Origin of the sequence: Dorea sp. OM07-5 (genome assembly GCF_003481355.1) — a bacterium.
Classification (GTDB): Bacteria; Bacillota; Clostridia; order Lachnospirales; family Lachnospiraceae; genus Dorea_D; species Dorea_D hominis.
In genome coordinates this window covers 173,015-288,357 of record NZ_QUKZ01000002.1, presented here as the reverse complement: position 1 = coordinate 288,357, position 115,343 = coordinate 173,015, and the positions used below count along the sequence as shown (strand labels likewise).

108 protein-coding genes, 2 tRNA genes, 2 pseudogenes and 1 other annotated feature (2 of these 113 running past the window's edge) are annotated in these 115,343 nt (G+C 41.6%); of the genes and pseudogenes, 103 read left to right on the top strand and 9 right to left on the bottom strand.

From position 1 onward, the window contains the following. The 10 genes from DXC04_RS03215 to rseP all read left to right on the top strand — a co-directional run. Window positions 1–1,029 carry the 3' portion of a sensor histidine kinase gene (locus DXC04_RS03215; RefSeq protein ID WP_118659865.1) on the top strand. It extends 285 nt beyond the left edge of the window, so 1,029 of the gene's 1,314 nt are visible here — the last part of the coding sequence; its start codon lies beyond the left edge, outside the window; the stop codon is at window positions 1,027–1,029. After that, on the top strand, window positions 977–1,600 hold the full coding sequence (locus tag DXC04_RS03210; RefSeq protein WP_021861084.1) for a response regulator transcription factor: 624 nt from the start codon (window positions 977–979) through the stop codon (window positions 1,598–1,600). The genes DXC04_RS03215 and DXC04_RS03210 overlap by 53 nt, the downstream gene beginning before the upstream one ends. Window positions 1,601–1,890: 290 nt before the next feature. Next, a complete protein-coding gene (locus DXC04_RS03205) occupies window positions 1,891–2,685 on the top strand; it encodes an Ig-like domain-containing protein (protein WP_243112087.1) in 795 nt (264 codons plus the stop codon). Window positions 2,686–2,926: 241 nt separating this feature from the next. After that, on the top strand, window positions 2,927–3,751 hold the full coding sequence (locus tag DXC04_RS03200) for a hypothetical protein (protein ID WP_118659861.1): 825 nt from the start codon (window positions 2,927–2,929) through the stop codon (window positions 3,749–3,751). Window positions 3,752–3,837: 86 nt separating this feature from the next. Beyond that, on the top strand, window positions 3,838–4,533 hold the full coding sequence (gene pyrH, locus DXC04_RS03195; RefSeq protein WP_021861081.1) for a UMP kinase: 696 nt from the start codon (window positions 3,838–3,840) through the stop codon (window positions 4,531–4,533). Between the two features lie 18 nt (window positions 4,534–4,551). Next, window positions 4,552–5,103, top strand: a complete 552-nt coding sequence (gene frr, locus DXC04_RS03190; protein ID WP_021861080.1) for a ribosome recycling factor — start codon at window positions 4,552–4,554, stop codon at window positions 5,101–5,103. A 66-nt stretch (window positions 5,104–5,169) separates the two neighbouring features. Then, the gene (locus DXC04_RS03185; protein WP_117537134.1) at window positions 5,170–5,892 is read left to right on the top strand and encodes an isoprenyl transferase; all 723 of its coding nucleotides are present in this window, start codon (window positions 5,170–5,172) and stop codon (window positions 5,890–5,892) included. Further along, window positions 5,885–6,691 (top strand): phosphatidate cytidylyltransferase, encoded by an 807-nt coding sequence (locus DXC04_RS03180; protein WP_021861079.1) that lies wholly within the window; start codon window positions 5,885–5,887, stop codon window positions 6,689–6,691. Before DXC04_RS03185 ends, DXC04_RS03180 begins: the two co-directional genes overlap by 8 nt. Window positions 6,692–6,729: 38 nt before the next feature. Continuing rightward, a complete protein-coding gene (dxr, locus tag DXC04_RS03175; RefSeq protein WP_118659859.1) occupies window positions 6,730–7,872 on the top strand; it encodes a 1-deoxy-D-xylulose-5-phosphate reductoisomerase in 1,143 nt (380 codons plus the stop codon). 17 nt (window positions 7,873–7,889) lie between these two features. Further along, window positions 7,890–8,924 (top strand): RIP metalloprotease RseP, encoded by a 1,035-nt coding sequence (gene rseP, locus DXC04_RS03170; protein WP_117537398.1) that lies wholly within the window; start codon window positions 7,890–7,892, stop codon window positions 8,922–8,924. A 133-nt stretch (window positions 8,925–9,057) separates the two neighbouring features. Here the strand turns inward: rseP and DXC04_RS03165 are convergent, their stop codons facing one another. Then, the gene (locus tag DXC04_RS03165) at window positions 9,058–10,329 is read right to left on the bottom strand and encodes a peptidoglycan-binding protein (RefSeq protein ID WP_021861076.1); all 1,272 of its coding nucleotides are present in this window, start codon (window positions 10,327–10,329) and stop codon (window positions 9,058–9,060) included. 296 nt (window positions 10,330–10,625) lie between these two features. On the opposite strand from DXC04_RS03165, the gene DXC04_RS03160 reads away from it, so the two are divergent. The 8 genes from DXC04_RS03160 (at window position 10,626) to DXC04_RS03125 (ending at window position 21,000) form a co-directional block, all read left to right on the top strand. After that, on the top strand, window positions 10,626–11,696 hold the full coding sequence (locus DXC04_RS03160; RefSeq protein WP_021861075.1) for a carbamoyl phosphate synthase small subunit: 1,071 nt from the start codon (window positions 10,626–10,628) through the stop codon (window positions 11,694–11,696). After that, on the top strand, window positions 11,696–14,893 hold the full coding sequence (gene carB / locus DXC04_RS03155) for a carbamoyl-phosphate synthase large subunit (RefSeq protein WP_118659857.1): 3,198 nt from the start codon (window positions 11,696–11,698) through the stop codon (window positions 14,891–14,893). Before DXC04_RS03160 ends, carB begins: the two co-directional genes overlap by 1 nt. Before the next feature lie 234 nt (window positions 14,894–15,127). After that, complete coding sequence (locus DXC04_RS03150) at window positions 15,128–15,763, top strand: cell wall hydrolase (RefSeq protein WP_118659855.1); 636 nt, start codon at window positions 15,128–15,130, stop codon at window positions 15,761–15,763. Between the two features lie 195 nt (window positions 15,764–15,958). Continuing rightward, window positions 15,959–16,633, top strand: coding sequence for a response regulator transcription factor (locus tag DXC04_RS03145; protein WP_021861072.1), 675 nt, complete (start codon window positions 15,959–15,961; stop codon window positions 16,631–16,633). Beyond that, window positions 16,630–17,625 (top strand): sensor histidine kinase, encoded by a 996-nt coding sequence (locus tag DXC04_RS03140; RefSeq protein ID WP_118659853.1) that lies wholly within the window; start codon window positions 16,630–16,632, stop codon window positions 17,623–17,625. The genes DXC04_RS03145 and DXC04_RS03140 overlap by 4 nt, the downstream gene beginning before the upstream one ends. Window positions 17,626–17,773: 148 nt before the next feature. Then, window positions 17,774–18,541, top strand: coding sequence for an ABC transporter ATP-binding protein (locus DXC04_RS03135; protein WP_021861070.1), 768 nt, complete (start codon window positions 17,774–17,776; stop codon window positions 18,539–18,541). Next, window positions 18,534–20,516: an FtsX-like permease family protein gene (locus tag DXC04_RS03130; RefSeq protein ID WP_118659851.1), complete on the top strand. Its 1,983-nt coding sequence runs from the start codon at window positions 18,534–18,536 to the stop codon at window positions 20,514–20,516. Before DXC04_RS03135 ends, DXC04_RS03130 begins: the two co-directional genes overlap by 8 nt. Before the next feature lie 139 nt (window positions 20,517–20,655). Then, window positions 20,656–21,000, top strand: a complete 345-nt coding sequence (locus DXC04_RS03125) for a cupin domain-containing protein (RefSeq protein ID WP_021861068.1) — start codon at window positions 20,656–20,658, stop codon at window positions 20,998–21,000. A gap of 257 nt (window positions 21,001–21,257) precedes the next feature. On the opposite strand, the gene DXC04_RS03120 is transcribed toward DXC04_RS03125, so the two are convergent. Continuing rightward, window positions 21,258–21,917 carry a TetR/AcrR family transcriptional regulator gene (locus tag DXC04_RS03120; RefSeq protein WP_118659849.1) on the bottom strand — a complete coding sequence of 220 codons (660 nt, stop codon included), beginning with the start codon at window positions 21,915–21,917 and terminating at the stop codon, window positions 21,258–21,260. A 434-nt stretch (window positions 21,918–22,351) separates the two neighbouring features. On the opposite strand from DXC04_RS03120, the gene DXC04_RS03115 reads away from it, so the two are divergent. From DXC04_RS03115 to pdxR, 10 genes are all read left to right on the top strand, one after another. Then, window positions 22,352–23,059, top strand: a complete 708-nt coding sequence (locus tag DXC04_RS03115; RefSeq protein ID WP_021861066.1) for a response regulator transcription factor — start codon at window positions 22,352–22,354, stop codon at window positions 23,057–23,059. Then, a complete protein-coding gene (locus tag DXC04_RS03110; protein ID WP_118659847.1) occupies window positions 23,031–25,151 on the top strand; it encodes a sensor histidine kinase in 2,121 nt (706 codons plus the stop codon). Before DXC04_RS03115 ends, DXC04_RS03110 begins: the two co-directional genes overlap by 29 nt. A 355-nt stretch (window positions 25,152–25,506) precedes the next feature. Beyond that, window positions 25,507–26,232, top strand: a complete 726-nt coding sequence (gene epsC, locus DXC04_RS03105; protein WP_021861064.1) for a serine O-acetyltransferase EpsC — start codon at window positions 25,507–25,509, stop codon at window positions 26,230–26,232. A 22-nt stretch (window positions 26,233–26,254) separates the two neighbouring features. Beyond that, window positions 26,255–27,661 (top strand): cysteine--tRNA ligase, encoded by a 1,407-nt coding sequence (cysS, locus tag DXC04_RS03100; RefSeq protein ID WP_118659845.1) that lies wholly within the window; start codon window positions 26,255–26,257, stop codon window positions 27,659–27,661. Continuing rightward, window positions 27,646–28,092, top strand: a complete 447-nt coding sequence (locus DXC04_RS03095) for a Mini-ribonuclease 3 (RefSeq protein WP_021861063.1) — start codon at window positions 27,646–27,648, stop codon at window positions 28,090–28,092. Before cysS ends, DXC04_RS03095 begins: the two co-directional genes overlap by 16 nt. A 10-nt stretch (window positions 28,093–28,102) precedes the next feature. After that, entirely contained in the window at window positions 28,103–28,861 is a 759-nt protein-coding gene (gene rlmB / locus DXC04_RS03090) for a 23S rRNA (guanosine(2251)-2'-O)-methyltransferase RlmB (protein ID WP_117537140.1), read from the top strand. A 22-nt stretch (window positions 28,862–28,883) separates the two neighbouring features. Continuing rightward, complete coding sequence (gene sigH, locus DXC04_RS03085; RefSeq protein WP_021861061.1) at window positions 28,884–29,498, top strand: RNA polymerase sporulation sigma factor SigH; 615 nt, start codon at window positions 28,884–28,886, stop codon at window positions 29,496–29,498. 52 nt (window positions 29,499–29,550) lie between these two features. Next, window positions 29,551–29,623 (top strand) — tRNA-Thr (locus DXC04_RS03080). 122 nt (window positions 29,624–29,745) lie between these two features. Then, window positions 29,746–31,413, top strand: coding sequence for a glutamine--tRNA ligase/YqeY domain fusion protein (locus DXC04_RS03075; RefSeq protein ID WP_118659843.1), 1,668 nt, complete (start codon window positions 29,746–29,748; stop codon window positions 31,411–31,413). Window positions 31,414–31,418: 5 nt separating this feature from the next. Then, window positions 31,419–32,819 carry a MocR-like pyridoxine biosynthesis transcription factor PdxR gene (gene pdxR / locus DXC04_RS03070; RefSeq protein WP_118659841.1) on the top strand — a complete coding sequence of 467 codons (1,401 nt, stop codon included), beginning with the start codon at window positions 31,419–31,421 and terminating at the stop codon, window positions 32,817–32,819. A 176-nt stretch (window positions 32,820–32,995) separates the two neighbouring features. Here pdxR and DXC04_RS03065 read toward each other — a convergent pair whose 3' ends face one another. Further along, a complete protein-coding gene (locus tag DXC04_RS03065; protein WP_199692517.1) occupies window positions 32,996–33,340 on the bottom strand; it encodes a hypothetical protein in 345 nt (114 codons plus the stop codon). Window positions 33,341–33,513: 173 nt separating this feature from the next. On the opposite strand from DXC04_RS03065, the gene cls reads away from it, so the two are divergent. From cls to DXC04_RS15475, 12 genes are all read left to right on the top strand, one after another. Continuing rightward, window positions 33,514–35,076, top strand: a complete 1,563-nt coding sequence (gene cls, locus DXC04_RS03060; RefSeq protein ID WP_118659839.1) for a cardiolipin synthase — start codon at window positions 33,514–33,516, stop codon at window positions 35,074–35,076. Window positions 35,077–35,216: 140 nt separating this feature from the next. Further along, window positions 35,217–36,497 (top strand): adenylosuccinate synthase, encoded by a 1,281-nt coding sequence (locus DXC04_RS03055; RefSeq protein ID WP_118659837.1) that lies wholly within the window; start codon window positions 35,217–35,219, stop codon window positions 36,495–36,497. A gap of 175 nt (window positions 36,498–36,672) precedes the next feature. Then, a complete protein-coding gene (locus tag DXC04_RS15480; protein ID WP_158549884.1) occupies window positions 36,673–36,834 on the top strand; it encodes a hypothetical protein in 162 nt (53 codons plus the stop codon). 39 nt (window positions 36,835–36,873) lie between these two features. Then, window positions 36,874–37,380, top strand: coding sequence for an SEC-C metal-binding domain-containing protein (locus DXC04_RS03050; RefSeq protein WP_021861054.1), 507 nt, complete (start codon window positions 36,874–36,876; stop codon window positions 37,378–37,380). Continuing rightward, on the top strand, window positions 37,365–38,108 hold the full coding sequence (locus tag DXC04_RS03045; RefSeq protein ID WP_243112085.1) for a YdcF family protein: 744 nt from the start codon (window positions 37,365–37,367) through the stop codon (window positions 38,106–38,108). The genes DXC04_RS03050 and DXC04_RS03045 overlap by 16 nt, the downstream gene beginning before the upstream one ends. Window positions 38,109–38,510: 402 nt before the next feature. Then, window positions 38,511–40,436: a threonine--tRNA ligase gene (thrS, locus tag DXC04_RS03040; protein WP_118659835.1), complete on the top strand. Its 1,926-nt coding sequence runs from the start codon at window positions 38,511–38,513 to the stop codon at window positions 40,434–40,436. An 87-nt stretch (window positions 40,437–40,523) separates the two neighbouring features. Further along, window positions 40,524–40,844, top strand: a complete 321-nt coding sequence (locus tag DXC04_RS03035) for a DUF1540 domain-containing protein (RefSeq protein ID WP_118659833.1) — start codon at window positions 40,524–40,526, stop codon at window positions 40,842–40,844. Window positions 40,845–41,014: 170 nt separating this feature from the next. Further along, on the top strand, window positions 41,015–42,463 hold the full coding sequence (locus DXC04_RS03030; RefSeq protein ID WP_226976316.1) for an AI-2E family transporter: 1,449 nt from the start codon (window positions 41,015–41,017) through the stop codon (window positions 42,461–42,463). A 14-nt stretch (window positions 42,464–42,477) separates the two neighbouring features. Continuing rightward, window positions 42,478–43,404: a homoserine O-acetyltransferase MetA gene (gene metA / locus DXC04_RS03025; RefSeq protein ID WP_118287838.1), complete on the top strand. Its 927-nt coding sequence runs from the start codon at window positions 42,478–42,480 to the stop codon at window positions 43,402–43,404. Between the two features lie 386 nt (window positions 43,405–43,790). Further along, on the top strand, window positions 43,791–43,982 hold the full coding sequence (locus tag DXC04_RS16155) for a type II toxin-antitoxin system RelE/ParE family toxin (RefSeq protein WP_243059749.1): 192 nt from the start codon (window positions 43,791–43,793) through the stop codon (window positions 43,980–43,982). A 27-nt stretch (window positions 43,983–44,009) separates the two neighbouring features. Next, a complete protein-coding gene (locus tag DXC04_RS03015; protein WP_021861047.1) occupies window positions 44,010–44,300 on the top strand; it encodes a helix-turn-helix domain-containing protein in 291 nt (96 codons plus the stop codon). Between the two features lie 70 nt (window positions 44,301–44,370). Then, window positions 44,371–44,547, top strand: coding sequence for a hypothetical protein (locus DXC04_RS15475; RefSeq protein ID WP_021861046.1), 177 nt, complete (start codon window positions 44,371–44,373; stop codon window positions 44,545–44,547). Between the two features lie 161 nt (window positions 44,548–44,708). On the opposite strand, the gene DXC04_RS03010 is transcribed toward DXC04_RS15475, so the two are convergent. Then, on the bottom strand, window positions 44,709–45,242 hold the full coding sequence (locus DXC04_RS03010; protein WP_118287839.1) for an ECF transporter S component: 534 nt from the start codon (window positions 45,240–45,242) through the stop codon (window positions 44,709–44,711). A gap of 638 nt (window positions 45,243–45,880) precedes the next feature. Between DXC04_RS03010 and DXC04_RS03005 the strand changes: the two genes are divergently transcribed. The 7 genes from DXC04_RS03005 to DXC04_RS02975 all read left to right on the top strand — a co-directional run bounded on the left by DXC04_RS03005 (window position 45,881) and on the right by DXC04_RS02975 (window position 53,419). After that, window positions 45,881–47,266: an alanine/glycine:cation symporter family protein gene (locus tag DXC04_RS03005; protein ID WP_118287840.1), complete on the top strand. Its 1,386-nt coding sequence runs from the start codon at window positions 45,881–45,883 to the stop codon at window positions 47,264–47,266. Between the two features lie 81 nt (window positions 47,267–47,347). After that, window positions 47,348–47,596 (top strand) — a binding site (T-box leader). A gap of 122 nt (window positions 47,597–47,718) precedes the next feature. Continuing rightward, the gene (locus DXC04_RS03000; protein ID WP_118287841.1) at window positions 47,719–48,750 is read left to right on the top strand and encodes an ABC transporter substrate-binding protein; all 1,032 of its coding nucleotides are present in this window, start codon (window positions 47,719–47,721) and stop codon (window positions 48,748–48,750) included. 37 nt (window positions 48,751–48,787) lie between these two features. After that, window positions 48,788–49,660 (top strand): ABC transporter permease, encoded by an 873-nt coding sequence (locus DXC04_RS02995; protein WP_118287842.1) that lies wholly within the window; start codon window positions 48,788–48,790, stop codon window positions 49,658–49,660. Beyond that, entirely contained in the window at window positions 49,661–50,434 is a 774-nt protein-coding gene (locus DXC04_RS02990) for an ABC transporter ATP-binding protein (RefSeq protein ID WP_118287843.1), read from the top strand. 48 nt (window positions 50,435–50,482) lie between these two features. Next, window positions 50,483–51,004: a dUTP diphosphatase gene (locus tag DXC04_RS02985; RefSeq protein WP_021861040.1), complete on the top strand. Its 522-nt coding sequence runs from the start codon at window positions 50,483–50,485 to the stop codon at window positions 51,002–51,004. Between the two features lie 55 nt (window positions 51,005–51,059). Continuing rightward, entirely contained in the window at window positions 51,060–52,421 is a 1,362-nt protein-coding gene (locus DXC04_RS02980) for a spore germination protein (protein WP_021861039.1), read from the top strand. Between the two features lie 134 nt (window positions 52,422–52,555). Continuing rightward, window positions 52,556–53,419 (top strand): DegV family protein, encoded by an 864-nt coding sequence (locus DXC04_RS02975; RefSeq protein WP_118287844.1) that lies wholly within the window; start codon window positions 52,556–52,558, stop codon window positions 53,417–53,419. 226 nt (window positions 53,420–53,645) lie between these two features. Here DXC04_RS02975 and DXC04_RS02970 read toward each other — a convergent pair whose 3' ends face one another. Next, window positions 53,646–55,001 carry a sodium-dependent transporter gene (locus DXC04_RS02970; RefSeq protein WP_118287845.1) on the bottom strand — a complete coding sequence of 452 codons (1,356 nt, stop codon included), beginning with the start codon at window positions 54,999–55,001 and terminating at the stop codon, window positions 53,646–53,648. Between the two features lie 139 nt (window positions 55,002–55,140). On the opposite strand from DXC04_RS02970, the gene DXC04_RS02965 reads away from it, so the two are divergent. From DXC04_RS02965 to DXC04_RS02860, 20 genes and pseudogenes are all read left to right on the top strand, one after another. Then, window positions 55,141–55,350, top strand: coding sequence for a helix-turn-helix domain-containing protein (locus tag DXC04_RS02965; RefSeq protein ID WP_243112084.1), 210 nt, complete (start codon window positions 55,141–55,143; stop codon window positions 55,348–55,350). Between the two features lie 394 nt (window positions 55,351–55,744). Next, window positions 55,745–56,240, top strand: a pseudogene (gene dfrF / locus DXC04_RS02960) (trimethoprim-resistant dihydrofolate reductase DfrF). Between the two features lie 104 nt (window positions 56,241–56,344). Continuing rightward, window positions 56,345–57,001 carry a hypothetical protein gene (locus DXC04_RS02955; RefSeq protein ID WP_002303420.1) on the top strand — a complete coding sequence of 219 codons (657 nt, stop codon included), beginning with the start codon at window positions 56,345–56,347 and terminating at the stop codon, window positions 56,999–57,001. A 181-nt stretch (window positions 57,002–57,182) separates the two neighbouring features. After that, window positions 57,183–57,713 (top strand): dihydrofolate reductase family protein, encoded by a 531-nt coding sequence (locus DXC04_RS02950; protein ID WP_002303421.1) that lies wholly within the window; start codon window positions 57,183–57,185, stop codon window positions 57,711–57,713. Between the two features lie 362 nt (window positions 57,714–58,075). Continuing rightward, entirely contained in the window at window positions 58,076–59,242 is a 1,167-nt protein-coding gene (locus tag DXC04_RS02945; protein WP_118659831.1) for an XRE family transcriptional regulator, read from the top strand. Between the two features lie 660 nt (window positions 59,243–59,902). After that, entirely contained in the window at window positions 59,903–60,112 is a 210-nt protein-coding gene (locus DXC04_RS02930; RefSeq protein ID WP_118659829.1) for a tRNA wybutosine-synthesizing protein 3-like protein, read from the top strand. Window positions 60,113–60,223: 111 nt separating this feature from the next. Then, on the top strand, window positions 60,224–61,837 hold the full coding sequence (locus tag DXC04_RS02925) for a recombinase family protein (RefSeq protein WP_118659827.1): 1,614 nt from the start codon (window positions 60,224–60,226) through the stop codon (window positions 61,835–61,837). A gap of 47 nt (window positions 61,838–61,884) precedes the next feature. Continuing rightward, entirely contained in the window at window positions 61,885–62,487 is a 603-nt protein-coding gene (locus DXC04_RS02920; protein ID WP_118659825.1) for a hypothetical protein, read from the top strand. A gap of 68 nt (window positions 62,488–62,555) precedes the next feature. Beyond that, entirely contained in the window at window positions 62,556–63,797 is a 1,242-nt protein-coding gene (locus DXC04_RS02915) for a D-alanyl-D-alanine carboxypeptidase family protein (RefSeq protein ID WP_330411786.1), read from the top strand. A 44-nt stretch (window positions 63,798–63,841) separates the two neighbouring features. Next, complete coding sequence (locus DXC04_RS02910; RefSeq protein WP_117537160.1) at window positions 63,842–64,645, top strand: HAD-IIA family hydrolase; 804 nt, start codon at window positions 63,842–63,844, stop codon at window positions 64,643–64,645. A gap of 3 nt (window positions 64,646–64,648) precedes the next feature. Further along, window positions 64,649–65,515 (top strand): metallophosphoesterase, encoded by an 867-nt coding sequence (locus tag DXC04_RS02905; RefSeq protein WP_021860531.1) that lies wholly within the window; start codon window positions 64,649–64,651, stop codon window positions 65,513–65,515. Between the two features lie 59 nt (window positions 65,516–65,574). Then, the gene (locus DXC04_RS02900; protein ID WP_118659823.1) at window positions 65,575–66,351 is read left to right on the top strand and encodes a segregation and condensation protein A; all 777 of its coding nucleotides are present in this window, start codon (window positions 65,575–65,577) and stop codon (window positions 66,349–66,351) included. After that, window positions 66,329–66,907 (top strand): SMC-Scp complex subunit ScpB, encoded by a 579-nt coding sequence (gene scpB / locus DXC04_RS02895; protein ID WP_021860529.1) that lies wholly within the window; start codon window positions 66,329–66,331, stop codon window positions 66,905–66,907. Before DXC04_RS02900 ends, scpB begins: the two co-directional genes overlap by 23 nt. A gap of 51 nt (window positions 66,908–66,958) precedes the next feature. Continuing rightward, window positions 66,959–68,170, top strand: coding sequence for a D-alanyl-D-alanine carboxypeptidase family protein (locus tag DXC04_RS02890; protein WP_118659821.1), 1,212 nt, complete (start codon window positions 66,959–66,961; stop codon window positions 68,168–68,170). 128 nt (window positions 68,171–68,298) lie between these two features. Continuing rightward, window positions 68,299–68,760 carry a YbaK/EbsC family protein gene (locus DXC04_RS02885; protein ID WP_021860527.1) on the top strand — a complete coding sequence of 154 codons (462 nt, stop codon included), beginning with the start codon at window positions 68,299–68,301 and terminating at the stop codon, window positions 68,758–68,760. Between the two features lie 228 nt (window positions 68,761–68,988). Further along, window positions 68,989–70,053 carry a recombinase RecA gene (gene recA, locus DXC04_RS02880; RefSeq protein WP_021860526.1) on the top strand — a complete coding sequence of 355 codons (1,065 nt, stop codon included), beginning with the start codon at window positions 68,989–68,991 and terminating at the stop codon, window positions 70,051–70,053. Then, on the top strand, window positions 70,053–70,667 hold the full coding sequence (locus DXC04_RS02875; protein ID WP_118659819.1) for a regulatory protein RecX: 615 nt from the start codon (window positions 70,053–70,055) through the stop codon (window positions 70,665–70,667). Before recA ends, DXC04_RS02875 begins: the two co-directional genes overlap by 1 nt. A gap of 100 nt (window positions 70,668–70,767) precedes the next feature. Then, complete coding sequence (gene rny / locus DXC04_RS02870) at window positions 70,768–72,306, top strand: ribonuclease Y (RefSeq protein ID WP_207722368.1); 1,539 nt, start codon at window positions 70,768–70,770, stop codon at window positions 72,304–72,306. 159 nt (window positions 72,307–72,465) lie between these two features. Then, window positions 72,466–73,005: an NUDIX hydrolase gene (locus DXC04_RS02865; RefSeq protein ID WP_118287849.1), complete on the top strand. Its 540-nt coding sequence runs from the start codon at window positions 72,466–72,468 to the stop codon at window positions 73,003–73,005. A gap of 96 nt (window positions 73,006–73,101) precedes the next feature. Continuing rightward, entirely contained in the window at window positions 73,102–73,635 is a 534-nt protein-coding gene (locus DXC04_RS02860; protein WP_118659817.1) for a stage II sporulation protein M, read from the top strand. Here the strand turns inward: DXC04_RS02860 and DXC04_RS02855 are convergent. Next, the gene (locus DXC04_RS02855; RefSeq protein ID WP_118659815.1) at window positions 73,593–74,969 is read right to left on the bottom strand and encodes a polysaccharide biosynthesis protein; all 1,377 of its coding nucleotides are present in this window, start codon (window positions 74,967–74,969) and stop codon (window positions 73,593–73,595) included. The genes DXC04_RS02860 and DXC04_RS02855 overlap by 43 nt on opposite strands. A gap of 158 nt (window positions 74,970–75,127) precedes the next feature. Between DXC04_RS02855 and DXC04_RS02850 the strand changes: the two genes are divergently transcribed. The 11 genes from DXC04_RS02850 (at window position 75,128) to DXC04_RS02800 (ending at window position 85,420) form a co-directional block, all read left to right on the top strand. Then, window positions 75,128–75,592: an RrF2 family transcriptional regulator gene (locus tag DXC04_RS02850; RefSeq protein ID WP_118659900.1), complete on the top strand. Its 465-nt coding sequence runs from the start codon at window positions 75,128–75,130 to the stop codon at window positions 75,590–75,592. A gap of 18 nt (window positions 75,593–75,610) precedes the next feature. Further along, a complete protein-coding gene (gene nifS, locus DXC04_RS02845) occupies window positions 75,611–76,792 on the top strand; it encodes a cysteine desulfurase NifS (protein ID WP_118659813.1) in 1,182 nt (393 codons plus the stop codon). 44 nt (window positions 76,793–76,836) lie between these two features. Beyond that, on the top strand, window positions 76,837–77,280 hold the full coding sequence (nifU, locus tag DXC04_RS02840) for a Fe-S cluster assembly scaffold protein NifU (protein ID WP_021860518.1): 444 nt from the start codon (window positions 76,837–76,839) through the stop codon (window positions 77,278–77,280). A gap of 27 nt (window positions 77,281–77,307) precedes the next feature. Continuing rightward, window positions 77,308–78,393, top strand: coding sequence for a tRNA 2-thiouridine(34) synthase MnmA (gene mnmA, locus DXC04_RS02835; RefSeq protein ID WP_118659898.1), 1,086 nt, complete (start codon window positions 77,308–77,310; stop codon window positions 78,391–78,393). 48 nt (window positions 78,394–78,441) lie between these two features. After that, a complete protein-coding gene (locus DXC04_RS02830) occupies window positions 78,442–79,245 on the top strand; it encodes a histidinol-phosphatase HisJ family protein (protein ID WP_118659896.1) in 804 nt (267 codons plus the stop codon). A gap of 124 nt (window positions 79,246–79,369) precedes the next feature. Then, window positions 79,370–80,383 (top strand): type I glyceraldehyde-3-phosphate dehydrogenase, encoded by a 1,014-nt coding sequence (gene gap, locus DXC04_RS02825; protein ID WP_021860514.1) that lies wholly within the window; start codon window positions 79,370–79,372, stop codon window positions 80,381–80,383. 70 nt (window positions 80,384–80,453) lie between these two features. Continuing rightward, window positions 80,454–81,647, top strand: coding sequence for a phosphoglycerate kinase (locus DXC04_RS02820; protein WP_021860513.1), 1,194 nt, complete (start codon window positions 80,454–80,456; stop codon window positions 81,645–81,647). A 34-nt stretch (window positions 81,648–81,681) separates the two neighbouring features. Then, on the top strand, window positions 81,682–82,431 hold the full coding sequence (gene tpiA / locus DXC04_RS02815) for a triose-phosphate isomerase (protein ID WP_021860512.1): 750 nt from the start codon (window positions 81,682–81,684) through the stop codon (window positions 82,429–82,431). 86 nt (window positions 82,432–82,517) lie between these two features. Next, window positions 82,518–84,056: a 2,3-bisphosphoglycerate-independent phosphoglycerate mutase gene (gene gpmI / locus DXC04_RS02810; RefSeq protein ID WP_118287853.1), complete on the top strand. Its 1,539-nt coding sequence runs from the start codon at window positions 82,518–82,520 to the stop codon at window positions 84,054–84,056. After that, a complete protein-coding gene (locus DXC04_RS02805) occupies window positions 84,056–84,757 on the top strand; it encodes a TraX family protein (RefSeq protein ID WP_118659811.1) in 702 nt (233 codons plus the stop codon). Before gpmI ends, DXC04_RS02805 begins: the two co-directional genes overlap by 1 nt. 18 nt (window positions 84,758–84,775) lie before the next feature. Next, complete coding sequence (locus DXC04_RS02800; RefSeq protein WP_118659809.1) at window positions 84,776–85,420, top strand: HAD family hydrolase; 645 nt, start codon at window positions 84,776–84,778, stop codon at window positions 85,418–85,420. A 94-nt stretch (window positions 85,421–85,514) separates the two neighbouring features. On the opposite strand, the gene DXC04_RS02795 is transcribed toward DXC04_RS02800, so the two are convergent. After that, window positions 85,515–89,759 carry a 2-hydroxyacyl-CoA dehydratase gene (locus tag DXC04_RS02795; RefSeq protein WP_118659807.1) on the bottom strand — a complete coding sequence of 1,415 codons (4,245 nt, stop codon included), beginning with the start codon at window positions 89,757–89,759 and terminating at the stop codon, window positions 85,515–85,517. A 223-nt stretch (window positions 89,760–89,982) separates the two neighbouring features. Between DXC04_RS02795 and DXC04_RS02790 the strand changes: the two genes are divergently transcribed. From DXC04_RS02790 to DXC04_RS02765, 6 genes are all read left to right on the top strand, one after another. Beyond that, the gene (locus DXC04_RS02790; protein WP_021860507.1) at window positions 89,983–90,858 is read left to right on the top strand and encodes a hypothetical protein; all 876 of its coding nucleotides are present in this window, start codon (window positions 89,983–89,985) and stop codon (window positions 90,856–90,858) included. A 57-nt stretch (window positions 90,859–90,915) separates the two neighbouring features. Then, the gene (gene pyk / locus DXC04_RS02785) at window positions 90,916–92,352 is read left to right on the top strand and encodes a pyruvate kinase (protein WP_021860506.1); all 1,437 of its coding nucleotides are present in this window, start codon (window positions 90,916–90,918) and stop codon (window positions 92,350–92,352) included. A gap of 255 nt (window positions 92,353–92,607) precedes the next feature. Beyond that, the gene (locus tag DXC04_RS02780) at window positions 92,608–93,324 is read left to right on the top strand and encodes a TrmB family transcriptional regulator (protein WP_021860505.1); all 717 of its coding nucleotides are present in this window, start codon (window positions 92,608–92,610) and stop codon (window positions 93,322–93,324) included. Further along, window positions 93,321–94,592, top strand: a complete 1,272-nt coding sequence (locus DXC04_RS02775; protein WP_118659805.1) for a diaminopimelate decarboxylase — start codon at window positions 93,321–93,323, stop codon at window positions 94,590–94,592. The genes DXC04_RS02780 and DXC04_RS02775 overlap by 4 nt, the downstream gene beginning before the upstream one ends. Window positions 94,593–94,680: 88 nt before the next feature. Next, entirely contained in the window at window positions 94,681–95,325 is a 645-nt protein-coding gene (locus tag DXC04_RS02770) for a hypothetical protein (protein WP_118287858.1), read from the top strand. A 55-nt stretch (window positions 95,326–95,380) separates the two neighbouring features. After that, window positions 95,381–95,665 carry a Uma2 family endonuclease gene (locus tag DXC04_RS02765; RefSeq protein WP_330426410.1) on the top strand — a complete coding sequence of 95 codons (285 nt, stop codon included), beginning with the start codon at window positions 95,381–95,383 and terminating at the stop codon, window positions 95,663–95,665. 89 nt (window positions 95,666–95,754) lie between these two features. Here the strand turns inward: DXC04_RS02765 and DXC04_RS02760 are convergent. Continuing rightward, window positions 95,755–95,837: transfer RNA gene (locus DXC04_RS02760), tRNA-Leu, on the bottom strand. Window positions 95,838–95,973: 136 nt separating this feature from the next. Here DXC04_RS02760 and DXC04_RS02755 point away from each other — a divergent pair. The 9 genes and pseudogenes from DXC04_RS02755 to DXC04_RS02710 all read left to right on the top strand — a co-directional run bounded on the left by DXC04_RS02755 (window position 95,974) and on the right by DXC04_RS02710 (window position 104,973). Then, the gene (locus DXC04_RS02755) at window positions 95,974–97,431 is read left to right on the top strand and encodes a B12-binding domain-containing radical SAM protein (protein ID WP_118287859.1); all 1,458 of its coding nucleotides are present in this window, start codon (window positions 95,974–95,976) and stop codon (window positions 97,429–97,431) included. Next, window positions 97,424–98,266 (top strand): fumarate hydratase, encoded by an 843-nt coding sequence (locus DXC04_RS02750; RefSeq protein ID WP_117537177.1) that lies wholly within the window; start codon window positions 97,424–97,426, stop codon window positions 98,264–98,266. Before DXC04_RS02755 ends, DXC04_RS02750 begins: the two co-directional genes overlap by 8 nt. 1 nt (window position 98,267) lies before the next feature. After that, window positions 98,268–98,828 (top strand): Fe-S-containing hydro-lyase, encoded by a 561-nt coding sequence (locus DXC04_RS02745; protein ID WP_117537178.1) that lies wholly within the window; start codon window positions 98,268–98,270, stop codon window positions 98,826–98,828. Between the two features lie 19 nt (window positions 98,829–98,847). Then, window positions 98,848–99,549 carry a YoaK family protein gene (locus DXC04_RS02740; RefSeq protein WP_117537179.1) on the top strand — a complete coding sequence of 234 codons (702 nt, stop codon included), beginning with the start codon at window positions 98,848–98,850 and terminating at the stop codon, window positions 99,547–99,549. A 60-nt stretch (window positions 99,550–99,609) separates the two neighbouring features. Next, the gene (gene polA / locus DXC04_RS02735) at window positions 99,610–102,225 is read left to right on the top strand and encodes a DNA polymerase I (RefSeq protein ID WP_118659803.1); all 2,616 of its coding nucleotides are present in this window, start codon (window positions 99,610–99,612) and stop codon (window positions 102,223–102,225) included. Window positions 102,226–102,238: 13 nt separating this feature from the next. Further along, window positions 102,239–102,829, top strand: coding sequence for a dephospho-CoA kinase (gene coaE, locus DXC04_RS02730; RefSeq protein WP_021860493.1), 591 nt, complete (start codon window positions 102,239–102,241; stop codon window positions 102,827–102,829). 69 nt (window positions 102,830–102,898) lie between these two features. After that, the gene (locus DXC04_RS02725) at window positions 102,899–103,696 is read left to right on the top strand and encodes an MBL fold metallo-hydrolase (RefSeq protein WP_118659801.1); all 798 of its coding nucleotides are present in this window, start codon (window positions 102,899–102,901) and stop codon (window positions 103,694–103,696) included. A 121-nt stretch (window positions 103,697–103,817) separates the two neighbouring features. After that, window positions 103,818–104,102, top strand: a pseudogene (locus tag DXC04_RS02715) (DUF711 family protein); the annotation flags it as partial. A gap of 13 nt (window positions 104,103–104,115) precedes the next feature. Further along, on the top strand, window positions 104,116–104,973 hold the full coding sequence (locus tag DXC04_RS02710; RefSeq protein ID WP_118659799.1) for a DegV family protein: 858 nt from the start codon (window positions 104,116–104,118) through the stop codon (window positions 104,971–104,973). 172 nt (window positions 104,974–105,145) lie between these two features. On the opposite strand, the gene DXC04_RS02705 is transcribed toward DXC04_RS02710, so the two are convergent. Beyond that, on the bottom strand, window positions 105,146–106,132 hold the full coding sequence (locus DXC04_RS02705; RefSeq protein ID WP_021860488.1) for an FAD:protein FMN transferase: 987 nt from the start codon (window positions 106,130–106,132) through the stop codon (window positions 105,146–105,148). 129 nt (window positions 106,133–106,261) lie between these two features. Between DXC04_RS02705 and DXC04_RS02700 the strand changes: the two genes are divergently transcribed. The 10 genes from DXC04_RS02700 to DXC04_RS02655 all read left to right on the top strand — a co-directional run. Beyond that, window positions 106,262–106,639, top strand: a complete 378-nt coding sequence (locus DXC04_RS02700) for a NusG domain II-containing protein (RefSeq protein ID WP_021860487.1) — start codon at window positions 106,262–106,264, stop codon at window positions 106,637–106,639. Between the two features lie 32 nt (window positions 106,640–106,671). Next, window positions 106,672–107,163 (top strand): Gx transporter family protein, encoded by a 492-nt coding sequence (locus DXC04_RS02695; RefSeq protein ID WP_021860486.1) that lies wholly within the window; start codon window positions 106,672–106,674, stop codon window positions 107,161–107,163. A gap of 16 nt (window positions 107,164–107,179) precedes the next feature. After that, window positions 107,180–107,788 carry a Holliday junction branch migration protein RuvA gene (ruvA, locus tag DXC04_RS02690; protein ID WP_021860485.1) on the top strand — a complete coding sequence of 203 codons (609 nt, stop codon included), beginning with the start codon at window positions 107,180–107,182 and terminating at the stop codon, window positions 107,786–107,788. A gap of 13 nt (window positions 107,789–107,801) precedes the next feature. Next, window positions 107,802–108,806, top strand: a complete 1,005-nt coding sequence (gene ruvB, locus DXC04_RS02685; RefSeq protein WP_021860484.1) for a Holliday junction branch migration DNA helicase RuvB — start codon at window positions 107,802–107,804, stop codon at window positions 108,804–108,806. A 99-nt stretch (window positions 108,807–108,905) separates the two neighbouring features. Next, a complete protein-coding gene (gene zapA / locus DXC04_RS02680; RefSeq protein ID WP_021860483.1) occupies window positions 108,906–109,310 on the top strand; it encodes a cell division protein ZapA in 405 nt (134 codons plus the stop codon). Window positions 109,311–109,599: 289 nt separating this feature from the next. Next, a complete protein-coding gene (locus DXC04_RS02675) occupies window positions 109,600–111,771 on the top strand; it encodes a peptidase U32 family protein (RefSeq protein WP_118659797.1) in 2,172 nt (723 codons plus the stop codon). A gap of 8 nt (window positions 111,772–111,779) precedes the next feature. Continuing rightward, window positions 111,780–113,252 (top strand): FtsW/RodA/SpoVE family cell cycle protein, encoded by a 1,473-nt coding sequence (locus DXC04_RS02670; protein ID WP_118659795.1) that lies wholly within the window; start codon window positions 111,780–111,782, stop codon window positions 113,250–113,252. A gap of 37 nt (window positions 113,253–113,289) precedes the next feature. Beyond that, window positions 113,290–114,621 carry a peptidoglycan D,D-transpeptidase FtsI family protein gene (locus DXC04_RS02665; RefSeq protein ID WP_199537823.1) on the top strand — a complete coding sequence of 444 codons (1,332 nt, stop codon included), beginning with the start codon at window positions 113,290–113,292 and terminating at the stop codon, window positions 114,619–114,621. A 16-nt stretch (window positions 114,622–114,637) separates the two neighbouring features. Then, window positions 114,638–114,961: a hypothetical protein gene (locus tag DXC04_RS02660; RefSeq protein ID WP_021860479.1), complete on the top strand. Its 324-nt coding sequence runs from the start codon at window positions 114,638–114,640 to the stop codon at window positions 114,959–114,961. Window position 114,962: 1 nt separating this feature from the next. Next, window positions 114,963–115,343: the start of a DUF2953 domain-containing protein gene (locus DXC04_RS02655; protein WP_118659793.1), read on the top strand. Its footprint extends 648 nt past the window's final position; 381 of the gene's 1,029 nt are visible here — the first part of the coding sequence; it begins with the start codon at window positions 114,963–114,965; its stop codon lies beyond the right edge, outside the window.

Below are 115,343 nucleotides of genomic sequence, written 5' to 3'. Positions count from 1 at the left end.
AGAAGCAAAACGGAAATAACGAATAATACAATACGTGAAGCTGCAGATACGTTACCAATGGGACTATGCTTTTATGATACAAATGGTCAGATTCAGCTTATAAATAAGAGAATGAATCAATTGGGACATAAATTGCGTGGAAAAGCAATTGTAAACGGTGAAGATTTCTGGGAGTTTTTAGAAGAAGGAAGTTTGGTGCCAGGATGTAAGCGCCTGTCCAGGAAGAGTCCAATGATTTTTCAAATGGCGGATCAAACAGTCTGGCAATTTGACCGGGAAGAAATCTATGTGAGAAAAAAGAAAATGATACAGGTGACAGCTTCAGAAAGAACGATGCTATATCAATTACTGAAGAGGCAGGAAGAAGAAAATGAAGAACTGAAAAGTATCAACAAAAGACTGGAAGTGTATGCACAGAGGGTAGAAGAGCTTACGCGTGCGCGTCAAAGACTTGATACAAAAGTCCGGATTCATGATACGTTCGGACAAATACTTATGGAAACCAGATATTTTCTTTCAAGCAAAACTGTAAAAGATAAAACGGATGAATTATTAAAAAAATGGCATCATATCATTTCGCTTTTACAGCAAGAGACAAAGGAAGAGCAAGAGGATGCCTTGTATTATTTGAAAAAGGCAGCAGCATCCGCAGGAATAAAACTTAAAGTAACAGGAAAAATCCCAGATGACAGAAGTATTCAGGAATTGTTTCTGGCAGCGGGGGCGGAAGCTTTGACAAATGCTGTTCGCCATGGAAAGGCGGGCAATTTGTGGATTGAGACAGGAACCGAAAAGGGAGAAATATATTTTATTTGTTCAAATGATGGAGTGATTCCACAGAAAAAAATTACAGAGGGCGGAGGGTTGTCAACGCTTCGTCAGAAAACAGAACTGGCAGGCGGGTCTATGAAAATTACAGCTGAAAATGTATTTTCCTTGAAAATACGGCTGCCAAAAGCAGGGGAAGGAAGAGAGAATGATACATGTATTGATTGTGGAAGACGATCCAATGGCAAGAAAATTGTTTGAGATTATTTTGCAGGAAAGTGACAGATATATAGTTACAGCGGCAATTGAGAGTGCATCTCTTGCAGAATTTTACTGTATGACGAGCACGGTGGATCTGATTTTAATGGATGTCTGTACAGCGCTACGCTCGAGTGGATTGGAAGCGGCAGCAAAAATTAAAAAGATTTATCCAAAGAAGAAAATTATTATTGTGACAAGTCAGCCGGAGTGTGATTTCGTGGAGCGTGCAAGAAAAAGTGGAGTAGAAAGTTTCTGGTATAAAGATCCTTCGGCAGAACATTTGCTGGATGTCATGGATCGGACGATGAGAGGAGAATCTGTTTATCCGGATAAACTGCCTGTATTGCAGATCGGACTTGCAACAAGCGAAGAATTTACGGCAAGAGAGCTGGAAGTACTGCGGGAACTGACCAGCGGAGATACGGATGATGAAATTGCAAAAAGATTACATATCTCAATACATACAGTAAAAAAATATGTAAAAACACTGCTACAGAAAACTGGTTTTACAACGCGGACACAGCTTGCGGTAATGGCAAGAGAAAGCGGAATTGTGATACGGGGATTTTAGAAAGGGATAAATATAAAAACATACTCTTTTGAGGGATGTTATACTTTTTTTCTTCTGTTAAACTGAAACTAGAATTAGAGATCCTATGTACAAATTCAAGGAAAAGGAGGAGATAAATATGAAAGAAAACGAAGATATTTTGTGATCGTGCTTGTAATGCTTCTGACATTGCTTCCGGAAGCAAAGGAAGTTTTAAAAAATGTGTTCTTTAAGTTAGGGATAACTGGAAAGGAAAGCGTATGGATAAAAAAATATGGAGATGTATAAGAAAACACTTTTTGGCGGTTGCAATGGTAGCAATTTTTGTGTTTTCCGGAGTACAGGGATGTAGAGTAGAGGCGGCAGCGAAACCAAAGCTCAATAAAAAAAGTGTTATGTTGTACGTGGCGCAGAGCAAAAAGTTGAAAGTGAATCATACAAAGGCAAAAGTAAAATGGTCGAGCAGTAATAAAAAAATTGCAAAAGTCAGTAAAAAAGGTACAGTAAAAGCAGTTAAGCCGGGAAAATGTACAATTTATGCAAAAGTAAAGGGCAAAAAGTTAAAGTGTAAGGTGGAAGTTGTTTCCAAACAGCAATATTATGGAAGAAATTTATATATGCTTGTGAGACAAAAAGGAGCAAAAGGTTCATCGGATGTCAGACGCATATCAATGAAAATAAAAGAGTATGACGTAGAAAATTATCGTACAGTTATAATAAGTGCGTATCCGAAAAAATGGCAGATGCAATTTGCGTTTAAGGAGGATCTGGAAGAACCGTATGAATTAACGAGAGTGGATATAAAACTGGATGTTTCAAAAGATAAGGCCGGACAATTAAAATATGTATATGAAGACCGTTACAGTGACATTATTACCCGCATACAGGGCAAGGTTGAGAAAAAATGTGATGAAAACAAAAAAGGTCTGGACTTAACGTATTATGAAATTATTAGAGAAGAAGAAGATCCTGACAAAGGAGTGCCGGGAGAGTGGGCATGGCCAAAGACATCCGAAAATGTAAAAAATGCATTTAGCTATTATGACGATTTGTTAAAAAAATATGGATATTCCATGAAAAAAATTGGGTTTATGAATCGACTTTAAGTGGCTTCGAAGAGTTTTTTGTGCTTGTGTGGAAAAGAACAGGGAGCAGTATCGTTTATCAGGACGAACTGCTCCCTGTGTGTTGTTTTATTTTATGGAATAATTTCATCCATGTTTCACTTCCATTGGAAATAAAGAATATAAAAAAGCAAATTTCACAAAATATTCAGAAAAAAATAAGTGCATTTTCCGGTATATCTTCTATAATGGTAAGAAGAAAGACAAGAATGGAGGACTTAAGATGGACATAGAATTAGAAAACGAGATTCAGAAAAGATTACACAAATATCATAAGAAGATGTGGGCTTCGTATGGAGCCATTGCAATAGATATTTTGTTTCTGATTTACATGGTGATTTTCAAACTGGATCTGGATATATGTTCCTGGTCATTTGGAATATTTGGAACTTTCCTGATATATGTGGCTGTTTTTGCAGCATATGCCGCAATTGCTGTTCTGGCATGTCTGTTGGAAGTATTTGGGAAACTGGAAATAGAGAAGATTTTATTTGAGGAATGTGATCCGTTTTTATATGAGGCATGTGCAATGCGTATAAAGCAGCCATTTTTCAAAGATCGTGTGAATTGTAATCTTGCAGTCGCAAGGTACTATCAGGGAAATATAGATGCAGCATATGATACGCTGATGGCGATTAATCCAGAAAAATTAAAAAGAGAATTCGCACTGAATTATTATCTGTTATTATCCATGATCTATTTTCAGAGAGACATGGGACAGCAAGTTCCGGAGCTGGAACAGGCATGTCGCAGAAAACTTTCTAAAAATAAAAAAGGACAGGCTCTTTTTGCACATTTGTGTGCATGCAATAATTTCCGGAGGGCAATGGCAAATAAGGACTATGATGCAGCGTTCGGATTTATGCAGGATGCAGCGACTGCACCAAATCGTCTTTTTTATAAGTTGCATCAGGTTGCATACAGCTACGATGCAGCGTTGTTGTACAGAGCAGCAGGTGAAAAGGCAAGCACCGGATGGAATCTGGATTATATAGCAAAAGAAGGAAATAAGCTTTTTGTTGTACAAAAAGCAGAAGAAATGCGATAGTTATTCCTTTTTTGAAATTCCTATGTTATAATTACAACAAGTATGTGAAAACATAAAAAGAGAAAAGATAAGGAGTTTGAAAACCGATGAAAAGAGTATTATTAAAACTCAGCGGGGAAGCACTCGCAGGAGATAAAAAAACCGGATTTGATGAAGCTACATGTGTAGGCGTTGCAAAGCAGGTTAAGAAACTGGTAGACGATGGCATCCAGGTTGCAATCGTAACCGGAGGCGGTAATTTCTGGAGAGGAAGAACCAGTGAGACGATTGACCGTGTGAAAGCTGACCAGATCGGTATGCTTGCAACGGTTATGAACTGTATTTATGTATCTGATATTTTCCGTTATGTCGGAATGGAGACAGAGATTTTCACACCATTTGTATGTGGTGCATTTACATCACTATTTTCCAAAGATGCAGCAGTAGAAGCACTCAATGAAGGAAAGGTTGTATTCTTTGCAGGCGGTACAGGACATCCGTATTTCTCAACAGATACAGGAGCTGTTCTCCGTGCGATCGAGATCGAGGCAGATGCAATGCTTCTGGCAAAAGCAATTGATGGAATTTATGACAGCGATCCGAAGGTGAATCCGGATGCGAAGAAGTATGATGAGATTTCGATTCAGGAGATCATCGATAAGAAGCTGATGGCGGTTGACCTGACAGCATCTATCATGTGCCTGGAAAATAAGATGCCGATGCTAGTATTCGGACTGAATGAGGAGAACAGTATCGTTGAGACGATGACAGGAACATTTACAGGTACAAAAGTAACTGTATAATAATAGGAGGAAATATTTATGAACGAGAAATTAAAAGCATATGAAGAGAAGATGACCAAGACAATGGGTAATCTGGATGGAGAGCTCGGAGCAATCCGTGCAGGACGTGCCAATCCAAATGTTTTGAATAAAATCATGGTAGATTATTATGGAACACCGACACCAATCCAGCAGGTTGCAAACGTATCTGTACCGGAGCCGCGTATGATCCAGATCCAGCCATGGGAGAAGTCGATGGTAAAAGTAATCGAAAAAGCGATCATGACTTCTGATCTTGGAATCAATCCGACAAACGATGGAACATGTATCCGTCTGGTATTCCCGGAACTGACCGAGGAACGAAGAAAAGAACTGGTAAAGGATGTTAAGAAAAAAGGAGAGGCAGCAAAGGTTGCAATCCGTAATATTCGTCGTGACGGAAATGATGCATTCAAGAAACTGAAAGGTTCTGATGTATCTGAAGATGAGATTAAGGATATGGAAGATGATCTTCAGAAACTGACAGACAAATATGTCAAAGAAGTTGACAAAGCAGTTGAAGCAAAATCAAAAGAAGTAATGACGGTTTAATAAATGAGGGGACAGAAGCCAAAGAGATTTTGGTAACTGTCCCCCATTCGTGGGAGGAGAAACCAGATGAATGTACCGCAGCATATTGCGATTATTTTGGATGGAAACGGACGTTGGGCGAAAGCAAAAGGAATGCCACGTAATTATGGGCATGTACAGGGAAGCAAGAATGTTGAGAAAATCTGTGAAGAAGCATGGAAAATGGGGATCAAATATCTGACTGTATATGCGTTTTCGACAGAGAACTGGAACCGTCCGGCAGATGAAGTGAACGCGTTGATGAAGCTGTTGCGCAGTTATATGAAGACCTGCCTGAAAACAGCAGCGAAAAATGATATGAAAGTCCGTGTAATCGGTGATAAGACCAGACTGGATGATGACATCCGAAATCGTATAGAGGAACTGGAAGAAGCTACAAAGGATAACGGTGGACTGAATTTCCAGATTGCATTGAATTACGGAAGCAGAGATGAGATTATGCGTGCAGTCCGCAGAATTTCCGCAGACTGTGCAGAAGGTAAATTAAAGCCGGGAGAGATTTCAGAAGAAGTTATTTCAGGCTATCTGGATACACATGGAATCCCGGATCCGGATCTTCTGATCCGTACAAGTGGGGAACTCAGATTATCCAATTATCTGCTCTGGCAGCTTGCATATACGGAATTTTATTTTACAGATGTTCCGTGGCCGGATTTTTCAAAAGCAGAACTGGAAAAGGCGATTGAGCAATATAATAGAAGAGACCGCCGCTACGGAGGCGTGAAGGAGGAACAGAAAAAAGATGTTTAAAACAAGACTTTTAAGTGGAATTGTTCTGGTGATCATCCTGATCGCTACAGTTGGATGCGGAGGAGAAGTACTCTTTGGCGTACTTGGCGTAATCAGTCTGATCGGTATGACAGAATTGTATAAGGTAGTGGGTGTGCAGAAGAAACCAATTGCATTTGCCGGTTATCTGGTAGCAGTAGCTTATTATGCACTTCTGTATACGAATCAGTTAAATCGTTTGCCGCTACTGATCATGGGATTTATGATCGTATTGATGGCAGTTTATGTATTTTCGTATCCTGCATTTGTAGCAGATCAGGTTGCAACAGTATTTTTTGGAGTATTTTATGTGGCAATGATGATGTCTTATGTATATCAGACAAGAATGTTAGAGGATGGTGGCATTGTAGTATGGCTCATTTTCCTGAGTTCCTGGGGATGTGATACCTGTGCGTATTGCGTCGGCATGCTGATCGGTAAACATAAGATGGCGCCGAAGTTAAGCCCGAAGAAGTCGGTAGAAGGTGGAATCGGAGGAATTGTAGGTGCAGCGTTGCTTGGCGCGATATTTGCAGCTGCAATGAATCATTTTGCCGGAGCACAGGCAAATGTGTTGCATTATGCAATCATCTGCGGAGCCGGAGGAGCGATTTCCCAGATTGGAGATCTGGCAGCTTCTGCCATTAAGAGAAATCATGATATTAAAGATTATGGTACGCTGATTCCGGGACACGGCGGTATTCTGGATCGTTTTGACAGTGTTCTTTTTACAGCACCGGTCATTTATTTCCTGACAACATTTCTCGCCGGCAATCTGTAAAATAAAACAGTGGTTATAGGATTAAAGAGAGGGATTTTATGAAGAAAATAGCAATTCTTGGTTCCACCGGATCGATTGGAACACAGACACTCGAAGTAGTCAGAGAAAATAAAGATATTGAAGTGCTTGGGCTTGCAGCCGGTAAGAATATCGAACTGCTGGAACAACAGATCCGGGAGTTTCATCCGGTGTGTGTTGCTGTATGGAGCGAAGGCAAAGCAGAAGAGTTAAAAGTAAAAATTGCAGATACAGATACAAGAGTTGTAACAGGAATGGAGGGGCTTATTGAGATCGCAACGCTTGAAAAGGCAGAGATTCTTGTGACGGCAATTGTAGGAATGATCGGACTGCGTCCGACGATCGCAGCGATACAGGCAGGAAAAGACATTGCGCTTGCCAACAAAGAGACGATGGTAACAGCCGGACATCTGATCATGCCGATGGCAAAGGAATATAATGTCCGTATTTTACCGGTAGACAGTGAACACAGTGCTATTTTCCAGTCTCTTCAGGGAAATAAAGGCAATCCGATCCACAAGATACTTCTGACGGCATCCGGCGGTCCATTCCGCGGAAAAAAAGAAGAAGATCTTCTGAATATCCGTGTGGAAGATGCATTGAAACATCCAAATTGGTCGATGGGACAGAAAATTACCATCGATTCTTCTACAATGGTAAATAAAGGACTGGAAGTGATTGAGGCAAAATGGCTGTTTGATGTAAATGTGGATCAGATCCAGGTTGTTGTACAGCCACAGAGTGTCATTCATTCCATGGTTGAATATGAAGACGGAGCCGTAATGGCGCAGCTTGGAACACCAGATATGAAACTGCCGATTCAGTATGCGCTTTATTATCCAGAGCGTAGATATCTGCCGGGTGACAGACTGGATTTCTGGGAAATGGGAAAACTGGATTTTGAAAAGCCGGATATGGATACGTTTTATGGTCTGAAACTCGCATATAAGGCAGGAAGAGAAGGCGGAAGTCTTCCGACCGTGCTCAATGCGGCAAATGAGTTGGCGGTAAGCAAGTTCCTGAAACGTGAAGTCAAATATCTGGAAATTATGGAAATCATCGAAGACTGTATGAATGCACATAAGAATATAGCGAATCCGTCACTGGAACAGATTCTCCAGACCGAAGCAGAGACGTATGAACGAATCGAAAGCAGGAGGTAATAATTAGATTGAGTAATATAGTAGGTATTATATTTGCAATACTGGTCTTCAGTTTTATTGTAATTTTTCATGAACTGGGACATTTCACACTGGCAAAAAAAAATGGAATTGATGTGGAAGAGTTTGCAATCGGAATGGGACCGAATCTTGTTTCAAAAGAGTATAAGGGAACAAGATATTGTCTGAAACTTTTTCCAATTGGCGGCTTGTGCATGATGGGAGAAGATGACGAAGCGTCAGATGCACCGGGAAACTTTAATAATAAATCTGTGTGGGCGAGAATTTCTGTTATTGCAGCAGGACCGGTTTTTAATTTTATTCTTGCATTTATCGCATCAATAGTATTGATTATGATGGTAGGATATGACGCTCCGGTAGCGGCTTCTGTGGAACAGGGGTATCCAGCTGCTGCGGCAGGCATTCGGGCAGGAGATAAGATTGTAAAAATCGGAGATAAAAAGATTCACATTTTTCGTGAAGTTACTTCTTACAATCAGTTTCATCAGGGAGAGGCTGCCAAAGTTACCTATGAGCGAAATGGGAAAACCTATACTGTAAAGCTGACTCCGAAGATGGATAAGAAGCTGGGATATTATCGTTATGGAATCACAGGGGCCGGTAATACAAAAGCTTCTTTTGCAGAGAGTCTCCAGTATGGTGTTTATGAAGTGAAATATTGGATCTGTTCGACGGTAGACAGCCTGAAAATGTTAGTTATGAGAAAGATAGGAATGGATCAGTTATCCGGACCGGTCGGAATTGTAAATGTTGTAGCAGATGCATACCAACAGACGAAGAGCTATGGAGCGATTGTTGTAATTGAACAGTTTCTCTATATCGGAATTTTATTATCGGCAAACCTGGGAGTTATGAATTTGCTGCCACTTCCGGCACTGGACGGAGGAAGACTGGTGTTTCTCTTTGTAGAAGCAATCCGGAGAAAGAGGATTCCACCGGAGAAAGAAGGCTATGTGCATGGACTGGGATTCGTGCTTTTGATGCTTTTGATGGTGTTTGTATTGTTTAATGATGTAAAGAGAATATTTTTCTAGGATTATACGGTATTAGCAGAACGTCACAGACGGAAGGTAGTGCTTATTATCCCGGATGATAAAAGAAAGCTGTCCGGAACAATATCATGAAGTGAAAATGATATTGCTCCTGGACAGCTTTTTAAAAATATAATTATGTTAATTCAGCAATTCTGGAGACTCCGACATAGATTTCAGAAATTTTATACCATGTTTTATAATCTACAACTCCGGTTTGGGGTAAATTAAAAATGGACTGGAATTTCCGAACTGAGTTTTCCGTAGCTGTGCCGTAAATTCCATCGGCATCTACTTTCGGAAGCGCAGGATAGGCACCGGCAATCACATTGAGTTGTTCCTGCATCTGACGTACTTTGTCACCGGAAGAACCAACACTAAGATCGTATCCCGGCCATGATGCCGGAACACCGGAAATTGCTTCAGCAGTATTGATATACATGTCATCTCCATAATAATAACGGAGAATTTCGATTGGTGTGTAACCCTGATCTCCAAGTGATTTAGATCCCCACTGTGTCATCCAATTCGGGCACTGTACCTGACGCCCATCACAGTATTGCGTGAGGATCGGCTGTTTGACATTTGGCCTGGAGAGGTAGTCGGCAAACAGCTCATCGACTACGACAGAGATGGAATCGAAAATATTCCGGTTCGGAATCCATTTGTGATCGAAAGCCGTAGAGGAAGTAATCGTAAAGTCATAGCCCTGATTGCGGTACCACTCTGTGTAGACACGGTTCAGGGTAAAAGACATGATGGCAAGCACATTTGCACGGATCGTGGCGGCAGGCCAGGTCGCATAGATTTCACTGGAAGCAACATTTTTGATGTAATCTTTATATTTTACATAGTAGTTTTTAGCGGTGGAATCTCTCGGACTTCCATCATGGACAACAATATATTCAGGAACAACAACCCGGCTTAAAACAATTTCCCCGGATTCCTGAACAGGCTTTATTTCTTCTTCCGGAATTTTTGCCGGATACTCTCCATATAGAGTATGAGCAGGAATAACATAGACGGAATCATTGTTTTCAGCGCCAAGGGGTGCAAGCGCAAGATTTTGCAGAGAGAGCGTCGATGCAAGAACTTCTGCACCGGCAACACTGATTGGCGCATATCCTTCGGCTTCTATGCGGAGTGTGTATTCAGAGTAAGGCTGTTCGTCAAAGGCGGGATCAAGACTGTATTCCAGAGGCGGTGCATCTAATGTAAGAGATTCTGTTTGACCGGAAGAATCAGTCATCAGTTCTTCCAGAGTACTGTCTGGTATACCGGTGTAAGAGATGGATACTTTAGCATTTGCAACCGGGGCGGCAGTGAGAGAGGAAGTAAGGCTGACTTTCAGACTGCCTTTTGCAGAATTGTCCGGCAAAGACGTATTTATACGGTCGTTTTCTGGCATGGGATCATACCTCAAAATACTTTGTCATGTATAATGTATGCGGATAAGAAAAAGAATATGAATATTTTTACGGGAATGAGGTTGAAATTAAAAAAAATATGTAGTATAATTTTTACAATTTGTGGAGACGAAGGCGTCTGAACAAGTGTCATAACAGAGCAGTTGTGCATACGCAGACTGCTTTTTTTATGGAGGCGACAAGCCGGGGAATGCGTTTGCTTAAAACTCTGGCGGAAAAAGATACCTTGGAAACCCACGGATACAATAGGATAATCAGGAAGGGAATAGGTGGATATATGAAAGCATTTCTTATATTAGAAGACGGAACCGTCTTTACCGGAACCAGCATAGGCTCTAAAAAAGATATGATCAGCGAGATTGTGTTTAATACTTCAATGACAGGATATTTGGAAGTATTAACTGACCCTTCTTATGCGGGACAGGCAGTCGTTATGACATACCCATTGATCGGCAACTATGGAATTACACCGGATATGGAATCGAAGAAAGCCTGGCCAAAAGGTTATATCGTCAGAGAACTTTCCAGAGTACCGAGCAATTTCAGATGTGAAGGAACAATTCAGGATTTTCTTGAAAAGCAGGACATTCCGGGAATTGCAGGAATTGACACGCGTGCGCTGACGAAGATTCTTCGTGAGAAAGGTACGATGAACGGTATGATCACAACGAATGAGAATTACGATCTGGATGAGATCCTTCCGAAGTTAAAAGAATATGTAGTCGGAGACGTTGTATCAGAAGTAACCTGTGATAAATCTTATATCTTGGAAGGTGATGGACCAAAAGTTGCATTGATGGATTTTGGTGCCAAGAATAACATCGCCCGTTCTTTAAATAAGCGTGGATGTGAAGTGACCATTTATCCGGCACATACATCTGCACAAGAAATCATTGATTCTAAACCGGATGGTATCATGCTCTCAAATGGACCTGGAGATCCGGAGACCTGTGTTTCTATTATTAAAGAAGTGAAGAAGTTATATGACAGTGATATTCCGATCTTTGCAATCTGTCTGGGACATCAGCTTATGGCACTCGCAAATGGTGGAAAGACATATAAGTTAAAATATGGACACAGAGGTGGAAATCACCCGGTAAAAGATTTAAGTAATAACCGTGTGTACATTTCTTCTCAGAACCATGGATATGCAGTAGATGCTTCTACATTGGATTCATCAATCGCAACAGAAGCATTTGTAAATGTCAATGACGGAACCAATGAAGGTCTGTCTTATGTCGGAAAGAATATCTTTACCGTACAGTTTCATCCGGAAGCTTGCCCGGGACCACAGGACTCAGGATATTTATTTGACAGATTCATGGATATGATGAAGGAGGTACAGTAATGCCAAGAATTAAAGATATCAAAAAAGTATTAGTAATCGGTTCCGGTCCGATTGTAATCGGACAGGCGGCAGAGTTCGATTATGCCGGTACACAGGCATGTCGTTCACTGAAAGAAGAAGGGCTTGAAGTTGTTCTTCTGAACTCTAACCCGGCAACGATTATGACAGATAAAGATATTGCTGACCGTGTATATATTGAACCACTTACCGTTGAAGTTGTAGAACAGCTCATTTTAAAGGAAAAACCGGACAGTGTACTTCCTACGCTTGGTGGACAGGCAGCACTGAACCTTGCCATGGAGATGGAAGAGAATGGGTTCTTAAGAGAGCATAACGTACGCCTGATCGGTACTACTTCCCAGACAATCAAGAAAGCAGAGGACCGTCTGGAATTTAAAGAGACGATGGAGAAGATCGGTGAGCCATGTGCAGCTTCCCTCGTTGTTGAGAATGTGGAAGATGGTATTGCATTTGCGGAGAAGATCGGATACCCGGTTGTACTTCGTCCGGCTTACACACTTGGTGGAAGCGGCGGTGGTATCGCCCACGACCGAACACAGTTAGTTGAGATTCTGGAAAATGGTCTCAGACTTTCCCGTGTCGGACAGGTACTGGTAGAGCGTTGTATCGCCGGATGGAAAGAGATTGAGTATGAGGTAATGCGTGACAGCAATGGAAACTGCATTACTGTATGTAATATGGAAAATATTGATCCGGTTGGTGTGCATACTGGTGACAGTATTGTAGTTGCACCTTCCCAGACACTGGGTGATAAGGAGTACCAGATGCTGCGAACTTCCGCGCTGAACATTATCAGCGAGCTGAATATTACCGGAGGATGTAACGTACAGTATGCGTTAAATCCTGACACATTTGAGTACTGTGTTATCGAGGTAAATCCGCGTGTAAGCCGTTCTTCTGCACTGGCTTCCAAAGCAACCGGATATCCAATTGCGAAAGTTGCTGCAAAGATCGCACTTGGATATACACTGGATGAGATTAAGAATGCAGTTACGAAGAAGACCTATGCAAGTTTCGAGCCAATGCTTGACTATTGCGTTGTAAAGATCCCGAGACTTCCATTTGATAAATTTATCAGTGCAAAACGTACACTGACAACACAGATGAAAGCAACCGGAGAAGTTATGAGTATCTGTGATAACTTTGAAGGTGCACTTATGAAAGCAATCCGTTCTCTGGAGCAGCATGTAGACAGCCTGATGTCTTACGATTTTTCACATCTGAAAGGTGAGGAGCTGTTAGAAGAGTTAAAAGTTGTAGATGACAGAAGAATCTGGAAGATTGCAGAAGCGATCCGCCAGGGAATCAGCTATGATGAGATTCATGCAATCACAAAGATTGACAAATGGTTCATTGACAAGATTGCAATTCTTGTTGAGATGGAACAGAAGCTGCAGAATGAAACACTGAATGCAGAGACATTAAAAGAAGCAAAACGTATGGAATTTCCAGATTCTGTTATTGCAAAATTAACAGGCAATACAGAGCGCCAGATTCACGATATGCGCCATGAATATGGAATTACGGCAGCATATAAGATGGTTGATACGTGTGCGGCTGAGTTTGCAGCAGAGACACCGTACTATTATTCTGTATTTGGCAGCGAGAACGAAGTTGAAGAGACGAATGACAAGAAGAAAGTACTTGTTCTTGGATCAGGTCCGATCCGTATCGGACAGGGAATTGAGTTTGATTTCTGTTCTGTGCATTGTACATGGGCATTTGCAAAAGAAGACTATGAGACAATCATTGTAAATAATAACCCGGAGACAGTAAGTACAGACTTTGACATTGCAGATAAATTGTATTTTGAACCGCTGACACCGGAAGATGTAGAGAGTATTGTTGATCTTGAAAAACCGGACGGAGCAGTCGTACAGTTTGGTGGACAGACAGCGATCAAGCTGACAGAGTCTCTTATGAAAATGGGCGTTCCAATCCTTGGAACTTCTGCCGAGAATGTAGATGCAGCGGAAGACCGTGAGCTGTTTGATGAGATTCTGGAAGAGTGTAAGATTCCAAGACCAACAGGTGGTACTGTATTTACAGCAGAAGAAGCAAAAGAAGTTGCAAACAGACTGGGGTATCCGGTACTTGTGAGACCTTCTTATGTACTTGGCGGACAGGGAATGCAGATTGCGATCAACGACCATGATATTGATGAATTTATCGGCATCATCAACCGGATTGCACAGGATCATCCGATTCTTGTAGATAAATATCTGCAGGGTAAAGAGATTGAGGTCGATGCAGTATGCGATGGCGAAGATATCCTGATTCCAGGTATCATGGAACATATCGAGCGTGCAGGAATCCATTCCGGAGACAGTATTTCCGTATATCCGGCACAGAGCATTTCCGAGAAGACGAAGCAGACGATCGCAGAATATACAAGAAGACTTGCAAAATCACTGCACGTTATCGGACTGATCAATATCCAGTTTATTGTATGTGGTGAAGAAGTGTACGTCATCGAGGTAAACCCTCGTTCCAGCCGTACGGTTCCATATATCAGTAAAGTAACCGGTATCCCAATCGTTCCGCTTGCAACAAAAGTCATCATCGGAGCAAAGATCAAAGATCTCGGATACACACCAGGATTACAGCCGGAAGCAGATTATTTTGCTGTTAAGATGCCGGTATTCTCCTTCGAGAAAATACGTGGTGCAGATATCAGCTTAGGACCTGAGATGAAATCTACCGGAGAGTGTCTGGGAATTGCGAAGACATTTGACGAAGCATTGTATAAGGCATTTATCGGAGCCGGAATCCGTCTGCCGAAGCATAAGAATATGATCATGACTGTTCGTGATGAAGATAAGGAAGAAGCAATCGATATCGGACGCAGATTCGAGAAACTTGGATATAAAATCTTTGCAACGAGAGGAACTGCGGAAATCCTGAAAAAAGCAGGAGTGAAAGCAAATGCAGTAAATAAGATCGAGCAGGAATCTCCGAACCTGATGGATCTTATCTTAGGACATAAGATCGACCTTGTTATCGATACACCGCATCAGGGAGCAGAACATTCCAGAGATGGTTTTGTGATCCGTAGAAATGCGATTGAGACAGGTGTGAATGTACTGACAGCGATTGATACAGCAAAAGCGCTTGTATCCAGTCTGGAGAATACAGATATTAAGAAACTGACATTGATCGATATTGCTACAATTTAAAGATGTCAAGATAAAACCTGCTACAGGATTCTGTAGCAGGTTTTTTACATATTAGGAATTTTGTCCTATTTGATTTTTCTGTTCTTCGAGTAATATTTGACAGAACAGCCAGATTATGATATGATACCAGACGTTGTGCGTAACATTTTTGTAATATTTGTAATAAAATTGAAATGAATGAGTATGATTTATGTAAAGAAAATGGTTTGGCACATATAGGAGGGTATTATATTTATGAATTGTCATAGCATCCGGAGGAAGTTGCCAGTGGCAGGTTCTGTAGGTAAGGGAAGTAAAAAGATTGTATTATTCTTAGCGGCTTTGATATGTACCGTGTGTATGACTGGATTTACAGCGAAAGCGGCATCGGTGGAGGGAAACGTCAGACATTCCAGATCGATTGCAGTTCAGACGAGGGAGACAATACGAGTACAAAAGATCAGATTAAAGCAGGCAGTATTGGAAAAAGAGCAGGAAATCAGACGACAGAAAATCCGTGCAAAAAGAGAAGCAAGAAAAAAACAGGAACAAAAGAAACTGAAAAAACAGCAGGAGCTGCTAGCAGCGCTTATATTCTGTGAAGCGGGAAATCAGCCGTATAAAGGACAGGTTGCTGTGGGAGCGGTTGTTTTAAACCGGATAAAAAGCAAAACTTATCCGGATTCTATGAAGGAAGTTATCTATCAGTGCGGACAGTTCGGACCGGCAGGCAGCGGATGGCTGAATCGTGTTTTGCAGAATAAAAGTTATACCAAAACCGCCTGGAAAGCAGCAGCGGATGCATTAAAAGGAAAAGATCCGATAAATGGATGTCTGTATTTTAATCAGGGAGGCTCCGGAAAGAAGATCGGTGATCATTATTTCCACTAAGAGATAGAGCAAAAAAGTCTTATTTCTGGAATTGACAACTTCCGGACAAGGTATTAGGATGTAAGAGCAGAGGCGGGACGTTTCTGCTCATTTTGTTATGGCGACGAGGAAAATGCACCATGCTTGCATGGCTGCATTTGACGACCGCTAATCAGAGCGGGATGGCTACCATAGTCTCGGCAGGTGGGGAAAAAGATGTATAAGATTTTAATTGTAGAAGACGACCAGACGATTGCACAGACAGTGGCAATGCATTTGGAAAAATGGAATTACAAAACGAAAACGACAGAAGATTTGAAAAATGTATTGCAGGAATTTCTGGCTTTTGAACCGGAACTTGTGATCCTGGATATTATGCTTCCGTTTTTTAATGGCTTTTACTGGTGCCAGAAGATTCGTGAAGTGTCGAAAGTACCGATTGTTTTTCTTTCTTCAGCAAATGACAATATGAACATTGTCATGGCGATGAATATGGGTGCGGACGAGTTTATTGAAAAGCCATTTGATCTGACAGTTCTGACTGCAAAAGTACAGGCACTGCTTAGAAGAACCTATTCTTTTGGCGGAACGACAAATGCGATAGAATATAAAGGTGCTCTTTTGAATCTGAATGATGCAGTGCTGACTTATCAGGAGCAGAGAGTCGAGCTGACAAAAAATGAATTTAGAATTTTACAGATATTACTTGAAAATGCGGGAAAGATTGTTTCAAGAGATACGATCATGGAACGACTCTGGGAAAATGATTCGTTTGTGGACGATAATACACTTACAGTTAATGTGACAAGACTTCGTAAAAAACTGGAAAGTATCGGAATGACAGATGTGATCCGTACGAAAAAAGGAATTGGATATTTGGTGGAACTATGAAAATCTTAAAAGCATATATAAAAGAACATCGGACGCAGATCTGTATGTATCTGGGTGCGTATGGAATCTTTTTCGTTATATTTGATCTGTATCATATCGATCTGGCATGTGTGGAATATGCATTTCTACTGTCAGGTGTGTGGAGCCTGCTTTATGCGGTTCTTGGATTTGTAAGATACAGAAGAACGCACAGAGAACTGCAGAATGTTATAAAAGATGAGAAAGAGCAGATTCTGGAATTTGCAGAAGGAACCACACTTCTGGAACAGGATTATCAGAAACTGGTACAGAAATTATATACGCAGATCAATGAGACTGAGTCGGAACAGGCAATAGAGCGGCAGGACATGCTGGATTATTACAGTATGTGGGCGCATCAGATCAAGACTCCGATCGCAGCGATGAATCTCCTGCTTCAGACAGAAAAAGAGGAGCATCCGGTTCTGGTAAGTGAACTGGAGATGGAATTATTTAAAATCCAGCAGTATGTAGAAATGGTCTTAACTTATCTGCGTATGGAAGATATGTCAGCGGATCTGTCCTTTGCAGTCTGTGATCTTGATACGGTTATCCGCCAAGTAGTGCGCAAGTATTCCAAGATGTTTATTTTAAAGAAAATCACACTGGTATATGAGCCGATTCAGGAAACAGTATTAACCGATGAAAAATGGCTGTCGTTTGTTCTGGAGCAGCTGCTTTCCAATGCTTTGAAATATACAGAAAACGGAAGTGTGCATATTTATAAAAAAGGTCAGATACTTGTTGTGGAAGATACTGGGATCGGTATTCGTGAAGAAGATCTGCCACGGATTTTTGAACGCGGATTTACCGGCTATAATGGCAGAAATGATAAGAAATCGACAGGCATCGGACTTTATTTATGCAAATCGGTAATGGATAAGCTTCAGCATGGATTGTGGCTAGAATCGGAAGCGGGGAAAGGAACAAGAGCCTGCATGGATTTGTCCAGAGAAAAATTACCGGTTGAATAGATACAAAAGAGAATCTGGAAGTAAAATGAGATATCTTACAAAAATGTAAGAAACAGGAAGGAAAATGTAACCTGAATCGATGGCTGTACATTTTCCTTTTTTCTATAATCATAGATGTAAAACAGATGATATGGAAAGGGTGAAACAAATGGCATTATTAGAAGTAAGAAATGTAAAAAAAGTATATACGACCAGATTTGGAGGCAACCAGGTAGAGGCGCTGCGAAACGTTAATTTTTCAGTTGAACCGGGAGAATATGTAGCAGTTATGGGAGAGTCCGGGTCCGGAAAATCAACACTTTTAAATATTCTGGCAGCACTTGACAGACCGACAAAAGGAAAGGTGTATTTGAAAGGACGCGACCTTTCCGGGATAAAAGAGAAAGAAATGGCAGCTTTCCGAAGACAAAATCTCGGATTTGTATTTCAGGATTTTCATCTTCTGGATACATTTTCGTTAAGAGATAACATATTTCTTCCACTTGTATTGTCTGGAATGAAATATGGGAAAATGGAAGAGCGGCTGCAGCCGGTTGCAAAGCAGCTTGAGATTACGCAGCTTCTGGACAAATATCCATATGAGGTATCAGGAGGACAGAAACAGCGTGCGGCAGTTGCCAGAGCGCTGGTTACCAAACCACAGCTCCTTCTCGCGGACGAACCGACAGGAGCGCTGGACTCTCGGGCTTCCAAAGCACTGCTTGATCTCTTTACCGGTATCAATGAGGACGGACAGACGATCGTCATGGTTACACATAGTGTGCGTGCGGCAAGCACAGCGAAAAGAGTGCTTTTCATCAAGGATGGAGAGGTGTTTCATCAGTTATATCGTGGAAATCTGAGCGAAGATGAGATGTATCAGAAGATTTCAGACACCTTAAGCGTTCTTGCAACGGGAGGTGAGCACATTGGCTAGAAACATTTATGCAAAACTTGCCGTCACAAACCTGAAAAATAACCGGAAGACTTACATGCCATATATATTGACCTCTATGTTGATGGTTATGATGTTCTATATGTTTGATGCACTGACAAAAAGCAAAGACCTGCGAATGGAAACGCTGCGGCTCTGCCTGCAGTACGCAACAGGCGTGATGGTTATTTTTTCTGTGATTTTTCTCTTTTATACAAACAGTTTCCTGATGAAACAGCGAAAAAATGAAATTGGTGTTTACAATGTTCTCGGAATGGGAAAACGGCATATTGCGAAAATGATGGCAGTAGAGACGATGATCATTGCAGGAGTCAGCATGATCGGAGGATTGATCCTTGGAATTATATTCGGAAAAATGATGTATCTGATCCTGCTTAAAATCCTGCACAGCGGAGTGGAAATGAAGTTTGCGGTCAGCATGGCGGCAATAAAAGACTGTCTCGTTTTATTTCTGATCATTTTCATGCTTACGTTTATTTACAACCTTCTGCAGGTGCAGCTTGCGAATCCGATGGAACTTCTGCGTGGAAGCAGTCAGGGAGAGAAAGAGCCGAAGACGAGATGGCTGCTCGCCCTTGTCGGAGTCCTGGCACTGGGAAGCGGATACTATATCGCCCTGACTACAAAAGAGCCGTTAAAAGCTTTATTAACTTTTTTTCTGGCGGTGGTTCTTGTCATCATCGGTACTTATGCGCTGTTTACAGCAGGTAGTATTGCGCTTTTGAAGATTTTAAAGAAAAACAAAAAATATTATTACAGACAGGGACATTTTACAACCATATCAGGGATGATCTACCGGATGAAACAGAATGCAGTCGGGCTTGCAAATATCTGTATCTTAAGTACGATGGTGCTTGTAATGATATCTACAACAACATCACTGTATGCAGGAATGGAGGACGTTTTACATACACGTTTCCCGAAAGCAGTGGCAGTAACAAATTATCAGACTAGCAGAGAATCCAGAAATCAATTGCAGGAAGCCCTTGGAAAAGAATGTGATCGTCTGCATTTACAGAGGCAATCACAGATTTCTTACCGATGCGGTCAGCTTATGGCATCACAGAAAGACGAACAGTTTGAAATAAATGCGGATGCATATAATTCATCAAAAATCTGCTATCTGACTTTACTTCCGCTGGAAGATTATAATCACATGGAAGGAAAAACAGAAACATTAAATGAAAACGAAATTCTGTTGTACTGTCCGGATGGAAAATATAATTATTATGATCTGAAAATTGCAAAAGAGAATTTTCATGTGAAAAAACAGATCAGGAAATTGAAAGCAGAGGTAGAGAAAACACAGTCGGTATATGGTAATTATTATATTGTTTTCAAAAACACAGATGCGATTTTAAAAATTTTGCAGATGCAGAATTATTCTGGGCAGAATGTACCGGAAGCTTTTAAGAAAAATCAGCAGATGCTCCGATATTATACAGCATTTGACCTGAATGGAAAGAATGCAGAAAATGCAAAGATACTGGAAAAATTACAAAAAGGGCTAAACAAAGTGCCTTATACAGAAATGGAAAGCAGAGAGACGAGCAGGGAGAGTTTCTATGATCTCTATGGCGGATTGTTCTTCATTGGAATTTATTTGGGAATCCTGTTCCTGATCGCAACGGTGCTGATCATTTATTATAAACAGATATCCGAAGGCTTTGAAGACAGAAAACGATTTCAGATTATGCAGAATGTCGGAATGAGTAAGCGCGAAGTGCGTCGTTCCATCAGAAGCCAGATCTTAAGTGTATTTTTCCTGCCGCTTTTTATGGCAATTCTGCATGTAATTGTGGCATTTCCGATCATGGTAAAACTTCTGCGTGTACTGAATTTAAGTAACAGAGCTCTGTTTGCGGGATGTACGGTTACAACAATTGGTGTGTTTGCTGTATTTTATGCAATTGTATACAGCCTTACTGCAAAAGAATATTACAGGATCGTAAATTAAATTGTGAAAAGGAGCAGTATTTTGATAAAAAGTGGATTGACGGATCGGCTCTGCGGTTGTATCTTGTTTTTATAGAGTTTTGAGAAAACTGTTTTCACAGCAGGTACAGAGGCAATCGTAAGAAGGAGGCAGAACGAAAATGACAAGAGAAGGCGAAAGAGAGATCGTAAAAGTTGAAAAACCAAGTGGTGGAGAAGGATATATTTTGAAGGAGGCACTGCTTGGTGCAGAGGAACTTGGTGCGCACTGTAAGATGTTCAGTAAAGTGACACTGCCGCCACATTCTGAGCTCGGGCACCATGAACATCATGGAGAGACGGAAACGTATTATATTTTATCAGGTGAAGGAATTTACGAAGATAATGGCACGAAGATTCCGGCAAAACCGGGAGATGTATTCTTCTGTAAGGACGGAGACGGACACGGGATCCGCAACGACGGGGAAGAAGATGTTGTATTTGCAGCATTAATTCTGAAAAAATAAGGGAGTTATTTCCCGGACGCTATAACAGCGATAAAACACGCTCCGCGAGTTTTATTCGCTGATTAGCTACCGTCAAATGCTACCATGCAAGCAGGGCGCATTTTCCTTGTCGCCATAACAAATAAAAAAGTCAGCTTCCGGTTTTGGAAAGCTGACTTTTTTGTGTTGCCATAGCATCCAGAGGAAGCTGCCAGTGGCAGGTTCTGCAGGTATACGATGAGCCAGGTACAGATTTATGCTTACACAATGAACTGCATTTATACGCCTGTAACATAGGAGATGACATGCAGACATTCGTTTTTTAACTTCGTATTGTCAAGATCCATATTCGCTCGTTTCTGCTCCAGCTTGTATTTGCAGTAGCTGACAATGATCTCATTTACCATATCCATATTATCTGCAGTCACCTTATCTGTTTCATTCAGGACAGTTTTGAGCAGGTTGCTGCTTCGTTCCTCAATATTCTTGCCGTAATACATGTTGTGGATATCGTCCGTATATTCGTTACGTTCTTCCGGATAGAGTTCATAATAATGGTTCATATAAGGCGTCAGGTCGTCGCTTCGCTTTCCGTAGAAGAAATTAAAGAACAGATTTGGCCACTTGAAAACCGTTGTCAGGAAATAATCCCAGATTTTGATGAAAGTCTCACTGGATGTAGTAGCTGTCTTGCTCAAAAGACTGAGAGAGTGACTGTATTCCTGAAAAAATTTCATGGAAGCGAGGAGCAGAAGCTCATCCAGATCTTTGAAATAAAGATAAATGGTTGAGTTGTGGAATCCGGCTTTCTCTGCAATCTTTCGAATCGAAATATGTTCAATCCCCAATTCTTCGATCATCTCTGTCGTAGCATTGATGAAGGTGATGGTGTTCTGTTTCTTTTGTAATTCCTTACTGTTATTCGCATTTAAAGACATCTGAAAATGCCTCCTTTCTGTGGTACATATAGAAAGTACTTAATCTACTATATCGGTAGTTTATTTGTATGTCAAGGTGAAAATACATAGAAACAATTTATAGAAAATCATAATAAATATAGACTTTTTATAGGAAAGGTGTTGGTGACAATCGCGCTTATCACTGTTATTCTTGTAAGAAATAACACAAAAATATTGTGTATGCAAGAAAAGCTGCTCCGGGTATTTTCTTTAGAAAATCTTTAGAAAGCTATCCGGCGGCTCTTAAGAAAAGATCTTTATACTTTGAATCAGAAAATGTGATATGATACAAAAGTTAAAAGAAAATGTATCTACATATTTTTTTGAATACCACATAGTGCGGAAGTGTCCGCAGGTATCGGGGCCGGGGCTATCCCGACATGATATTTAAGAGAGAAGCAGGGAGAAAGAAAATGGAAATGAATCACGTACTTGTAGTTGAAGATGATAAGGAGATCCGTCAGGGAATTGAGATCTATCTGAAAAGTCAGGGATACGAAGTGTACCAGGCAGAAGATGGAATCGAAGGTCTGGAGGTGATAGAAAAAGAAGAAATCCATCTCGCGATCGTAGATATTATGATGCCGCGCATGGATGGAATTACAATGACGGTAAAATTAAGAGAAAAATATGACTTCCCGGTTATCTTCTTATCCGCAAAATCAGAAGAGGTAGACAAGATAATGGGACTTAATATGGGAGCGGATGATTATGTGACAAAACCATTTACACCGATGGAGCTGTTGGCAAGAGTCAATTCCCAGCTTCGCAGATACCGGAATTTTATGGGCAGATTAAAGGAAAAAGAAGAAAAGGAACATATTTATACAATCGGTGGACTTGAACTGAATGAGGACCGCAAAGCAGTGAGCGTAGACGGGGAAGACGTGAAAGTGACACCGACAGAGTATAAGATTCTTCTGCTGTTAATGAAACATCCAGGCAGAGTATTTTCCGCTGATGAAATCTATGAATGGGTATGGGAAGAAGAGGCGGTGAATACAGACACTATTATGGTGCATGTGAGAAATATTCGGGAGAAAATAGAAATTAACCCGAAAGAACCAAAATATTTGAAGGTGGTGTGGGGAGTTGGATACAAAATTGAAAAACAGGCATAAACTGGCGTGCATACTGATCTTTTTTACGATACTGATACCGGCTGCGATGGTTGTCGGAAGATATCAGCTCTATCAGAGAGAGGCCGCGGCAAACGTAGAAAAGGAAAAAAGAAGCCACGAGTCATCTGAAAATTTTATGATGCCATTCGTTCAGAATGGATATATTATGTATACAAATGAAAACGGAACGGAAAAAGAACGCACGAAGTTACGGGATATGCTGGATCAGGATGCATACTGGGAATGGCTTACAAATTACAAAATGCTCTATCCATATATTGATTACGAAATGGAAAATGAAAAAGGTGAGGTCATAGCAAGAAGTTCTGTCAGTACAGGTGAACAGGCGATGGAAGATGATATGACGAAATATGCATTTTCATTTACTATCCAGTATGATAAAAATGGAAAACCAATGGCGCAGATTTTATCCGGAAGTAACAAAAGCAAACAGCTTCTTGCGCTCAGGCGGGCATTGAACGATGTAAGTACACAGCCGGATGAGGCGTTTCTTTATGAAGATGACGAAGCAGATACGCAGACGGACGGAAAAACAAATACGATATTAAAGAATCCGGAGAATTGCACATTCCGTTATGGAATTACAGAGAAAAATCTGAAAGCTTATTTAAAAGACAGCACGGAAATGGATTTCAGTGAACAGGATGAAGTACCGGATTCAGCAGACAGGATGATCTATGCACTGCTTGCTGCAGTTGCGCTTCTTGCATGTGTTTATCCGTCAGTGAAGAGCTTTCAGACCGGAGAAGAACGGATTTTCCAGGCTCCTGTGGAAGTAGCTGTGCCTGCATTCATTGTGTTGCTTACGTGTGCACCGTCGCTTGTCCGGGCACGTGTTACAGACGGTTTGCAGTCAGAAGGCATGGAAACGCTTTTGTGGGCGGCAGTATTTGCTGTGGATTACTGGATCGTGACGAATCTCAGACATATCTGGACCTGTGGAATCAGAGGATATATAAAAGAATATTCACTGTGCTGCAGAAAAAGGAAGACGATAAAGAATATTTCCGGAAAAATCTGCGGAACCGTGAAAAGTGCTGGCAGAAAAACCCTCTATATGCTGGAAAAGATTGATTTTAGAGACAGAGGACAGCGTTATATGTTAAAGGTTGTTCTTATTAATTCGATATTATTAGTGCCTTGTTTTATAGTCGGACAGGGGGATATGTTGTGGTTTCTTCTGTGTGATGCAGTCCTTTTATTTGTTGTGTTAAATATCTGGTATCGCAGAATGAGACGCAGATACATGCAGCTTTTGAATGCAGCAGAAGCAATCGCAGACGGCAATCTGGATGCAGAAATAGGTACGGATTTAAGGATGTTCCAGCCGATCGGTGACGCACTTGGAACGATTCAGAGCGGATTTAAAAAGGCAGTGGATGAAGAAGTGAAGAGCCAGCGGATGAAGACAGAGCTGATCACCAATGTTTCGCATGATCTGAAGACACCGCTCACGGCGATCATTACTTATGTGGATCTTCTGAAAAATGAAAAAGATGAAGAAAAACAGAAAGAGTACATTGAGATTCTGGAACGAAAATCACTGCGACTGAAAGTACTGATCGAAGATTTGTTTGAAGTGAGCAAAGCGAACAGCCAGGCTGTCAAACTGAACCTGCTGGATCTGGATATGGTAAATCTGTTTAAACAGGTAAAATTGGAACTGGATGAACAGATCCGGAAATCCGGTGTGGAGTTCCGCTGCGATTTTCCGGAAGAAAGGCTGATCGTACATCTGGACAGCCAGAAAACATACCGGATCTTTGAAAACCTGCTTGTTAATATTACAAAATACGCGATGCCGCATACGAGAACCTATATTTCCATCCGTGAAGAAGATGGAGAAGCGGTTGTGCATATGAAGAATGTTTCCAGAGAAGAACTGCATGTAAAACCAGAAGAACTGACCGAACGGTTTGTGCGGGGAGATGAATCCCGGAAAACCGAAGGCTCCGGACTGGGACTTGCCATTGTAAGCAGTTTTACAGAATTGCAGAAAGGACATCTGAATATTGAGACAGAAGCAGATCTTTTCAAAATAACATTGAGATTTCCGCTTGTCTCCCATTGACAAATGTCGGTAATTCGCATATAGTATATTCTATATGAAAAGACGATGAACGAAAAGAGTAGCGATACTTGTGGCTGTCAGAGAGAAACCGTCACCGGCTGAAAGCGGTTTTCAGAAAAGAGCATCGTGAAGTGCATTCGGGAGTTGATCCGGCGAGCGTAATCTGATGCGTTCAGATAAGATGGGTAGCCGGGTACGGAATTACACACGTTACGTGTACTTAAGCAGAAGAAGATTTTCCTTAAGCGTGGGATATTTCAGCAGGAAGGTCTGATTCTGGAAGAAGAGTGGAACCGCGATATATACGCCTCTTGCGAAAGCAAGAGGCGTTTTTTATAATGAAGGAGCGATAAATATGGGAGTTATTTCTTACGTAAAGGAAGAGATCCAGGTTGTCCGCGAAAGGGATCCTGCGATCAAATCCAATATGGAAGTTTTTTTATATTCCAGTTTCAAGGCAATTTTACATTACAGAATTGCACATAAATTATATTTAAAGAAACATTACTTTCTGGCAAGATGGGTGTCACAGCGTGCCGTGCGCAAAACCGGTATTGAGATCCATCCGGGAGCTACGATTGGTAAAGGACTTTTTATCGACCACGGAAGCGGTGTGATCATCGGAGAGACAGCAGAACTTGGTGATAATATTACACTGTATCAGGGTGTTACCCTGGGTGGAACAGGTAAGGAACAGGGAAAGCGGCATCCGACACTTAAAGATAATGTCATGGTAAGTGCCGGCGCAAAAGTACTTGGTTCCTTCACCATCGGAGAAAATTCCAAGATTGGCGCCGGAGCGGTTGTATTAAAAGAAGTACCGCCGAACTGTACAGTTGTCGGTGTGCCGGGAAGAATTGTGAAGATGGATGATCAGAAGATTCCGCGTATGGATCTGGATCAGGTACATTTACCAGATCCGATCAGCGCAGATATCCAGAACCTGCAGGAAGAAAATCTCCGCATGAGAGAAGAAATCCGCGCAATGGAGAAGAATATGAAATGCCTGCGTAAAGATAAGAAGGAACTGATCAAAGAAATAGAAAAAATGGAATTCATAGAAAGTTCCAGAGAAGAATAAGAAAAGAGAGGAAGAGACAAAGATGAAACTGTATAACACACTGTCAAAACAAAAAGAAGAATTTACCCCGCTGGAAGAAGGCAAAGTTAAGATGTATGTCTGCGGACCAACGGTTTATAATTTTATCCATATCGGAAATGCAAGACCGATGATTGTATTTGATACGGTCAGACGTTATTTTGAGTACAAAGGATACGATGTTAATTATGTATCCAACTTCACAGATGTAGATGATAAAATCATTAAGAAAGCTAATGAAGAAGGCGTTTCGTCCGATGAGATTTCCAAACGCTATATTGCAGAGTGTAAGAAAGATATGGATGGAATGAACATCGAGCCGGCAACAAAGAATCCGCTTGCAACAGAAGAGATCAGCGGAATGATCGAGATGATCCAGACACTGATCGACAAAGGCTATGCTTATGAGAAAAACGGAACGGTATATTACAGCACAAGAAAATTCAAAGACTATGGAAAGCTTTCCCATAAAAATCTGGATGATTTAAGATCCGGTGAGAGATCACTCCTTGTAAGCGGCGAAGATGAAAAAGAAGATCCGTTGGATTTCGTTCTCTGGAAACCGAAAAAAGAAGGAGAACCTTTCTGGAAAGCACCGTGGAGCGAGGGACGTCCGGGATGGCACATTGAGTGCTCAGAGATGTCTAAAAAATATCTGGGTGAGCAGATCGATATTCACGCCGGTGGAGAAGATCTTGTATTTCCACATCATGAGAATGAAATCGCACAGAGTGAAGCTGCCAACGGAAAAGAATTTGCTAAATACTGGATGCACAATGCATTTTTAAATATCGATAACCGCAAGATGAGCAAGTCATTAGGAAACTTCCGCACTGTCCGTGAGATCAGTGAACAGTATGATCTGCAGGTGCTTCGCTTCTTTATGTTAAGCGCACATTACAGAAGTCCGCTGAACTTCAGCGCAGATCTTATGGAAGCATCCAAGAATGGTCTGGAGCGTATTGTCAATGCGGCAGATAATCTGAAATTCTTAAAGAAAAATGCTGCAGATGAAAAGATGACAGAGGAAGAGAACAAGTTATTTACACAGACAGATGCATTTGTTGCTGATTTTGAGAGAGCAATGGAAGATGATTTCAATACAGCAGATGCAATCGCAGCAGTATTTGACCTTGTTAAATTTGCAAACAGTAATACAGACAGTGAGAGCTCAGCAGAATACCTTGGCAAACTCTTTGATCTTCTGGTAAAATTAACAGATGTACTTGGACTGCTCGTTGACAAGAAGGAAGACATCTTGGATGAAGATATTGAAAAACTGATCGAAGAGCGTCAGGCAGCAAGAAAAGCGAAAGATTTCGCAAGAGCAGACGCAATCCGTGACGAGTTATTAGAAAAAGGTATCGTTTTAAAAGATACAAGAGAAGGAGTACAATGGAAAAGAGCATAAACTGGGAGTTTGACTCCTGCATGCAGGAAACGTTCCGGTTAAAAGAGGTGGATATAAGAGAATATTCACCTCTTACTCTGGCGTATATCGGTGACAGTATTTACGATCTGATCATGAAGACGTTAGTTGTAAACCAGGGCAACAAACCGGTACAGAAACTGCACAAAGAAACCAGTACCTATGTGCAGGCAAAAGCACAGTCTAAAATGATGCGTGTTCTGCAGGAAGAACTGACAGAAGAAGAGCACAGCATTTACAAAAGGGGACGGAATTCCAAGAGTGTATCACCTGCGAAGAACCAGTCTGTGACCGATTACAGACGTGCGACCGGTTTTGAAGCAGTGATGGGATATCTGTATCTGAAAAAGGATTACGCAAGAATGATGGAACTGGTGAAAATGGGACTTAAGAGCCTTGAAGAGGAACAATAAGGAGTCGGACATGAGCGAAGATTATAATAAGAAAACAAACGAAAATAAAATCGAGGGAAGAAATGCGGTTCTGGAAGCATTTCGTTCCGGAAAACCGGTTGACAAATTATTTGTTCTGGACGGCTGCCAGGACGGACCGGTGCGCACGATCATAAGAGAAGCAAGGAAACACGACACGATCATTCAGTTTGTAGAAAAAGAGCGTCTGCATCAGCTTTCTGAGACGGGAAGACATCAGGGTGTGATTGCTTATACTGCATCGTATGAATACGCAGAAGTAGAGGATATGTTAGCTCTTGCAAAAGAGCGTGGAGAAGATCCTTTCCTTGTTCTTCTGGATGGAATTGAAGATCCGCACAATCTTGGCGCGATCATCCGTACGGCAAATCTTGCCGGTGCACACGGAGTGATCATCCCGAAGAGAAGAGCAGTCGGATTGACAGCAACCGTGGCAAAAACATCTGCCGGTGCACTGAACTATACACCGGTAGCAAAAGTTACAAATCTGGTAAAGACAATGGAAGAACTGAAAAAAGAAGGTCTTTGGTTTGTCTGTGCCGATATGGGCGGCGAGAAGATGTATGATCTTAATCTGAAAGGACCGATCGGACTGGTGATCGGAAACGAAGGCGAGGGAGTCAGCCGCCTCGTAAAAGAAACCTGCGACTATGTAGCAAGCATTCCGATGCACGGTGATATCGATTCACTGAACGCGTCTGTGGCAGCCGGTGTCCTTGCTTATGAGATCGTAAGACAGAGAATGTCATAAGAATCAAAAGGAATGGAAGCGCATGAAATATGAGAAGATGACAGATGAACTGCTGATTGAGAAGCTGCGCGGCGGTGAGAAAGAGATCATTGATTTTCTTATGGAAAAATACAAAAATCTTGTCCGCAAAGAAGCCAATGCAATGTATCTTCTCGGCGGTGAGACAGATGACCTGATTCAGGAAGGGATGATCGGTCTGTTTAAGGCTGTTCGTGACTATGCACCGGATCAGAATTCATCCTTTTACAGTTTCGCAAAATTATGTATTACAAGACAGTTGTATTCAGCAATAACGGCATCCAGAAGAAAAAAACACAGCCCGTTAAATTCTTACATTTCTCTGTATGAGACCGGTGCGGATGACCAGAATCCGTTGATCGAAACAGTAGAAGCGGAAGGTCAGAACAATCCGGAAGAGCTGCTTATCAGCCAGGAATATGCGACTCTTATTGAGAGCCGTCTGGAAGAAGCACTCAGTGATCTGGAAAGCAGAGTATTGTATCTGCACCTTCGGGGAACAGACTATAAGACGATTGCAAAGCTTTTGGATAAGAGCCCGAAAACGATTGATAATGCACTGCAGCGCATCAAAAATAAGACCGAAAAAATCTTAAAGAGTGACGAAAAATCATATTGACAAATATAGCGTATGTGTTGTATAGTATTAACGTTGCATAGCACATATGCGTGCTGCCTTGGCTCAGTCGGTAGAGCGTCGCCTTGGTAAGGCGGAGGTCGGCGGTTCGATTCCGCTAGGCAGCTTGTACAAAAGATAAAGACCTCTGGAAGTCATGGCTTTCAGAGGTTTTCTTTTGTTTTAAACCTTGTTCGTCCATATGTTTTATGGTAAGATAAGGGGCAGAATAATCACTAGGAGGAAGAACATGGGAGAAGAGACAGTTTCTAAGAATTTTATAGAACAAGAGATAGATAAAGATCTGAAAGAGGGCGTTTACCAGGAAGTATGTACCCGTTTTCCACCGGAACCGAACGGATACCTTCATATCGGACATGCTAAATCCATCATTTTAAATTCCGGTCTGGCAAAGGAGTATGGAGGAACATTCCACCTTCGTTTTGACGATACGAACCCGATGAAAGAGGACATGGAATTTGTAGAGTCCATCAAAGAAGATGTAAAGTGGTTAGGTGCTGACTGGGGAAACCATCTCTATTTCGCATCCGATTATTTTGATACAATGTATGAATGCGCGATCAAGCTGATTAAAAAAGGCAGAGCATATGTCTGCGACCTGAGTGCGGAAGAGATCCGTGAATACCGTGGAACGCTGACAGAACCGGGAAAGAATAGCCCGTACAGAGATCGCTCCGTAGAAGAGAACTTACAGTTATTTGAAGAGATGCGTGCAGGTAAGATTGAAGACGGAAAACGTGTTCTCCGTGCGAAGATCGATATGACATCACCGAATATCAACATGCGTGATCCGGTTATTTACCGTGTGGCACATATGACACACCACAATACAGGAGATAAGTGGTGCATTTATCCGATGTATGATTTTGCACACCCGATCGAAGATGCGATTGAGAAGATCACTCACTCCATCTGCACACTGGAGTTTGAAGATCACAGACCGTTATATGACTGGGTTGTAAAGGAATGTGAGTTTGATCCGGCACCGAGACAGATCGAATTTTCCAAATTATACCTGACAAATGTTGTAACGGGAAAACGTTACATCAAGAAGCTTGTTATGGATGGAATCGTAGATGGATGGGATGACCCGAGACTTGTTTCTATTGCAGCTCTGCGCAGACGTGGATTTACGCCGGAATCTATCCGTAAGTTCGTAGAATTATGTGGCGTTTCCAAATCCCAGAGCTCTGTAGATTATGCAATGCTTGAGTACTGCATCCGTGAAGATCTGAAGATGAAGAAACCACGTATGATGGCAGTGTTAGATCCGATCAAATTAGTGATCGACAACTATCCGGAAGGAGAAGTAGAATATCTGGATGTTGAGAATAATCTGGAGAATCCGGAGCTTGGCATGCGTAAAGTTCCATTCGGAAGAGAATTATATATTGAGCGTAACGATTTTATGATCGAGCCTCCGAAGAAATATTTCCGTTTGTTCCCTGGCAATGAAGTACGCCTGATGCATGCATATTTTGTGACTTGTACAAGTTATGAGACGGATGAGGATGGCAATGTAACAGTTGTACATGCAACTTATGATCCGGAGACGAAGTGTGGAACCGGATTTACAGGAAGAAAAGTGAAAGGAACGATCCACTGGGTATATGCACCTCTTGCGAAACAGGCAGAGATCCGTCTCTATGAGAATCTGATCGATGAAGAGAAGGGTGTATATAACAAAGAAGATGGCTCTCTTAATTTAAATCCGAACTCACTGGAGATCCGCAAGGAATGTTATGTAGAGGACAGCTTCGCTGAGGCAGGTCCGTCTGACAGTTTTCAGTTTGTAAGAAATGGTTACTTCTGCGTAGATTCCAAAGATTCTACACCGGAGCAGCTCGTATTTAACCGGATTGTTTCACTGAAGAGTTCGTTTAAACTTCCAAAATAAAGGATATGAATGAATTAACGATTGATCTAAAAACACACAGTAAGGTTCCGCTTTATGAGCAGATCTACGAACATATTAAAACAGAGATCCGCAGAGGGAAGCTCTCCTATGGGGAGAAGCTTCCTTCTACGAGAGCGCTGTCCAGACATCTGGAAGTCAGCCGCAGCACGATTGAACTAGCCTATGAACAGTTATTGTCCGAAGGTTATCTGGAATCAGAACCGTGCCGCGGTTATTTTGTAGCACAGATTGAAGAATTGTATCAGTTGTCGGCAGCAAAGCCTGCAGTTGTGGAAGAAAAACAAGAAAAACAAGAAAAATATCGGTTTGATTTTACACCAAATGGTGTAGATCTTAAGAGTTTTCCGTATAATGTCTGGAGAAAGCTTTCCAAAGATATATTGATTGATGATCGGACAGAATTATTCCGAAGCGGGGATTCGCAGGGAGAATATGGATTCCGCAATGCAATCTGTAATTACCTGTATCAGGCGCGGGGAGTGCATTGTACGCCGGAGCAAATTCTGATCGGAGCCGGAAGTGATTATATTCTGATGTTGTTAAGTATCATTTTAGGAAAGAATCACCGGATTGCTTTTGAAGATCCGACTTATAAACAGGCATACCACGTACTTTCCGGTCTGGGATACGAGACAGTGCCTGCTCCGGTAGATAAAAATGGTCTGCGTGTGGATGCTTTGAAAATGAAAAATGCTGATATTGCTTATGTAACGCCGTCTCATCAGTATCCGACAGGGATTGTCATGCCGTTGAAACGCCGTCTGGAATTATTGCGATGGGCAAATGAAAAGGAAGGACGTTTCATTATTGAAGATGATTATGACAGTGAGTTCCGGTATAAAGGGAAACCGATTCCGGCATTACAGGGATATGATTCCGATGAGAAAGTTATTTATCTGGGAACATTTTCAAAGTCGATCGCACCGGCGATCCGACTGAGCTATATGGTTCTGCCGGTACCGCTTTTAAAAAAATACAGGGAAAATTACCGGTTCATTAATTCTACCGTATCGAAGGTGGATCAACTGATCGTGCAGAAATTCATTGAAGAAGGATATTATGAGCGCCATCTGAACAAGACGCGAGCGTTATATAAGAACCGGCATGACGTGCTGATTGAGGCATTAAAGCCACTACTTGGCAGATGCAGGATCTCCGGGGAACATGCAGGTGTGCATCTGTTACTTAATTTCAAGGATGGTACATCAGAAGAATTTCTGATCCGGAAGGCAAAGGAAGCCGGCGTCCGCGTGTACGGAATGTCCCAGTACCGTATCGAAACTACAGAAGAGCCGGCGACAATTCTTCTTGGATATGCGAATATGTCTGAAGAAGATATCAAAGAAGCAGTAAACATTCTGAACCAGTGCTGGAGAGAGTTATAAAAAGCATCAGCGGCTGTCAGATACTGCCATAGCAGAAATGAACAGGATGTGAGCATATAGAGCACAGGCATAAAATAAAGGGCGTTATACAAATTTAGAATTTGTGTAATGCCCTTTTGCTCATTTAATAAAATCTGTGTTTATTATTAAATGAATGCTGATTTGAAAATTTATTCCTATTCTTCTTTGTCCGGATCAGCATTTTCTGTTTCATTTCCTTCGCTGGAAGTGTCAGCGTTTTCTGTTATATCAGCTTCAGTACTGTCATCAGAGGAGTTATCCTCATCAGAGTCAGTATCTTCTTCGCTGTCAGTCTTTGGTGTAAGTGGTACATAACCTCTGTCAGAGACCGGCTTCAGATCATTGTCCAGATCAAAGCTTTCATTTTCAAAGATATCGTCGAGATCATCGTCAAAATCGTCCTCGTCGTCAGCTTTTGCCTTCTTAAAGTAATAGAAAATACCTGCGGCAGCACTGCCGATCGCAGCGAGTCCGAATAAACGTTTCCATAATTTATTCATAAGTAAATACTCCTTTCGTCGTGTTGTTCTAATAGATGTATTGTAATACTTTTCAGAAGAAAAAGAAAGGGATAGAGTTATAAAAATACTATAAAACTTGACAAAATTGTGATACACTGTAAAATATATTTTTTGGAGAAGGTGTAGTAAAAGAGGAGATTAGTAGTTAGTTTATGAAGAAACATGAACCAAAAAAAACAGCAAAAAAAGGATTATTTCGTATTGTTTTCAGTCGTACCGGTATTATGCTCCTTCTGATTCTCATGCAGATCGGAGTCTTTTCGATGACTACATTCCGGCTGCAGGCATATTCGACAGCAATCAGCGGAATCATGCTTTGCCTGCGAGTGATAGTAATCATTTACGTAATTAATTCGGAGGGCAATCCGGCATTTAAGATGACATGGATTTTGTGCATTATCACGTTTCCGGTTGTAGGAACGTTGTTTTATATTTATGTGAAGCTGCAGGTGGGGACACGGTTTCTGAAGCACAGACTTAGTACACTCAAAACAGAGATGTCCCAGTATATGGTGCAGGATAAAGATACAGTAGATGCACTATGGGCAAGCCGATCAGCGAATGCAAGGCTGTCGCATTATCTTTCAAACCAGCTGAACTTTCCGACATACCGGAATACGCAGGTCCGTTATTTCCCATTGGGGGAAGACAAATTCCGTTGCCTGCTTGCGGAGCTTAAGAAAGCACGAAAATTTATTTTTATGGAATATTTTATTGTCGAAGAAGGATACATGTTGGATCAGATTCTGGAGATATTGATCCAGAAAGTAAGAGAAGGTGTGGAAGTTCGTTTTATGTATGACGGAATGTGTGCGATTTCCATGCTTCCGTATGATTATCCGGAGAAATTAAAACACTATGGAATCCAGTGTAAAATGGCAAATGCAGTAAAGCCGTTTCTGTCTACAACACAGAATAACAGAGATCACCGGAAAATCTGTGTTATAGACGGAAAAACAGCATTTACAGGAGGAATCAACATTGGAGATGAGTACATTAACCGGAAAGAACGGTTCGGCCATTGGAAAGATACAGCAATCATGTTAAAGGGGGATGCGGTGCAGAGCTTTACAATGATGTTTCTGGAGATGTGGAACGTAGATGAGCGATATTCAGAAAACTATCATCGCTATCTGACACCAAAACGCCGGGAATTGCACCGGGAATACGGCTATATAATTCCTTATGCAGACAGTCCGTATGATGATGAAAATGTAGGCGAAGAGGTTTATTTCCATATTCTGAACCATGCGAGAAAATATGTACATATTATGACCCCGTATCTGATATTGGATAACGAGATGATTACGACGTTGACGCGTGTGGCAAAAAGTGGCGTGGAGGTCAGTATCATCATGCCACATATTCCGGATAAGTGGTATGCTTTTGCTGTGGCCAAGACATATTACAAAGAGCTGATAGAAGGCGGTGTCCGGATTTATGAATACGAGCCGGGGTTTGTTCATGCAAAGGTATTTGTGGCAGACGATGATACGGCAAGTGTAGGTACGATCAATCTGGATTACCGGAGCCTATATCTGCATTTTGAATGCGGAGCCTTTATTTACAATAATTCAGAAATTGACAGAATTGAACGTGATTTTCAGGAAACACTGGAGAAATGTCATAAAGTGACGCTGATGGAAGTAAAGAATCGGTCACTGCTGACCAAGATTGTCGGACAGGTATTAAAACTTGTAGCGCCGCTTATGTAAAAATAAAAAAAACGTGGAAAAACAGTGAAAATGTACAAAATTCGTTTTACAGAAACACGGAAATATAGTATAATAACGAATGGTGTCTTAGGACACTCGAATGAAGAATGATATGTGATAATAACACAGGAGGAATTGATATGGTTAAAGCAGTCGTAGGTGCTAACTGGGGAGACGAAGGTAAAGGAAAGATTACAGATATGCTTGCTGAGGAAGCTGACATTATCGTACGTTTCCAGGGTGGAGCCAATGCAGGACATACAATCATTAATAATTATGGAAAATTTGCCCTTCATACATTACCGTCAGGGGTATTTTATGATCATACAACAAGTATCATCGGAAATGGTGTTGCATTAGATATTCCGGTACTTTTCAAGGAAGTACAGTCTATCGTTGACAGAAATGTTCCGATGCCGAAGATTCTTGTATCTGACAGAGCGCAGATGGTAATGTCTTACCACAAAGATTTTGATGCATATGAAGAAGAGAGACTCGGAGGCAAGTCCTTCGGATCTACAAAGTCCGGAATTGCACCGTTCTATTCAGATAAGTATGCAAAAATCGGTTTCCAGGTAAGCGAGTTATTTGATGATGAATTATTAAAAGAAAAAGTAGTAAGAGTTGCAGAGCAGAAGAATGTTCTTCTGGAGCATCTGTATCACAAACCGCTGATCAATCCGGATGATCTCTATGAAGAGCTGATGGAGTACAAAGCAAAAGTTGAGCCGTTTGTATGTGATACATCCTTGTTCCTGCACAATGCATTAAAAGAAGGAAAGAACATTCTGTTAGAAGGACAGTTAGGTTCTCTGAAGGATCCGGATCACGGAATTTATCCAATGGTTACTTCTTCTTCCACACTGGCTGGATATGGAGCAATCGGAGCAGGTATTCCACCGTATGAGATCCAGAAGATCGTGACAGTATGCAAAGCATACTCCAGTGCAGTTGGAGCAGGTGCATTTGTAAGTGAGATCTTCGGAGAAGAAGCAGACGAGTTAAGACGCCGCGGCGGAGACGGTGGCGAGTTCGGAGCAACAACCGGACGTCCGAGACGTATGGGATGGTTTGACTGTGTAGCTTCCAAATATGGATGTCGTATGCAGGGAACAACAGATGTTGCATTTACAGTATTGGATGTCCTTGGATACCTGGAAGAGATTCCGGTATGCGTAGGATATGAGATTGACGGTGAAGTTACAACAGACTTCCCGCCGACACATCTTCTTGAGAAAGCAAAACCGGTATTTAAGACACTGCCGGGATGGAACTGTGATATCCGTGGAATCAAGAAATATGAAGACCTTCCGGAAAACTGCCGTAAGTATATCGAGTTCGTAGAAGAACAGATTGGTTATCCGATCACAATGGTATCAAACGGACCTGGAAGAGAAGACATTATTTATCGTAATAAATAATTAAGATTCTTAATACCTCTTAAGAAAAGTGTTATTTTATCTTTAGAAATCTGCCACAGGATGTACACATTCTGCTGATAAGATGATTTTGCCGCTAAGATTACGTCATATACAGAGCAATCTGTGAATATAATAGTAAGGCGGGAGTAAGAATGACCGAGAAGGAGGTATACTTATGAATCAGAAAACTACTTCAGAATATCAGGAAGTGATATCGATGGAAGAGTATTTAGACAAGAGAAAAAGACAGAAAAAGAATGCCCCTGAGAACAGTAGCAAGATGGAAGCTACCATTCCTGTGAATGTTGCATGGGCGTTCGCCGAGATGTATATATAAGAGAAATGAACTAGAAACATAAGAAGGAGTAACATAGATATGAGTCGTACATTATTAGAACAGTGGAAAGACATCGCTTATGATGAGACTGCTGACAGAGGACAGCTTCAGAACTTCTGGGGAAGCTATTTCCAGATTGAGAAGGAGATTTATGAAAAGCTTCTTTCTAATCCGGATGAAGAAGTCAGAGGAACTGTAAAAGAGCTGGCTGAGAGATATGGACAGGATGTCATGACAATGGTAGGATTTCTGGATGGTATTGACGAGAGTTTGGTTGTGCCAAACCCAATCGATACAATGGACGAAGATACCGTTGTGAATCTTGTATTTGACAAGGAAAAGCTTTACAAAAACATGGTTGCAGCGAGAGCTGACTGGCTGTATGAACTTCCACAGTGGAAAGAGATTTTTTCTGAGTCTGAACTGAAAAAGTTATACAAAGAGCAGAAAGAGTCTACAACAATCCGCAAAGGCAAGAAAATCGGACGTAACGATCCGTGCCCGTGCGGTTCAGGAAAGAAGTATAAGAAATGTTGTGGAAAATAATATTGCCAATGCTCGCAGTTTTGTGCCTGGTCTATTATGGAGTGATTCGACTGGCAACCGGGCGATGGAATTCAACATTTGCAAGAGTCTGGCCAGTAGCAGGAATCCTGTTACTGGCTTTTTCCTATCTGGAATGGAGAGGACGTCTGCCACATGTAATGATGCTGGCAATATTGGCAATCTGTGTATTGATCATACTGACCTGTATACCGATTCTGTATACGATGTTTGTTAAAGAAAATGATGCATGTGACTATCTGATCATATTAGGTGCGCATGTGAATGGCAGGGTACCAAGTGATTCACTGGAACGCAGAATCAGAAAAGCGGAGCAATATCTGAAATCACATCCGATGACTAAAGTCATCGTCTCCGGAGGTCAGGGAAAGGGCGAAGATATTACAGAAGCAGAAGCGATGGAGATCTATCTGTGGGAGCATGGCATTGAGAAAGAACGGATTTTAAAGGAAGCGGCATCGACAACGACAAGAGAGAATTTAAGATTTTCCAAAGCATTATTTACACCGGAGATCGTAACGGTTGGAATTGTGACAAATAATTTCCATTTACACAGGTCATGTGCTCTTGCAAATAGACTCGGATATCCACATGTGTATCCGATCTCTGCCGGATGTAAAGGAAGTCTCTTTTTGAATTATATGATGCGTGAGGTTCCGGCGATGTGGAAGTTCTGGCTTGACAAAGAAAAAGACAGTGATATAATATAAATCATATATGAAAAACATATGCCAAATGCGTAGATGAGACGAGTAAGTTGGGAAAGGAATAGCAGAGAGAGAAGTCACCGGCTGCAAGCTTCTTATTTTGGAACCTTCTGAAGACTACCTCGGAGTGGCTGCAAAACAGCCCGGTGATTCCGTTATCATCATGAATGAAGTGGTTTCGATCAGAGATATTTTTAATATACAAGTATGATCGTTTCAAACAGGGTGGAACCGCGAGAGAACTCGTCCCTTACAGTGATTGCTGTAAGGGATTTTTTTAATAATAGAAAACCGCATTTCCTATTATTTTAAAAGCCTCCGGCAGGATGTGTACTCGCACATTCTATTTAACCCCTTACCAGCGAATAAAAAGCGAAATAATAAAATAAAAGGAGAAAAAACATTATGAAAATCACATTAAAAGATGGATCTGTTATGGAATTTGAACAGGCAATGTCCGTTCTTGATGTTGCAAAATCAATCAGCGAAGGTCTTGCAAGAGTAGCAACATCTGCAAAAGTAGACGGAGATATTGTAGATCTTCGTACTGTACTTGACAAAGACTGCGAACTGGAAATTCTTACTTTTGATTCAGAAGACGGAAATGGTGCATTTAATCATACAGCAGCACATATTATGGCACAAGCTGTAAAACGTCTGTATCCAGAGACAAAACTGGCAATCGGACCTTCTATTGCTAATGGTTTTTACTATGATCTGGATCGTGAGACTGCATTTACAGCAGAAGATCTTGAAAAAATCGAGAAAGAAATGAAAAAAATCGTAAAAGAAGCACTTCCTCTGGAAAGATTTACAAAATCAAGAGAAGAGGCAATTGCATTTTTCAAAGAAAAGGAGGAACCATATAAAGTAGAACTGATTGAAGACCTTCCGGAAGGAGCAGAAATCAGCTTTTACAAACAGGGAGAATTTACAGATCTCTGTGCAGGACCACATCTGATGTCTACCAAGACAGTAAAAGCATTTAAGCTGACAAGCCTTGCAGGTGCTTACTGGCGTGGAGATGAGAAGAATAAGATGCTGACAAGAATCTATGGTGTTGCTTATCCGAAGAAAGCACAGTTAGATGAATACCTGCATATGATGGAAGAAGCGAAGAAACGTGATCATAGAAAACTCGGAAAAGAGCTCGGACTTTTTATGATGTGTGAAGAAGGACCTGGATTCCCGTTCTTCCTTCCAAAGGGAATGGTATTAAAGAATACATTGCTCGATTACTGGAGAGAACTGCATAAACGCTGTGGTTATCAGGAAGTTTCCACACCGATCATCTTAAGCAGACATCTGTGGGAGACATCCGGACACTGGGATCACTATAAAGAAAATATGTATACAACCGTGATCGATGATGAAGACTTTGCAATCAAACCAATGAACTGTCCGGGTGGAATGCTTGTTTATAAAGCAGAGCCTCGTTCTTATAAAGATCTTCCGCTCCGTGTCGGTGAACTTGGACTGGTACACCGTCATGAAAAATCCGGTCAGCTTCACGGACTGATGCGTGTACGCTGCTTTACACAGGATGATGCGCACATCTTTATGATGCCGGAACAGATCCGTGATGAGATCAAAGGTGTTGCAGCACTGATCGACGAAGTATACAGCCTGTTCGGATTCAAATATCACGTAGAGTTATCTACCCGTCCGGACAACAGTATGGGAAGCGATGAAGATTGGGAACTTGCAACGGAAGGTTTAAGAGGAGCATTAGACGATCTTGGACTGGATTATGTTGTAAATGAAGGGGATGGAGCATTCTATGGACCGAAGATTGATTTCCATTTGACAGATTCTATCGGAAGAACATGGCAGTGCGGAACGATCCAGCTTGATATGCAGCTTCCACAGAGATTCGAGTTGGAATATACAGGAGCTGACGGAGAGAAACATCGTCCAATCATGATCCACAGAGTTGCATTTGGTTCTATCGAAAGATTTATTGGTATCTTGATCGAGCATTTTGCAGGAGCATTCCCGACATGGCTTGCACCGGTACAGGTTAAAGTACTTCCGATTTCTGATAAATACATGGATTATGCACAGAAAGTACAGGATACATTATACAATGCAGGTATCCGCTCAGAAATTGATTCCAGAGCAGAGAAGATTGGATACAAGATCCGTGAAGCACAGATGCAGAAGATTCCATATATGCTTGTTGTGGGAGCAAAAGAGGAAGAAGCAGGTGTAGTATCTGTAAGAAGTCGTTTTGCAGGTGACGAAGGACAGAAAGATCTGACAGCATTTATGAATGCTTTGAAAGAAGAGATCGATACAAAAACAATCCGCGAGGTCGAAAAAGAAGATTAAAGCTTTTATAATATCAAACGATTAAAAATTTTATTTCCGGATATACTAACTTTGATCTGGTAACAGGATAGAAAAGGAGGGTATAATATGCCGGAATTAAAGTGTACCGTACAGACATGTAAGCATAATCAGAATTACTGCTGTGATCTTGACAAGATCACAGTGGGCGGAGACGCCGCAGTTGCACCGAAGGACACTTGTTGCGACAGTTTTGAAGAACGTAAAGATGGATATTCAAACAGCACAGGAAAACAGGCATCTCTGGTCAGCCAGGTAGACTGCCAGGCAACAGAATGTAAGTATAATAACAACTGTTCCTGTCAGGCTGGTAAGATCAGCGTGGAAGGCGGAAACGCCTGCACATGTGGGCAGACAGAATGTGCAACATTTGATTGCAGCTGCAGATAAGAAAAATAAGCGTGCCTCTCATAGCACAATGGAAACTCCCGGAGAGAGATCTCCGGGAGTTTTCTTTTGTGCCGTTGATTGCTTACTATTAAGCCTTTTTAGTTGACGCATAAAAGATCGGAGAGTATAATTATTTTATGTGCATTTGTGCAAAGAAGAGGAATAATTATATGAGTGAAAATGAAAAGAAAGAACGGGAAACATATTACAATTCAAAACCAAGACTTGGCGGAAATGGTCCTTCGAAAATCAGACAGCAGTTTAACAGAGGAATGACATATTTTCTTGTGATAGCGGCATCGCTTGCATTTTATTTTGCACTGTTGCGTTTCCGGCATATTTTTAACGTGCTGTGGAAGGTATACGACGTATTGAAACCGATTATTTATGGAGCCGTGATCGCATATCTGCTGAACCCAATCGTCAAAAGAGTAGACAAGAGGCTGATCCCTGTATTAGAGAAAAAGGTTACAAAACCGGGAAGAGCACAGAATATTTCCAGATCTGTCGGTGTGTTTACATCGCTGATTATATTGGGCGCATTGATATCTGCTTTATGCAACCTACTGATACCGGAATTATATGTTAGTATCCGTGATATGATCTATACATTACCGGGACAGCTCAACCATATGGTGTCATCACTGAATAATATCAAAATGGATGATTCTACAACCGGTTCCATTGTAAAGACAGCGATTGAGCAGGGAACAACAATGCTTCAGAACTGGCTGCGCAACGACCTTCTTGGAAAGGTCAATGAACTGATGTCGAATCTGACAGTCGGAGTGCTCAATTTTCTTGGTGAAGTTGTGAACTTCCTGATCGGAGTGATTGTATCCATCTACATTTTATTCAGTAAGGAACTGTTTGCAAAACAGTGCAAGAAGATTGTTTATGCAGTATTGCCAATAAGACATGCTAATCTGCTCCTGCATCTGACAACGAAAAGTAATGAGATATTTGGTGGATTTATTATTGGAAAGATCATTGATTCTGCAATTATTGGAGTACTGTGTTTCTTTGGATTGTCAATTTTAAATATGCCATATACGTTATTAGTAAGTGTGATCGTCGGTGTGACGAATGTCATCCCGTTCTTTGGACCGTACATTGGAGCTGTTCCGAGTGCAATCCTGATCATGCTGGATAGTCCGATAAAAGGACTGTATTTCCTGATATTTATACTGGTATTGCAACAGTTTGACGGTAATATATTAGGACCGAAGATCCTTGGAAATTCCACAGGATTGTCTGCATTCTGGGTAATCGTTGCAATTCTTCTCGGGGGAGGTTTGTTCGGATTCCCGGGTATGCTTATGGGAGTGCCGACATTTGCTGTGATCTATTACATTGTTCAGATGCTTGTAAGCAGCAAGCTGGAACAAAAAATGCTTCCTAAAAATACGGAAGCTTACGATCAGTACAGTTATGTAGACAATGCAGGACAGTATGTACATTCTTCACAGGAGCATGTGCATGCGACGCAGGAATATAAGTATCCGGAACATTCCGCAGTACATATGGAGCATTTTGGTCATATGGAAACCTTTGATGCAAAAATTAGACCAAAGAAAAAGGATGATCAGGAAGAGAATCATAAAAAAGATAACAAATAAAGGGGAATTTAATTATGCCGATTCGTGTGCAGAATGATCTCCCGGTAAAGGAGATCTTAGAGAGTGAAAACATATTTGTAATGGATGAACACCGTGCGATGCATCAGGATATCCGTCCGATCAAGATCGGACTTCTGAATCTGATGCCGCTTAAGGAGGATACGGAGCTTCAGATCCTCCGGTCGCTGTCCAATACACCGTTGCAGGTGGATGTAACGTTTGTTATGGTATCCAGTCATGAAGCAAAGAATACACCGACCAGTCATTTAAACCAGTTTTATAATCGTTTTGGCGAGATTCGGGATGAGAGATTTGACGGATTTATCATTACGGGAGCTCCTGTAGAGCAGATCCCATTTGAGGAAGTAGATTATTGGGAAGAATTAAAGCAGATCATGGAATGGACAAAGACGCATGTTACCTCAACACTGCATCTGTGCTGGGGTGCGCAGGCAGGTATGTATTATCATTTCGGAATTGATAAGAAGCCGTTGCCGGAGAAAGCTTTTGGATTATTCTGGCATAAAGTACTCAACCGTAAGATTCCACTTGTCCGTGGATTTGATGACTGTTTCCTTGCACCACATTCCAGACATACAGAAGTGCCGATGGATGCAGTAAGGGATGACGAGCGAATTACTGTGCTTGCTGAGTCCGATGAAGTTGGACTTTTCCTTGCTATGGCAAATGACGGCAGACAGATTTTCGTAATGGGACATCCGGAATATGACCGGGTAACTCTGGATGGCGAATACAAACGTGATCTTTCCAAAGGCCTGGAGATTGCAATGCCGAAGAATTATTATCCGGATGATGATCCGGATAAGACACCGCTCCTTAAGTGGAGAGCGACTGCGAATAACCTGTATACAAACTGGTTGAATTATTACGTATATCAGGCAACGCCGTACGATATGATCGGAACACCGGATTTTCGTTGATTTTACGGGGATTACGAGTATCCTATATATCACATAATTTATTATAATTTAGTATGATTTGTTACGAAAATGGTGTAGAAAAGGTGTACAAAAATAGAAAAATTGTTAAAAAATGGGAATGCCAATTAAGGCATTCCTTTTTTAATGCAAAAATAATATAAACAGATGTTTTACATTGATGAATACAACATATATGATGTATTATGCGTAATATAAAAGAAGAAAGGAGAATATGTAATTATGATACTACATGATTATGAAACTTCTTCTGGAAGGAATGTAATTAAAGAATATATTGATTCTTTGACAATCCCTGAAATGGTTGATGGATATAGTGTCAGAGAAAAAATGGAGAATGGAGAATTCGAGAAACTGAATATTAAAAGATGGGAGAAAAAATATACGAAGTATATTTTTACAAACACAATCGCATATTTTATATTATCCCAGACGGTGACAATATTTATTTATTACATGCATGCAGAAAGCAAAAAAACAAAACGGAAAAGGGAGATTCAAAAATAATAAAAAAGAGAGCAAAAGAATTGGGAAAGGCATTGGGAAAGAAATTTATATAAAAATATAGAAAAAGAGGAGTGAAAGATATGCCATTCATACAAGCAAATATAAAAAAAGAAATTGAAGAAAAAAGAAAGGATGACAGTGAATTTAGAGAAGCATGGGATGAATCTCGTGCGGAGTATGAATTAATAGAAAAAATGATTATGCTGAGAAAGGAAGAAAATATAACACAAAAAGAATTAGCAAAATTATCCGGTAAAAGACAACAGACAATTTCAAAGATAGAACGCAAGGAAACAGTTCCTACTATAACGGCATTTAATAATTTATTAAATGCATTAGGATATGAGTTAAAGATTGTAAAAAAGCAGTAATTTGATTAATATATTGGGAGATATATTATGTTATGAACACCGGATTTTCGGTAGAAAAAGGAGAAGAAAAATGAAAAGATCAAAAAGAAAAGTCGTACAAAGCTGCCTGCTTGTCATGCTCTCTGCATTGGTTGTGGGAGGTCTTGCATCTGGACGAACTTGCATAACTGCGTCGGCAGATTCAGCAAAAAAGGTCGTTCTTGTGCAAGGACAGAAAAAACAACTTAAGATTCATCCGAATTGTTAAGAACTCAAAATCATCTTATAAATATAAGGTGAAAAGTTTAAAATATAATATAAACGTCTAAGAAGAAAACATACATAAGTAGTTAAAAAGAACCAGCGCATGATTTCATGTGCTGGTTCTTTTATGAGGGGCAAATATCTGAACAAAAATGATAATGTCACTTAGGAATGAGCGCGTTCCCCGGCAAGCTGTCTTACGTCCGGGATAGCGATCAGAGCCGGATATAAGATTGCGGAAATGACCAGTCCTCCGATACCCTGGATGATGTTGGCAGGAACACTTGCAAGTGCACCAGATACACCATAAAGGAAAATCTCGCAGAGGCAGTAGCCGCCGGCAACAAGTACAATATCAGCAACTCCGCCAAGGATAACGGCTGTAAATCTTGTCTTGGAAGAATGTCCAAGTTTCTGGTAAATCAGTCCTGCTACAAGAGCAACCAGACCTTTGATCACAAATGTAATCGGTACATAGATAAAATATCCGCCAATCAAATCAGCCATTGCAGAACCGATACCGCCGGCAAGGAGTCCGTATACCGGACCAAGGATCACACCGGAGAGAATCACAACTGCATCACCCGGATGGATATATCCGCCGGTTCCAGGAGTAGGAATGTGAATCGACATGGTTGCTACACACGATAAAGCAGCAAATAAAGCTGTCATAACAATTTTTTTCAGATTTGAATTCATAACTATCAGACCTCATTTCTTTTGTTTTGTTGTAGAAACTTTACAACGAAACTGGATTGAAATAAAGAACCAGTTATTGCAAAAATAACCATGCCAGTTTGGAGAGCGATAATATTTATCAGTTTGGAAACCCTTGTTTTACAGACTGACATTGACAGGAAATAAAACTACTTTGGCTGTCTTCTTTTTTCTTAAATTGTAGTCATATATGGAATATTTAAAACATATAATATACAAAAAATACTTGCATGCAAATTCCAAATATGGTAGTATAATTTTGTCAATTGGTTTAATGAATACAAGTTGTGCGAAAATTAGACTCCAAGGATGGAATTTCCCCGGAGTCTTTTTGTTATGGCAAAGAGGAAAATACACGCACTTATGCAAGTGCATCCTCGAACGCTAATCAGCGGATAAAACATACCAGTGTGTATTGACGAATACATGCAAGGACAACTTATTTGAAAAAAGATTTTCTAAAAATATTAGATAAAATGCCGAATTGTTCGATAATTATATAACAATTATTGATGTGTTCAATAAGTTCGGTTAAAATGTATTCAATAACTAAATAACCGGTATAGAAAGTACATGTACAGTAACTTAAGGACAGAGAATTCATGAAAAGGGGGCACATTATGTTAGAAGCAATTAATTCTGTCGTTACCGCAATTAATGGTGTTGTATGGGGCTGGCCGATGATCATACTCTTGTTTGGAACTCATCTTTATATGACTTTCCGGACAGGATTCATCCAGTGGAAGTCCGTAACAAAAGGAATCAAGTTATCTGTAACAAAGGATCCGGAAGCAGAAGGAGAAGTATCACAGTTTGGTGCGCTTACGACTGCTCTGGCGGCAACAATCGGAACTGGTAATATTATAGGTGTAGGAACAGCAATCGCTCTTGGTGGACCGGGGGCAGTTCTCTGGATCTGGCTTACCGGCGTTTTTGGAATCGCAACAAAATATGCAGAGTCACTGATCGCGGTGAAGTATCGTGTAAAGACAGACGATGGACGTATGCAGGGTGGTGCTATGTATGCGTTGGAGCGTGGATTGAATATGAAGTGGTTAGGTCTTCTGTTTGCTATTTTCGGAGGATTTGCTTCATTCGGTATCGGATGTGCAACGCAGGTGAACGCAATTGCAACAGTCTGCTATACAAACTTCCACATTCCAAGATGGCTGGTAGGTGTGGTAGTTGCAATATTAACAGCAATTGTTATTTTCGGTGGAATCAAAGCGATTGCAAATGTATGTGAGAAGCTTGTTCCATTTATGGCAATTTTCTATGTACTGGGATGTATCGTGATTCTCTGTATGAATTATGATTACATAATTCCAGCACTTGGAGTCATATGTCGGCTTGCATTTACACCAGGCGCAGCAGCAGGTGGTCTGGTAGGAAGCGGAATTATGATGGCACTCCGGTTTGGTGTAGCAAGAGGGCTTTTCTCCAATGAATCCGGTCTTGGATCTGCGCCGATCGCAGCAGCGGCAGCACAGACAAGGAATCCGGTCCGTCAGGCTCTGGTATCTTCTACAGGAACATTCTGGGATACTGTTGTTGTATGTGCAATGACAGGTCTTGTACTTGTAACAACAATTATGAAGAACCCATCGATTAATGCAGATGAGATCCCGGATGGTGGTGTCTTGACATCTCTTGCATTTGGTCAGATTCCGGTTCTTGGACCGATCATTCTGACACTTGGTATTATTTCATTTGCATATTCTACTGTTCTTGGATGGGCATATTACGGAGAACGCTGTGTAGAATATTTTGCCGGCAAAAAAGTATTATTACTGTATCGTTGCCTGTATGTGGCAGTTGCAGTTATCGCACCGGTTGTAGCGCTGGATCTTGTATGGCTGATCGCAGATACATTGAATGCGCTGATGGCGATACCAAACCTTGTGGCAGTATTGTTGTTGTCAAATGTTATCGTCAGTGAAACGAAGAAATACATCAACGATCTCGACGCAAAAGATGACACACCAATTCCGGTTATTAAAGATTAGTTAAAAATTTGAGTTACAAAATTAATCAAAGTTGTTCTTGACAAATATACTTTAATGAAGTAAAGTAGTGATTGTAGATAAGCAAAACCGTTGAGAAAGAGTAGTAGATTATCTGATGACATTACAGAGAGCGATGGGTGGTGGAACATCGTATGGAATGGATAATTGAATGGCCTTTCGAGGGCAGTCTGAAATCTTTGAGAGTAGGGCTTGTCGGGAACCGAACCCGTTATCAATCAGGAGTGTATGTTAGTACATGAGAAAAGTGGACGATTCGTCAAGTTGAGTGGTACCGCGATAATATTTCAGAATAATATTACCGTCTCAAACCGATAGGTTTGAGGCGGTTTTCTTATTTTATAAGACTTCCTTATCTGTCAGTCGGTCCCGATCATTTTTCTCTCCTAACAGGAAACAAAAATCAATAAACACAGAAAAAGGAGAAAAAGACAATGAAAAAAAGAGTATTAGCAGCAGTATTAGCAACAATGATGGCAGCAACGATGATGGCAGGATGTGGAAAGTCAGAGACAAAGAGTGAAGCAAAGAAAGATAGTTACACAATCGGTATTGAACAGTTCGCAGAGCACGGTTCACTGGACAACTGCCGGGAAGGTTTCTTAAAAGGACTGGAAGACGAAGGAATCAAAGAAGGCAAGAATCTGAAAGTTAAGTATAAGAATGCAGCCGCAGATATGGGAACTGCCGGACAGATTTCGGACAGTTTTGTTTCAGATAAAGTGGACCTGATCTGTGCGATCGCAACACCAAGTGCACAGAGTGCATACAATGCAGCAATGGACAAAGACATTCCGGTTATTTATACAGCCGTTACCGATCCGGTAAGTGCTGAACTTGCAGACAAAGATGGCGAAGCCGTAGGAAATACAACCGGAACATCTGACAAACTTCCGATAAAAGAACAGCTGGAAATGATCCGTAAGATGTTACCGGATGCAAAAAAGATCGGAATCATGTATACAACGAGTGAAGCAAATTCTGTATCTGCGATCAAAGAATATGAAAGCCTTGTAAAAGATTATGGATTTACACTTGTGAAGAAAGGAATCTCAACAACAGCAGATGTTTCACTTGCTGCAGATGATCTGTTAAGCAAAGTGGACTGCATCACAAACCTGACAGACAACACGGTCGTATCTTCCCTGCCGACAATTCTTGACAAAGCAAATGCAAAGAAGATCCCGGTATTCGGAAGTGAGATCGAACAGGTTAAGATCGGATGCCTTGCAGCAGAAGGACTGGATTACATTGCACTTGGAGAGCAGACAGGTAAGATGGCAGCACAGGTATTAAAAGGTGAAAAGAAAGCAGAAGAAATGAACTATGAAACCATTAAAAAACCTGGTTTCTATGTAAATAAAAAAGTAGCTTCTAATCTTGGAATCAAAGTTCCGGATGAACTATCCAAGAGTGCAGTAGAGAGTTTTGACGAGATCACAGCAAGCAAAAAGACAGATAAATAAGAAGAATTAAGAAAGTAATGTTTTGGGAGGAAGTTTCATGGATTTTATCGTAACGATTTTAGAACAGGGGCTGATATATGCAATATTGGCACTGGGTGTATATATTACTTATAAGATACTGGATTTTCCGGATCTGACGGTAGATGGAAGTTTCCCTCTGGGAGCAGCTGTAACGGCTGCTCTCATTACAAGAGGGATGAATCCTTATCTGACACTGCCGGTTTCCTTTTTGGCAGGAGTGCTGGCAGGTGTATGCACCGGACTGATTCATGTGAAATGTAAAGTAAGAGATCTGCTGTCCGGAATTATTATGATGACGGCACTGTGGACTGTAAATCTTTACATTGCAGGTACAGCGAATGTACCGCTTTTTTCTCAGGACAGTATTTTTAAAAATGATTTTCTGACAGGAATTGTACCGGAGAGTATGAAAAGTTATGTGACGCTGATCGTCGTACTCATCCTTGCGGTTGTATGCAAGATCATTCTGGATTTTTATATGAATACAAAGTCCGGATACCTGCTCCGGGCAGTCGGAGATAACGAGACAGTCGTAACTGCACTTGCAAAAGATCAGGGCAATGTGAAAATATTAGGACTTGCAATTGCAAATGGACTTGTATCTCTGGCAGGATGTGTATTTGCACAGGAAGAGCGTGTGTTTGAAATCTCCATGGGAACAGGTGCGATCGTTATCGGACTTGCGAGCGTAATCATCGGAACAAGTATTTTCAAGAAAATCTCGTATGTAAAGACGACAACAGCGGTCATTATCGGTTCGATCATTTACAAAGCATGTGTGGCGGTTGCAATCCGTAACTTTGAACCGCAGGCAATGAAGCTGATCACAGCAGTATTATTCCTGATCATTTTGGTCATCAGTATGGAAAGAAAGACGAAGGTGAAATAGATGTTAGAATTAAAAGGAATTCACAAATATTATAATCCGGGAACAGTCAATGAGATGTGTCTGTTTGATGATTTTGGACTTCAGATTGGAAAAGGTGAATTTGTATCCGTAGTTGGAAGCAACGGCTCCGGCAAGACATCTATGCTGAATCTGATCTGTGGCAGTATTTCACCGGAAAAAGGCAGTATTCTGATGGATGGAAAGGATATTACAAAAGAAAAAGAATATAAAAGAAATCTCCGGATTGGAAGAGTATACCAGAATCCAGCGATGGGAACCTGTCCTTCCATGACGATCCTTGAAAATATGGCACTTGCCGACAACAAAGGAAAAATGTATGGACTTTTGCGGGGAACAAATAAGAACCGCATTTCTTATTACAGAGAACAGTTATCCAGACTGAATCTCGGACTGGAAGATAAGATGAGTGTGAAAGTCGGTGTATTGTCCGGTGGTCAGAGACAGGCGATGGCACTTCTGATGTCAACGATGACACCGATTGATTATCTGATCCTCGATGAGCATACGGCAGCGTTAGATCCAAAGACGGCAGACCTTATCATGGAACTGACCGATCAAATCGTAAAGGAGAAAAATCTTACAACGATTATGGTAACACATAATCTCCGTTATGCAGTAGAGTATGGGAATCGGCTTCTTATGATGCATCAGGGAAAAATTGTTTTAGATAAGAAGAAAGAGGAAAAAGAAGCAACCTCTATTGATGATATTCTTACAATGTTTAATGAAATCAGTATTGAATGTGGGAACTAAATAATGGTATGCTATATGATAGTTGATCAAAATAAGGAGAATTATGATATGGCTAAGAGAATTGCACAGTTTGAAAAAGTAAGTTTTGTACAGTTTAAAGAAGGATACAAAGATGCATTCGGAGATGTTTCGGATGAAGAAATCCGGGGAATTTATGAAAAAATAAAACTTCCAAGACGAGCAACAGCAGGTTCGGCAGGATATGATTTCTTCATGCCTGTGACGAAGACATTAAAAGTGCAGGAGACATTAAAAGTTCCGACAGGAATTCGTGTGAAGATGGATGAAAACTGGGTACTGAAATGCTATCCGAGAAGTGGTCTTGGATTCAAATACCGTCTGCAGCTTAATAATACAGTTGGAATTATTGACAGCGATTATTATGGCTCCGATAATGAGGGACATATTTTCGCAAAGCTGACAAATGACGGAAAAGAAGGGAAAGAAGTCGAATTAAAAGAAGGTACCGGATTTATGCAGGGAATTTTCGTTGAATATGGAATTACCGTCGATGATGATGTAGAAGAAGTACGCAACGGAGGATTCGGAAGCACCACAAAGAGTGAATAAGATAAAAGAAAAAGGACATCCTAACTGTCAGTAAGACAGTGGAGGGTGAACATATATGAAAGACGGGAAAAAGATTACCGCTTCAAGAGAAGAAAGCACATCCTATATGAATCAGACTCTCCCGATGAGGGAGAGCTTTGACCTGATTCAGCGCGATCTGATGATCGGCGAAAGGATGGCTTCTTTTTATTTTATCAATGGTCTGAATAAAGACGATGATATGTTAAAGCTGATGGATGCACTTTTAAAGATCAAAAAAGAAGATATGCCGGCAGGGATTCTGCAATTTATGGAAATGGCGATTCCCTATACGGAAGTAGAGCTAATAGAAGATTTTGACCAGGTGTTAAAAAATCTGTTTTCTGGTGTTACCTGTCTTTTTGTGGATGGCTATGAGGGGGCAATCGCAATCGATTGCCGTACTTATCCAGCAAGAAGTGTGGAAGAGCCGGATAAAGATAAATCACTTCGTGGTTCCAGAGATGGTTTTGTCGAGACTGTTGTCAGCAATACGGCAATGATAAGACGAAGGATAAGGAGCGAGCATCTTGTAATGGAGATGCAGGAGGTTGGCGACAGTTCGCGCACAGATATTGCCATCTGCTATATGAAAGACCGGGTGAACAAGGAGATTCTCTGCGATTTAAGACAGAAAGTCCTTTCAATCCGAACCGATGATCTCAGAATGAACCAACAGAGTCTTGCAGAATGTCTGATGAAGAGAAAGTGGTACAATCCATTTCCGAAATTTAAGTTTACAGAACGACCGGATACGGCTGCGGCATGTCTTTTTGAAGGAAAAGTGGTTCTGCTGGTAGATAATTCTCCATCAGCGATGATCTTGCCGACATCGATCCTGGACGTCATAGAGGAAGCAAATGATTATTATTTTCCAACACTTACAAGAGTGTATCTGAAATCAGCGAGAGGGCTGATTAGCTTTTTGACGATTTTTTTAACACCGGTGTTTCTTCTGCTTATGCAGAATTTGAACTGGCTCCCGAAAATGTTTGCGTTTGTGGCAGTAAAAGATATGATAAATATTCCGCTTATTTTCCAATTGTTGATTCTGGAGATTGCAATTGACGGATTAAGACTTGCAGCTCTTAATACACCGAGTATGTTAAGCACACCGCTCAGTGTGATCGCAGGTCTTGTGATGGGAGAATTTTCTGTAAAGTCCGGCTGGTTTAACAGTGAGGTAATGTTATACATGGCTTTTGTGGCTGTCGCTAATTACACCCAGCCGAATTTTGAACTTGGCTATGCACTCAAATTTATGCGGCTTCAATTGCTTATATTGACTGCTCTCTTTAACTGGATCGGTTTTCTGATCGGATGTATCGTTGTGGTGTGTAGTATCTGTTTTAATAAGACATTGTCCGGGTGGAGTTATCTGCATATACGGTTAAACTGATACGCTGGAAAATGTGAACAAACCGTAATAATTTTGGTGTAATTTTGGTGTAAGTTGGTGTAGTATTATGTTTTGCATATCCTGTTTCCAGGTGGTATAATGTAGCCAACCTAAGAAATAGGAGGATTTGAAAGATGAGTGAATATGTAATTTCTGTCAACAGTACAGTTGACTTACCAAAGGAATGGCTTGAGAAGAGAGCTGTTCCGGTGATTCCGTTAAAATATACGATAGATAAGGAAACTTATGATGATATGTCAGGTCTTACGTCAAAGGAATTTTTCCAAAAGTTAAGAGAAGGAAAGATGGCTGTGACGACACAGGTAAACCCGGAGCAGGCAAAAGAAGGTCTGGAGAAGATTGTAAGAGAGGGAAAAGATATCCTTCATCTGGCATTTTCTTCCGGACTCAGCGGTACATATAACAGTATGCGGATTGCGGCAGAAGAGCTGAAAGAAGAATATCCGGAGCGTAAGATCATCGTGATTGACACGTTGTGTGCTTGTATGGGAGAAGGACTTCTTCTGTATTATGCACTGAAACATAAGAAGGAAGGCATGTCCGTTGAAGAACTTGCAGACTGGGTAGAGCAGAATAAATTACATGTCTGCCACAATGTCACAGTAGATGACCTGCATCATCTGCAGAGAGGCGGGCGTGTGTCAAAGACAGCGGCAGTTCTCGGAACAATGGTACAGATTAAGCCGATCATCCATGTAGATGACGAAGGTAAGCTGCAGGTGATCGGTAAAGAGAGAGGAAGAAAACGTTCTATCCAGAAGATTGTAGATATGTCTGTAGAGCGTTCAAAAGGATGGGATAATGAGATTATCATGATCACACATGGAGACTGCCCGGAAGATGCAGAATATCTGGCAAAAGTTGTCCGTGAGAAGATGGGAGTGGAGAATATTCTTATCAATAATATCGGAACCGTGATTGGAAGCCATACCGGTCCGGGTGTACTGGCGGTATTCCATATGGGTGGAAAGAGATAGGCAAAGAAGCCTGCTCAGATCTTGCCAGACAGTCTATGGATGGAAAGATTCAAAAGGCAGTCAGTCAATGGCGATTTTTACGAGCTTCTGGTAATCAAATAAACAGCGGACAGGATTTTAGAAAATATTAACTGAAATCCTGTCCGTTTTATCTTGGGAAGAAAGTCCCAAATTATCATATTCTGCTGTTGGTGTATAATGTATTCCTGTAGTTGCAATATACTTCTTACAGAGTAAAGATTCCTAATGCACTTGCTACGGAACTTAAGAGGATCAGCACAAGGAAGATCGGAGCGATCCATTTGATCATAACTGCAAATAATTTTTCGCCTTTAAACGTTCCATCTGTCACTTTTACTTCGTCTGCGATCGTAGATGGCTTAATTACAAAACCGATAAAGATACAGGTGAAGAATGCTACGATCGGCATTAGTACGCTGTTGCTGACAAAGTCCATAATATCAAGTACAGACATTCCCATCCAGGAAATGAAACTGAGTGGACCGAATCCGAGAGAAGACGGAACACCCATAACAAGTGCCAGAATTGTTACAAACACACAGGTTCCTTTTCTTGTCCAGCCAAGTTTATCTCTTAAGATTGATACAATCGTCTCCATCAGTGAAATTGCGGAAGTAAGCGCCGCAAAGAACACAAGCAGGAAAAATACTGTTCCGACAACATTGCCAAATTTCATATTGCCAAATACTTTTGGAAGTGTAATGAACATTAGCCCCGGACCTGCCTGCAGTGCAGAACTGTCACCACCGGAAAATGAGAATACTGCTGGGATAATCATAAGACCTGCAAGGAAAGCAACACCGGTATCGAATATTTCAATCTGTCGTACAGAACTTTCCAGATGATTTTCTTTCTTCATATAGGAACCATATGTGATCATAATACCCATGGCAAGTGACATGGAATAAAAGAGCTGTCCCATAGCTGCAAGGATTGTCTTCGCGGATACGTCAGCCATATGTGGTTTCAGATAGTAAGAAAGTCCGTCCATGGCACCGTCGATCGTCAGTCCATATAAGGCAACGAACAGAGTTAGAAGAACGAGGATCGGCATCATGAATTTGCTGACCTTTTCGATACCCTGCTCTACACCAAAACCAACGATAACTGCTGTAACTGCAATAAACAAGAAAAACCATCCGATCGGTTCGAATGTTCCGCCAATGAAATCTGTAAAATAACTGTCGCCCGCTGCTGCGTGACCGGAACCAGTGACAAATACGAAAAAGTATTTGACAACCCATCCACCGATAACGGAATAATACGGGAAAATAATGATCGGCACTGCTGATGCCAGAATACCGAGAAACTTGAATCTTTTATCAAGTATAGTGAAAGCACCAATGGCGCTGAGTCCTGTCTTACGTCCGATTGCGATCTCTGCGGTCATCAGTGTAAAACCAAATGTGACTGCCAAGATCAGGTAAATAAATAAAAACGTTCCTCCACCATATTTTGCAGCGAGGTAGGGGAATCGCCAGATGTTACCGAGTCCTACCGCAGATCCGGCGGCTGCCAGTACGAAACCGAGCTTGCCGGAAAAACTACTTCTTTTTTGCATGTTAAAACCTCCTCTAATGATAAGCATTCCTTATAGATGTATTGTGTTATATTATGACACGAAAAACTTGTATTTTCAAGAAAAAATCATGCGAAATACACAATTTGAAGGATGAAAATATAACTCAACTGACAGTGTGGTGAGAAAAATAAGAAATTATGTTATGATATGGGCAGTGAATCAGAGAGGAGTACAGAATATGATTGATGTACGGAAGACGGGAAAATTTATAGCACAGTGCAGACATGAAAAAAATCTGACACAGAAAGAATTAGGAGACAGACTGAATGTAACAGACCGTGCAGTTTCCAAATGGGAAAACGGTGTTTCCCAAACAAAAAGATATTAAGAAACAGCCCATGTTTACCTGCTTGCAAACAAAAGAATATTGCTACTAGACTAAGAGATACTACATAAGTGTGTTGGTATCTCTTTTTTGTTGCCGTGAAACAGCAGACTATTTCATTTCTGCTTGATTACCTTAAAACTTATTAGTCTATGGTTTGTCAAGGGCTTGTTGCGTGAGAAATGCTGAATATCACCCTTTACAAAACATAGGCTGATAAGTAACTTTTCAAAAGCAGAAAAGAAATGGCAATGCTTATAACAATATGATATAATGCAGATGAAGACAAAAAAGGAATTTGTCGAGCTGGTTAGTTCGAGATAATTTTGAGTTTGTTAAGATGTGGTGCACTTGATGGAATCACAGGTACGACATCATATTATGGAGGATGAAATAGATGATAGGTTTGATTGTTGCGAGGTCAAAGAATAATGTTATAGGCAAGAATGGTAATATACCATGGAAAATAAAGGGAGAACAAAAGCAATTTAGAGAGTTAACAACGGGTAATGTGGTTATTATGGGGCGAAAGTCTTATGAAGAAATCGGTCATCCGTTGCCTAATAGAATGAATATTGTTGTTTCCACCACAACAGAGTATCAAGGAGATAATTTAGTTTCAGTTAAATCATTAGAAGATGCATTATTATTGGCTAAAGGACGAGATGTATACATATCTGGTGGATATGGACTATTTAAGGAAGCTTTGCAAATAGTAGATAAAATGTATATCACAGAAGTAGATTTAAATATTGAAGATGGAGATACATTCTTTCCAGAATTTGATATCAATGATTTTGAAGTTTTGATAGGGGAAACACTTGGTGAGGAAGTGAAATATACGAGAACATTTTATGTAAGGAAAAAATGAATTGAGTAAATTTTGGATTTAGGGTGTTTTCATAAATATATTGCTTTTTATGCATATATAAATTGTTGTAAGACAAATTCCAGTTTGTATGGGGCGATAAAATCAGAATTTGAGAGAGGATTGAATATGAATAAGGAATGGTCTGAACTTAATAAAACAATGCAGGCACAAATAAAAAAGAAAGATACTTATAAGAGGGGTATTGATACTTTACTTACTTTACGAAGTCAGTTAATACAAACCTTAGTATCTTTCAAAGAAGAATTATGCAGAGAAGATTTTAACTCAATCCCCTTCATAAACGCTGATGGTTATCATAGTAAGACGATTGCTTATTCTATTTGGCATATTTTCCGCATTGAAGATATAGTTGTGCATACAGTGATAAATGAAGATGAACAAGTATTTTTTGCAGGCAATTATCAAGAGCGTATCAATTCACCTATCATTACAACAGGAAATGAACTCATGAAACAGCAGATTGCAGACTTTTCAAAACAGCTTAATCTGGAAGAATTATATTTATATATTTTCGAAGTATGGGAAAGCACTGAGAAAATGCTTGAACGGTTATCTTATGATGAATTGAAAAGAAAAATACCGAAAGAAAGAAAAGGATACTTAGAATCGTTGAATGTAGTAAACGACAATGAAAAAGCAATTTGGCTGATTGATTATTGGTGTAATAAAGATATTTGTGGACTAATTCAAATGCCGTTTTCAAGACATTGGATTATGCACACAGAAGCCTGTTTGCGTATAAAGAACAAGATACATTCATAGGCAAAAATTTCAGTTTGTAGAACTAAGGAAATTGGAATTTAAGGAGGAATAAAGTATGGTTAGTGATTTTATAAGAGCAGCATTTCCATGGATTTTAATGGGTTTATTTGTAGCAATCAGTTGTTCCCTTATGAGTAAAAAAGAGAAATAAATTCCTGTTTGTATTTATAAAAGAGAAAAAATGAGAAAAGTAGTTTTATTTATTGCCATGAGCCTTGACGGATATATTGCGGACGGTAATGGTGGAGTAGCTTGGCTAAATGGTCATGGAAATGACAATGAAAACATCGACACTTATACAGAATTTACCAAAGATATAGATACTGTCTTAATGGGGTGGAATACTTCTCATCAGGTTGTTACTGAACTTTCTCCGCAAGAATGGGTATATAATAAATTTACAACTTATGTATTAACACATAAAGAGTGCAATTCTTCCCAACAAATTCATTTTACAAGTGAAAATCCTGTTTTATTATTGGAACGGCTAAAACAAGAAGCAGGAAAGGATATTTGGATTTGTGGCGGAGCAAATCTTGTTCAGCAGTTGGTAAGCAAAAATATGATTGATAAATATTACATTTCTGTTATTCCTACTCTGTTAGGAAATGGGGTTCGTCTTTTGGGCAACATAGACAGGGAAATAAAGTTAAGGCTTTGTAAAACACAGACTTATAACGGAATAACCGATTTGATTTATATGCGTAGATAACTAGAGAGAAACAGAAAAGCTGTTAAACCGACGGAGCGATCCGACCACGTTGGCGGGAAAATCCTTAAGATTTTTCCGCCATGCTTGCAAGGGGGCGGTTCGCTTCGGCGGTTCGGCGAGCTTGCGAGCCGTTCAAAGCCCCCGTTATCTAACAGGGGGGTACTATTACAAAGGACAAGAGAAAAAATAAATACAAAACTGCTGATATGCAACGATTTATAAGGTTATAAGAACTTATTTCACTTCACACCATATTCTTTTTACCCGACAGGTCTAAAACAGCATATCAATAGAAAATAAATATAAGATACAAGGTGTATGCTCCTATGAGTATATGCCTTTTTTGATTGGAGGAATGAAGCATGAATGATATAGAATTTATTGAAACATTAAAGCAAAAGAGAAATGCCTGTGATTATTCTCAATCACGACTGGCACAGGAATTGCAAATTAGCAGGCAGAACTTAAATGAAATTGAAAACGGAAAAACAAAAGCCAGTAAAGAAATGAAACATATACTTTTACATTATCTTGATTATTGTAATTGTACACAGCCTTTCACTTTAACGATTGACTATCTGCGTGTTCGTTTTCCTACCACAGACGCATTGGAAATTATAAAAAATGTACTGGCAATGAAAAGCGAATATTTTATACATGAAGATTACGGAATGTTTGGTTATGAAGAACAGTATATCTATGGGGCTATTAGTGTAAATGCTTCTAAAGATAGTTCTATGGGTGTTTTATTGGAATTAAGAGGTATGGGGTGTCGAAACTTGGAATATGTTTTACAGGCAAGAGGGATAGACTGGTATTACTTTTTAAGCAGTTGTATAGATTATCAAGGTGTTTTTAAACGCATAGATTTGGCGGTCAATGATATGGGCGGATTGCTGGATATAGAAATTCTAAGGGAACGTTATTATGCCAACAAGGTATGGAAACGTTCAAGAACCCATGAAGCAGTAGACAGCGGAAAATTATCGGGTACACATGGAGATACTGCAAAAACTTTTTATATCGGTTCAAAGAATAGTTCTATTTACTTTTGCTTGTATGAAAAAGAAAAGGAACAAAAAAGCAAAGGCATAAAAACAGACATTAAGAACCGATTTGAAATTCGTTTAAAAAGTGGAAAAGCAGAACAAACGATAGAACAACTTGTTTTTTCAAGAAATCCCGAACAGACCATATCAAGCCTTATCCTCACACAGATAGATTTTCCCGTTTATATTTTATGGGATATATTTTTAGATAATGTAACGACTTCACTTCCGTTTATTATGACGCCTGTTGCTGTCAATATGGATAAAACAAAACGTTGGTTAGAAAGACAGGTCATGCCCTCTTTATTGATGATAAAAGAGATTGAAAAGCAAACAGGAGCAAATTATCTGGAAGAAATCGACAGACATACACGACTAACAGAAAAGCAGGAATTAAAAATTAAACAAATGACAACAGACATAGCAGATATGATTGAGAAAGATACCGCTGTTCCACAAGGGAATGACGGTATTTTTTAATTTCTTCAAAAAATCTGCAACAAAACGGCTACTTGCGTACAGATATGGTGCGAGGAAAGGAAATCTAACTTTTTTTGAAAACAGGTCATTAAATCGGTGGTTGCTGTCCCTATATGATGTGAAAGAAGAAACGATTTTCAATTTCAACTTAACAATCCGTAGTTTCCATTCCCTATATGGAGCAAAGAAAATCTTTTATTCCACAGTTGGCAGTTACGGTGTTGCATGGGTAGTTAGGGGGTGAAAAGAAATCTTTTCATCATCAACTTAGCAGAATGACACTTTCTTTCCCTATATGGTACAGGAAAAGAAAAAAGTTTTGAATATTGGTTACGCTTCTGCTCTTTTCCAACGCGGTATACAGGAAAGACGATTTTCTTCTTTCATGTTCTTTGACAACTGAATAAAGCAATTCAATACGTTTGACAGACAGCGAGCCGTTGAAACAGATACGCCATGACCTTTTCCCTGCAAAAACGAGCGACAACCTATTTGTGTTCCTGTAAAAGATTTGTCCTCTTTTATCGCCATGACCTGTCCTGTCTGATAATGATACTCCCGTACAGCCACAGCTTGAGCGTTTAGAGCGTCGCACGCAATGGGTACGGCTACATAAGAACTATGCAGAGGTGGAACTCCTGTGGGCTATGACAAAAGCCGTTGAATTGCTTAGAAAGATTTTACAGAAAGGGGGTATGTGTTATTGCTGATATTGTAAAAACAATTCAAAAGAAAAATAACAAAGGTGGCATTGGTAACAGAGGAAAAACAAAGATTGTTGTAAAAGAGCATTTTTCCGAAAAGGGAAAGACAATGGAAGAACTTTTAACTGATGTCATGCTGGAAAAAGCAAAGCAGACAATCGCATAAAATCGGTGCAGTTGTAAGAAATAGATTGAATGACAAAAAGTACCCGTGTTATACTTTATTTGCAAGCAGGTATTGTAAACACGGGTTAGTTATAAAGGAGGATAACTGACAATGAAACAACAGATTTACAATACTGCACTTTATCTTAGGTTAAGCCGAGATGATGAATTACAGGGCGAAAGTTCCAGCATTACCACACAGAGAAGTATGTTGCGTTTATATGCAAAAGAACATCATTTGAATATTATTGATGAATATATTGATGACGGCTGGTCGGGAACAAATTTTGACAGACCGAGTTTTCAAAGAATGATTGAGGATATAGAGGCAGGAAAAATCAACTGTGTTGTGACAAAAGACCTTTCCCGTCTTGGCAGAAATTATATTATGACAGGACAATATACAGAATTGTATTTCCCTAGTCATAATGTCCGCTACATAGCGATTGATGACGGTGTAGACAGCGAAAAAGGCGAAAGTGAGATTGCACCATTTAAGAACATTATCAATGAATGGGTGGCTAGAGATACAAGCCGTAAAGTCAAATCAGCCTTTAAGACAAAGTTTGCAGAGGGTGCTCATTACGGTGCTTATGCTCCGTTGGGATATAAGAAACACCCTGACACCAAAGGCAAACTGTTGATTGATGATGAAACAAAATGGATTGTTGAAAAAATCTTTTCCCTAGCCTATCAAGGTTATGGAAGTGCAAAAATCACAAAGATACTGCGAGAGGAAAAAGTTCCAACAGCGTCATGGCTGAATTTTACAAGGTATGGTACTTTTGCACATATCTTTGAGGGAAAACCCGAAAGTAAACGTTATGAATGGACGATTGCTCATGTCAAGGCGATATTGAAAAGTGAGGTTTATATCGGAAACAGTGTTCACAATATGCAGTCTACGGTATCGTTCAAGAGCAAAAAGAAAGTGCGTAAGCCCGAAAGTGAATGGTTTCGAGTAGAAAACACTCACGAGCCGATTATTGACAAGGAAGTGTTTTATCGTGTGCAGGAACAGATAAAATCAAGACGCAGACAGACAAAGGAAAAGACAACACAGATATTTGCAGGGCTTGTCAAGTGTGCAGATTGTGGCTGGTCTATGAGGTTTGGAACGAATAAAGCAAATAAGACACCATACAGTTATTATGCTTGCAGTTTCTACGGACAATTTGGCAAAGGCTATTGTTCTATGCACTATATCCGTTATGATGTATTGTATCAAGCCGTATTGGAGCGATTGCAGTATTGGGCTAAGGCAGTACAGCAGGACGAGGAAAAGGTATTGAACAAGATACAGAAAGCTGGCAATGCAGAGCGAATACGGGAAAAGAAGAAAAAAGCAAGTACATTGAAGAAAGCCGAGAGCCGACAAAATGAGATTGACCGTTTATTTGCGAAAATGTATGAAGATAGAGCCTGTGAAAAGATAACAGAGCGAAATTTTGTGATGTTGTCTGGCAAGTACCAAAAGGAACAAGTGGAATTGGAAGAACAGATAACAAACCTAAGAGAAGAATTAAATCAAATGGAGCAGGATATGATAGGTGCTGAAAAATGGATTGAGTTAATCAAGGAGTATTCCGTACCAAAGGAACTGACAGCACCGTTATTAAATGCAATGATAGAAAAAATCCTCATACATGATGCAACAACGAATGAGGATAACGAAAGAATACAGGAAATTGAGATATATTACCGATTTATCGGAAAAGTTGAGTAATCAACCCATATTTTTAACTAAGGGAAAGCGGAAGGTCCTTTCCAGATGTGAATCTGATCGAGGAGATTTGCAGAGAACTGGATATCGAAGTAAGTGAACTGTTGGCCGGGAAAAAGATAGAACCGGAGCATTATAAAGAAGAGACCGAAAAGATGCTTATGGGAACAGTAAGAGAAAATACGATGCACAGGTTTCAGCTGATTATTTATCTGTTGATGACTTTACCATTTGTATTAATATTATTGCCGATATTATGGGGGGATCCGGTATGGATGTTGAATGTACTGTTCTGGCCAGAAGGAAATGTATTGCTACTAAAAGGACGAAGCATATTGTTGATTGGTCTTATTATAGTGTTCATGTGGTGTGGTTCCTATCTGGAACGTTACCTGCCAGAAAAAAATCTCAGACATTCCAGCAAGAAAGTAGAACTGTTTTATGCAACTATGGGAGCTGCATGGATGATCTGTAGTGTTGGCGCAGGTGCTGTAATAAATGGAATTAAAGCAGGTGGTGTAGAAGGAATTGCAGCGGCAGGTATTGGAACAGTGATAACGGTTCGATGCAGTATCATTTATTTCAAGAGAGCGATAGAAACAGCAAAAGCAAACAAAGAAAAGTATGAAGAGGAGAACCCGGAGGAAAAATAGATTTTACTCATATTTTATGTAAGCATTTATTATATTAGTAGTAACTACATAAAATTGGTGGATGCCGGATGAAACAGATTATAAAAAGAGGGATAGTGTTTTTGCTAGCGGTTGTTATGATGACCTGCCAGAGCAGTATCTTAAGTCTGGCGGAAGAAGAAAGGGAAACTACAGAAAATACAGATAATGAAGAAAAAGAGCAGAAGGAGACAGAGGATACAAAAGAAATGGTATCGGCTCCGTCTGCTCTTTTAATGGAAGTATCGACTGGGAAAGTTTTGTATGAAAAGAATGCAGATGAGAAACGCCCGCCTGCAAGCGTAACGAAGATTATGACACTTCTGCTTGTATTTGACGCACTGGATGCTGGAAAAATAAAACTGGAAGATCCGGTGACCGTTTCTGAGTATGCTGCATCTATGGGTGGTTCCCAGGTATTTCTTGAACCGGGAGAGACACAGAGCGTTAAGACGATGATCAAATGTATTGCTGTGGCAAGCGCCAATGATGCGGCAGTGGCAATGGCAGAACATGTCGGAGGCAGTGAGAAAGTGTTTGTCGGACAGATGAATAAGCGAGCAGAAGAGCTGGGAATGATGCATACACATTTTAAGAACTGTAACGGTCTGGATACAGACGGACATGAGACAACAGCAAGAGATATTGCAAAAATGTCGAGAGAGATGCTGCGTAAACACCCTCAGATTGAAAAGTATTGCAAAATCTGGATGGAAGACATTACACACGAGACGAAAAAAGGAAAGACAACATTCGGACTTAGCAATACGAATAAACTGATCAGGCATTATGCATATGCAACCGGACTGAAAACAGGTTCTACCGGAAAAGCAAAATTCTGCATTTCTGCGACTGCAAAAAAAGACGATGTAGAACTGATCGCAGTGATCATGGCGGCAGATGACAGTAAGAAGCGGATGAAAGATGCCATTTCTCTTCTGGAATATGGATTCGGCTCATGCAAAGTATACCGGGAGAAAGAAAATCTGAAATTAAAAGAGATAAAACTGATACGCGGCAAAAAAGATATGTTTAAAATTATGACGGAAAAAAGGTTTTCCTATGTCCTGTCACAGGGAGAAGATATATCCAAAATCAAGCGTTCTCTTCATATAAAGAAGAATCTGCATGCACCGGTGAAGAAAGGTGACAAAGTGGGAACAATAGAATATACACTGGATGGAAAGTCGATTGGAACTGTTCCGGTTGTATCGAAAGAAAGTATCGGCAGACAGAGATTATTTGATGTTATCCGGGAGTTTGCGTCTTCTTTTCTGTTTGCAAAGTCCTGACATTAATTATATACTGTTACTGAATGAAATGAAGGAGAACATATATGCTGAAAGACAAAAGATATTTTTTATTTGACATAGACGGAACATTGGCAGTGGACGAGACTTTATATGACGGAACAAAAGAACTGCTGGATTATATAGAGGAAATTGGAGGGAAATCCTTTTATATCACAAATAATTCTGTGAAAAGCAGAAAAGATTATATAGAAAAATTTGCCCGCTGGGGGATCCGGGCGGAGGCATCCCAGTTTATGACAGCATCTTATGCAACCTGTGAGTATTTGAAAGCGCACTATGCCGGAAAAAAGCTTTTCGTTCTCGGTACACCATCTTTCAGAAAAGAAGTAGAAGAATGTGGATTGTTTGTAACAGAGCAGGTAGAGCCGGATGTTGCCTGTGTTGTGGCAGGATTTGACCGGACGCTTCATTATGGAAAAATCGAGACAGCCTGTGAATTGCTTCTTCGCACGGAAGTGGATTATATCGGTACAAATCCAGATTACCGTTGTCCGACAGCGTTCGGCTTTGTGCCGGATTGTGGTGGAATCTGTGAAATGTTAAAAGTGACGGTTGACCGGACGCCTTATTATGTCGGGAAACCGAATCCGGAGATTGTACGGATGTGTATGGAACAGGTGAATGCCAGGCCGGAAGAAGTGCTGGTAGTCGGAGACCGTTTGTATACGGATATTGCCTGTGGCATCAATGCCGGAGTGCAGACGGCACTCGTCTATACAGGGGAAGCAAAGCCGGAAGACTTAAAAGAGACAGAATATATGCCGGATTATGCATTCGCAGATATTCGTACACTGTTGCAGGCATTTAAGAGGGCAAAAGGAGAGTAAGCCGTGCAGATCATAGCAGAAATTATTCTCGTTCTGGCTATTCTTGCCGGAATCGAGATTTACAGAGAAGTACATTGTTTTAAGAGAACCGATTATGCGATCGTATCTGAAAAACTGAATATTCCGGAAGGAAAAGAAAAGAAAATTGTATTTTTAAGTGATCTTCATAATCAGCAATACGGACAGAATAATGAGAACCTTGTAAAAGCGATCCGTGAGTCTGATCCGGATTTTATCTGGATTGGCGGTGATATGTTGATCGGAAAAGAAGATACCGATTATGCGCCGGCGCTTTCTTTTGTAAAAGAAATAACCGGGATCTGCCCGGTTTATTGTGCGAGTGGTAACCACGAGCAGCGTATGAAAGAGAACCCGGAAGATTATCAATATTCTTATGTGGAATACAAAGAAGTATTGGAGGCTTGCGGAGTACATTTTCTGGAAAATGAAACAGTGCGTTTTGCGGAGTATAATGTCACACTTCGCGGGCTGGAGATTCCGTTATCCTGTTATCGGCGTTTCCGGAAAGGTACGCTTACTGTGGAAGAAATAATCGAACGGATCGGACAGCCAGATGAGACAACATACGAGGTATTGCTTGCACATAATCCAACTTATATGGAGACATATCAGAAGTGGGGGGCGGATCTTGTGCTGTCCGGACATCTGCATGGAGGTGTGGTGAGAATACCGGGAATCTTAGGGGTTATTTCTCCGGCATTTGAACTATTTCCGAAATATTCAGGTGATCTGTACCGGGATGGCGACAAAATCAGTGTTGTAAGCAAAGGTCTTGGAACGCATACATTTCATATCCGTCTGTGGAATCCGGCGGAATTTATCGTATTGCATTTGAAAACTTGTAATTAACAGGAAAATTCTGTATAATAAATTGGTTACGGTATATGAAAATAATGTGAGGATGAGAAATGGGAATTCCGGTAAAACTACAGGTGTTTGAAGGTCCGTTGGATCTGCTTTTACATTTAATAGACAAAAATAAAATAGATATTTATGATATTCCAATCGTAGAGATCACAAACCAGTACATGGACTACATCAAAGCCATGGAACGGGAAGATCTGAATACTATGAGTGAGTTCCTCGTTATGGCGGCTACGCTTCTGGATATTAAGTGCCGGATGTTACTTCCAAAAGAAGTGACGGAAGACGGGGAAGAGGAAGATCCGAGACAGGAATTAGTAGAACAGTTACTGGAATATAAGATGTATAAATTCATGTCCTATGAGTTGAAGGACAGAGAGACAGATTCGGAAGGAATCCTGTACAAGGAAGCAACTATTCCGGAAGAAGTCATGGAATATGTGGAGCCGGTCGATCTGGACAAGCTATTAGGAGATCTTACGCTGGCAAAACTGAACCGTATTTTCAAAGATGTCATGAGACGTCAGGTGGACAAAGTCGATCCGGTGCGGAGCAAATTTGGTAAAATTGAAAAAGAAGAAGTGACGCTGACAGACAAGCTTGGCTATGTTTATGAGTATGCAAAGGAACACAGAAACTTTAGTTTCCGGAGTCTTCTGACAAAGCAAAGTTCAAAAACACAGGTTGTGGTAACATTTCTTGCGATTTTGCAGATGATGAAGGAAGGACAGATCAGTATCAATCAGGAACAGCCGTTTGATGACATTCTGATCACTTCGCATGTAGGAGAAGAAAGGTATGGAGACAGTGGAGATCAATAGATTAGAAAGCGCAATAGAAGCAATTTTATTTACAATGGGAGACTCTGTGGAACTTGGCAAGATTGCATCTGCCATTGAACACGATGAAGAGACAACAAGAAAGATCGTCCATCAGATGATGGATAAATACCAGGCAGAAGATCGCGGAATCCAGATCGTAGAACTGGAGGATTCTTTCCAGTTATGTACGAAAAAGCAAAATTATGATTATCTGATCCGTATCGCCAAACAGCCGAGACGGTATGTGCTTACAGATGTCCTGCTGGAAACGTTGTCGATTATTGCGTACAAACAGCCGGTGACGAAGCTGGAGGTTGAAAAGATCAGAGGTGTGAAGTCGGATCATGCAGTGAATAAACTGGTGGAATATAACCTTGCCTGTGAAGTGGGAAGGCTGGATGCGCCGGGTAAACCGATTTTGTTTGGAACGACAGAAGAATTTCTGCGCAGATTCAGTATCCAGTCTGTAGATGATCTTCCGGTTCTGAATCCGGAACAGGTGGAGCATTTCAAATCAGAAGCGGAAGAAGAAGTGCAGCTAAAATTAGATGTATAGATTCTGGACTGTCTGCATACATTTAGGATAGTAATGTATGGGCGGTGCAGTATGAAAAATAGAAGAAACAGAGCATGTATTTTGCTTATTGTTTTTCTTGTGAGTTGGTGGAGCCGGAAACCGGTTGCAGTTAAAGCAGAGGGAGAACAGTTTGCAGAACAGTTATACGCCCGGTCGGCAGTCCTGATGGATGCAGATAGTGGGCGTATTTTATTTGAAAAAGAAGGAAATGCGGTGCGCCCGATGGCAAGCACAACGAAGATTATGACGTGTATTCTGGCACTGGAAGAAGGAAAAACAGGCAGTGAAGTAAAAGTATCAGAAGAGGCATGCCGGCAGCCACAGGTCCGTCTCGGCGTGCGGAAAGGAGAAAATTACAGACTGAAAGATCTGTTATATTCGCTGATGCTGGAGTCCCATAACGACAGTGCAGTGCTGGTTGCGGAAAACGTTGCCGGGAGTGTACAGAAATTTGCTGTGGAAATGAATAAAAAAGCGAAAGAGATTGGATGCAAAGATACACACTTTGTGACACCGAACGGTCTGGATGGAACAGATGAAAAAGGTGCACATCGGACGACAGCAGAAGATCTTGCACGGATTTTCCGATATTGCATCACAGAATCGCCAAAACGAGAACAGTTTCTTGAGATTACACGAAAGGAGATGTATTCGTTCCAGAACATCGAGCAGACAAGGACATTTTCCTGCCGGAATCATAATGCGTTTTTGAAAATGATGGATGGGGCACTAAGCGGAAAAACGGGATTTACAGCGAAAGCAGGATACTGCTATATCGGAGCGTTAAAAAGTGATAACCGGACATTTATTGTGGTACTTCTTGCCTGCGGGTGGCCAGGGAACCGTTCTTATAAATGGAAAGATACGAGAAAACTGATGGAGTATGGACTGAAAAATTATCAAAAGGCAGAGTTTCCGGATGAAGAAGGAATCCAGGTATATATAAAGGATGCTGTAAATAAAGGAAATCCATACCAGAAAGGGGAACATCTGACGGCACATATCCAGAAAGAAACAGAGAAAATCCTGATGAGAAAAGATGAAAAATTGGAAGTAAAAAAGAAGATTCCGAAGAATCTGCATGCGCCGGTGAAAAAGGGAGAACAGATTGGTGAAGTACAGTATTTCCTTAACGGAAAAGCCGTGTGTGCCTGCCCGGTTATTGCAGATGAAACGGTAGAAGCCCGTTCACCGGGAGGATGTCTTGCGTTTGTTATGAAAAAGCTGTTTTTGTCACCATAGCATTAGGATGGAGCAATCAGTGGCAGGTTTTGCAGGTAAAAGGATTTCATATGGGACGGTTGCGCTTGTGCAAAGAAAAAAGTATAATGTTTTACATATGACAAAAGACGAAAACGAGGAATAAAAACATGGCAATTGAAAAAGTAAAAGCATATTTTAAGAATTATGGGATGGAAGACAGAGTCATGGAGAAAGATAGTTCCAGTGCAACGGTGGAAGAGGCAGCAGATGTATTAGGCTGCGAGCCGGGAAGAATCGCTAAGACACTGTCTTTTCATCTGGATGAAAAAGTAATCTTGATCGTAACGGCGGGAGATAAGAAGATTGACAATAAGAAATACCGTACAGAGTTTGGAAGCAAAGCGCATATGCTGAAATTCGAGGAAGTAGAACTGCTGGTAGGTCATGCAGTCGGCGGCGTATGTCCGTTTGCTGTCAATGAAGGCGTAGAGGTATATCTGGATGAATCACTCAAAGCTTATAAAACGGTCTATCCGGCAGCAGGAAGCGGCAACAGCATGATCCAACTTACGATTCCGGAACTGGAGCGATACGGACAGTGTAAGAAATGGATCGACGTGTGTAAATAAAGTGTGGCGATATCAGAAATTCTCTTTGACTTGTTCCGGAGAGTATGCTAGAGTAAAAATGTATTTAAGCATGCTGAATATAAATACATTCTGTAATTCAACATCGGCACTTCGCCGGATTATTTCACAGAGAGAGACGAAAGTATATTGACAAAACAGAACAAGTGTACTACTATTGTAAACAGAAAAACGAACATGCGTTCGTCGCGAGAGAAGGAGATAACTTTTATGGCAGGTAATGATACAAAGAATGAGAATAAGAAGAAGGCATTAGATGCAGCCATTGCAAAGCTGGAGAAGGATTTCGGTAAAGGTACGGTTATGAAGCTGGGAGATCCGGCAGCACAGGTTGCAGTTGAGACAATTCCGACAGGATCTCTGAGTCTGGATATCGCGCTCGGTATGGGCGGTGTGCCGAAGGGACGAATTGTAGAAATTTACGGACCGGAGTCCAGTGGTAAGACAACGGTTGCGCTTCATATGATTTCAGAAGTGCAGAAGCAGGGCGGTATTGCCGGTTTTATCGATGCAGAGCATGCGCTGGATCCGGTATATGCAAAGAATATCGGTGTAGATATTGATGAGCTTTATATCTCACAGCCGGACAGTGGAGACCAGGCGCTGGAGATTGCGGAGACGATGGTGCGCTCCGGAGCTATGGATATTATTGTTATTGATTCGGTAGCGGCTCTTGTACCGCGACAGGAGATCGAAGGAGATATGGGAGATTCACACGTTGGTCTGCAGGCAAGACTGATGTCTCAGGCGTTGCGTAAACTGACGCCTGTAATCAGCAAGTCCAATTGCGTCGTGATCTTTATCAACCAGCTGCGTGAAAAAGTCGGTGTTATGTTTGGCAATCCGGAGACAACTACCGGCGGACGTGCACTGAAGTTCTACGCATCTGTCCGTATGGATGTCAGAAGAATTGAGACATTGAAGCAGAGTGGTGAGATGATCGGTAACCGTACAAGAGTGAAGATTGTGAAGAATAAGATTGCGCCTCCGTTTAAGGAAGCAGAATTTGATATTATGTTTGGTAAGGGAATCTCCAAAGAAGGAGACATCCTTGATCTCGCAGTAAACCTTGGACTGGTAAGCAAGAGTGGATCCTGGTTTGCGTATAATGGTGATAAGATCGGGCAGGGACGTGAGAATGCCAAGAACTATCTGACAGAACACCCGGATATCATGGAGGAACTGGATCACAAGATCCGCAAGCACTATGCATTTGAAGACGGTGAAGAGGAAGAAGAACAGACAGAGACTCCAAAGAAAGCTGAGAAAGAGTAATGACAGTCACCAGAGTGGAACCACTGACAAAGACAAAGTTCCGCATCTATATAGATGAACATCCGGCATTTGTTCTCTATCAGGGAGAGGTTAAGCGGTATCATTTGGCAGAGAGCCGGGAGATAACAGAAGACATATATCAGAAGATCCGGAGTGAGATTGTACTGAAACGTGCAAAGCTTCGAGCCATGCATTTACTGACAGATATGGGGAGAACGGAGGAGCAACTCCGTACGAAGCTTAAGCGTGGAGGCTATCCGGATGATATCGTGAAGGAAGTAATTGCTTATGTGAAGTCTTTCGGCTATATCAATGATGCGGCTTATACCCGCAGCTTTATCGACAGCAGGAAGGATAAAAAGAGCAAGAGAGAGATTTATGCGGCGCTGGCAGAGAAGGGAATCGCAAGAGATGAGATTGACGAGGCGATGGAAGAGTGTTACGGGCATGAAGATGCCAGACATGCGATCATGACGCTTCTTGCAAAGAAGCATTATGACCCGGAGACGGCGGATCATGTGCAAACCCGCAAAATACTGGGCTATCTGACGAGAAAAGGATTCCGCTATGAAGACATACGTCAAGTAATACAAGTTTCTGAGGGGAGCGCTTGACATCTTTGGTAAAACAGTATAAAATTTAAGTGTTGTATTTGTACGTTGTATTTTTACAATAAAAATTAAATAAGGAGGTGCTCCTGTGCCGGACGGAATTATGATTGCTGTTACAGTAGTGCTTGTCATAGCAGGTGTAATCATCAGTCATTTTGTTACAGTTTCGAATCTGCGTAAGAATGCAGAATCGAAGATCGGAAATGCAGAATCAAAGGCGCGTGAGATCATTGATGATGCAGTGAAGACGGCTGAGGCAAAGAAAAAGGAGTCTCTCTTGGAAATTAAAGAAGAGTCTATCAAGAACAAGAATGAACTTGAAAAAGAGACAAAGGAACGCAGAGCTGAATTACAGCGTTATGAGAAGCGTGTACTTTCCAAGGAAGAGACTTTGGACAAGAAAGCAGATGCTATAGAAAAGCGTGAAGCAGGATTTGCAGCAAAGGAAGAACAGCTCAGACAGCGTGAAACTAAAGTAGACGAGCTGAGTAAGCAAAGGGTACAGGAACTAGAAAGAATCTCAGGACTTACCTCCGAACAAGCAAAAGAATATTTGTTGAAAACTGTTGAAGAAGATGTGAAACATGACACTGCCAAGATGGTAAAAGAACTGGAAGCCCAGGCAAAGGAAGAAGCGGACAAGAAAGCAAAGGAATATGTAGTAACTGCTATTCAGCGCTGTGCCGCGGATCATGTTGCTGAGACTACGATTTCCGTAGTACAGCTTCCAAGTGATGAGATGAAGGGCAGAATTATTGGTAGAGAGGGACGTAATATTCGTACACTGGAGACGATGACAGGTGTTGAACTGATTATTGATGATACACCGGAAGCAGTTGTCTTATCCGGATTTGATCCAATAAGAAGAGAAGTTGCACGTATTGCACTTGAAAAATTAATTGTTGACGGACGTATTCATCCGGCAAGAATTGAGGAGATGGTGGAAAAGGCACAGAAAGAAGTCGATACGATGATTCGTGAAGAAGGAGAAGCAGCAGCGTTAGAAGTCGGTGTTCACGGAATCCATCCGGAACTGATCAAGCTTCTTGGACGTATGAAGTTCAGAACAAGTTATGGTCAGAATGCGCTGAAACATTCTATGGAAGTTGCACAGTTATCTGGACTTCTTGCAGGGGAAATCGGACTGGATGTCCGTACTGCTAAGAGAGCAGGACTTCTGCACGACATCGGTAAATCTATAGATCATGATGTAGAAGGATCGCATATTCAGATTGGTGTGGATCTTTGTAGAAAATACAAAGAGTCTGCAACGGTTATTAATGCTGTCGAAGCACATCATGGAGATGTAGAACCGGAAACTCTGATTGCATGTGTTGTACAGGCTGCAGATACGATTTCTGCTGCAAGACCGGGTGCGAGAAGAGAAACATTAGAAACATATACAAACAGGTTAAAACAATTAGAAGATATCACCAACCAGTTCAAGGGTGTTGATAAATCTTTTGCAATTCAAGCAGGTAGAGAGATTCGTGTTATGGTAGTTCCAGAACAAGTATCTGATGCAGATATGGTATTAATGGCCAGAGATATAGCAAAGCAGATCGAGTTTGAACTCGAATATCCTGGACAGATCAAAGTCAATGTAATCCGTGAATCACGTGTTACAGACTATGCCAAGTAGAAGATAAAATATAGGCAGAATCGGTGAATATCGGTTCTGCCTTTTGTTATGGCAACGAGGAAAATGTGCCATGTATGAATGGCAGCATTTGATGACTGCTAATCAGTGAATAAAACTCGCGAAGCGTGTTTTGTTGCTGTTGTGGCAAGGAGGTAAATTATGAGCAATGAAGTAAAGAGAGTAAGCAGAGAACTGGCTTATACAGGAACAGTTCTAAAAATATACAAAGACCGTATGGAATTTTCGAATGGCAATCATGAAGACTGGGATTTTATTCACCATGACGGAGCGGCTGCCGTAATTCCGGTTATGGATGACGGCAAGATTCTGATGGTCACACAGTACCGTAATGCACTGGAGCGAGATACACTGGAAATCCCGGCAGGAAAGCTGGATGCACCAGGAGAGCCTGGAATCGAATGCGCAAGAAGAGAACTGGAAGAAGAGACCGGCTACAGGGCGGAGAATATAGAGTGGCTTATGGATCTGCGTACAACGGTCGCATTTTGTGATGAAAAGGTAGAGATTTTTCTTGCAAGGGATCTCAAACCTGCGAAACAACATTTGGATGAGAATGAATTTATCCAGGTGAAGGCATATACATTGGAGGAGTTAAGGGAGATGATCTTTACCGGCAAGATTGAAGATTCCAAGACAATCGCCTCAATTTTGGCATATGAATCCAAATACTGTCATTAAATGTATTTATTTTAGATAAGCCTCTTAAAAAACACTGTCATTAGTAAGAAGAATCCTGACATATAATAAATTATCTTTAGGTCGGGAGGCGTGGCAATGCGTGAATATACAAAAATCTGGGTAGCAGTATATGCAGCGGGAGTGATGGCAGGAATCCTATATGCGAATTTGATTGCGCAGGAGTCCATCATGCAGATGGGAATATTTGCAGAAAATCATTTAACAGAGAGTGTGAAAGTGTGCGTACCTGGACTGGAATATATATGGTACATTGTGCGTATGCGCCTGTTACCTCTTTGCATTCTTACGCTTGCAGGGGCAACAAGATGGAAAAAGACAAGTGCGGTACTGTTTTTTCTATGGACAGGTTTTCTGGCAGGCGTATTGTTCTGCGCAGCAGTCTTACAACTTGGAATAAAAGGTATATTTATCTGCGTGCTGGCACTGCTGCCACATATGCCTTTCTATGTCGCGGCATATGTGGCAATATTGATCTATTTACTGAATTATCCTGTTGTAAATCGCTGGAATATAAATAAGACAACTGGTGTATTAATTTTGTATGCTATCGGTATTTTCCTGGAATGCTATGTGAGCCCAGCTGTCCTTCGGTTCGCACTGAATCTGTAATGATAATGCAGATAAATGAAACAGAAACAAAACATAAATATCTGGCTTAACAGTAGTCCAGTCAGGTATCCTCGGATTCCGTATGCCGGGATGCTGAGATAGATACTTGCAATACGGATGAGTATTGTAAACATATTGATGAAAAGGGATATGCCAGCTTTACCGATTCCGTTTAAAATACTGATAAATGTTGTATTCGTATACAGAAATGGACAGATCCATGCGAGTGTAAAAATGTATCTGGATGCTAAAGGACTGTGAAAGAGACATACTCCTATAAAAGAGCTTGAAAGCAGAAGCAGGATACAACATGCGCTTCCGAGCAAAATGCACGTAGTTGTCACTTTACGTATCAGACGACGTAATTTTCGGGTATTGTTTTCTGCTTCAATCTGTGCCACAGATGGCAGGATCATTGTTGCAAGAGATCCGGTCAGCGCACTTGGAAATAGGATACACGGAAGTGCCATTCCGGTCAGTACACCGTAGATACGAAGAGATTCATTCCGATCCAGACCGTAATATTGTAGATTCCATGGAATGGAGAATGCCTCCAGACATTGCAGCAGTGTAAGCATGATCCGGCTTATGGTAAGCGGAATTGAAAAACGAAGCAGTGAAAGAAATGCCTTTAAATTATCCAGACAGCACAGCCTTCGGAGAAAAAGGATGTCTGTTGATTTGCGAGATGATAATGTCTCGGAATATGAATTTAAACTGTGGAGACAATACCATGCTGCGGCAGCTTCGCCTGCGATCATTCCAAGTACTGCAACGGAGACAGAAAAATGCTGCCCGTGTCGGATGCCAAAAGAATAGACTGCATATACAGAAAGAATTCGGACAGACTGTTCCAGAAGTTGAGACCAGGCGGGAATTTTAGCCTGTTTCATACCGAAATAATAGCCGAGGATACAGCAGTGGATGGCAGCAAAAGGAAAACAGTAAGAGAGCAGGAGCAGCAGGGATTTGCATGCCGGTTCTTTCAACAGCGTACATGCGATATCATGCGCATAGTGCTGCGTAAAAAGCATAAGAATCACCGAGAGAAAAACAGTATAAATCATAGAAGTAAAAAGAAGCAGGTCTGTTTCTTTTTTTTTTCCTTTAGCAACGTAACCGGCAACATGTCGGGAAAGCGCAGTCTGGATTCCGGCGCATGTTATGGCAATCCCCAGTGTATAGACCGGGAAAATGAGCTGATACAGCCCGACATTTGCTTCGCCGAAGGTGTGACTTAAATACATACGGTAGAAAAAACCGAGGAATCGTGATATAAAAGCGGCAAGGGTCAGAACAAAGGTTCCTTTCAGGATGATATGTTTCTCTGTCATAAACAGACTCCTTTCGGTCGGAAAACCGCTGAAAATATTATTATATTATATTTGAATGAAGTCCTTGACAGAACTTTAAGAGGGTGCTATTCTACAAAAGGAAAAATCCTAGTAATTTAGTGGGAATTGAATTGGTAGGAATTAAAGAAGGTGATGAGATGAAGCTCTCCACGAAAGGCAGATATGGCTTAAGGGCAATGATAGATCTTGCCAGATACAGTGAAGAGGAACCGGTTTCTATTGGAAGTATTGCAATGAGACAGGGAATTTCCGAACGGTATCTGGAGCAGCTCGTGGCTAAGATGAAGAAAGCAGGTCTGGTGAAGAGTATCCGGGGAGCCTCCGGCGGGTATGTACTGGCAAAAGATTCCAGTGAGATTTCAGTGGGAGATATTTTGCGGGCACTCGAAGGAAGTCTGGAACCGGTCAAATGTGCAGCTTTTTTTTCAGAAGAAGGATGTATGGCTTCTGAAGGCTGTGTAACCAAATATGTCTGGCAGAGGATTAACGACAGCATCAATCATGCAGTTGATGAGATAATGTTAGATGAACTGGTAAAAGAAAGCAAAGAAATGAATCCACACGGTGTATATGATCATACGAAGTGTACTCATTCAGAATAGAAAATGGAGGAATTTATCATGGGTAAACTGTTATATCTTGATAACGCAGCAACAACAAAAACAGCACCGGAAGTCGTAGATGCAATGCTTCCTTATTTTACAGAGCATTATGGAAATCCTTCCAGCGTTTACAGCTTTTCGTCCGGTAATAAAGAAATGATCAGCAAACAGAGAGAAGCAATTGCTGATACACTTGGAACCAGTGCAAATGAAATTTATTTCACAGCAGGTGGTTCAGAATCTGACAACTGGGCGTTGAAAGCAACAGCAGAAGCATATGCAGGGAAAGGCAATCACATTATTACAACAAAGATCGAGCATCATGCGATCCTTCACACTGCACAGTATCTGGAAAAAAGAGGATTTGAAGTTACTTATGTAGATGTAGATGAAGACGGAAAAGTAAAACTGGATGAATTAAAAGCAGCAATCCGTCCGACAACCATCCTGATTTCTGTTATGTTTGCAAATAACGAGATCGGAACGATCCAGCCGATCAAAGAAATCGGTGAGATTGCCAAAGAGCACGGTATTTTATTTCATACAGATGCAGTACAGGCATATGGACAGCTTCCAATTAATGTAGACGAGTGTCATATTGACATGCTCAGTGCAAGTGGACATAAATTTAACGGACCGAAAGGAATCGGTTTTCTTTATATCCGTAAAGGTGTGAAGATCCGTTCATTCGTTCATGGTGGAGCACAGGAAAGAAAACGTCGTGCAGGTACAGAAAATGTTCCTGGAATTGTCGGAATCGGAACAGCAGCAAAGCGTGCTGCGAATACAAGAGAAGAGAGAGTGGCAAAAGAGATCGAGGTCAGAGATTATCTGATTGATCGTGTATTGAAAGAAATTCCATACTGCCGTCTGAATGGACACAGAACTGACAGACTTCCAAACAATGCCAACTTCAGTTTCCGGTTTGTAGAAGGAGAATCTCTTCTGATCATGCTGGATATGAAAGGAATCTGTGCATCCAGCGGATCTGCATGTACATCCGGATCTCTTGATCCTTCCCATGTACTACTTGCAATCGGACTGCCTCATGAAATCGCACATGGCTCTTTGAGACTGACGATCAACGAAGAGATCACAAAAGAAGACATTGATTACGTTGTGGATAATCTGAAAGAGATCGTGGCACACTTAAGAAATATGTCACCATTATATGAAGATTTTGTAAAGAAACAGAAATAAATAACAAGACACAGACAAGATATAAGATACAGGAGGAATTTAATATGTATTCAGAAAAAGTAATGGATCATTTTCAGCATCCGAGAAATGTCGGAGAGATAGAGAACGCCAGCGGAGTAGGGACAGTTGGTAATGCAAAATGTGGAGATATCATGAGAATTTATCTTGATATCGATGAGAACCAGATCGTGCGTGATGTCAAATTCAAGACATTTGGATGCGGAGCTGCTGTAGCAACAAGCAGTATGGCGACAGAACTTGTTAAAGGAAAGTCAATCCAGGAAGCAATGGAGGTAACAAATAAAGCCGTAATGGAAGCGCTGGACGGACTTCCGCCGGTAAAAGTACACTGCTCACTTCTTGCAGAAGAAGCAATTCATGCAGCACTCTGGGACTATGCAACAAAAAATGGTATTACGATCGAAGGATTAGAGAAACCAAAGTCTGATATTCACGAAGGTGAAGAGGACGAAGAAGAGGAATATTAAAGCCGGGAGACAAACATGGAAAAAAGCATGGATAAAAAGAAGGTAGTTGTAGGCATGTCAGGAGGAGTTGACTCCTCCGTGGCTGCCTGGCTTTTAAAAAAACAGGGATACGATGTAGTAGGGGTAACGATGCAGATCTGGCAGGATGAAGATGAATTTGTCCAGGAAGAGAATGGCGGATGCTGCGGTTTAAGCGCCGTAGACGATGCCAGACGCGTAGCAGCAGCAATCGGTATCCCTTATTATGTTATGAATTTCAAGGAAGAATTCAAAGAACATGTCATTGATTATTTTGTAAATGAATATAAAAATGGAAGGACACCGAATCCGTGTATTGCCTGTAATCGATATGTAAAATGGGAATCTCTCCTGAAGAGAAGCCTGGATATCGGAGCAGATTATATCGCGACCGGTCACTATGCGAAGATCGAACAGCTTCCAAACGGACGCTATGCGCTTCATACATCCGCAACCGGAGCAAAAGACCAGACTTATGCACTCTATAATCTGACGCAGGAACAGCTTGCGAGAACACTTATGCCAGTCGGGGAATATACGAAAGACCAGATCCGTGAGCTTGCATCGGAAGTCGCACTTCAGGTGGCGCACAAACCAGACAGTCAGGATATCTGTTTTGTTCCGGATGGAGATTATGCTTCTTATATAGAAGAGTATACCGGAGAGAAGATGCAGCCGGGCAATTTCGTGACAAGTGATGGAACTGTTGTAGGCAGACATAAAGGAATCATCCATTATACAGTAGGACAGAGAAAAGGGCTCGGACTTTCTCTCGGATATCCGGTATTTGTCCTTGAGATCAGACCGGAGACGAATGAAGTAGTAGTTGGTTCCAATGAAGAGTCCATGTCGCGTTATGTCCGTGCCAATGCGGTTAATTTCATGTCTGTGGAGAACCTTAAAGAACCGAAACGCGTCTGGGCGAAGATCCGTTATAATCACAGAGGCGCCTGGTGCATGGTGGAGAAAACAGGGGAAGATGAGATCCTCTGTACATTTGAAGAACCGCAGAGAGCAATTACGCCGGGACAGGCAGTTGTCCTCTATGACCAGGATTATGTGCTTGGCGGTGGAACGATCATCGGAGACAGCTAGAGAATACGAAACAGTAAATGAAAAACAGTGACAGGAGGAAATGCGATGATGCGGGCAGATGTGCATATGCATACGAATTTTTCACATGATTCAAAATCCGCACCGGAGGAGATGATCCTTGGTGCGATAGCCAAAGGGCTTCAGGCAGTCTGTTTTACGGATCACCACGACAAAGATGATTTTGCATGGGGACCGGAAGAAGTGTTTAAGCCGGAAGAATATTTTAAAGTAATGCCGCCGCTGCGGGACAAATACAAAGATAAGATTGATGTACGGATCGGTGTAGAAATCGGACTTCAGCCTTATCTGGAACCGTTTTACCGGGAATTTGTAAAAAAATATCCATTTGATTTTGTGATTGGATCCGTACATTCCACACATAAACTGGATATCGCACACGGAGAGATCTTTGATGGAAAAACAGATGAAGAAGTTTACCGGGAAGTTCTGGAAGAGATGCTGGAAGATGTCCGTATTTATGAAGATTATGATGTGCTCGGACATCTGGATTATATGATCCGTTATGGAAAAGATAAAGAACAGGCATATTCGTATCTGAAATATGCAGAGCTGATCGATGAGATCCTGAAAAATATCATTGCAAAAGGCAAAGGACTTGAACTCAATATGGCAGGATTAAAATATGGACTTCCATATGCACACCCACACCCGGATGTATTAAAAAGATACCGGGAGTTAGGTGGAGAGATCATCACAGTCGGTGCAGACGGACACTGTCCGGAGCATATTGCATGGGATTTTGACAAGGCAAATGGCATATTGCGGGCATGCGGTTTTACATATTATACAGAATTTAAGCAAAGAAAGCCTGTTTTTAAGCAACTTTCATAAAAATATAGAAGACACTTGAACTTTTGTACCAGATTTAGTACAATTAAGCCAGTTGGGAGTGCTTTAAAATGTTAAAGCGTTCACAATAAAGTATAGTTAGAATAAACTTTAGGAGGAATTGATCATGGCAGTAAAAGTAGCGATTAATGGTTTTGGACGTATTGGACGTCTGGCATTCAGACAGATGTTTGGAGCAGAGGGATATGAAGTAGTTGCAATCAACGACTTAACATCTCCTAAGATGCTTGCTCACCTGTTAAAATATGATTCATCACAGGGAAAATATGCACTGGCTGATACAGTAGAAGCTACAGAAGATTCCATCATTGTTGACGGAAAAGAAATCAAAATTTATGCAAAGGCTAACGCTGAGGAACTTCCTTGGGGAGAAATCGGAGTAGACGTTGTCCTTGAGTGTACAGGTTTCTACACATCTAAAGAGAAAGCATCTGCACACATCAAAGCAGGAGCAAGAAAAGTTGTTATTTCCGCACCGGCAGGAAACGATCTTCCTACAATCGTATACAATGTAAACCATACAGAACTGAAACCGGAAGACACAGTTATTTCCGCAGCTTCTTGTACAACAAACTGCTTAGCTCCAATGGCTAAAGCATTGAACGACCTTGCATCTATCAAATCTGGTATCATGTGCACAATCCATGCTTACACAGGAGATCAGATGACACTTGACGGACCGCAGAGAAAAGGTGATTTAAGAAGATCACGTGCTGCTGCAGTTAATATCGTACCTAACAGCACAGGTGCTGCAAAAGCAATCGGTCTTGTTATTCCAGAATTAAATGGAAAATTAATCGGATCTGCTCAGCGTGTTCCAACACCTACAGGATCTACAACAATTCTTACAGCAGTTGTTGACGGAACAGTTACAGTTGACGAAGTAAATGCAGCTATGAAAGCAGCTTCTACAGAGTCTTTCGGATATAACACAGATGAGATCGTTTCAAGCGACATCGTAGGAATGAGATATGGTTCTTTATTTGATGCTACTCAGACAATGGTTCTGCCATTAGACAACGGAACAACAGAAGTTCAGGTTGTATCTTGGTATGACAATGAGAATTCTTACACAAGCCAGATGGTAAGAACAATCAAATACTTCTCTGAATTAGCTTAATTATGACTCAAAAAAGGGTCCGGTCTTATTGGACCGGGCCTCTTTTTTTGAATATTAGGAGGTAAACGATATGCTTAACAAAAAATCAGTTGATGACATCAACGTAAAAGGAAAAAAGGTACTCGTAAGATGCGATTTTAACGTACCGCTTATCGATGGTAAGATCACAGATGAGAATCGTCTTGTAGCAGCTCTTCCAACAATCAAGAAGCTGATTGCAGACGGAGGTAAGGTTATTCTTTGTTCTCACCTTGGAAAGCCGAAGGGAGAGCCAGTACCGGAGCTGTCTCTGGCACCGGTTGCAGTACGCTTATCAGAACTGCTCGGACAGGAAGTTAAATTTGCAGCAGACAGAGAAGTCGTAGGCGAGAATGCAAAAGCAGCAGTAGCTGCAATGAAAGACGGAGATGTTATTCTTCTTGAGAATACCCGTTACAGAGCAGAAGAGACAAAGAACGGGGATGCATTCAGCAAAGAACTCGCTTCTCTTTGCGATGTATTTGTAAATGATGCATTTGGTACAGCACATCGTGCGCACTGTTCCAATGTGGGTGTTACAAAATATGTGGATACAGCAGTTGTAGGATATCTTATGCAGAAAGAGATCGATTTCCTCGGAAATGCAGTAAACAATCCGACAAGACCGTTTGTTGCGATCCTTGGAGGAGCCAAAGTATCCAGCAAGATTTCTGTAATCAACAACCTGCTTGACAAAGTTGACACACTGATCATTGGTGGTGGAATGTCTTATACATTTGCAAAAGCAGAAGGTGGTACAGTTGGTAAGTCCCTTCTGGAAGAAGATTACTGCCAGTATGCACTGGACATGAAAAAGAAAGCAGAAGAAAAAGGTGTAAAACTTCTTCTTCCTGTAGATAACGTAATCGCAGATGATTTCTCTAACGATGCAAATATCAAAGTTGTAAAACGTGGCGAGATTCCGGACGGATGGGAAGGACTTGACATCGGACCAGAAACGATCAAGATTTTCTGTGATGCAGTAAAAGACGCAAAGACAGTTGTATGGAACGGACCAATGGGATGTTTCGAGATGCCGAACTTTGCAAAAGGAACAGAAGCAGTAGCAAAAGCGCTTGCTGATACAGAAGCTACTACAATTATCGGCGGCGGCGATTCTGCAGCAGCTGTTAACCAGCTTGGATACGGTGATAAGATGACTCATATCTCTACTGGTGGCGGTGCATCCTTAGAGTTCCTGGAAGGAAAGGAACTGCCGGGTGTTGCAGCTGCAAATGATAAGTAAAGACTTACAAATATAAAATTAGGGAGAGATAAAAATGGCTAGAAAGAAAATTGTAGCAGGAAACTGGAAAATGAACAAAACTCCAAGTGAAGCAGTTGCTTTGGTTGAAGAATTAAAACCATTAGTTGCTAACGAAGAAGTAGATGTTGTATTCTGCGTACCTGCAATTGATATCATTCCGGTTGTAGAAGCATGTAAAGGAAGCAACATTGAAGTCGGAGCAGAGAATATGTATTTTGAAGAAAGCGGAGCTTACACAGGAGAAATCTCTCCGGCAATGCTCACAGACGCTGGTGTTAAATATGTTGTTCTCGGCCACTCTGAGAGAAGAGAATATTTCGCAGAGACAAATGAGACTGTTAATAAAAAAGTCCTCAAAGCATTTGAACATGGTCTTACACCGATCATGTGTTGTGGAGAGACGCTTGAGCAGAGAGAACAGGGTGTAACAATGGATTTCATTCGCCAGCAGGTTAAAGTCGGATTCCAGAATGTTACAGCAGATCAGGCTAAGACAGCAGTTATCGCTTATGAGCCAATCTGGGCAATCGGAACAGGTAAGACAGCTACAACAGAGCAGGCTGAAGAAGTATGCGCAGGAATCCGTGCATGCATCGCTGAAGTATATGACGAGGCAACAGCAGAAGCAATCCGCATCCAGTATGGTGGATCTGTAAATGCAGGAAATGCTGCTGAATTATTTGCACAGGCAGATATCGACGGTGGTCTTGTCGGTGGAGCTTCCCTGAAAGCTGACTTTGGCAAGATTGTAAATTACAAATAATAAGTATTTTGACTGCTTCGATTTCTGTATGCAGGAATCGAAGCAGTTTTTAATTGCAAAAAACGAGAAAGGAGATACAATATTTTATGAGTAAAAAACCAACAGTTTTAATGATTTTGGATGGTTATGGATTAAATGAGAATACAAACGGTAATGCAGTCGCGCAGGCAGCCACACCGGTTATGGATAAATTAATGGCAGAATATCCTTTTGTAAAAGGAAATGCAAGCGGAATGGCAGTAGGTCTTCCGGATGGACAGATGGGTAACTCAGAAGTCGGACATCTGAATATGGGAGCCGGAAGAATCGTATATCAGGATCTGACAAAGATCACAAAAGCAATCCAGGATGGAGACTTCTTTGAAAATAAAGCGCTTCTTGCTGCGTGCGAGAATGTGAAGAATAATGGCAGCGCACTGCATCTTTTCGGACTGGTATCTGATGGTGGAGTACACAGTCATAATTCACATATTTACGGACTTCTGGAACTGGCAAAGAGACAGGGCATCGAGAAAGTATATGTACACTGCTTCCTGGATGGACGTGACACACCACCGGCATCCGGTAAAGAATATGTAGAAGAACTGGAAGCTAAGATGAAAGAAATCGGTGTAGGTAAAGTTGCATCGGTTATGGGACGTTACTATGCTATGGATCGTGATAACCGCTGGGATCGTGTCGAGAAAGCATACCGTGCACTTGTCTGCGGTGAAGGCGAGCAGGCAGTAAGCGGACCGGAAGGAATCAAGGCTTCTTACGACAAAGATACAACAGATGAATTTGTTCTGCCGACCGTTGTTGTTGAAGACGGGAAACCGGTTGCAACGATTAAAAATGATGATTCTGTTATTTTCTTTAACTTCCGTCCGGATCGTGCAAGAGAGATCACAAGAACTTTCTGCGATGACGCATTTGACGGATTTGAAAGAGGTGACAGAGTAAAGACAACATTTGTATGCTTTACAGAATATGATGTTACGATCGAAAATAAACTGGTTGCATTTGTCAAAGAAGAGATTACAAATACATTCGGTGAGTATCTGGCTGCACACGGTCTGAAACAGGCACGTATTGCAGAGACAGAGAAATATGCACATGTAACATTCTTTTTCAATGGCGGAGTGGAAGAACCGAATGAGGGCGAAGACAGAATCCTCGTTAAATCTCCAAAAGTAGCAACTTATGATCTGAAACCGGAGATGAGTGCATACGAAGTATGCGACAAATTAACAACTGCGATCAAATCTGATAAGTATGATGTTATCATCATCAACTTTGCAAATCCGGATATGGTAGGACATACCGGAGTACAGGAAGCTGCGATTAAGGCAGTGGAAGCAGTTGATGAGTGTGTTGGCAAGGCAGTGGAAGCTTTGAAAGAAGTTAACGGACAGATGTTCATCTGTGCTGATCACGGAAATGCAGAACAGCTCATTGATTATGAGACAGGAGAACCATTTACCGCCCACACAACAAACCCGGTACCGTTTATCCTTGTAAATGCTGATCCGGCTTACAAATTAAGAGAAGGTGGATGCCTGGCTGATATCGCTCCAACACTGATCGAATTAATGGGTATGGAGCAGCCAAAAGAGATGAATGGCGCTTCTTTACTGGTGAAATAATGAACCGTGATACATGTAAATACATTGCAATTCTGACAATGGTTTGCAATCATATTGCCCGGATGTTCTTGACACCGGGCAATTTTTTATATGAGAGCTTAAGCGACATCGGATATTTTGCAGCAATGACCATGTGCTATTTTCTTGTGGAAGGGTATTATTACACGAGAAGCCGGAAAAATTATGCAGGAAGATTACTTGTTTTTGCAGTCCTTTCGCAGATCCCATATAGTATGGCGTTTCGGGATGGACAGTTAAATATGCTGTTTACATTGCTTCTATGTCTGGCGGTTCCGGAGCTTATGGAACGCCCGATGGCAGAGTGGGAGCACAGGATTTCTCTGGTTCTGATTTTTACAACCAGTTTCTTTTGTTGTTGGAAATTAATTGCGCCACTTGGCGTGTATTTATTTGTCCGTTATCGTGGTAGGAAAAAAGAGCTTGCAAAGAGTTATGTGATCGTAGTAATTTTATTTATGATTTTAAATTTCAGTACCTATATAAGTGTGCATGGAATGTTTAAAGCGGCATGCCTCGCCTGCGGAAACGGACTTGGAATCGCCTTGTCCGGGATTATACTTTTGTGCTATTATAATGGAAATCAGATGACAAAGTTCAGAAAATGGAACCGGTGGTTTTTCTATATATTTTATCCGGTGCATTTGCTGATTCTATGTCTGATCCGCTATATGATAAAATAAATCAGGGGGAAGAAGCTCATGGAATATAACACATTTTTATTTGACCTGGACGGGACATTAATTGATTCGTCAGAAGGGATTATCAATTCAGTTATTTATGCGTTGAAGAAATTCGGAATCGAGGAGACGGAACGTGAGAAACTGCATGCGTTTATCGGACCGCCGCTTACGGATTCTTTTACAAAATATTATGGATTTTCTGAAGAAGATAGCTGGAAAGCGGTTGTCGCTTACCGCGAGTATTATCAGGACAAAGGCATTTTTGAGTGTAAGCTGTATGATGGGATACCTGATGTGCTGAAAGCCGTTAAACAAGCAGGAAAAAAAGCTCTGGTGGTAACTTCCAAACCGGAAGTATATGCAAAACAGATTATGGATCATTTCTCGCTTACGCCGTATTTCACATGCGTTGCCGGAATGGAACTGGATGGTGGCAGAGGGACGAAGGCGGAAGTGATAGAATATGCTTTTCGTGAAAATGGCATTACAGATCTGAAAAATGTGCTTATGATCGGAGACAGAGAATATGATGTTATCGGCGCGCATAAGATTGGAATAGACTGTCTTGGCATTTTATATGGATTCGGAGACAAAGAAGAATTTGCACAGGCAGGAGCCGATTATGTAGAGGCAGATGTTGCGGATATACTGAAATATGTATGATGTCGTAATTTCTGGTGTAATTGGAAATAAAAAATGACACAGAGAATAAATTAAAAGTAATTTTTCTCTGTGTCGTTTTTATATTGAAACTTTATTACTGATTTAAATTCTTATTAGCCGTAGACAGCATCAGTTTGATACGGTTCAGCTGGTTTACTTCACTGGCGCCCGGATCAAAGTCGATAGCGACAATGTTGGACTGTGGGTAGCGTCTGCGCAGTTCCTTGATAACGCCTTTTCCTACGACGTGGTTTGGCAGGCAGGCAAACGGCTGTGTACACACAATGTTCGGTGCGTCACTGTGGATCAACTCTAACATCTCGCCGGTCAGGAACCAGCCTTCACCGGTCTGGTTTCCGAGAGATACGATCTTGGAAGCCATCTTGCCAAGATTTTCGATCTTAGCAGGTGGATCGAAGTGTTTACTTGCTTTAAATGCCTCGGTTGCCGGTGCACGAAACCACTCCAGTGCCTTGATACCAAGATTGCCGAGTGTGGCTTTGGATTTCTTAAATCCAAGTTTTTCTACCTTGAAGTTCTGGTTGTAGAAGCAATAAAGCAGGAAGTCCAGAAGATCCGGAACAACAGCTTCGGCACCTTCACCTTCCAGAAGTTCTACAAGATAGTTGTTTGCCGCCGGAAGGAATTTGACAAGAATTTCTCCAACAACACCGACACGCGGTTTCTTAATATCCAACAGTTTAATGTTGTTGTCAAAGTCTTCGATGATTTCACGGCACAGTTTCTTGAATTTGCGTCTGGACGGATATCCGGAAGATAAGAAGTCAATGCAGACTTTCTTCCATTTTTCATGCATGGCATTTACAGCACCTTTTTCGGCTTCGTAAGGGCGAAGTCTGTAAGTACATTTCATGAAAATATCTCCAAATATAGCCGCATATACGCCACGGAGTGCGAGAGAAGGTGTAATCTTAAATCCAGGGTTGCCTTCCAGTCCGCTTAAGTTGATGGAAATTACCGGAATGTGTGCATAACCGGCTTTCTTAAGGGCACGGCGGATAAATCCGATATAGTTCGAAGCACGGCATCCACCACCGGTCTGGCTGATGATCACAGCAATCTTTTCAGTATCGTATTTGCCGGAAAGAATTGCCTCCATGATCTGGCCGACAACCATCAGAGATGGGTAACATGCATCATTATTTACATATTTAAGTCCTACGTCAACAGCCTGTTTGTTGTCATTCGGAAGTACTTCGATGTTATATCCGGAAGCACGGAATGCAGGCTCCAGAAGTTCAAAGTGGATTGGTGACATCTGCGGGCAGAGGATCGTATAGTCTTTACGCATTTCCTTTGTGAAGGAAACTTTCTTGATCGCGGAAGACTGGATATGTCTTTCGTCTTTTCTCTGTTCTCTGACACGGATCGCAGCCAGCAGAGAGCGGACACGGATACGTGCAGCACCTAAGTTATTTACTTCGTCAATCTTCAGAGAAGTATAAATCTTATCTGAATTTGTAAGGATCTCAGCAACCTGATCTGTCGTAACAGCATCTAGTCCACAGCCGAAAGAGTTAAGTTGGATGAGATCCAGATTATCTACTGTCTTCACATAGTTTGCGGCTGCGTAAAGGCGGGAATGATACATCCACTGATCCATAACATTTAATGGACGCTCGACAGGATTCAGATGAGAGATCGAATCTTCTGTCAGAACTGCAATGTTATAGGAGTTGATCAGTTCCGGGATACCGTGGTTGACTTCCGGATCAATGTGATATGGACGTCCTGCAAGGACAATGCCGCGGTTGCCGGTCTCTTTAAGAAATTTAATTGTCTCTTCGCCTTTTCTGCGCATATCTTCACGACATGCTTTTAATTCTTCCCATGCTGCATGTACAGCAGTGCCGATCTCAGCTCCGGAAATATCAAATCTTTCGCAGAGTTCTTCTTTTAAACGATAGCGGATCGTCTCTTCGCTTTGCAGGGAAAGGAACGGATGAATGAAATTCACTTCGCCCTGGACGATCGCATCAATATTATTCTTAATATTCTCCGGGTAGGAGGTTACGATCGGACAGTTATAGTGGTTATTTGCTTCTTCGAACTCATTGCGCTCATAAGGAATACTTGGATAGAAAATATTCTGTACGCCCTGGTTGATCAGCCACTGTACATGTCCGTGCGCAAGTTTCGCCGGATAACATTCGGATTCACTCGGTATGGACTCAATTCCCAGTTCATAAATCTTACGTGTAGAAGCAGGAGAGAGTACAACGGAAAATCCTAATGTATTGAAAAATGTAAACCAGAACGGATAGTTTTCATACATATTCAGTACACGTGGGATACCGATCGTACCGCGTTTTGCATCCTCGGCTTTTAATGGTTCATAATTAAAATAACGTTCTAATTTGTAAGCAAAAAGGTTTGGAAGGTTATTTTTTGATTTTTCTTTGCCCAGTCCTTTTTCACAGCGGTTTCCTGTAATAAATCTGCGTCCGCCGCTGAAATGATTGATCGTCAGACGGCAGTTATTTGTACATCCTCGACATTTAGTCATTGTTGTAGAGTATTCCAGCGCTTCAATGTCCTCAATGGAAAGCATCGTAGTACCTTCACAGTCAACATAACGTTCTCTGGCAATGAGGGCAGCTCCGAATGCTCCCATGATACCGGCAATATCCGGACGTACGGCTTCGCAGTTTGCGATTTTCTCAAAACTTCTGAGAACGGCATTGTTATAGAAAGTTCCTCCCTGCACAACAATATGCTCACCGAGCTCGGATGCGTCGGAAACTTTGATTACTTTAAACAATGCGTTTTTGATAACGGAATAAGCAAGACCGGCAGAAATATCGGAAACTTCTGCGCCCTCTTTCTGCGCCTGTTTTACTTTGGAATTCATAAATACCGTACAGCGGGTTCCGAGGTCGATCGGATTTCTTGCAAATAATGCTTCCTGTGCAAAATCTTCTACACTGTAGTTCAATGATTTTGCAAATGTCTCGATGAAAGAACCGCATCCGGAAGAGCATGCTTCATTGAGCTGTACACTGTCAACTGTATGGTTCTTGATCTTAATACATTTCATATCCTGACCACCGATGTCAAGGATACAGTCTACATCCGGTTCAAAAAAGGATGCAGCATAGTAGTGGGAAACTGTCTCTACTTCTCCCTCGTCCAGCAGAAGAGCAGCTTTGATCAGCGCTTCGCCATATCCGGTCGAGCAGGAGTGAACAATCTCAACACCTTCCGGCAGTTTACTGTAAATATCCTTGATCGCACGGATTGTTGTACCAAGCGGATCTCCTTCGTTATTATGATAGAAAGAATAAAGCAGTGTGCCGTCTTCGCCGACAAGAGCAGCCTTTGTAGTTGTTGAACCGGCATCGATTCCCAGGAATGCTTTTCCTTTATAAGAGGCAAGGTCGCCCATCGGTACCTGGTCTTTGTCGTGACGTTCTTTAAATTCTTTGAAATCCTGTTCCGTTGCAAATAATGGTTCCATACGTTCTACTTCAAATTCCATCTGGATCTTGCCTTCCAGACGCTTTTGCATCTCCTGTAAGGAAACGTGCAGGTCTTTTTTTGAATTCAGTGCAGAACCAATCGCTGCAAATAAATGTGAATGGTGAGGAGCAATCGTATGCTCATCATCCAGTTTTAAAGTACGGATAAATGCTGCCTTTAACTCGGAAAGGAAGTGTAACGGTCCACCTAAGAAGGCAACGTGACCACGAATCGGCTTTCCGCAGGCAAGACCACTGATGGTCTGGTTGACAACAGCCTGAAAAATAGAAGCAGCCAGGTCTTCTTTGGAGGCTCCTTCGTTAATAAGTGGCTGGATATCCGATTTGGCAAATACACCGCATCTTGCGGCAATCGTGTAAAGCGCCTGATAATTCTTTGCATATTCATTAAGACCAGAAGCATCTGTCTGTAACAGAGAAGCCATCTGATCAATGAAAGAACCGGTACCACCGGCGCAGACACCGTTCATACGCTGCTCTACATTGCCGCCTTCAAAATAAATAATCTTAGCATCTTCTCCGCCAAGCTCGATCGCAACGTCTGTCTGTGGTGCGTAATCCTGTAATGCTGTAGATACGGCAATAACTTCCTGGACGAACGGCACTTTCAGATGTTTGGCAAGTGTCAGTCCGCCGGAACCGGTAATGACCGGGGATGCGTAAACAGGTCCGACTTTATAAATGGCACGTCCTAACAGATCGGACAGTGTCTCCTGGATATTAGCAAAATGTCTCTCATAATCAGAAAAGACTACTTCATTATCAGAATCTAACAAAGCAATCTTCACGGTAGTAGAACCAATATCGATCCCCAGTGTGTATACTTCGTTTTGGCTCATAATATGTACTCCTTATCTAGTTAAATATATGTATTCTTTCTTATTAAATGCATGTTAGCTTAATAGACTGTAACATTATACGACAAAAAAATCAAAAAGACAATTAACAAATGTTATAGAATTGTAAAAAAGCTGTGAAACTTATATGACAGAATTGACAAACATTTTTGAAGCCGTTAGAATGAGAGTCATGATAAGAAAAAGGAGTATAGAAGATTAGATTATGAACTGGTTAGATAAATTAGAGAGAAAGTTTGGCAGGTATGCCATTGACAATCTGATGCTTTACATAGTAATATTGTATGGTTTCGGGTTTATACTTGACATGGTGAATCCAACATTTTATTCTACATGGCTGAGCCTGGATGCTCCGGCAATCTTACATGGTCAGGTGTGGAGAGTTATTACATTTATTATTGATCCGCCGAGTACAAGCCTTATCTGGGTGGCATTTGCATTAATGCTGTATTATTTTATCGGAAAGCAGCTTGAAGCAGCATGGGGAGCGTTCCGATTTAATGTATATTTCTTTGCGGGAGTACTGTTCCATGTGATTGCAGCGATCCTTGTCTATCTGATTACAGGTATTTCCATGCATCTTGATACAGCGTATCTGAATATGTCGCTGTTTTTTGTATTCGCATTTCTGTATCCGGACGTACAGTTCCTGGTATGGTTTGTCATTCCGGTAAAAGCAAAATGGCTTGCATGGCTTGACGGTGCATTTTTCCTTTACGGGATTGCACAGGCGTTTATTCCAAGTTATGGCGGAAATGCCGTTTATGGCATTTATTATAAAGCAAATGCGCTTGCTGCATTTGTGTCGATTCTTAACTTCCTGCTGTTTTTCTTGAGTTCAAGAAAGACAAGAGCATACAGCCCGAAGCAGATGAAACGCAAGAGAGATTTTCAGAAGAATGTAAGACAGGCGCGTTCGACACAGAATCCGTATGCGACAGGTGGTGCAAAGCACAGATGTGCAGTATGCGGGCGGACCGAATTAGATGATCCGAATCTTGAATTTCGGTATTGTTCAAAATGCCACGGCAACTATGAATATTGCCAGGAGCATTTGTTCACACATATACATGTTCAGTAAATGAACAATAGTAAATTTAGTAAATGAAGTAAATGGGAAAGGATGAAGAGGTTTATTATGAAGAAAACAAAGATTGTATGCACAATGGGACCAAATACAAATAACGAAGATACAATGCGTGCACTTGTACGCAATGGAATGGATATTGCAAGATTTAATTTTTCACACGGAGATCATGAAGAGCAGAAGTTCCGTATGGATATGCTGAAGAGAATCCGTGAAGAAGAAGGCAAGCCGATCGCAATCCTCCTGGATACAAAGGGACCGGAGATCCGTACCGGTGTTCTGAAAGACGGTAAGAAAGTACATTTAAAAGAAGGCGAGACATTTACTCTGACAACAACAGAATGTGTTGGAGATGAGACAAAGACTTACATCACATACGAAGGACTTGTCAATGACGTGCAGATCGGAAGTACAATTTTGATCGATGACGGACTGATCGAACTGAAAGTTAAAGACAAAGGAAATGATGAGATTGTCTGTAAAGTCATCAACGGTGGTGAGCTTGGTGAGAAGAAGGGAGTCAACGTGCCGAATGTACCGGTCAGACTTCCGGCTATTACAGAAAAAGACAGAGACGATATCAAATTCGGTGTAGAACAGGGTGTTGATTTTATCGCAGCGTCTTTTGTAAGAAATGCAGAGTGTATTTTGGAAATCAAAGCAGTATTGAAGCAGTGCAATGCACCTTATATTCCAATCATTGCAAAGATTGAGAACGCAGAAGGAATTAAGAATATTGATGAGATCATCCGCTGCGCAGATGGAATCATGGTTGCCCGTGGAGATCTTGGTGTAGAGATTCCGGCAGAAGAAGTTCCGTATTTACAGAAATTGATGATCCAGAAATGTAATGATAATTTTAAACCGGTTATTACTGCAACACAGATGCTGGATTCCATGATTCGTAACCCACGTCCGACAAGAGCGGAAGTGACAGATGTTGCCAATGCTGTATATGATGGAACAGATGCAGTAATGTTATCCGGTGAGACTGCACAGGGTAAATATCCGGTTGAGGCATTGCAGATGATGGTCCACATTGTAGAAAGCACAGAAGAGCATCTGGAATACGATTCTATTCTGAGAAAAGCGGAAGAACACCGTATGAAGAGTGCATCCAGCGCATTGGGACATGCAACCGTTACAACAGCAACGAACTTAAGAGCGAAATGCATTATTACTCCGACTGTATCCGGAGCAACTGCAAGAGTGGTATCCAAGTTCAAACCAAAGACAAATATCATCGGTGTAAGCCCGAACGAGGCAACTCTCCGCAGAATGCAGATTTACTGGGGGGTACAGCCACTGAAATCTATCGAAGTAACGACAACAGAAGATATCTGTACAGGGGCGATTGATCTTGTATGCGCAAAACAGCTTGCAGAGACAGGAGATATCGTAATCCTGACAGCAGGAATCCCTTCTCCAAATGTTGGAGCACAGAAGAGCGGATTCAGTAATATGATGCGTATTGCAATTATTGATTAAGATTATATTATATTCTATTCTATATGTGAACAAGTGGGATATTGCAGTTAAGCAAAGCGTGAAGCAATCTGCAAGTATTCAGATAACAAATATTTAGAAGTAGAAGTGAAAAAGGATAAACGAATGACGGTAACCAGAGTAACCGCCATCGTTTATCCTTTTTTGATAAAATTTTCCAGTAGTATCCGTTGACATACGATAAAATATGCTATATAGTGTTCCTGTGGAGAACTACTAAAGAATAAAGGTGGAGTTATGGAACATACATCATTTGTTGAAAGATTAATGGATTTTGGACTGACCAGACAGGAGGCCGGTATTTACGAGTGCTTGCTCAGAGAAGGCAAAACAACCGGATATGAAGTCGCGAAACAGCTTGGAATTTCCCGGTCGAATGCTTACAATTCGCTGGCGAGCATGACAGAGAAGGGTGCGGCATATCTAGTTGAAGAAGGTACAACTAAGAAATACGTTCCGGTTGTGCTGGATGAGTTTTGCAAGAACCGTATCCGGCATATGGAAGAGAACAAGAAGTGGCTGTGCAAGCACAGACCGCTGGAGAAGGAGCATGTCGAAGGATATATTACGATCGAAGGTTCGGAAAATGTGCTGGATAAGATGCGTAACCTGCTGGAAGATGCCAGAGAACGGGTGTACGTATCCTGTACACGTAACTATCTGCTCCTATTTGTAAAAGAGTTAGAAGAGCTGATTGATGCGAAGAGAAAAGTTGTGATCGTTACGGATCAGCCGGTCAACTACGAAGGAGCAAAGGTTTATATCGGTGAACAGCGAGGCACATCAATCGGTGTGATCACAGATTCTAAGTATGTACTGACCGGAGAATATGGGGAAGGCAGTATGAATACATGCCTCTATTCCGGACAGAAGAACTTTGTTGAGTTATATAAACGTACACTGGCGAATGAAATAGAATTACTTGCAATGAAGAAGGAGAATGAGAAGCGATGAAAAAAGTACCATTTGTAACAAAAGAACAGCTTGATGAGATTGTAAAAGAATATCCGACTCCGTTTCATCTTTATGATGAAAAAGGGATCCGCGAGAATGCAAAAGCATTAAAAGAAGCATTTTCATGGAACAAAGGATACAAAGAATATTTTGCTGTAAAGGCAACTCCGAACCCATTCCTGATTAATATTTTGAGAGAATATGGATGCGGATGCGACTGTTCCTCTTATACAGAGTTGATGCTGTCAGAGGCAATCGGAGCAAGAGGAAATGACATCATGTTTTCGTCCAATGATACACCGGCAGAAGAGTTCAAAAAAGCAGAAGAATTAGGTGCGATCATCAACCTGGATGATATTACACATATTGATTTTCTTGAGAAAGCAATCGGACATATTCCGGAGACGATCAGCTGCCGATACAATCCGGGCGGACTTTTCAAAATCAGTAATGACATCATGGACAATCCGGGAGATTCCAAGTATGGAATGACAACGGAGCAGATTTTCGAGGCATTTAAGATTTTGAAAGCAAAAGGTGCGAAAGAATTCGGTATTCATGCATTCCTGGCAAGTAATACCGTTACGAATGAATATTATCCGATGCTTGCGAAAGTTCTTTTTGAAGTGGCTGTCAAATTACAGAAAGAAACAGGCGTTCATATTAAATTTATTAACTTATCCGGTGGTGTCGGTATCCCTTACAACCCGGATCAGGAGCCAAATGACATCCGTGTGATCGGAGAAGGCGTAAGACGTGTGTATGAAGAAGTGCTGACACCGGCAGGAATGGGAGATGTTGAGATTTACACAGAGCTTGGACGTTTCATGATGGGACCGTACGGCTGTCTTGTTACAAAAGCAATCCATGAGAAACATACATACAAAGAATACATTGGTGTAGATGCATGTGCTGTAAACTTAATGCGTCCGGCAATGTACGGTGCTTATCATCATATTACAGTTATGGGCAAAGAGAACAAACCATGCAACTGCAAATATGATGTCACAGGCTCTCTCTGTGAAAATAATGATAAATTTGCAATCGACCGTATGCTCCCGAAGATCGATATTGGAGACCTGCTTGTAATCCATGATACCGGCGCACACGGATTTGCAATGGGATACAATTACAATGGCAAATTAAAATCAGCAGAAGTGTTACTGAAAGAAGACGGCACAGCACAGCTCATTCGACGCGCTGAGACACCAAAGGACTATTTTGCGACATTTGACTGTTTTGATATCGGAAAAAAACTGGTAAAATAAACGGATACATATTGAAAACTTCCATCCTGTAAGGTATCGTAAAGACAGGCTATAAGCGATAGCTTACGGGAAAATGGAGGAAAAAGATATGAGTAGAAAGATGGTTCTTAAAAAATATGGAAGTATTTTCATTGTCTGCATACTGCTTGTGGGACTCCTGTCCGGCTGCGGGATGCGTGAAAAAGACGCAAAAGCCTATGTGACGGCAACACTGGATGCCAGTTATAAAGGGAAGTTCAAGGAATACAAGAAGCAGACAGATGCTACGGAGAAAGAAGTAAAGAACTTATATCAGGAAAATATTGATACGATGATGCAGAGCAGTGGTCTGGACAGTATAGGTGCTTCCGAAAAGATGACAGAGAAGTTCCGCCTGCTGTTTCAGGACATTTTAAAAGCCGCGAATTACAAAGTGCAGAGCGCCGAAAAAACAGACGAGGGGTTCTCGGTGAAAGTAAAAGTGAAACCGCTTAAGTGCTTCTCAGGATTACAGGACGAGCTGACGAAGAAGCTGGAAGCGAAGATGAAGACGTTAAAGAAGATTCCGTCAGACGATAAGCTCAATGAGCTGATGCTGCAGGAAATGTATGATCTCATGGCTGATAAGCTTAAAAATCCGGAGTATGGGAAAGCGGAAGTTCGTAAAGTCCAGATCGAGAAGGACGATGATGGCGTGTATTCCATCCGGGAGAAAGATCTGACTTCGCTGGATGCGGCAATGTTCCCGATGTAGATAAGAAAGGCGGTGGGGATTATGCCATTACAAAAAGAGCATGGTTACACAATTCATGATATTTATGCGCTTCCGGAAGGAAAACGAAGTATATGCAGCTCCATTTGCAGTGTTCCTGAACGAAGATGATACGACTTATGTGGAACCGGATATATCCGTAATATGTGATCCGGATAAACTGGATGATAAGGGATGTAATGGAGCGCCGGACTGGATCGTTGAAGTTGTTTCGCATTCCTTTGGCATGCAGGAGAATTTCATGCAGTATTCTTTTGATGAGATGATACTGGTAGGAATTTATCCGGGATTTGAGATTCGGATAGCGGATTTATTGAAATGATTTGAAATAGTGGAATATGCAAAAACAAGAAGCCTTTATGTAAAGAAAAAGCAGTAATGACAAAAAATCATTACTGCTTTCTTAATACCTGCGGATAGTGGGACTTGAACCCACACGAAGTCACCCTCGCAAGATTTTGAGTCTTGTGCGTCTGCCATTCCGCCATATCCGCATACTTGTTACTCAAAGCAACAAAATTATGATAATGTATTTTGAAACGAATGTCAAGAAAATTCTTTATAAAAATAGAAAAGAGGCTTATAATAATAACGGCAAACGAGAAAAGACAGGGTGGAGGAAAGAAACAGATGAAAATTCGTTTTATTGAGCCGGGCAATCGCCCGTATAAACCCACAATTTTAAATTATTTCGTATATGACCGCTATATCCGCACACCGTCGGTGGGCTTAAATACACTTGCGACGATTGTGAAGCGGGAGTATCCGGATACTTATATGTACAGTGAGTCGATTTCTAAGATTCCGATGAAGGATCTTCAGGATGCGAATATTATATTTATCAGCATTTTTACTTATGCGGCGGTTCGCGGGTATCAGATCGCAACATATTTGAAGGAGCATACGAATGCAACCATTGTGATGGGTGGGTTACATGCATCCATGAATGTGAAAGAAGCAGTGAATTATTGCGACTATGTGATGCTGGGTGAAGGTGATGAGACGATTCTTCCACTTATAAAAATGATACAGGAGAAAAAGAAACCGGATACGGCTGGATACGCCTGGCTGGAAGAGGGAAAATTTTACAGCACAGGAAAGCCGGTTCCGCCGGAAAATATCGATGTGATTCCGGACAGAAGTCTGATTCATAATTATAAGAAGATGACAAAACATATGACGATTTGGCCGCAGGTACATGCCTCTAGAGGATGTCCGCATAACTGCGACTACTGTGCGCTTGTGAAACATTTTGGCAGATGTGTCAGAAAACGTACACCGGAAAATATTATAGAAGATATTAAATATTCCATTGATTTTTTTGAAAAAGGAAATCACAGAATTGTGCAGGATTTGTGGATCACGGATGATAATTTCTTTGCTGACCAGAAATGGGCAATGGAAGTCCTGCATGCGATCATAGACAGCGGAATCAAATATCGTTTTAATATCCAGGCAAGATATGAAGTGGGTTTCGATGATGAGATGTTAGAGCTGTTAAAGAAAGCTGGATTTTTTGAGCTAGATATGGGTATCGAGTTTATTGATGATGCATCTTTTGAAACTTATCACAAAAAGAGTACAAGAAAAGAGATTGAAAAATCTATCCGCAATATCCAGAAACATGGACTGAGCGTGCGTGGATTATTTATTCTTGGGTCGGACAATCAGAAAAAGGGTTGTGGAAAAGAACTGGCGGATTTCGTGATCCGCAATCATATTCAGGGCGTACTGATCCAGAGCATGTATTTTGTACCGGGGACACCGGCATATGAGGCAAATAAAGACCGTCTGATACATAGAAACTGGGCAAAATATAATGGAAATACGGTACATTATCCAAAGCAGATGACACCGTACGAACTTCAGCTTGAACAGATAGATGCCAGCAGACGGATTTATTCCGTGAGACGGCTGATCGGAGCATGGCTTAAAGAAGACTGGATGCATAAAGTTTTATTTACAGGAGAATTTTTCTGGCATATGAGTACCCAGTATGATCTGAAAAAAGAATTGAAAAATCTGCCAAAAGAGAATATGATAGAAAAAGTGAATAAAAATGCAATGGAGGTACTGCATAATGCGTGAAATTGATGTAGCAAAAATTACAGAAGTTGTAGAAAAATTATGCATTCAGGCGAACCAGTTTCTTCCGGAAGATGTGAAAGGTGCAATCGAGAAGTGCCGTGCATGTGAAGACTGGGAGATTGCGCAAGGCGTGTTAGACAATATTATAGAGAATTATGAGATTGCAGGTGCACAGGAAGTACCGATCTGTCAGGATACCGGTATGGCATGTGTCTTCCTTGAAATCGGACAGGATGTACACCTGACAGGCGGTGATCTTACAGAAGCGGTAAATGAAGGCGTAAGAAGAGGATATGACAAGGGTTATCTGCGCAAATCTGTTGTGAAAGATCCTGTGCGCAGAGGAAATACCGGAGATAATACACCGGCAATGCTCTACACGGAGATCGTTCCTGGAGAACAGGTGAAGATCACAGTAGGCCCGAAGGGATTTGGCAGTGAAAATATGAGCCAGATCCGTATGTTCAAGCCATCTGCAGGACTGCAGGGCATCAAAGATTTTATTCTGGAAGTCGTTGAGACAGCAGGACCGAATCCATGTCCGCCAATGGTGATCGGTGTCGGAATCGGAGGTACGTTTGACAAAGCGGCACTTCTTGCGAAGAAAGCGCTGATGCGTCCGGTAGATTCCAAAAATTCGGATCCATACTATGCAGATTTGGAAGAAGAGATGCTTGAAAAGGTCAATGAGCTTGGAATCGGACCACAGGGATTTGGCGGTCGTACGACAGCAATCGGGCTGAATATCGAGACATTGCCAACGCATATCGCAGGTATGCCTTGTGCAGTCAATATCAACTGCCATGTGACCAGACATAAAACGGAGGTGATCTAAAATGGAAAAACATATCACACTTCCTTTGACAGAGGAACTTGCAAAAACATTACATGCCGGAGATACCGTGTATCTGACCGGAACCATTTATACATCAAGAGACGCAGGACACAAGCGGATGTGTGAGGCGCTTGCAAGAGGAGAAGAACTTCCATTTGATCCCAAAAACGCAACGATCTACTATGTCGGACCGACACCCGCAAAACCGGGACATGTGATCGGTTCTGCGGGACCGACAACAAGCGGTCGTATGGATGCGTATGCGCCGACGATGATGTCTGTAGGTGCAAGAGGCATGATTGGAAAAGGTGCCAGACTTCCGGAAGTTGTTGAAGCAATGAAGAAATACAGCGGTGTGTATTTTGGAGCAATCGGAGGCGCCGGAGCACTTCTTGCAAAATGTATCAAAAAAGCAGAATTGATCGCTTATGAAGATCTTGGGGCGGAAGCGCTCCGCAGATTATATGTAGAAGAGATGCCGTTAGTTGTCGTGATAGACAGCGAGGGAAACAACCTTTACGAAGAGGGAAGAGCGGCATATTTACAGAAAAAAGAGAAATAAAGGATGTGAAAGTAAGTTCATGCTACAGTTAAAAAGACAGGTTTCAGAGTCTTATTTCATAGGACTTCTTCTTGCGATTGCAGGAGGCTATCTGGATGTCTATACATATATAAGCCGGGGCGGCGTATTTGCCAATGCACAGACGGGAAATATCGTCCTTCTCGGGATTCATATTGCACAGCAGAATTTTGAAAAAATAACAACGTATACTTTACCGATCCTTGCGTTTATGGTCGGAGTTATGATTACGGAAATTGTAAAACTGAATTTCCGCTACAGCACAAAGATCCACTGGCGTCAGATCGTTATCGCACTGGAGATTCTTGTACTGCTGGCAGTTTCTTTTGTCCCGGAAGGCATTTGCAATGATCTGGTCAATACGGCAGTTTCTTTCGTCTGCTCTATGCAGGTAGAGAGTTTCAGGGCTTTTGGCGGAGGAAAGAAATACGCAACAACGATGTGTACCGGAAACTTAAGGACAGCTACCGAGAATCTTTTTTATTCCGGTGTGCACAGAGACCGGAAAGTACGCAATAACAGTCTTCAGTATTACGGAATTATTGCAGCATTTATCTTCGGCGCAGTTATCAGTACAAAATTGACGACGGGGGTTGGCACAAAATCTGTATATACCGTGTGTATCCTGCTTTTTGTTGTATTTGTCCTGATGTTTATCCAGGCTGAGGAAGAAGAGAAAGAAGAAAAAGAAAAGCACTTTTAAAATCAAAGGATTTGGTGTATAGTATTAAGGTAGCGAAAAAATACATGGAGTGTTGTTTTTATGAGCGAGAAAATAGTTCTGATCGACGGACACAGTATATTGAACAGGGCATTCTATGGGCTTCCGGATCTGACAAATTCAGAGGGGCTTCATACGAATGCCATTTATGGTTTTCTGACGATCATGTTTAAAATATTAGAAGAAGAGAAGCCGGAGTATCTGACGGTGGCCTTTGATGTGCATGCACCGACGTTCCGTCACAAGATGTACGATGCGTACAAAGGAACGCGTAAGCCTATGGCAGAGGAACTGCGTCAGCAGGTTCCGGTGATCAAAGAAGTGTTAAAGGCGATGGGAGTGCGCATTATCGAGCAGCCGGGACTGGAGGCAGATGACCTGCTTGGAACGCTGTCGAGAAGAGCAGAAGAACAGGGCATGGAAGTATCTGTGATTTCCGGTGACAGAGATCTTCTGCAGCTTGCGACAGAGCATGTGAAGATTCGAATCCCGAAGACGAAGCAGGGACGCACCGAAGTGGAAGATTATTATGCGGCAGATGTAAAAGAACGCTATCAGGTGAATCCGGTTGAATTTATCGACCTGAAAGCGCTGATGGGTGACACTGCCGATAATATTCCGGGAGTTCCAAGCATCGGTGAGAAGACAGCGACGAAGATCATTACCGAATATCATTCTATTGAGAATGCACATGAGCATGTGGAAGAGCTGAAGCCACCACGAGCATCCAAGGCGTTAAATGAACACTGGGATCTAGCAGTATTAAGTAAGACTCTGGCGACGATTGAAGTACATGCGGATGTGGAATATGATTTTGAAGAAGCAAAACTGGGTAATCTCTATACGGAAGAGGCTTATGCATATTTCCAGAGATTACAGTTTAAGAACCTGTTATCCCGTTTTGATGTACAGCCAGAAGCGCCATCTATTGAAGAGACTTTCTGTGCGATCGAGACAAAGAAGGAAGCAGAAACATATCTGAAGAAGCTTGAGGAAGCAAAAGTTGTTGGCGCGGCTGTTTACAAAGATACAGAAAATGTATTGCCATTATTTGCCATGCAGGCAGCTCTTGGAGGAGTTGCATTCTGTGCATCACAGGAAAAGACAGCGTTAATTCTTACAGGTGGAGAGATTTCCGCAGAATGGTTATTAGAGCAAGTCTCGCGGATTCAGCAGAAAGCCGGACAATTTGTTGTATTTGATCTGAAAAATGTCATAGCTGAACTGCCGATAGAAAACAGGGCGAATTGTTTTGATGCGACAGTTGCGGCGTATCTTCTGAATCCACTGAAAAGCGATTATATGTATGAAGATGTCGCAAGAGAACAGCTCGGACTTATGATTGATGAGAAAGCAGATGGGAGAACGAAAGCCTGCTATGAAGCATATACAGCATTTGCGGCGAAAGAACCGCTGGAGAATCGTTTAAAAGATACAAAGAGCTGGGAGCTTTTTGAAAACATTGAGATGCCACTTGTATTTACCTTATATGAGATGGAACAAAATGGTGTGAAAGTGGAAGCAGAAGCGCTGAAAGCTTACGGAGATCAGCTTGTTGGTAAGATTACTGAACTGGAAAAAGATATCTACGAGCTTGCGGGAGAAGAGTTCAACATCAATTCACCGAAGCAGCTTGGAGTAATTCTGTTTGAAAAAATGGAACTTCCGGGCGGAAGAAAGACAAAGACCGGATATTCAACTGCGGCGGATGTGCTGGACAAGCTGGCACCGGATTATCCGGTCGTATCAAAAGTACTGGAATACCGACAGCTTACGAAGCTTAAGTCTACGTATGCAGACGGGCTGGCGGGGTACATTCAGGAAGATGGAAGGATCCATGGAAAGTTCCATCAAACAGTGACGGCAACCGGGCGTTTGAGCAGTGCGGAACCAAACCTGCAGAATATACCGGTCAGAGTGGAACTTGGCAGAATGATCCGTAAAGTATTTGTGCCGGAAGAAGGATATGTATTTGTAGATGCTGATTATTCACAGATTGAACTGCGTGTGCTTGCACACTGCTCGCAGGATGAGCAGCTTATCCAGGCATACAGGGAGGAAGCAGACATTCACAGAATTACCGCATCACAGGTATTTCACATTCCGTTCGATGAAGTGACACCGTTGCAGAGAAGAAATGCAAAAGCAGTAAACTTTGGTATTGTATATGGAATCAGTTCCTTTGGCCTCAGCCAGGATCTGAGCATTACGAGAAAAGAAGCGGCAAAATACATCGAAGATTATTTTCAGACATATCCAGGAATCAAAAAGTTTCTGGATGATACAGTCGCACATGCAAAAGAGAACGGATATGTAGTAACACTGTTTGGCAGACGGCGTCCGGTTCCGGAATTATCATCGAGCAATTTCATGCAGCGCTCATTTGGAGAACGTGTGGCGATGAATGCACCGATCCAGGGAACAGCGGCAGATATTATGAAGATTGCCATGATCGGTGTGGGACGCAAACTGAAAGAAGAGCATTTAAAATCAAGACTTGTGCTTCAGGTACACGATGAACTTTTGATCGAAGCGTACGAACCGGAAGTTGAAGAAGTGAAGAAAATCCTGGAAGAAGAGATGGAACATGCGGCTGACCTCCGGGTACCGCTTGAGATAGATATGCATACTGGAACGAATTGGTACGAAGCAAAATAAGAGGTGAAAAGACATGAAGATAATAGGATTAACAGGTGGCGTTGGTTCCGGGAAAACACAGATTCTGGAATATCTGAATGACAAATATGGTGCAACCATCTGTCAGGCTGACAAAGTCGCAAAGCATTTACAGAAAAAAGGAACAGAATGTTATGATCAGATTGTTGCTTATTTCGGAGAAGACATCCTGGATGAGAAGAAAGAGCTGGACCGTGAGAAAATTGCGGATATCGTATTTACAGACAAAGCCAAATTAGAAGCACTCAATGCAATTGTGCATCCGGCTGTAAAGGAAGAGATTAAGAAAAAAATCCGTCATGAAGAGCGGAAGAATACGAATCTGTTTATTCTGGAATCTGCACTTCTGATCGAAGATCATTATGAAGAGGTCTATGACGAACTCTGGTATGTATATGTGAAGACAGAGGTCCGTAAGAACCGTCTGTTTTATTCTAGAGGATACAAGGAATCCAAGATTGATGATATCATGGCTTCCCAGCTTACAAAAGAGCAGTTTATGAAGGAATGTGACAGAGTTATTGACAATAATGGTGTTTTCGCCGAGACAATGATCCAGATCGATCAGATCGTAAAGAATCTGTAACAGTTAAAAGACAGCATGACGGTACATAATAGAAAAAATAACATTGTAAAGAACAGGTGGAAATAACAGATGAGATTATGCAGCATTGCCAGTGGAAGCAGCGGAAACTGTATTTACATAGGAGATGATACTACGCATCTTCTGGTAGACACTGGAATCAGCAAGAAGAGAATTGAAGAAGGCTTGAAAGAGCTGGAGATCAAAGGAGATGAACTACGGGGGATTCTCATTACACATGAACATGTCGATCATATTCAGGGACTGGGTGTATTCAGCAGAAAATATGCAGTTCCTGTTTATGCAACTCATGGAACGATTGAAGGAATCAAAGCCAATAAAAATATTGGCAGGCTTCCGGAAGGTCTTCTGCATGAAGTGCAGGTAGATCAGACATTTCGTCTGGGAGATATGGACATCCGTCCTTTTGCAATTTCCCATGATGCAAATGAACCGTCCGGTTACCGGATTGAGAATGGCAGTAAGTCTGCTGCAGTTGCAACAGACCTTGGAATATATGATGACTATACCATTGAGAACCTTAAAAATCTGAATGGCATTGTACTGGAGGCGAACCACGACATACATATGCTAGAAGTCGGTCCATATCCTTATCCTCTGAAAAGAAGAGTTATGGGCGACAAAGGACATTTATCAAATGAATTGTCAGGGCGCCTTCTTTGTGATATACTGCATGATGATATGTCCGCAGTTGTACTCGGACATCTGAGCAAGGAAAATAATTATGAAAGTCTTGCTTATGAAACTGTGAAACTGGAAGTTACGATGGGAGACAATCCGTACAAGGGAGAAGAACTTCCGATCACAGTTGCAAAAAGAACATCCGTTTCTAACATTATTCAGCTGTAGGAAGAGATGAACAGGCTTTGAAGGAGGACTCGCATATGAAGAAATGTATCATTACAGTAGTTGGAAAAGACAATGTCGGAATTATCGCAAAAGTAACGGCTTATATTGCCGGTGCGAATATACATGTGTCTGCTCCGTTGGGTTAGATATGATCGCAATACCTGGAAAGACAAAAGCAACAACCATTTCCGGGATCATTGCCGATGAGATGGCAATCGGAATGGTGAACCAGAAGACGACAGCGGTTCGTCTCATTCCGGTTATTGGAAAAGATGTAGGAGATGTGGCGCAGTTCGGTGGGTTGTTAGGCTATGCACCGATCATGCCGGTAAACGAATACGACTGCAGTTCATTTGTGAACAGGAAAGGACGTATTCCGGCACCGATCCACAGCTTTAAAAATTAGTGAGGTATAGGTAATGGGAAAAATAGCAATTGTAACAGACAGCAACAGTGGTATTACACAGGAAGAAGCAAAGGAACTGGGAATCCGTGTTGTGCCGATGCCATTTTATATCAATGGGGAACTGTATTACGAAGATATTACACTGACACAGGATGAATTTTATGAAAAACTGGAAACCGGTGCGGATATTTCAACATCTCAACCGTCACCGGGAGATGTTATGGAACTGTGGGAAGAACTGCTAGAGGAGTATGATGAAGTCATTCATATTCCGATGTCCAGCGGACTGAGCAGTTCCTGCGAGAACGCGATCATGCTCGCCAGAGAATTTGAAGGAAAAGTACATGTTGTGGATAACCAGCGTATTTCCGTAACACAACGCCAATCTGTGGAAGACGCCATGATGATGCGCGATAAAGGAATGTCCGGTGAAGAGATCGTCGATGTTCTGATGCGTGAAAAGCTGGAATCCAGCATTTATATTACAGTTGATACTTTGAAATATTTGAAAAAAGGTGGAAGAATCACACCTGCTGCCGCAGCAATCGGAACGGTACTGAATCTGAAACCGGTACTCCAGATCCAAGGCGAGAAACTGGATGCATTTGCAAAAGTGCGCGGATGGAAGGCTGCAAAAAAGACAATGCTGGATGCAATTGACAAGGATATTCATTCCCGTTTCGCAGGAGAAAAGGTTCATCTGGAAGCTGCATATACATGCTCAGAAGAAGAAAAAGACAAATGGATCGCGGAGTTACAGGTGAGATTTCCTGCTTATGAGATTCGCACAGAAAAATTATCTCTGAGCGTGGCATGTCATATCGGTCCTGGAGCAATGGCTGTTGCCTGCAGTAAATATATAGAAGTATAGGTAGCTGGGACGATCAAGACTGGACGACAATATGTGCCATTCGCGGATACTTGGTGGCACATATGAATGGAATAAAGTAATAAAAAGACGATCGCAGTAAAGTGATCGTCTTTCTTTTGCTTTATTCAATTATCTGTGATCGTCAGCTGAAACATCTAAAGAATACCAGCTACTAGTGATTTTTTTGGAAATTATTCGAATAATGAAGTTCGCCATCATTTGTAATAAAAATGGCGTCAACATTATCTAACTGGTTTACCATATTCAGTGCACGGTCATATCCCATCATCAGACAGATGGTACTCAGCGCATCTGCCGTTAGTGATGAATCTGTGATAACAGATACACTGTACAGATCTGTCTTGCATGGCTTTCCGGTTGAAGGCGAGAGCACGTGATGGTAAATCTTTCCGTTCTTTTCAAAATATCGTTCGTAAATGCCACTGGTGACAACAGACTGGTCATCAATCTTTACAGAAGCGATCGCTTCGCCGTTTTTTCCAAATGGCTTCTGGATGCCGATGTGATAATCCGAACCATCCGGCTTGGTACCAATCGTCTGTACATTGCCGCCGAGATTAATCGTCGCGTGTTTCACGCCTTTCTTTTTCAGATAGTCTTTTACGCGGTCTGCAATATAACCTTTGGCGATTCCTCCGAGGTCAATTTTCGCATGTTTGTCTGCCAGCGTAACAGCATTGCCATTTATTATTACATCGTGATAATTGACGTGGGAAAGCTTTTTGTCGATTTTTGCGGAAGATGGTACCTTTTTCTTGCCGGAACGGAAATCCCACAGGCGGGAAACAGAACCGATGGTAATATCAAATTCACTTTTCGAGAACTTTCCATAATAAAGCCCTTTTTTGATCAGACTGATCGTATCGTCCGAAACGGTAACAGCTTTTCCTTTTGCATGATTAATCTTATATACATCGCCTTTTTTGTTGTCCGGTGAGAACATAGCGTCGTATTTCTTACATAATGTTTCGCAGCCCTTGATGACAGAAGTATTGGCAGAATCCAGGATCTGCACCTTAATTGTGGTGTCAAATAATGTGTCACTGTAAGTAAGCCCGCGTTTTCCGGAAAGTCCGGAACAACCGGTCAGAAGAAGTGAAACACACATGGCTGCTGCCGTGATTTTTTTTAGTTTCATAATACACCTCCAGGTCGGCAGTCATAATCTTAAGTTATTATACCATGAAAAATAAGATATGCAATCGAACATGTGATTGCAGTGTTTGATTTCTTGTGTTAGAATGTAACGCAGAGAGGAACGGTGTATATGAAAGAAAAGATGCATTTGAAGAAAAAAGACTGGGTTTTAATTGCGATTATCATTGTTGTAGCGGGTCTTGCCTTCTTTCTCCATAACCTTCTTGGCGCCAAAGGTGCGAATTGCGTTGTGGTGAAAGTAGACGGGAAGATTGAGGGAACCTATTCTCTTGGAGAGGATCAGGAGATTTCCATCAATGGTGGAACGAATACACTTGTGATCAAAAACAACAGAGCGAAGATGAAAGAGGCAGACTGCCCGGATCAACTCTGCGTGAACCAGAAAGCAATTTCAAAAAACAATGAGAGCATTATCTGTCTTCCGAATAAAGTAGTTGTTGAAGTTGAGAGCAGTGAGAACAGTGAATTTGATGCTGTATCAAATTAAGGTATTATAGCAGGAAGGAAGATAAGGAGTACGTGAAGAGCAGAGTAGCATATTTTGGAGTGTTTACGGCATTGGCATTGATTTTTAGTTATGTAGAGACATTGATTCCGGTCAACCTCGGGATTCCCGGTGTGAAACTTGGACTTGCGAATCTGATCATTGTTGTTGCCTTATATAAGATGCGCCTTTCAGAGGCGTATCTTCTTTCTGTCGTGCGTATATTGCTGGCAGGATTTATTTTTGGAAATTATTTCAGCATTATATACAGCCTTGCCGGAGGACTTTTAAGTCTGACTGTAATGGCGCTTCTTAAGAAGTGGGGAGGATTCAGCTTGCAGGGAATCAGTATTGCAGGCGGTGTCTTCCACAATATCGGACAGCTTATTGTTGCGGCTGTTGTGGTAGAGACATTCAGCGTTACTTATTATTTCCCGGTACTTCTGGTAGCAGGGCTGCTTACCGGACTTGTGATCGGCATTGTTGCGGAGATGATGCTTAAGAGGCTTGTGAATATACAGTTTTAGGTAAATGGAGGAACAGATGATTCAATATATCAGAGGTGAACTTGCGGTTGTGGAAGCAGATCGCGTGATCGTAGATGTCGGTGGCGTCGGCTATGGTATTTTCATGCCGGTAGAGTCGATCAGCCAGCTGCCGCCGGTCGGCAATGAGGTGCGTATTTATACTTATCTTAATGTAAAAGAAGACGCGATGCAGTTGTTTGGATTCCTGACAAGAGATGATCTGCAGGTATTCAAGTTGTTGATCGGTGTGAACGGGATCGGACCAAAAGGCGGTCAGGCAGTACTGTCTGTATTAAGCCCGGATGATCTGCGTTTTGCAGTATTATCCGGTGATGTGAAAGCAATCTGTGCGGCACCGGGAATCGGCAAGAAGACAGCAGAAAAGGTCATTTTAGAGCTTAAGGACAAGCTAAGCCTTGAGGATGCGTTAGAGCATACGATGACCGGAGACGCCGGGGATATTTCTTGCGGCGATCCGTCCGGAGTCCAGAGCGAAGCTGTTCAGGCGCTGACAGCGCTTGGCTACAGCAGTACAGAGGCTTTAAGAGCTGTGAAGAAAATAGAAATAACAGAAGCAATGGATGTCGAAGCTGTATTAAAACAGGCTTTGAAACAGATGCTGTAAAGGATCGATAAAGATGAGCAGAAGAATCATAACAACAGAGAATCTGGAAGAAGATGCGAAGATCGAGAACAATCTCCGCCCGCAGCTTCTGGACGATTATATCGGACAGGCAAAGGCGAAGGAGATGTTGAATGTATATATCCGTGCGGCGAGAGAGCGAGGAGATGCACTGGATCATGTCCTGTTTTATGGCCCGCCGGGACTTGGAAAGACAACACTTGCCGGGATCATTGCCAATGAGATGGGCGTGAATATTAAGATTACATCCGGACCGGCAATTGAAAAACCGGGTGAGATGGCAGCAATTTTAAATAATCTGCAGGAGAAGGATGTTCTTTTTGTAGATGAGATCCATCGGCTGAATCGGCAGGTAGAAGAAGTACTTTATCCTGCGATGGAAGATTATGCGATTGATATCATGATCGGAAAGGGCGCAACTGCAAGATCTATTCGGTTGGATCTTCCAAAATTCACACTGGTAGGTGCAACGACGAGAGCAGGTATGCTGACAGCGCCGCTCCGGGACCGTTTCGGAGTTGTACACCGGATGGAATATTATACAACTGAGGAACTGGTGACGATCATCAAGCGTTCAGCGAAAGTACTGGAAGTAGGAATCGATGAAGCGGGCGCTCTGGCGCTGGCGAGACGTTCCAGAGGAACACCGAGACTGGCAAACCGTCTGTTAAAGCGTGTGCGGGATTTTGCACAGGTAAAGTATGACGGAGATATCACAAAGGAAGTTGCAGACTATGCACTGGATCTTCTGGATGTAGATAAAGAAGGTCTTGATCAGACAGACAGGGAACTTTTGCTTACGATCGTGAATAAATTTGCCGGAGGCCCGGTAGGGCTGGACACACTGGCAGCTTCTGTCGGAGAAGATGCAGGAACGATCGAGGATGTATACGAACCGTATCTGCTGAAAAATGGATTTATCCAGCGTACTCCGAAGGGAAGAATTGTCACAGAAAAAGCATATATACATCTTGGCATTGAGATGAATATGGAAGTCTGAAAAATCGGCAGAAAAACCAGCAGATGAAAAAAAGGTTGGTTTTTTGCACAGATTAGTTTATAATGGTAAAAAGATTATGAATGTATGCGGGAGGCATTTATGGCATCATCAAAGAATTTTACAGAAGTATTAATCGGAGGAAAGGTATTTACACTGAGCGGATTTGAGAGCGAAGACTATCTGCAGAAAGTATCTACTTATCTGAATCATAAACTGGACGAGCTCGGAGCAAGCGACGGATATCGCAAGCAGAACGCTGAGACAAGAAGTATCCTTCTGGCACTTAATATTGCGGATGATTATTTCAAAGCAAAGAAGCAGGGGACTTCACTGGAAAACGATATCGAGGAGAAAGACAAGGACATGTACGAACTGAAACATGACTTGATATCCGTGCAGATCAAGCTTGAGAATGCTGAGAAAGCGATGGATAAGTTAAAAGAAGAGAACAAAGAACTTCAGCTTAAGATCGTTCAGTTGGAGACAGAGAATAAAAATAAGTAAGGGCTGTCGAGTGACAGCCTTTTTCATGTAACAGGAAATTGCATTTTCTGTTACATGAAAAATCTCCGGCGGGATGCGCACTCGCACGAAGAGGTAGATTGTTGTAAACTGTCTACGTTTCACTCCGGTCGTTGCTAAACGAGCGTCGCAGGCGCTCAGTAACGCGCTCGGTGCGGAAATATGCCAGGACACAATTTATTTGTTTAAAAGGAAACTTCGCTGCCAGAGATATTCAGATGAGATGTGAAGTATCTGGCAGGGCAGATATTATAGAACAAGGAGTAGTTGGATGAACAGAGAGGCGGAGAATAGGCACAATCATATAGAGATACTGGCACCGGCAGGTTCCTATGAAAGTCTGACTGCGGCACTTGCCGCCGGAGCGGATGCGATTTATGCCGGCGGGATGCGTTTTGGCGCAAGGGCATATGCAGGCAATCTGGATGAAGAGCAGTATCTGCGTGCCATTGATGAGGTACATTTACAGCAGAGGAAGATTTATATGACGGTGAATACGCTGCTGAAGGATTATGAACTTGCAGAATTGTATGAGTATCTGTTGCCATATTACCGTCAGGGGCTGGATGCCGTAATTGTTCAGGATTTGGGTGTTTTTTCGTTTATCCGTGAGGTTTTTCCGGATCTGCCGGTGCATGTCAGCACGCAGATGACAGTGACAGGCGAGTACGGAGCAGAATTTTTCGGCAGAAAGGGTGCAACGCGTATTGTTCCGGCAAGAGAGATCAGTCTTGAGGAAGTGCGTCGGATGAAAGAACGGACAGGTCTGGAGATGGAATGCTTTGTTCACGGTGCAATGTGTTACTGTTATTCTGGCCAGTGTCTGATGAGCAGTATGATTGGCGGAAGAAGTGGTAACCGGGGACAGTGTGCACAGCCGTGCCGTCTTCCATATTCAGTAGAGGGAAAGAAACCGCAGGATCTGATGAGCCTTAAGGATCTGTGCACAATAGAGATGATCCCGGATCTGATCGAAGCCGGAATTGACTCTTTTAAGATTGAAGGCAGGATGAAGCAGCCGGAATATGTCTATACGGTTGTACGGATGTACCGCAAATACGTGAATCTTTATTTGCAGAAAGGGCGCGATGGTTTCCGTGTGAAGCCGGAAGATCTTAAAACTCTGGAGAATGCCTACAGAAGAAGAGGCTATATGAAGGGTTATTATCAATGCGAAAATGGCAGATCGATGTTATCACTAAAACGTCCAAAAGGAGAAGAACAGGTAGAGACGCTTCCGGAATTTTCAAAAAAGCAAGAAAAAATTAAGGGAGTCTTCACACTTTCCGAAGGAAGTCGTGCTAAAATAGACTTATGCTGTCGGGAGGTATCTGTTTCTTGTGAAGGCGCCGAAGTGCAGAAAGCACTGAAGCAGCCGTTAGATGAGAAGCGTATTGATAAGCAGATGCGAAAGACAGGTCAGACGCCATTTACATTTGATGAGTTGGAAATCCATACGGAAGGCAGTATTTTTCTACCAATGCAGGCAATCAATGAACTGCGACGGGAAAGTCTGGGATTATTAGAAGAAAAATTATTAGAACCATATCGCAGAACTTCAGAGTCATCGGAATGTGTTGAAACATTTTTTGAGAGACAGGATGAGATCTGCCACGAATATAATAATGTTCCGGCGGATGAGAGATTTACAGTGCGCGTATGCACACCGGAACAGTTTGAAGCCGCAGCAGGCAGAGAAGATGTTGCAGTGATCCTGGCAGAAAGTACACTTTGTGAGGCGAAAGAATGGAAAAATCTCAGAGAGAAGCTCTCTGATGATCAGAAACTATATCTTGCTATGCCATATATTTTCCGGAAACGTGCAGTTAAGCTGTTTGAACAGTACTATGCAGAACTTAAGAAGAGTTTTGATGGCGTGATGATCCGCAATTTCGAGAGCCTTGCATGGTTGAAAGAGAAAAATTACACGGATGAGATTCTGACAGATTACAATATGTATGTATTTAACCACAGTGGAAAAGCTTTTCTGAAGCAGGAAGGCATTTCCCGGTTTACGGCATCTGTTGAACTCAATGGCAGAGAATTAAAAGACTGCGGTCTTTTGGGTGGTATGTTGAGTATTTACGGATACCAGCCGGTGATGATCACGGCAAACTGTATACAGAAGAATACGAGGAGCTGTGAGAGAAAGCCGTCACTTTTATATTTGATGGACCGTTATCAGAACAGATTTCCGGTAAGGAATGAGTGCAGTTTCTGCTATAATATTATTTATAACCCGGTTCCGCTTATGCTTATGAAACAGCATAAAGAGATCCGGAATTTACAGCCATCGGCACTGCGGCTGGATTTCACGATGGAATCCGGAAAAGAAACGCGGGATATTATAAATGTATATGGAGATGTATTTTTACGGGGAAGAAATGCACAGCTTCCGGAAGTCTCCTATACAAAAGGACATTTTAAACGAGGAGTGAAGTAGGTGAGAGTTTGGTAAATATAATCGTACAACTATCCAAATATGTGATGATTCTGCTGATCATTATGTACACATTCTTATGTTTCAGCATATTTGGTTATCAGGACCCGGACAGAAAACGTTATCTTCTGCGCCGACAGAATATATTAATGTTTCTGATGCATGCGATCGCATTTGCAGTGATGTATTTACAGACGGATGACATCAAAATGCTGGCGTTTTATCTGATGCAGGTAGTATTGTTTGGAGCTACGATCATTTTGTACACATTGCTATATCCAAAGGTGTCCAGACTGGTCGTCAATAATATGTGTATGCTGTTATGCATTGGATTTATCATGCTGACGAGGCTGAATTATTCTTATGCGATCAAGCAGTTTATGATCGCGGCGGCAGGTATTGCATGCAGTCTGGTTGTACCAGTGATCATCCGGAAATTCAAGTTTCTGGCTGAGTGGAGAAAGTTTTACGCAGTGATTGGTATCTTTTCGCTGGCGGCAGTTGTTATCTGGGGTGGAGTTACCGGAGGTGCAAAGCTTAGCTTTTCAACAAAGGTTGCAAATATCCAGCCGTCAGAGCTTGTGAAGATTATTTTTGTATTCTTTGTCGCATCCAGTTTTAAGCTGTCACTGGAATTTAAGAATATTGTGATCACGACAGCGCTGGCAGCATTCCATGTGCTGATTCTGGTTGTATCCAAAGACCTTGGTGCGGCACTCATCATATTTGTTGTATATCTCGTTATGCTCTATGTGGCAACGAGACAGCCTCTGTATATATTTGCCGGACTGGGTGCCGGGAGTCTGGCGTCCGTGGCGGCATATTATCTGTTCAACCATGTGCGTGTGCGTGTCATCGTATGGAAAAATCCGCTTGCTGTATACGCGAACGGCGGACAGCAGGTAGCACAGTCTTTATTTGCAATCGGCACCGGAAGCTGGTTCGGACTTGGTTTATTTGAGGGAGTGCCGAATACGATCCCGGTTGCAGTATCCGACTTCATTTTTGCAGCGATCGGTGAAGAGATGGGACTGATCTACGGACTTTGTATGATACTGATCTGTGTGAGCTGTTATATTATGTTTTTAAATATTGCAATGCAGCTTCACAACGGATTTTACAAGCTGGTAGCGCTGGGGCTTGGAACCTGTTATATTTTCCAGGTGTTTCTTGCCATCGGAGGTGTGACCAAGTTTATTCCATCCACCGGTGTGACCATTCCTCTGGTCAGCTATGGTGGTAGTTCACTGTTCAGTACAGTGATCATGTTTGCGATTATTCAGGGACTTTATATTTTAAGAGAAGACGAGGAAGAGGACATTGAAAGAAAGAAGAAGGAACGGTTACGAGCAAAGAGAAGCAGACAGGAACATGCGCCGCAGAGAAGAACGCCGGCATATGACCGCCAGAGACCGCAGGCGCGCCCGCAGGGAAGAAAAGCGCCGCGCAAAGCGCAAACGCGCCCGCAACAAAGAGTTCGCTAGAGTAACATATGTTTTTGTCACACTTTTCTTAGTCATGATGGGATATATATCCTATTTTAATGTTGTAAAAAGTAAAGATTTCATAAGCAGTCCGTACAACCGGAGATCAGATACGCTTGCCAAACGTGTTACAAGAGGTAAGATTCTGGACAAAAGAGGGAAAGTACTTGCTCAGACGACAACTTCCGCAGATGGAAGCGAGACGAGGGAATATCCGTATGGAAGAGAATTTGCCCATGTAGTCGGGTATACGGCAAAAGGGAAATACGGTCTGGAATCCAGAATGAATTCCGAACTTCTGTCGTCAAATGCATTTTTTTTGGAGAAGCTAACGAACGAATTTCAGGATAAGAAGAATCCGGGAGACAATGTTGTCACAACACTGGATGTGAAATTACAGAGAGCAGCGTATGATGCGCTGGGAGACCGGAAGGGTGCGGTTGTTGCCATGGATCCGAAGACAGGCAAAGTTCTTGCCATGGTATCAAAGCCGGACTTCAATCCGGAGACAGTGGAAGACAAATGGCAGACACTCAATACGGATTCATCGGCAAGACTGTTAAACCGTGCAACACAGGGACAGTATCCGCCAGGATCTACATTTAAAGTGATAACAGCACTGGAGTATATAAGAGAACATGGCAATCCAGATGATTATTCTTATGTGTGCCAGGGACAGATCGAAGCTGGATCGAATACGATCCACTGCTTTGGCGGAAAAGTGCACGGACAGGTAAGTTTCAGAGACAGCCTTGCTTATTCCTGCAATACCTCTTTCAGTAATATCGGACAGGGACTGAAGATCCCAGATTTTAAGAAGACTACAAAGAAGCTGCTGTTTGATTCAAAACTTCCGGGGAATATTTCTTATAAAGAAAGTCATTTTGCATTAAGTGACCAGGCAGGAATCGCGGAACGTATGATGACAGCGATCGGACAGGGAAAGACACAGGTAAGTCCATATCATATGGCACTCATTACTTCGGCAATTGCAAATGGCGGAACACTGATGAAGCCGTACCTTGTGGATTCTGTGACAAATTACAAAGGCGCTGTGATAAGCTCGACGAAACCGGAAAAATATGCAGAACTGATGACAGCGAAAGAAGCTTCCATGTTAAAGGATTATATGTCCAGTGTAACAAAATACGGAACAGCAGCATCAGCAATGAGCGGAACAAGTTATACAACAGCAGGAAAGACCGGAACAGCAGAGTACAGTTCGGATAAGAACAAAGACCACTCCTGGTTTATCGGTATGTCGAACGTGGATGATCCGGATCTTGTTGTCAGCGTTGTGATCGAAGCAGCAGACGGTAATGCGAAAGCAGTTAATGTGGCAAGGAAAGTTTTTGATGCCTATTATTAAAGAAAGAGGGCGGCATATGCATATTTATAAATATTTATATGTGCCGGAAGGCCTGCAGAAGAAAAAAGAAAATCTGATTAAAAAACTGAAAAACGGGAAATTATTACCCGGAGTTTATCTGATCACACTTGCATCGACAGATCAGAACCAGCTGGATATTTTCCCGGCATGTATCCGCAGGCAGAAAAATTATCCGGAGGAGCTGCCGCTTGTCGTGGGTCTTACAAAAGATTTTGAGGATGCGCTGGAAATAGTGGAAGGAATCACACAGGAAGTGTATAATGAAACCAAAGGTGCGGATATCCGTTCCTATATTTTAGAAAAAGAACGGGAAGGTTAAGATGCTACATATATTGTTGTTGATCTTGAAAATAATAGGAATCATAATCGCAGTGATACTGGGAATACTGCTATTGCTGATTCTGATCCTGCTGTTTGTTCCTGTTCGTTACAAAGCACAGGGCGTATGCAGAGGGACTACAGACAGCTTGAAAGGAAAGGTGTGCATAACGTGGCTTTTACATTTGTTCAGAATCGATCTGCTGTATAAGGACAGCCATCTGATATGGAAATTACGGATTGTGTTCTGGAAACGAAGATCTGCAAAGAAGCGAAGCGCAGAAATAAAGGAGGAGAAAGCCGATGAGAAAGATGACGAAAAAGAACGGTCTGTTAACGAAGAACCGGGTACAGCAGTGGAAGAAACTGATGAAACGCATGAA

Coding starts and splice junctions, on each gene's coding strand:
- DXC04_RS02855 (WP_118659815.1), bottom strand. CDS start 74,969: ATGACAGAGAAACATATCATCCTGAAAGGAACCTTTGTTCTGACCCTT.
- DXC04_RS15475 (WP_021861046.1), top strand. CDS start 44,371: ATGAAAAGATCAAAAAGAAAAGTCGTACAAAGCTGCCTGCTTGTCATG.
- DXC04_RS02885 (WP_021860527.1), top strand. CDS start 68,299: ATGGCAATTGAAAAAGTAAAAGCATATTTTAAGAATTATGGGATGGAA.
- DXC04_RS03095 (WP_021861063.1), top strand. CDS start 27,646: ATGGAAAAGAGCATAAACTGGGAGTTTGACTCCTGCATGCAGGAAACG.
- tpiA (WP_021860512.1), top strand. CDS start 81,682: ATGGCTAGAAAGAAAATTGTAGCAGGAAACTGGAAAATGAACAAAACT.
- DXC04_RS03140 (WP_118659853.1), top strand. CDS start 16,630: ATGAAAATCTTAAAAGCATATATAAAAGAACATCGGACGCAGATCTGT.
- recA (WP_021860526.1), top strand. CDS start 68,989: ATGGCAGGTAATGATACAAAGAATGAGAATAAGAAGAAGGCATTAGAT.
- DXC04_RS03065 (WP_199692517.1), bottom strand. CDS start 33,340: ATGAATAAATTATGGAAACGTTTATTCGGACTCGCTGCGATCGGCAGT.
- DXC04_RS02830 (WP_118659896.1), top strand. CDS start 78,442: ATGCGGGCAGATGTGCATATGCATACGAATTTTTCACATGATTCAAAA.
- DXC04_RS02980 (WP_021861039.1), top strand. CDS start 51,060: ATGAAAGACGGGAAAAAGATTACCGCTTCAAGAGAAGAAAGCACATCC.
- DXC04_RS02950 (WP_002303421.1), top strand. CDS start 57,183: ATGAGAAAAGTAGTTTTATTTATTGCCATGAGCCTTGACGGATATATT.
- DXC04_RS03185 (WP_117537134.1), top strand. CDS start 5,170: ATGAATGTACCGCAGCATATTGCGATTATTTTGGATGGAAACGGACGT.
- DXC04_RS03045 (WP_243112085.1), top strand. CDS start 37,365: ATGTTGTGGAAAATAATATTGCCAATGCTCGCAGTTTTGTGCCTGGTC.
- DXC04_RS02925 (WP_118659827.1), top strand. CDS start 60,224: ATGAAACAACAGATTTACAATACTGCACTTTATCTTAGGTTAAGCCGA.
- DXC04_RS03210 (WP_021861084.1), top strand. CDS start 977: ATGATACATGTATTGATTGTGGAAGACGATCCAATGGCAAGAAAATTG.
- DXC04_RS03075 (WP_118659843.1), top strand. CDS start 29,746: ATGGGAGAAGAGACAGTTTCTAAGAATTTTATAGAACAAGAGATAGAT.
- DXC04_RS02745 (WP_117537178.1), top strand. CDS start 98,268: ATGGAAAAACATATCACACTTCCTTTGACAGAGGAACTTGCAAAAACA.
- DXC04_RS02850 (WP_118659900.1), top strand. CDS start 75,128: ATGAAGCTCTCCACGAAAGGCAGATATGGCTTAAGGGCAATGATAGAT.
- DXC04_RS03050 (WP_021861054.1), top strand. CDS start 36,874: ATGAGTCGTACATTATTAGAACAGTGGAAAGACATCGCTTATGATGAG.
- DXC04_RS03015 (WP_021861047.1), top strand. CDS start 44,010: ATGCCATTCATACAAGCAAATATAAAAAAAGAAATTGAAGAAAAAAGA.
- gap (WP_021860514.1), top strand. CDS start 79,370: ATGGCAGTAAAAGTAGCGATTAATGGTTTTGGACGTATTGGACGTCTG.
- DXC04_RS02820 (WP_021860513.1), top strand. CDS start 80,454: ATGCTTAACAAAAAATCAGTTGATGACATCAACGTAAAAGGAAAAAAG.
- polA (WP_118659803.1), top strand. CDS start 99,610: ATGAGCGAGAAAATAGTTCTGATCGACGGACACAGTATATTGAACAGG.
- rlmB (WP_117537140.1), top strand. CDS start 28,103: ATGAGCGAAGATTATAATAAGAAAACAAACGAAAATAAAATCGAGGGA.
- DXC04_RS03035 (WP_118659833.1), top strand. CDS start 40,524: ATGCCGGAATTAAAGTGTACCGTACAGACATGTAAGCATAATCAGAAT.
- DXC04_RS16155 (WP_243059749.1), top strand. CDS start 43,791: ATGGGAGAAAAAATATACGAAGTATATTTTTACAAACACAATCGCATA.
- DXC04_RS02860 (WP_118659817.1), top strand. CDS start 73,102: ATGCGTGAATATACAAAAATCTGGGTAGCAGTATATGCAGCGGGAGTG.
- DXC04_RS03010 (WP_118287839.1), bottom strand. CDS start 45,242: ATGAATTCAAATCTGAAAAAAATTGTTATGACAGCTTTATTTGCTGCT.
- DXC04_RS02945 (WP_118659831.1), top strand. CDS start 58,076: ATGAATGATATAGAATTTATTGAAACATTAAAGCAAAAGAGAAATGCC.
- DXC04_RS02875 (WP_118659819.1), top strand. CDS start 70,053: ATGACAGTCACCAGAGTGGAACCACTGACAAAGACAAAGTTCCGCATC.
- gpmI (WP_118287853.1), top strand. CDS start 82,518: ATGAGTAAAAAACCAACAGTTTTAATGATTTTGGATGGTTATGGATTA.
- DXC04_RS02780 (WP_021860505.1), top strand. CDS start 92,608: ATGGAACATACATCATTTGTTGAAAGATTAATGGATTTTGGACTGACC.
- nifU (WP_021860518.1), top strand. CDS start 76,837: ATGTATTCAGAAAAAGTAATGGATCATTTTCAGCATCCGAGAAATGTC.
- pyk (WP_021860506.1), top strand. CDS start 90,916: ATGAAGAAAACAAAGATTGTATGCACAATGGGACCAAATACAAATAAC.
- DXC04_RS03160 (WP_021861075.1), top strand. CDS start 10,626: ATGAAAGCATTTCTTATATTAGAAGACGGAACCGTCTTTACCGGAACC.
- DXC04_RS02755 (WP_118287859.1), top strand. CDS start 95,974: ATGAAAATTCGTTTTATTGAGCCGGGCAATCGCCCGTATAAACCCACA.
- DXC04_RS03150 (WP_118659855.1), top strand. CDS start 15,128: ATGAATTGTCATAGCATCCGGAGGAAGTTGCCAGTGGCAGGTTCTGTA.
- DXC04_RS02795 (WP_118659807.1), bottom strand. CDS start 89,759: ATGAGCCAAAACGAAGTATACACACTGGGGATCGATATTGGTTCTACT.
- DXC04_RS02790 (WP_021860507.1), top strand. CDS start 89,983: ATGAACTGGTTAGATAAATTAGAGAGAAAGTTTGGCAGGTATGCCATT.
- carB (WP_118659857.1), top strand. CDS start 11,696: ATGCCAAGAATTAAAGATATCAAAAAAGTATTAGTAATCGGTTCCGGT.
- pdxR (WP_118659841.1), top strand. CDS start 31,419: ATGAATGAATTAACGATTGATCTAAAAACACACAGTAAGGTTCCGCTT.
- DXC04_RS02900 (WP_118659823.1), top strand. CDS start 65,575: ATGGGAATTCCGGTAAAACTACAGGTGTTTGAAGGTCCGTTGGATCTG.
- metA (WP_118287838.1), top strand. CDS start 42,478: ATGCCGATTCGTGTGCAGAATGATCTCCCGGTAAAGGAGATCTTAGAG.
- DXC04_RS03135 (WP_021861070.1), top strand. CDS start 17,774: ATGGCATTATTAGAAGTAAGAAATGTAAAAAAAGTATATACGACCAGA.
- DXC04_RS03055 (WP_118659837.1), top strand. CDS start 35,217: ATGGTTAAAGCAGTCGTAGGTGCTAACTGGGGAGACGAAGGTAAAGGA.
- DXC04_RS03200 (WP_118659861.1), top strand. CDS start 2,927: ATGGACATAGAATTAGAAAACGAGATTCAGAAAAGATTACACAAATAT.
- DXC04_RS02890 (WP_118659821.1), top strand. CDS start 66,959: ATGAAAAATAGAAGAAACAGAGCATGTATTTTGCTTATTGTTTTTCTT.
- mnmA (WP_118659898.1), top strand. CDS start 77,308: ATGGATAAAAAGAAGGTAGTTGTAGGCATGTCAGGAGGAGTTGACTCC.
- scpB (WP_021860529.1), top strand. CDS start 66,329: ATGGAGACAGTGGAGATCAATAGATTAGAAAGCGCAATAGAAGCAATT.
- cysS (WP_118659845.1), top strand. CDS start 26,255: ATGAAACTGTATAACACACTGTCAAAACAAAAAGAAGAATTTACCCCG.
- DXC04_RS03120 (WP_118659849.1), bottom strand. CDS start 21,917: ATGTCTTTAAATGCGAATAACAGTAAGGAATTACAAAAGAAACAGAAC.
- DXC04_RS02675 (WP_118659797.1), top strand. CDS start 109,600: ATGAACAGAGAGGCGGAGAATAGGCACAATCATATAGAGATACTGGCA.
- DXC04_RS02955 (WP_002303420.1), top strand. CDS start 56,345: ATGAATAAGGAATGGTCTGAACTTAATAAAACAATGCAGGCACAAATA.
- DXC04_RS02740 (WP_117537179.1), top strand. CDS start 98,848: ATGCTACAGTTAAAAAGACAGGTTTCAGAGTCTTATTTCATAGGACTT.
- DXC04_RS03180 (WP_021861079.1), top strand. CDS start 5,885: ATGTTTAAAACAAGACTTTTAAGTGGAATTGTTCTGGTGATCATCCTG.
- DXC04_RS03165 (WP_021861076.1), bottom strand. CDS start 10,329: ATGCCAGAAAACGACCGTATAAATACGTCTTTGCCGGACAATTCTGCA.
- DXC04_RS02990 (WP_118287843.1), top strand. CDS start 49,661: ATGTTAGAATTAAAAGGAATTCACAAATATTATAATCCGGGAACAGTC.
- DXC04_RS03205 (WP_243112087.1), top strand. CDS start 1,891: ATGGTAGCAATTTTTGTGTTTTCCGGAGTACAGGGATGTAGAGTAGAG.
- thrS (WP_118659835.1), top strand. CDS start 38,511: ATGAAAATCACATTAAAAGATGGATCTGTTATGGAATTTGAACAGGCA.
- cls (WP_118659839.1), top strand. CDS start 33,514: ATGAAGAAACATGAACCAAAAAAAACAGCAAAAAAAGGATTATTTCGT.
- DXC04_RS02805 (WP_118659811.1), top strand. CDS start 84,056: ATGAACCGTGATACATGTAAATACATTGCAATTCTGACAATGGTTTGC.
- pyrH (WP_021861081.1), top strand. CDS start 3,838: ATGAAAAGAGTATTATTAAAACTCAGCGGGGAAGCACTCGCAGGAGAT.
- DXC04_RS02775 (WP_118659805.1), top strand. CDS start 93,321: ATGAAAAAAGTACCATTTGTAACAAAAGAACAGCTTGATGAGATTGTA.
- frr (WP_021861080.1), top strand. CDS start 4,552: ATGAACGAGAAATTAAAAGCATATGAAGAGAAGATGACCAAGACAATG.
- DXC04_RS03145 (WP_021861072.1), top strand. CDS start 15,959: ATGTATAAGATTTTAATTGTAGAAGACGACCAGACGATTGCACAGACA.
- DXC04_RS03000 (WP_118287841.1), top strand. CDS start 47,719: ATGAAAAAAAGAGTATTAGCAGCAGTATTAGCAACAATGATGGCAGCA.
- DXC04_RS02705 (WP_021860488.1), bottom strand. CDS start 106,132: ATGAAACTAAAAAAAATCACGGCAGCAGCCATGTGTGTTTCACTTCTT.
- DXC04_RS02700 (WP_021860487.1), top strand. CDS start 106,262: ATGAAAGAAAAGATGCATTTGAAGAAAAAAGACTGGGTTTTAATTGCG.
- DXC04_RS02910 (WP_117537160.1), top strand. CDS start 63,842: ATGCTGAAAGACAAAAGATATTTTTTATTTGACATAGACGGAACATTG.
- DXC04_RS02750 (WP_117537177.1), top strand. CDS start 97,424: ATGCGTGAAATTGATGTAGCAAAAATTACAGAAGTTGTAGAAAAATTA.
- DXC04_RS02995 (WP_118287842.1), top strand. CDS start 48,788: ATGGATTTTATCGTAACGATTTTAGAACAGGGGCTGATATATGCAATA.
- DXC04_RS15480 (WP_158549884.1), top strand. CDS start 36,673: ATGAATCAGAAAACTACTTCAGAATATCAGGAAGTGATATCGATGGAA.
- DXC04_RS02865 (WP_118287849.1), top strand. CDS start 72,466: ATGAGCAATGAAGTAAAGAGAGTAAGCAGAGAACTGGCTTATACAGGA.
- nifS (WP_118659813.1), top strand. CDS start 75,611: ATGGGTAAACTGTTATATCTTGATAACGCAGCAACAACAAAAACAGCA.
- DXC04_RS03030 (WP_226976316.1), top strand. CDS start 41,015: ATGAGTGAAAATGAAAAGAAAGAACGGGAAACATATTACAATTCAAAA.
- DXC04_RS02800 (WP_118659809.1), top strand. CDS start 84,776: ATGGAATATAACACATTTTTATTTGACCTGGACGGGACATTAATTGAT.
- ruvB (WP_021860484.1), top strand. CDS start 107,802: ATGAGCAGAAGAATCATAACAACAGAGAATCTGGAAGAAGATGCGAAG.
- DXC04_RS02915 (WP_330411786.1), top strand. CDS start 62,556: ATGAAACAGATTATAAAAAGAGGGATAGTGTTTTTGCTAGCGGTTGTT.
- sigH (WP_021861061.1), top strand. CDS start 28,884: ATGAAATATGAGAAGATGACAGATGAACTGCTGATTGAGAAGCTGCGC.
- epsC (WP_021861064.1), top strand. CDS start 25,507: ATGGGAGTTATTTCTTACGTAAAGGAAGAGATCCAGGTTGTCCGCGAA.
- DXC04_RS02975 (WP_118287844.1), top strand. CDS start 52,556: ATGAGTGAATATGTAATTTCTGTCAACAGTACAGTTGACTTACCAAAG.
- rny (WP_207722368.1), top strand. CDS start 70,768: ATGATTGCTGTTACAGTAGTGCTTGTCATAGCAGGTGTAATCATCAGT.
- DXC04_RS02660 (WP_021860479.1), top strand. CDS start 114,638: ATGCATATTTATAAATATTTATATGTGCCGGAAGGCCTGCAGAAGAAA.
- DXC04_RS02665 (WP_199537823.1), top strand. CDS start 113,290: ATGGGATATATATCCTATTTTAATGTTGTAAAAAGTAAAGATTTCATA.
- DXC04_RS03115 (WP_021861066.1), top strand. CDS start 22,352: ATGGAAATGAATCACGTACTTGTAGTTGAAGATGATAAGGAGATCCGT.
- DXC04_RS02985 (WP_021861040.1), top strand. CDS start 50,483: ATGGCTAAGAGAATTGCACAGTTTGAAAAAGTAAGTTTTGTACAGTTT.
- zapA (WP_021860483.1), top strand. CDS start 108,906: ATGGCATCATCAAAGAATTTTACAGAAGTATTAATCGGAGGAAAGGTA.
- ruvA (WP_021860485.1), top strand. CDS start 107,180: ATGATTCAATATATCAGAGGTGAACTTGCGGTTGTGGAAGCAGATCGC.
- dxr (WP_118659859.1), top strand. CDS start 6,730: ATGAAGAAAATAGCAATTCTTGGTTCCACCGGATCGATTGGAACACAG.
- DXC04_RS02765 (WP_330426410.1), top strand. CDS start 95,381: ATGATATTTATGCGCTTCCGGAAGGAAAACGAAGTATATGCAGCTCCA.
- DXC04_RS02970 (WP_118287845.1), bottom strand. CDS start 55,001: ATGCAAAAAAGAAGTAGTTTTTCCGGCAAGCTCGGTTTCGTACTGGCA.
- DXC04_RS03125 (WP_021861068.1), top strand. CDS start 20,656: ATGACAAGAGAAGGCGAAAGAGAGATCGTAAAAGTTGAAAAACCAAGT.
- DXC04_RS02710 (WP_118659799.1), top strand. CDS start 104,116: ATGGGAAAAATAGCAATTGTAACAGACAGCAACAGTGGTATTACACAG.
- DXC04_RS02770 (WP_118287858.1), top strand. CDS start 94,681: ATGAGTAGAAAGATGGTTCTTAAAAAATATGGAAGTATTTTCATTGTC.
- coaE (WP_021860493.1), top strand. CDS start 102,239: ATGAAGATAATAGGATTAACAGGTGGCGTTGGTTCCGGGAAAACACAG.
- DXC04_RS03005 (WP_118287840.1), top strand. CDS start 45,881: ATGTTAGAAGCAATTAATTCTGTCGTTACCGCAATTAATGGTGTTGTA.
- DXC04_RS02725 (WP_118659801.1), top strand. CDS start 102,899: ATGAGATTATGCAGCATTGCCAGTGGAAGCAGCGGAAACTGTATTTAC.